The sequence below is a fragment of the Sphingosinicella sp. SM1-17 genome (assembly GCF_056821765.1).
On sequence record NZ_JBPDIO010000001.1, the window covers coordinates 2458124 to 2567035 of the forward strand.

Genomic DNA, 108912 nt, shown 5'->3' on the forward strand with positions numbered 1-108912 from the left:
AGTTACGGACGGGTGATGCTCGGCAAAGTACGCGCCGCACTCGGATGGCAGGCGCGATGACCCAGCTCTCCCGCCGCTCTGTCCACCAACTGCCGCCCCGCTTCGTCCACCGCGATGGCGACCAGCTGCCCGGCGGCCGCCCCATGAAGGAAGACGCCTACGCCCGCGACTATCGACGCCTCGACGCACTGTCGCGGCAGCGGACGCTGACCATGAGCGAGTCCCTCCGCCTCGAGGAATGCATCCGCCGTCTCGATCGACGCGCGGCATGGCGGGGCAGCTACCGTGAAAACCCAAAGCGCCAGGGCATGGCGCACAAGCAAGGAGCCTGATCATGGCGAAGAAAGCCACGCCCAACGACGGGCCGACGAACATCTCGGCGGCCAAGGACACGATCAAGGAGGTCGTGCCGCGCATCCTGAACCTCAAGAAGGAGCGCCAGGCGATCAACGACGAGATCAAGGAGCTGCGCGAGCGGGTGAACGTCGCCGGTGTGCCGAAGAAGGCGCTCGATCACGCGATCCGCATTCGCGAGATGGATCCGGAGGACCGCCAGCGCTTCGACGAGGGGTACATCATCGCACGCGAGGCGATCGGCTGCGCGGTGCAACGCTCGCTGTTCGAAATGATCGAGACGCCGGCAGGGCAGGGCGACGACGAGCAGGAGGAGCAGCCGAGCGGCAAGTCGAACGGCTCCGATGCCCTGGCCGCAGCCCGCTCGCACCTCGGCCGCGCCCCGGGCGCTCCGGATGCTCTCACGGCCTAATCGTGTACCTGGGCCTCGACATTGCCACGCGCACCGGCGCCGCCCTCTGGATTCCCGGAACGGCGGCGCCGCGTCTGCTGTCGATCCGCCTTCCCGGTGACCCGGAATGCGTGAACCGTCCCATGGAGGCACTGCGCGAGGCGCTGGCAGGCCTGCACCAGCTGGACCCCATCACGCACCTGTTCTTCGAGGCGACGATCCTGCCCGGCAGGACGACGCCGGCGACGGTGTACAAGCTGTGCGCCCTGGCCGGCATGGCGGAGTGGTTCGCGCACCGGGTGGGTGCGAAGTGCCGCCGCGTCGAGCAGCAAAGCTGGCGGAAGCGCTTCATCGGGCGCGGGACCGGCAAGGGGCACGAGCTGAAGCAACTGGCGGTCGACCAGGCCCGGCGGCTCGGCTGGAACCCGCAGGACGATCATCAGGCAGAAGCCGCGGGCGTGCTCGATTACGGGCTCGCCTGCTTCAAAGTCGACGTGCCGTGGGCGGATCAGGCGCTGTTTAAGCGGAGTATGGCGGCATGATTGAGCCGACCCGCCCACTCCTCAGATGGCACGGCGGCAAGTGGAAGCTCGCGCCTTGGATCATCGGCTACTTCCCGGCCCATCAGGTCTATGTCGAGCCATTTGGCGGCGCCGCCTCGGTGCTGCTCCGCAAGCCGCGCTCGTATGCCGAAATTTACAACGACCTGGATCATGAGGCGGTCAATCTGTTCCGGGTTCTGCGCGATCCGCACCGCGCGGCCAGACTCGTTGAGCTACTGAGGCTAACTCCGTTTTCGCGCGATGAATTCGATGGCGCGTACAGTCCGGCGCGAAGTGGCGTCGAGCGTGCCCGCCGGCTCGTCATACGCTCATTCCAGGGGTTCGGCTCGGACGGTGCTACTGGCGAGTATCGCACCGGGTTCCGGGCAAACTCGAATCGCTCTGGTACTACGCCGGCTCAGGATTGGGCCAACTATCCCGACGCGCTTGCGGCGATCGTCGAGCGCCTGCAAGGCGTCGTTGTCGAGCGCCGAGACGCCGTCACCGTGATGCGCGCTCATGATCGCGCCGAGGCACTGCACTACGTCGATCCGCCCTATCCCATGGAGGTCCGGCGGCGCGCCAACCGGCGTAAGGATGGGGGCGGCACCTATCGCCACGAGCTCACACTTGAGCAGCATGCCGAGTTGCTGGAGGCACTGGACGACCTGGCTGGAATGGTCGTTCTCAGCGGCTACGCGACCGAGCTCTACGACGAACGGCTGAAGCACTGGCTGCGAGTCGAGAAGGCGACCTATGCGGACGGTGCCGCGCCGAGGACCGAGGTCCTATGGATCAATCCTGCTGCGGCCGAGAAGCTCGGCAACGGCCCGTTGTTTGAGGCCGCGGCATGACCCGGCGCTTCGCCAACGCCGACTCCCGCCCGCGGGTTCATCTCTGGCCGCAGCAGGCCGGCTGGCGCTTCTCGATCGGTCCGAACGGGATTCAGTCCCGCTGCTTCACGAGCATCGGCTGCGCCATCGACGTTGCGCTGCGAGAGATCCCGGCTGGCCGCGGTGCTGTGATTATCATCGAACCAATCCACAATAATCCACACCGGAGCCCGCTTGATCGGACTCCGGTCGGGAAAGCATAAACTCGGCGATGGGACAGGTACTCTCTTTCCGACCCGCAGACGCCGAGCTCAACGAGGCCTGGGCAGCATATGACGCCGCGCGCCTTCGCGTTGAGGCGCTCTACCGCGACGAGGCGAGCACGTCGGATCAGCGGCGGACGGCTGTGATCGAGGCTGAGCGGCTGCATACTGCGTTCCGCCGGCTGATGAGCAGGGCTGGCGCTTGCTGATGGCCACGCTGCTCCGCCCAATGCAACGCAATCAGGATTATCCGCCCGCGCTCATCAACACCGAGGCGGAGGCAGCCTTCCTCGGCGGCTTGATGGCCCAGAACGGCCTCGTCGACCAGGCAGCCGAGCGAGTTGGCGTCGAGGATTTCTCCTGGGGCTTTCACCAGCGGCTCTATGCCGCAATCCTGTCCGAGGTCGCGGCGGGCCGGCTGGCGACGCCGCCGCTGCTGCGCAATCACTTCATCCACGACGAAGAGTTCCAGTCCGCCGGCGGCTTTGAGTATCTCGCTGGCCTCACTGGATCCGGCGCCGCGGTCATCGGCATCTGGGACTTCGCCAAGCAGATCGTCGATCTCGCCAAACGCCGGCGCCTGCTCGACGAAATGCGCGCGCTCCAGGGCAACGTCGTCACCCTCACCGACAACCCGGTCGAGCAGCTGGTCGAGAGCATTGATTCCGCGCTCGCCTCCGCTTTGTCGCGGGCGCAGACCACGCGGTCCATGACGATCGCGCAGGCCTTCGACCGGACCCTGCAGCAGATTGAGGACGAGGCCGCAGGGAAGGGGCCCCAGGGCATCCGGATCGACGGCCTTGCCGACTTCAATGAGCTGACCGGCGATCTTCGCCGCGGTGAAGTCATGATCCTCGGCGGCCGGCCGAGCATGGGGAAGACGGCTGTGGCGCTCTCCGTCACCCTCGGCGCCGCGCGTGCGGGGTTCGGAACCCTGTTCATCAGCCTTGAGATGCGGGTCGAGGAGCTGCTCGCCCGCGCCATCACGGACCTCATATTCGAGTTCGGCAATTCGCCCACGTTCGACCAGGTCCGCCGCGGCCGCTTCAGCGCGTTCGACAGGCAGCGGATCGACGCAGCGCGTGCCCAGATTGATGACTGGCCTCTCATCATCACGGATCCGCCAACCCTCGGCATTGGTCGCTTGGCCATGATGATCCGCCGATACCAGCGCCAGATGGCAGCTCGCGGGCAAACGCTCGACCTTGTTGTGATCGACTATCTCGGGCTGATCCGTGGCAACGATCGCAAGGCCAAGCGCTATGAGGAGGTCGGCGAGATCAGCCGCATCCTCAAGCAGGTGGCGAAGGAGTGCGACGTTGCCCTCGTGGTCCTCGCACAGCTGAACCGCGAGTGCGAGAAGCGCGAGGACAAGCGCCCGCAATTGGCCGACCTTCGCGATGCCGGCGACATCGAGCAGGACGCGGACGTCGTCATGTTCGTGTTCCGCGAGGAATATTACCTCGAGCGCGCCGAGCCGGACGCGGACGACAAGAAGAGGGCCCAGTGGGAGACCGCGATGGGCCTTGCTCGCGATCGGATCGAGCTCATTGCAGCCAAGGTGCGGCAGGGCAGGGTAGGCAAGAAGCTCTGCTACTTCTTTGGCGCGCACCAGGCCGTGCGCGGCTCCGGCTACATGGCGGATCTGGCGAAGAAGGATGCGTTCTTGTGAGTGAGAAAGCCGATACCTGGATGCCGCTGTACATCGGCGACTATCTCTCGGCGACGACGCGTCTGACGACGGAGCAGCACGGCGCTTACCTGCTGTTGCTGATGGACTATTGGCGCAACGGGCCGCCGCCGGCCGACGATGTCGTGCTGGCCCAGATCGCGCGGCTGAGCCTTCCCGCTTGGCGGAAGATGAAGGCTGTCATACTTGCCTATTTCAAGGTGCAGGATGGCCTACTCGTCCACAATCGAGCCGAGAAGGAGCGAAGCCGGGCGGACGAGATCACCGAGAAGCGACGCATCGCAGGCAAGGCGTCAGCCGAGGCGCGTGCTCGTCGCAAGAATGAAGGAACAGGCGAACAAAAGCAGGAGCAAAACGACAACACACGTTCAACACATGTTGCAGCAAACGGCCAACAAAACGCCAGACCTTCACAGTCACCTTCGCCTTCCTCACTTCGTTCGGAACCCCCCGACCCCCCGAACAAGCCAGCAGGCATGCCGCAGGATGTGAAGGCCGTCATGGAGGAGGGCGGATACGTGCAGCCGCCGCCGGACACCCGCCTGCTGAAGGAATGGTACGCAGCCGGCGCGACGCTCGAGCAGGACATCCTTCCTGTCATCCGGCGAGAAGCCGAGAAGCTTCGGGGCAATACCGGCAAGCCTCCACGAACGCTGAAGATTTTCGATCCGCATGTCCGCGAGAAGCTAGCCACAGACGCTGCCGAGATCGAACGGCTGAGGCGTATCGAGCGACGATACCAGGCCATGGACGAGGCTCAGGCGGGAGGGCCGCATTGATGGGCGTCCGCTACGGTCACAAACCGCCTGCGCCCTATCCGACAGCGAGGAGGGTGCGGGCGGCACTGAGGTCGCTGAACCTTCCCGACGGGACGGTGAAGCCATACCGGCCGCTGCCGCGTGACTTCGCCGAGGTCTACATCCGCATGGGCTGGGACGGGATTGAGGATCACTACGGGACGAACTGGCGAGTGATCCGTAGATGGATCGAGCTCGCCGGCGGCGATCGGCTCAGGCGGGCCAGGGCTCTGTACGTCGCAAGAACCCGTGAGGAGCGGCGAGAAGCGCGGCGCTTGTCGGCGGTTAAGGCCGCGGCGGCGAGAGGGTAGGATCGCGGCAATGTTCAAGAATGTTAAGATTGAACAGTGGCGGCAGCTTGCGGACGCGATCGGTTCATTCGCCCCGATGGCCCATGCCCTCGTAGACGCTGACCTGATAGTTAAGTTGTTCTCCCGGCAAGATGATTGCTACGTCTACGCCCTGTGCGATCCTCGCACGGATAGGGCCTTCTACATCGGGAAGGGGACAGGCGCACGCGCCCTAGCTCACCAACGGGATGAAGCTGCGGGGAAGTGCCAGAACCCCTTCAAGGCGGAAGTCTTGTCGGACCTGCGGGTTCGCGGCCTGTGGTCTACGATCTATGTCATCGCTGATGGCCTGGACGAGGCAGATGCCCTCAGATTGGAGCGGCTGCTGATCGTCCGCGCCCGCCATGCCCTCACCAACATCTCGCTCGGCGAAGTGCCGGAGATCGATCGAGTCAGGGCCGAGGCCCGAACCGGCCTTGGTCAAATCATCCCACTTTGCCAGCTGCTCCGCCAGGAGCCGGACCCATTCCGTTTGCGCGTCTGGCACGACGTCGTCAGCACGCTCAGCCGTATAGCTGTTTCAGGCTGCGCCTGATGGGCCTGACCGCCAAGCAGCGAGCGTTTGTCGCTGAATACCTCGTCGACCTCAACGCGACGAAAGCCGCGATCCGTGCTGGTTACAGCGAGCGAACGGCAGCCGAGCAGGGTGCAAGGCTCCTGAAGCACGAGGAGGTTTCTGGTGACATTGCTGCTGCCATGGAGAAGAGGTGCGAGGAGACTGGAATTGATGCATCGTGGGTGCTGAAAAAGGCCGTGGCGCTTCACCGCGCGGCAGTTGAGGCCAAGGCATTCGCGCCGGCCGCCAGAGCGCTCGAGCTGGTCGGCAAGCACATCGACGTGCAGGCGTTCAAGGAGCGGATCGAACACGGCGGCCGCGTCGAATATTCCAACCTCAGCGATGAAGAGATCGACGCTCGAATTGCGGCGCTGCTGACGCCGACGGACAAGAGCGATGGACCTCGCGACACTCGACACTAAGACCAAACTGCAACTGCTGCCATTGCTCGAGGAGAAGCAGTCTCGGCAGTTGGCGAGGCAACGCGACGCAGAGCGCCGGCGCACCGCCGAGCACCGCGAGACGATCCGCGACCGCTGCCGCACTCTCGCGGGCTTCGTACGCGAGGCCTGGCACGTTCTCGAGCCGAGTAACCCCTATGTCCACGGCTGGCATGTCGACGCGATCTGCGAGCATCTGGAGGCAATTACCCGCGGGCAGATCAACCGGCTGCTGATCAACGTCCCGCCCGGCACGATGAAGTCGCTGCTGACGGGCGTGTTCTGGCCCGCATGGGAGTGGGGGCCGTGTGGCCGGCCCGCCACCCGCATCATCGGCTCGAGCTATTCCGAGGACTATGCCAAGCGCGACAATCGGCGGATGCGCGACCTGGTCACCTCGGAATGGTACCAGGCGCTCTGGGGTGACCAGGTCCAGCTCGTGCGCGCCGGCGAGATGGCGTTCAGCAACACTGCGACGGGGTTTCGGCAGGGCATCCCGTTTTCGCGCCTCACCGGCGGCCGCAGCGATCGGGTCATCATCGACGATCCGCACAGCGTCGACGGCGCTGAGTCCGAGGCCGAGCGCAATGCGACGGTGCGGACCTTCCGGGAATCTGTTCCGACCCGCCTCAACGACCCGGCGCGGTCGGCGATCGTCGTCATCATGCAGCGGCTGCACGAGCAGGACGTGAGCGGCGTCATCCTGTCCCTTGGGCTGGGTTACGAGCACCTGATGCTTCCGATGGAGTTCGAGCCCGAGCGGCGCTGCGTGACCTCGATCGGGTTCGAGGACCCGCGCAGCTACGATGGCGAGCTCCTGTTCCCGGAGCGCTTCCCCCGGGAGGTGGTTGAGCGCGACAAGGTGCCGATGGGGAGCTACGCCGTGGCGGGACAGTTCCAGCAGCGCCCGGCGCCGCGGTCCGGCGGCATGTTCCAGCGCGGCGACTTCGAGATCGTCGATGCGCTTCCCGCCGGCACCCGTAAGGAGGTCCGCGCCTGGGACTTCGCCGCAACGGAGGTGAAGGCGGGCAAGCGGCCTGACTGGACGGTGGGCCTGAAGATGGTGCTGATTGCCGATGTCTTCTACGTCGTCGACGTCGTCCGCGGCCAGTGGAAGGCCTCGGAAGTCGAGCGCACACTGGTCAACGTCGCGAGTCAGGACGGCACCCGGGCCCGGATCCGTATCCCCGAGGATCCCGGAGCTGCTGGCAAGGCTGATGCGCAGACGAAGATCAAGCTCCTCAAGGGCTATGACGTGACTGCGGTTAAGCCGACCGGCGATAAGGCGACCAGGGCACGGCCAGCGAGTGCCCAGGCTGAGGCGGGCAATGTGAAGCTGTTGCGCGCGGAGTGGAACGAGGCGTTCCTGGATGAGGTCTGTACGTTCCCGGCCGGCACGCATGACGACCAGATCGACGCGTTCGCGGATGCGCTGAACGAGCTCGCGCTGGGCGGAGGGTATGATTACGCGTCGGCGTTGCGGCAGGGGATCTGATATTGCTCGATCCGTTACCCCTCAGTAATGACTGCTTTGGACCCAATCCGGTCGGAGTGCCAGATTTGATCACATGCCCATTGATTGTCTACGGCTTCGGCGAGCAGAAGGCCTGGGGAGATTGGGACTTTGAACAACTTCCTTCGCCCGGTGATATGATCAGCGTCCCTGACGCCCTCGCGCGAAGCCATACTCTGCGAGTTCGTTGCGTAGAGCATTTCCCCGCACGCCCCTCACGTGGCATTGATCGACCACCGAGTTCCATGATTGTCACTGATTGGGTCTCGGAGGATTAGCCACAGGCGCCTCTGACGGCGGTAAGCGCTCTCCGACCCGGCGCGTAAAGCCGCCCCATGGGCATCCTGCTGCGCGTCCACGACGGATTGATCAACGCCCTGTCCGGCATGGGCGGCAGGAACGACCAGCGCACGGGCAACCGCTATTGCTTCCGCCCCCTGAGCCACGCCGAGATCGAGATTGCGTATCGCGGCTCCGGCACAATGCGCAAGGTCGTCAACATCCCGGCCTTCGACATGGTGCGCGCCTGGCGCGACTGGCAGGCGGATAAGGACCAGATCGAGAAGCTCGAGGCCGAGGAGCGCCGGCTTGGGCTCAGGGCCAAGGTCATGGAAGCCGAGATCCTGCGTGGGCTCGGCGGCGGCGCGCTCCTCCTGATTGATGGGACCGAGCCGTCACGGCCGCTGTCGCCGACGATGCAGACGGCCTCGCTCCTCAACGTCGCCGTGCTGAGCCGCTGGCGCCTCACCGGCAAGGACTGGATCGATGACGCGAGCGATCCCGGCTACGGCACACCGGAGCGATGGGAGCTGACCACGACGCGCGGGCCCCGGCCGATCCATCCAGACCGCGTCGTGTGCTTTCGCGGCGACCCAATCCCCGACTTCACCACCTTCGCCGGCTCCTACGACGATCGGTTCTGGGGTGAATCTCGGGTGCAGCAGGTCCTCGACGCGGTCCAGGACTGTGATGCTGCGCGATCGGCCTTCGCCTCGCTCGTCCACAAGGCGCGCAACAACATCGTCGGCATGCCCGGGTTATTGCAAATGGTGGCGACGGCCGAGGGCGAGCAGCTCATCGCCAAGCGCATGGCCGCCTTCGCGATGGCTGAGAGCCTCTACAACGTCACGCTCAAGGACAACGGTGACGGCAAGGAAGAAGGCTCGGGGGAGACCATCGACCATCAGCAGGTCACCTGGAACGGCATCCCCGAGGTGATCCGCGTCTTCGCCGAGGCTGTCGCGTCCGCGGCCGATATCCCCATGACGCGGTTGTGGGGTCGCGCAGCGGAGGGAATGAACTCCAGTGGCGAGTCACAGCAGAAGGACTGGAACAAGATGGTGGAGGCGCGGCAGACGCTGATGCTGCAGCCCTGCCTTGACCAGATCGACGCCGCCCTCATCCCGTCGGCGCTGGGAAGCCGGCCGGAGGAGGTCTGGTGGCAATTTGCTCCGCTCGACACGCCAACCGAGGCCGAGGAGGCAACCCGGTTCAAGACGACGATGGAGGCGGTCGAGAAGGTCCAGAACACGGGCGCCGTCCCCGAAGTCGCGTTCTCCAAGGCGCTCCAGAACACGCTCGTTGAGGGCGGCTGGATGCCCGGGCTCGAGGGCGCGCTGGACGAGGTGCCGGAGGACGAGCGGTACGGGATCGAGGCGCCCGAGGCTGATCCGGACGCGATCGCCGCCATGGAGCGCGCCGGCACCATCACGGCGGAGCAGGCTGACGCGCTGATGCTCGATGCGGCACCGCGGTCGCTGTACGTGCGCCGCGATGTCGTCAACGTGGCCGAAATCGCGGCCTGGGCGCGCAAACAGGGCCTGCCCGAGCTGCAGGAAGGGCTGCACGTCACGATCATCTATTCGCGCCGGCCCGTGGACTGGCTCAAGGCTGGCAGCGCGTGGGGCGACGAGAACGGGCGGCTCACAATCCCGCCGGGCGGGCCTCGCGTGGTCGAGCCGCTGGGCGATCGCACCGCGGTGCTCATGTTCGCCTCGACCGAGCTGCAGTGGCGGCACAAGCGGATCATCGAGGAGGCCGGCGCCGAGCACGGCTTTGACGAGTACATTCCGCACATCAGCCTGACGGGTGAGCCCGTCGATCTAAACGGGGTCGAGCCGTACCGCGGGCGGATCGTGCTGGGGCCGGAGATTTTCGAGGAAGTGAAGCAGGGAGGTGGGCCCGAGGCCGCCGTCCCTTTCGCTGATGCCCGCCGGCGCCTCTCGAAGGCAGGTCGGCTCGGCCGCCGCAACTCCCACTTCGATCCGACCCAGCCGCGCGGGCGGGACGGGCGGTGGATCCCGACGGGGACGAGGGCCTACATCGATACGGCGGCGCGGGGCCAGACCGGCAGCAAGTCGCATCGGCTCGGACCGATTGCACCCTCAGTCCGTCAACGCCTGACCAGCCTTGGCATCGACACTCGGGGGCGGGATGTCGTGCTCGACGCCAGTCGGGTACGTCACGCGTTGCTACGGCATGGTGCGGAGCGCCGTCCGGGCCAGAGGAGCATCACGGCCAGTGATATCGCCTCCGCCGGCTTCCTGCTGAACCGAGCCCGCCAGGTCCGTGCGCTGAGGCCGAACCCCTATGGCGGGCAGCGCTTCATCGCGTCCACGCAGCATCGCGGTGACCGCATCTATGCGATCTACGAGACCGGCAAGCGCGGTGTGAAGCTCGTGACGATGTGGATCAGAGGGTGAGGTCCGCGGCGTCCAATGCCAGCGCCGAAGCGCACCCTGGACTTTACGGCCAAACCGACCGCGGCTCAGGTTCAGCATATACCCGAAACCGGGTGAATCTTCAATGACCCGCTTCGATCTCGCCGCCATGCTCCGCCGGGCCCGCAACCCGCGCCGCCGCGCGTTCGTCCTGCGCGAGATCGTCCCCACCGGCGTGATGGCGACCGACCTCTATCGTGCTGTCTATCGGCCGGTCATCGAGGCCTGGGCACGCGGCGCCGAGCGGATCATCGCCGAGTATGCGCGGACGCTGGCGCAGATGACGACGGATTCACCCGCTGACATCGAGGTCGAAATCAGCGGTATGGACACGGAGCTGCGCCGGCTCCTCCTCGAGCTGACGCCGCGGCTGCGCGACTGGATCGTGCGCGTCGAGCGTTGGCACCGCGGCAAATGGCGGGGCGCTGTGCTTTCGGCGACCGGGATCGACATCGCTACCCTGATCGGACCAAAAGACGTGCGAGAGACGCTGGCGGCTCTCATGCAGCGCAATGCCGAGCTCGTGCGCAACGTCTCGGAGCAGGCGAGGGGGCGCATTGCCGACGCGGCGTTTAGGGGCCTGTCGAACCGGACGCAGGCCCGCGAGGTGGCGAAGGAGATCCGGGAGGCCGTCGGCATGGCGCGGAGTAGGGCGCTGCGCATCGCCTCAGACCAGATGGCGAAGGCGGCGAGCGCGCTGGATGACGAGCGCCGGCGTGAGGCTGGTCTGGATGTCTGGAAGTGGCGACACTCGGGCAAGCGGCACCCAAGGGAGAGGCACCTGGCCCGGAACGGGGCGCTCTTCAGCGACAATCCTGCGCGCGTCGGGCGCGAAGTCGACGGCCAAACGGTGAGGGCGCAGCCGGATCCTGAGGACCAGCCTGGGCGGCCACCGTTCTGTGGGTGCCGGAAACAGGCCGTGTTGGTGCTGGATTAGCTCACTTGTGCTGCTGGAGTTCCGTCTCCAGCAGAAGGGACAGCACCTCTGGCTCTGGCTTTGCTCGAACCGTGTACCCATCGGCAGTGTAAGCGTAAGCTCGAACCCTCGTGAGCCTGCGGCCAAACAACGGATAATCGCGCGTGAACAAGGGGTCCTCCGCCTTGCGAGCCACACCTTCCAGAAAGTTCTGCATGAGCGCGTAGCACGAGACTTCGCTTCCCGCCTGGATCTCAAAGGGCGGCTGCGCTCCAATCCCAATGCCGCCTGTTAACTGGATCGCGGCCTTCTTTCGAAGCCACTTTGGAGCCCACCTTACCCAGCCAGTGGTCCAGCCGAGACCACGAATGTGGACGGGACGCTCGCCCAAGTTCACAACTGAGAACATCAGGACGGGAGGGTGTTCCTCACCCGCACCAAAAACGAGGCGCCTTCCAACTCTGACTTTCAGCCGTGGTCGGCGCCCATGGTACGCAATCCAAAGTGAAGCGACGACTGCCATGAATGTGGCGGCCGCGCCTGCTAGCTGTCCGATAGCCGCCCATTTAGTCCAGAAAAGCATTTCATCCATGACGAACATATCCTTCCGCGCTCGTCTGACGGCGGTAAGCGACACATCCTTTGCGCGGTACACGCCGCGGCATGCACATCCTCCTCGCCGACCGTCTCAAGCTAGGCAAGCCCCGCCGGACCAAGGAGGGCTACTACGCCGTCCGTGCCAGGGCCGCCCGAGCTGGCGTCTACGATTATCTTGGGCGTGAGATCGACCCCGAGGGGAAGCACTTCGCCGCTGACCAAGTTGTAAAGGTCTACCGACCCGAAGACGAGGTCTTCGCGAAAGACGCGGTCCACAGCTTCCTCATGAAGCCGATCACGGACGATCATCCTTCGGAGGCCGTCACCGCCGACAACTGGAAGCGCCACGCCAAGGGGGTCAATGCCGGCGCGCTTCGTGACGGCCAGTATCTCGCCTTCGACCTGGTCGTGATGGACCGCAGCGCGATCGAAGCGATCGACGCCGGTAAGCGCGAGCTCTCCAACGGCTATGCCTGCGAGCTGTCGATCGAGGACGGCATCGCGCCCGACGGGACCGCGTACCAGGCCGTCCAGCGCCAGATCCGGGGCAATCACGTCGCCTTGGTGCGCGCCGGCCGGGCGGGCTCGGAATGCCGCATTTCTGACGGCGGTAACACCCTCTTCCAGAATTGCGATGCTGTGCCCGTCATTTTGAGCGTCACCGACGCGATTGAGGAGAAGTCAGTGGCTACCATCATGCTCGACGGCCTGAAGGTCGACCTTTCCGACGCCGAAGCGGTCCAGGCCGCTTTCCGCAAGCTCGAGGACCGGGCGAAGGCGGAGAAGGATCGCGCCGATAAGGCCGAGACCGCGCTGGCCGACGCCCGCAAGGAGCATGACAAGGCCTTGGGCGCCAAGGACGCCGAAATCGAGAAGCTCAAGGAGCAGATCGTCGACGAATCGAAGATCGACGAGCTCGCCGACGCGAAAGCCGAGGTAGTCGGCAAGGCCAAAACGGTCCTGGGTGACAAGCTGCCCGATACCAAGGGCAAGACCATCTCCGAGGTGCGCCGCGCCGCTGTTGCCGCTCGCTTCGGGGATGCGGCGGTCGCCGACAAGTCCGACGATTATGTCGAGGCGCGCTTCGATGCGATGACCGCCGACGTGAAGCTGGGCGAGACGAAGCCCGAGCCGCTCCGCATTTCCATCGGCGCAAACGATGCCGCCGCCGGCCTAAGCACGGCGCGCGCCGCGTGGCTCGCCAGCAAGCAGACCGCCTACCGCGGCCAAGCCGCCTGAGGAGACCGAGACAATGGCAGTCATCCAGAGCGCGTTCCACGACGATCCGCCCCACGGCCACCCGGGCATGGAGGCCGACGGCGAGCTGTCGAACATTATCACTCGAACGCTCGAGGGGAGCTCGACCTGCGCGTTCGGCCGGCCGCTTTACCAGGGCACAGCCGATCGCGGCGCCAGCCTCACGGTCTCGGCGGACCTTCTCGGCTTCGCCGCGGCGCGCAAGGGCCTTCCGGTCCTGGCGCACCGCCCGGCGGACCATTACGCGCCCGACGACAATGTGCCGATCAAGAACCGCGGCAAGATCTGGGTGCACAGCACCACCGCTGCGACGAAGCGGCAGCCGGTCTACGTCACGGATGCCGGCGAGATCACCAACGTTGCCACCGACAACACCGAGGCTGTCGGCTGGGAATTCGACGACACCATCGCCGGCGCGGGCCTGGTCCGCATCGTGCGCCGCTAAGGGGAGCCGCAATGAGCAAGGTTCAGTTCTTCGACTCCGTCGCGGCGGCAGTCGCCCACCTCGAAGCCGAAGGCGGAGCTGCATTCGCGGACGCGATCCGCGGCGTCAACCTGGACGACGCCCAACAGACCGTCGCCTTCCTTCAGCCCCAGCTCCTGCGGGTCGAGCAGGGCGTCTACATGGTCCGTTACCCGCTGGCTGACTATGCCGAGTTCATGCCGGTCGACACGGCCGGCACGGTCTGGACCGCGGGGTCGCTCTTCTATTCAGGCGACATCGCCGGCAAGCCGGAATGGTTCGACGTGGCGGCGGACGACATGCCCTATGCCGACGCCACCCGGACCCAGTTCCTCCAGGAAAACCACGTGGCCGGCATCGGCTACAAGTGGAACCGGGGCGACCTGGAGCGAGCGCAGCAGCTCGGCGTCAACATTCTCGCCGATAAGGCGGACGCCGCGACCAAGACTGCCGAGCGGTTCATCCACCGAGTCGGCATGCTCGGCGACGGGTTGAAGTTCGCCACCGGCTTCATCAACGATCCGCTGGCGACCGCCGACACAGCGCCTGCGGCGATCACAGCTGCTTCCGATCCCGACAGCGACGTCGCGGTCGTGAACGACGCGCTCACCTCGATTGAGGTCAACACCAAGGAGACCTATCGCGCGGACACGTTGGCGATGCCGACCAGCACGTACCGGATCCTCGCGTCAAAGCGGATGACCGACACCGGCATGTCGGTCCTGGCCTATCTCCAGGCCAATTCGGTGATCGGCCAGGAGATCACGATCAAGCGGACCCGGCACCTCGAGACCGCGGGCGCCGGCGGCACGAAGCGCATGATCGCCTATGCCAACACACCGGAGGTCCACCGCTTCCACCTGCCCGGCGGCGGCCACCAGTTCTTCCCGGCTTGGCAGAAGGGCCCATTCTCGTGGGAGGTGCCCGGCATTATGTCGATCGGCGGCTACGAGAACCGGATCCCGCTCGCCAAGACCAACATGGACGGAGTCTGATCCCATGGCGACTTTCAATAACCCCACGCCCGGCGCGCGCGTGATCCGCATGAAGAGTGGGGCCTCGCACCTGCTCGCGCCCGGCGCGACGATCGACCTCGACGAGCGCGAGGTTGCACAGGCCCATCCGGAGGTGACCGTCGAAGGCGACGCGGGCGCCGAACCCGGCCCGCTCGACGGCAGCGTCGCCGACCTGGAGAAGCACCTCGAGACGATCGACGATCCGGATGAGGTACAGCGCCTCATCGACGCCGAGACCGCCGGCAAGTCCCGCAAGGGCGCGCTGGAGGTGCTCGAGGCACGCCGGGACGCGTTGCTCAGAGGCTGATCCAGACAAGCACCGCCGAGCGGGGACGGTTTGCCTTCGGGCGGGCGGCCCCTTCTTCTTGGATAAGGGACTTCGTTGAAGTATCGTTTGCGTAACCATATGGGGACGAGAATGGCGAAGGCTCCGGAAGCACAAGATGGGGTGGGCGACCAAGTCGCACTTGGAACGCAGGCTGATGATCGGGTCATCTGTGGCGTTGTAATGCCCATCTCGTCGACCGCGGGCCACGACGAGCTGCACTGGGCGGCCGTGCAGCAACTGGTACATCGCGCAATCACCTCAGCAGACATGGAGCCGAAAAATGTGTGGAGCGGAGCCGCCACCGACCGGATCACCACTCGGATACTGACGAACCTATTCGCGGCACCGATCGTGGTGTGCGACATCACTGACCTGAATGCGAACGTGATGTTGGAACTCGGCATGCGGCTTACCTCTAAGAAGCCGACGATCGTCATCGCCGAGCGTGGCAGTATCATCCCGTTCGACATCAAAGATTTCGAGGCGCTCCTCTACCCTCCGAACCTCAGCATTCTCGAGATGGAGTCTTTTCTCGATCAGTTGACTGACCAGCTCAAAGAGAAGCACACTGCGTACGTGGCCGACGAATACCGATCATTCCTTGAGGAGGTCGATGCGTTTCAAATAGTTCAGCCTACCCCGAATGAGGTAACGCCTAGCCAATTTATGCTCTCACAGCTTCAAGAGATCTCAGATCGACTAACAAGGATTGAGGCACGGTCTCGACCTACAACCCCGGTTAAGACAGGCAGTGTTATCTACTACGCGGTCGTACCGGCTCGGATGGCGCCTCGGGCAGAGGTTCAACTTCGCGAAATTTTCGGATCTGGGAACGTGGCGAGGCACGCTGTGTGGGAAGATGACATCGCGTACGCTGTTGCCCTTCCAGGACCGCTGGAGGAAACACCGCGACATGCGAGGCAGCTAGCCGAAATTGTTCACATGATTGGCGGATCTATAGGTCTTGCCCCCGACGTGGCACGCCAAACAAGCAACTGACGGCGGTAAGCGAGGTCGTGAGCGCGGCGTAGGACCGATCCCATGGCCTACGACAAGCCGACGCCCGCCGACCTGAAGCAGCGCTACTCGGCTTTCGCGGCGGTCCCAGACGCGACCATCCAATACTGGCTCACCGACGCTGAGCGCACCGTCGATACAACCTGGCTCGAGGCCGACTATGCCATCGCCATCATGGCGCTGGCGGCCCACCACATGGCCGAGCAGGGCATTGGGGCGGGGTCCGGAGGTTCGGGCGCCGCACTTCCTGCCGGCGTGACCCGGTTCCGCTCCGGGGCGATGGACGTCTCGATCAGCGACGCCGCGGCGGCCCGGGCGGCCGCCGGCGGCTATGCCTCGACCCGCTACGGCCGTGAGTTCGCCACGCTCCTCCGCCGGAGCAAGGCTGGCCCGCGCGTCGTCTCGTCGCCGCTGCCGCCGTGCTGCGGATACCCGATCTGGTGAGCATCGCAGACGCCTTCGCCGACATCGCGCTCGGGTTCTCCGCAGCGGGCCTCGGGGCCTTCCATGATGCCCTAGCGAAGTGGCCCGGCGAGGCGGTCTATGACGACGGCGGATCGATCGTCACGCCTGGCGTGCCGGTTGCGAAGTCCTGCTCCGTCCAGATTGATGTGGCTACGGAGGGGATGCGTCTGACCGAGGGCTTCGTCGACGGCGACATGCGGCTGCTGGTGCTGGCGGCGACGCTGGAGGGCGAGCTCGACACTTCCGCCATCGTCGACGTGCTGACTGGCCCATATGCCGGTACGAGCTGGATGGTGGCGAGCGTGAGCCGGGATCCGTGCGGGACGTACTGGGAAGCGCGGGGGCGGCGGGCATAGCCGCTTCCGTCCGCAGAGACCGCAAGCCTATTTTTTCCTCCGGTCGTCGGGATGTTTCCACCAAGAAGGAGGGTCGTAATCAGACGGTCTGACGATCGTTCCTACCCGGCCGGGGACGGAACTCGGAAACAATGATTCTTCGAGCTGAACCAGCTTTAGCGGCGCATGGTGCTTCGTGTAGGTCTTAATCTTCTCCGGTACGTCCCGCCCCAGCGTAGCGATGGCCACGAGCTTCTTATTCGCAAAGCGGTCCTTGAAGCGTCGTGCTGTTGCGGCTTGATCCGAGTCAGCGGTGAGTAGGAAGGCAATGTCGTAAACGTCATCCTGTGCGTCGAGAATGAGTTCTAGCGCCAGGTTAATGTCGGATTGCTTTTCCAGCCGCTTTCCGTTGGGCTCAAAGACATGGTGCCCCGCAACTATGGCGACACCCACTGCCCGAAGTGCCGAATTGTAGGTTAAGTGGTTGCTTCTGCTGTTGCCTGCCTCGTCCGGTACGGCGGTGCAGAACGCGACCTTAATGAGCTGCGCTTTGTGGGCGCGGCATAGTATCTCGCCCAGCCGCCAGAGGTTACTCCATTTCAGCCACGGCTCCCCGTGGTCCACGATGGAATGATAGAGATTGAACCCGTCCACATAGAGGGCGGCCCTCGGTGCTCCTTGCATTGTCCCCATGTATCGACTATCTGGTCCTCACGACGTTGTGTCTGTTCTCAGCGCAACAGCCCCCGTCGCCTAAGGGCGTTCGGGGGTTTTGCTTTTCTGGGCCCGTCGAGTCCAGCACTTGTGGCGCCTTCGGACGTTCAAAGCGCCTTCTTAGAAAGAGTTTGACGGCGGTAAGCCGCACAATCACCACGACCTAGACAAAGGCATGGCACGCATCATCGGCGCCAAAGCCCACTCTGCACGCCTCCGCCGCCTGGCGGGGCCGGAGATGGTCCGCCGGGTCGGTGCCGCGCTGTTCGCAGCCGGCCAGTTGATCGAGGTCGAAGCTGCTCTCTCGATCACGCGTGGCGCCGTCTCCGGCAAGGGCCACGTCCCCAGCGCCCCTGGCGAGCCGCCCAACGCGGACACCAATGTCCTCGACCGCTCGATCGAGACGAACCAGGTCGCGCCTTTGAAGGTCGAGGTGAGCGCCAACGCGCCTTACGCAGCCGCTCTCGAGTTCGGCACATCCAAGATGGCCGAACGGCCGTACATGCGCCCCGCCGTGGCAAAGAAGCGCAAAGAGGTGACCGAACTGGTCCGCCGCGCCGTCTCTTCCGTCATCAAATCGCAGACAGGAGCTTGAGCCATGCGCGTCCGGTTCAACCGCGACTATGACCATGTCGAACCCGCCAGGACCATCAGCTACCGCGAGGGTCAGGAGCTCACCGTCACCCGCGAGATCGGCCGAGCTGCCCTAACAGCAAAAGCGGCCACTGAGCTGAAAACCGAGGCAGTCAAGACAGATGGCGAATGACCTCACGCGGCCTGTCCGGCGCGCGATCCTCGCCGCGTTGAAGACCTATGCTCCCCTGACTGCAGTGGTGCCGGCGTCATCGATCCATTCGCAGAGCCCACTAGGGGCCCCGAGTTGGCCATTCGTGAAGTATGGCACTCCATCCGGCGTTCCGATCAGGGCGGCTTGTGTCGATGGGAACGAGATCACCGGCTCGCTTCACGGTTTCTCCAAAGGACGGTTCACCGGCGCCGGAGCATTGGTCGAAACCGCCGAGGATCACGCAGCCCGCATTGGAGCTCTGATTGCCTCCGCCATCGATCGCAAGGCGCTAACCCTTGATGGCGGCCAGTCGGCCCGGATCCTGTGGACCGGTTCCCAACTGCTCCAGGACGGGGACGAAGCTGGAGCTTATCATGCGGTTGTGAACTTCAGGGCCCGCGTGATCGCGTAAGAGTTCCCTGGCTGAGCATCGCCGGATTTACGGACACGGCATTTGGGCATATCTTGCGTGGCCATGAAAGCTCTTCTGCTCCTGCCGCTGCTCGGTCTCGCCGCTTGTGCCACGACATCGGCGGGCTTGGCTGACACAGAGGTCGACATGACCCTCACCAGCACCAAGCCTCCCGTCACCGTCGCCAACTGCGCCGCGGATCGCATGGCTGGCAGCGTAGACGTCCGCAGTGAGGGCGAGCGCTATTGGGTGCTGCGCAACAACGCCTACGGAGTGCCGATCACCCGGTGGGATTTCCGGCCTGACCGGCAAGGAGGCACCAGGATCGAAATGCGTAGTTCGCTCGGGATTGCCACAGGCGAAGGTGACGTCCGCAATTGTCTTTAGACGATCCCGGTCTCGCCGAGCAGGTCCTTGGCGCCGTCTTCGTGCAGATGTTGCGAAGTGGGGCCATCTCCCAGGCTGACCTTCTCGCCGCAGCAGACACGCTTAACGAGGAGGGCCGCGCCTTCCTTCAGTCGCTGATCATTGAGGCAGCTTCCCCAAACCCGTCTGAGTGGGCGGCGGAAAGAGCGCGAGCGCGATTCCAGGTGATTGAAGGCGGCGATGGATGCGCTCGCTGATCGCAGTCTCCGCAGCTTTCCTGGCATCGTGCGGATCGAGTGATGCTGAGAAGGCCGAGGAACAGTACAACATCGTCAGGGACGCCGCCGGAACGGCGGCGGAGCGATGCGAAGCGGCGCGGAAAGTTGCGGCTGCTTGGCTGCAAGAGGGGAACAGCGGCCAGTATCGGCACTGGTCGGTAACCAGAGACTTGGAATGCAATCGGGCACGGCTGGACGAGCTGAATTGACGGAAGCTCGTTTGTCCTGACGGCGGTAAGCCCGCCTCCCGACCCCGTCTATTGTCGCGTCGAACCGATCCACAGGAGCGCGCGACGATGGCTCTGCCGACCGAAATCGACTTCATGCTCGTGAAGATGGGCGATGGAGCAGATCCCGAGGTCTTCAGTCTCATCTGCGGTATCACGAACGTGAACGTGAACCGCGGCGCGAATACGACGGATCGCTTTGTTCGCGACTGCGCCAAGCCTGGCGAGGTGCCGATCCGGAAGGTCAAGGTGACCGGCAAGCAGCTCGACATCAGTGGGGACGGCCTCACCGACGTGGATAACATCGCCGAGCTCGAAGACGCGCTGGGGAAGAAGAAGAACTATCGCATCGAAGCCTATCGGGACGACGGCACCGATGCAGGTGCGCTGCTTGGGACCTTCGCGGGCGAGTTCGTGTTGACCGCAGCGAACCTGTCGGCGCCGCGGGACGGCGACTCTACCGGCGACATCGCCCTCGCGAACAATGGTGGCTGGACCTACACGGCGGCGCCGTGATCACCACTGCGCTCGAGCTCCACTTCGCGGACGGAGAGTATCTCTTTGATCTGCGTCTGCCCCAGCTGGCTGAGCTTCAGGAGAAGCGCGGACCAATCTTCGAGCTCTACGGACGCGTTCTGAAAGGGCGCTATCTCTATGAGGGAGTGCCGATTGCGGACACGATGGCGGGCGCAGCCCACGCGGAGGATCTCTTCGAGACGATCCGGCTGGGATTGATCGGCGGCGGCCGCGGCCTCGTAAGCGGCAAGGAAATCGAGGTCACCGCACTGACGGCAAAGCAACTCGTGGAACGGTACTGCCACCCGGCGCCGCTTAAGGAGAGTTGGGCCGTAGCAGCGGCGGTACTCGCAGCCCGCATCGAGGGGTACGAGCCAAAAAAAGACGAGCCGGCCCAGGAGCCGGCGGCCGATCCCGCAAAGCTCAAGCGCAAGAAATCGACTTCGAGGCGGCCATCGGCAACTGCCTTGTGATGGGGCTCGATTGGCGAGAGCAGACCTGGAGGTCGTATCAGGTCGCGCTCGCAGGATGGAATTCCGCGCACAGCGACGAGAAGGACAAGCCGGAGCCCGATTTTGACAGGCTCAAGAAGGCGATGAAGGCAAACACCGTCCACTGACGGCGGTAAGCCAGCCAAGTGGCAGCACGTAGGTTCCGAGCCATGGCTCTGGTCGCGGAACGTGTGGTAACTGAACTCGTCGCCTCGACCGAGGGACATGACGTAAAGATTCGATCTTCGGCGCGGACGGTCGAACAAGCGTCGTCACAGATCCAGCAGTCAGCCACCCGGGCCGAAGCGGCCATCCGCTCCTCCTCGACAGCGATGGTTCGGTCGTTTGACCAAGCTGGGCAACGGTCCCGGCTGCTCGGCTATCAAATTGCTGATGTTGGTGCTCAGCTCGCGGCTGGCACGAGCCCTTTCCTTGTCATCGCGCAGCAGGCGCCGCAGGTCGCCAACGCCCTCGAGGGAACGACGGGCGCCGCGGGGCGCATGGCTGCGTTCTTCTCGGGACCTTGGGGCGCAGCATTGCTTGCAGCCGGTTCGGTACTCGCCGTCGTGGCTGGGCGGGCGATGGAGACCGGTGAGTCAATCGATGACCTGACTGAGAAGTTGCGCGACAACGAGCGAAACACGCAGCAAAGCGAGCGGGCGAAGGCCGCATTCGCCAACACCCTTGAAGGCGTGACAGCCGCGCTCCGCGAGAACCGTGAAGCGCTCGATCAGCTGAATGATGCCGACAAGTCATCGGCGCGCAGGGCTCTTGAAAGCGCCATCGCAGCGCAACTGCGCCTGCGAACGATCAGGGAGACGACAGCTGCTCTTGTCGAGCAGGCGGCGGCGGAGCTGGAGCTAGCGAGGATGGTTGCCGGAGCTGGCGATGCTGCGATCGCCGGCATCCAGCAAGCGGAACAGCGCCTTGCTCAGCGCCGACAGGCCCTGGCTCAAACCGATCAGAATATTGCTGAGGCCGAGCGCCAGATCCAGGACGCGCTTTCCCGCCGAGTTGTTGAGATGGCGCAGGGCGGTGAGGAAGACCGCATAGAACGTCAATATGACCGGCTGATCGATCAGGCTCGCGAGCGTGCTATTGCCGAAGGAACCATATCCACCGAGCTCGGACGCCAGGTCCGGGAGCTAGAGCGACAGCGCGAAGCGCGCCTTCGTGAGGTACGCGAGCGTGAACGCAACAGTCGGCGCGGCACCGATGCCGATTCAGTCCGCTTTCTCTCTCCTGTCGCGGGACGACAGACCGGGACCTTCAACGAACGGCGGGGGAACCGGCGCCACGCTGGAGTCGACATCGCCGTTCCAGTCGGGACCCAGGTCCGGGCCGCGGCCCCTGGCACTGTCATCGAGGTCGGCAACTTGCCTGGGTATGGGCAGACGGTCATCATTGACCACGGCCGAGGCACGACGACCCGATACGCCCATCTGAGCCGCGCTCTCGTCAGTCGAGGCGCTCGGGTAAACGCGGGCCAAGCGATTGCTCTATCGGGCGGCGCTCGTGGTGCCCCCGGAGCTGGAAACAGTCGCGGACCTCACTTGCATTACGAGGTCCGGCGCAACGGTCGGCCGGTCAATCCGAATGGCAGCTTCCCCATCGATACTGTCGGAGCTCAGGCTGCTGCGGAACGAGCCGAGCGCGAAGCCGAGCGCTTGGCGGAGCAACGCGCCCGCAACGAGGCTGCCTTCCAGGATGAACTTCGCCAGCTCGACGAAGCGCTTCTGGCCGCGCGCCGGCAGAATGTGGAGTCGGTAGAGGCGATAGCTGAATTCGCCGCTCAGGAGATCGAGGCCCAGCGCCAGCGCCAGAATGAGTCGTATAGAGAGCTGGAGCGGCAGGGGAGACTCACGGACCTTCAGCGCCAGCAACTGGTCGCTGCCAATGATGCCGTGGCAGCCGAGCGCCAGCGAGCGGTTCAAACGCGGCTCCGCCAGCAGCTCGACGAGCAGCAGTACCGCATCGCGGTCGAGGACCTGCGTGACGCCCAGTCGATCGAGCGCGCACGGGGGCAATTCGCCAGGACAATAGCCGAGCGTCGGGAGAGCGAACTCCGGCTCCTCGACTTTGCCCATCAGGAAGAGATGCTCGCCATCGAGCGGGCTCGAACTCAGGAGGGAATCAACGCTCTTGAGCGCCAGCGCCTCGACCGCGCCGAGACCGCCGCTCGCGAGCGCTATGGGCTAGCGCGGCAAGACATCGAGCAGCGCAACATGACGCCGCTACAACAGTTCCTCGACCGCGCTCCGTCCGGCGCTGCCGAGTTGAACGAAGCATTGGAGGGGGTAGCAGCCAACGGATTATCTGCCCTCAACGATGGTCTCGCCGAGGCCATCGGCAACTTCATCAAGCTCGGCGGCACAGCCGGTCGGATCGTCTCACAGATGATCGCCGATATTGCCAGGCTGCTGATCTATCGCCACCTCACCGCGCCGCTGGCGGGCGCTCTGGGGAGCATTTTTGGGGGCGGGGGAGGGTTCAATCCCGCTGGCATTGGAGCAAAGCTGATTGGAGCCGCCGCCGGCATCCCGAAATTCAACTCGGGCGGATCGTTCCAGATCGGTGGTCGGGGCGGCATCGACCGAAACCTGCTTTCGATCAACGGTCAGCCGGTCGCGCGTGTATCCAGGGGCGAGACAGGCGTCATTCTCCCAAAGGGTAGCGGGTCCGGTCGGGCCACTCCTCCCCGACCGCACATTACCGTCATCTCCTCCCCACAGTTCGACCTTCGGGGAGTGATCACCACCCCCGCACTCATGGCAGAGATCGATCGCGTGTCGCGCGCCAATGCCGCTCAGGCCGCTGCCGCCATGGGCAAGGGCGTCCTCAAGGCCGTGCCATCTCGCCTCGCGCAGTATCAATCGGATGGCATCTGATGGGTCTATATCGGGAGGCTTATATCTTCCGGATCGCTACCGATCCGCCCACGCTCTTCTGGAGCGGGTTCGGAGACCTCCAAGTACCAGCTGACGCCGTAGTCGGGAACTCACCGGCGATCGCGCTCGGCGCCGGCGAACTTGTCAGCATTCCTGACCTCACTCAGCTCATCAACGGCATCGCTGAGCGGCTGGATTTCACGCTGTCGGGTGTGACTGAGGAGACGATCGGCTTTGCGCAGGAAGAAGCATTGGAGGTCAGCGGCGCCCGCGTCGACATTGGCCGAATGGATCTCGACGAGGCGTATCAGCAGGTCGGTCCGGTCGAGTGGGAGTGGGCGGGAGAAGCGCGAAAGCTCGGTGTGACGTCTGAGGGTACAGCAAACGGCCGTCTGCGCTCGATCACGCTTTCGGTTGCAGCCGGGGACACGAAGAGGTCGCGTGCGCTTCTCGCCTTTTTCACCGATGCCGACCAGCGTCGACGTAGTCCTGATGACGACGCTTTTATCTATGTCGGCCTCATCAACGCGGGCACGTCGAGACGGTGGGGCCCGGCAACATGATGCTCGGGGAATTCCTTAAGGCGGCGGCAGCCGACCGAAGGCCGTGGAACTGCTCAACCCTAGCAGCAGACTGGTGCATTGCGCTCGGCCATCCCGACTTCGCTGCCGAGTGGCGCAGTGTCGTGGGCGAAGCCGAATGCGAGGCGGTGCAGGCCGAATCCGGGGGGCTCATTTCACTATGGGACAGCGCACTAGGTGAGAGCCTCCCAGTGTTCGAACCGGCCTGTCCGACAGACACTCTCCACGCTTATGGGCTCGAGGCGGGCGACATAGCCGTAGTCTCGGCTGGCCAATTTGAGGCAGGTGCCATTTGGACGGGGCAGCGTTTGGCGATCAGGGCGCCGCGCGGCCTCCATTTTGTCGCTCCTGAAGCGCTGCGCATCGCCAAGGCTTGGCGGCCGTGAGCAAGACCTTAGGCTCGATCCTGCTCGTTGCCGCAGCGGTGGCTGTTAACGTCATCCCCGGAGTCGGCCAGTTCATTTCGGCCGGCTTGGCTACTGCCGGTCTAGGAAAAGCGGCTGCCCTCGCGGTAACCAGCATTATCACGACCTCGGTGACCACAGCCGGTCTTGCAGCCGCGGCGTCACTCGTTGGACTCGGCCCGGGAGGGATAAAGCCTGAGACTTCTGAAACAGCCATAAAGACCAGTCGTCCGCCCCGCGTCTCCGGCACCGGCATGTCCCGGCTGTGGGGCGCCTACATCCTATTCGAAACCGCCTCGGACGGAACTGCCGTTGACGTGTACGCGATCCACGACGGCATCATTACTGGCACTCCAACCTTCTATCTCGCTGACGAGCGCGTGACGCTCAGCGGCAACACCGTAAGCGAGGGTGCAGACGGCCGCTACCGCGATGGCGCGGTGAAGCTCTATTGGACCAATGGCACCACCCCGGGTGCCGGACTGCCCGCAGTCACATCCCTCATTCCTCAGTGGAGCGGACGTGGAGACGGGGTCGTCCTCTTGGCGCTGACAGCTGCTTCAGTGAAAATGAAGCGCTTCCAGGAGACATACCCGCAAAGCCAGGTTCCCATTCCTTCTATGGTAGCGCAGTGGGGTGTCTACCCCGATCCGGCAGCGGCCGATCCAACGAACAAAGCGAACTGGACCTGGACCGAAAACCCGGTGCGACATCTGCTCTGGTACAAGCTCGAGCATGAGGGAGTCGACTATGCGACCAAGATCGCCCCCGCGATCGATCACTGGATCGCCGCGGCTGCGGACTGCGACGCTGGTTCACCCCTGAAGGCGGGGGGCACGGAACCTCGCTATCGCAGCTGCGTCGCCTTCAAGCACACCGATCAGCACAAGGACGTGGTCGGGGCCTTCCTCGCCACGTTTGACGGTTGGGTCAGCCCGCGCGCAGACGGCGCGCTCGTCGTCTATTCCGGGCGCTTCTACCAGCCAACGGTGTCGATCGGACCGAACGAGATCGTGTCCTATTCCTGGGACGGGGTCGGCATAGACGACGACCAGGCCGTCAACGAGATCATCGTCTCCTATGTTTCGGCGGAGCATGATTACAACACGGTCGAGGGAGAGGCTTGGCGAGATGAGACCGATATTGCCCAGCGGGGACAGATCCTCTCCCAGCCGCTCGACGTGCAGGTGCCGAGCTTTCCTCAGGCGCGGCGTCTCGCCAAGCGGAAGATGGCGCGGATCATGGCGCCGGCGAGAGGGACGGTTACCACGAACGTAGCCGGGCGTGTCGTACGGGGCGAACGTTTCATCAATCTCCGGATCGAGGAGGCAGGCACCGTCTTCCACGATGGCCCGGTGGAGATCATCGCCCTCGTTCGCAACATGGCTTCGGGAGGCGTGACATTCGAATGGATCGCAGCCGATCCAAACGTCGATAACTGGAACGCGCTTACGGAGGAGGGGGAGCCGGCGGCAAAGGGGACAAGAGTCGCGCCCACTCTTCTTACTGCACCCACGATCACCGCCGCTGTCGCAATATTCGATGGCGGAACGGTTCGACTGGGGGTTACGATCGATGCCCCCGACCGCCCAGACCTGACCTGGTTCCTGCGTTGGCGGCTCGATGGGGCGGCAGTATGGGGTCCCGAGGAAACTTTCGCCGACACCATTGCAGGCACCTCCGTCACCCTTACCAGTGGTCCGGTTCCGGCTGACTCCCAAGTCGAGGTCCAAGTCGCCTATCAAGCGGGCGATGGGCGTGTATCGAATTGGTCGACCGTCGCGGAAGTTAATACTTCCACCGCAGGCGTTCCCTTCAGCTTCGACGAGGTCATGCCGGTTGGAGCCACGCTTAGCCGCTCTTCCAGCGGCCTATATGTCGATCCGTCCCGGGAGCTGCGGTCTGCGGCCAATAACATAGCGCGCTTTGACCATGATCCCGGGACCGGCGTTCTCAAGGGGCTCCTTGTGGAGCCGGCTCGAACGAACAAGAATACGAATACGAATGCCAATCCGATCAACACGACAAACGTCACATTCACCGGAACCGGGGCGACGCTTTCAATCGTCAACGACGCCGCAGCGCTGGCGGCCGCTGGACTAGATACGATCTGCAGCAATGGGAACGTCTTCAGGGCCAGCGCAGGATCTGGCACGATGGTCGTGACCATCGGCGGCGTCTCGGGCAACACCAACGTCCACACCGTGAGTGTTTACGCGCGTACTAACGACGGTGGAGGACTCAACCAGCTACGTCTCAGTAGCGGAGGCGGCTCGGTCGGCGCCTTCGCCGCCATCACGAGCTCGGGATATCAGCGCTACTATGCCAGCGGAGCGGCGCCTGATGCAAACTCAGTCCTGGCGATCCGCGTCGATGCGGGTGACACGGTTTGGTTCATCCTCAACCAGTTCGAGGAGGGGGGCACCGCGACTTCACCTATCCTGGTGGCAGGTGCCGCTGCCTCACGCGCGGCTGATTTGGTTGCCTTGGACTGGACACAACGTCGGGTGCCAGATGGGTCGATCACAGTGCGCTATGTGTTCGACGACAACTCGACACAGGACGTTCCGACCACTGTAGTTGGCGGCCTCTCCGCAATCCCGACAACCCTCAACAGACGCAATATGCGCTCGGCCCGTAAGCTCTGACGGCGGTAAGCCGGCGCGACCCAGGAGTGTACCCCCCCGGGCATGCCGGAGACGCCGACCTTTCCGACCGCAACGTTCGCGTTCGACGATCAGGAGATCGACATCGAAAGGCGCACGATCAGCGGCGGAGTTGCTCTCTCAGGAGAGGAAGATGTCATCGAGACCGATGGAGGCGGCCGCGTCTTCGCTGAATTCTCGAACGGCCCACTGCTTGATCGTGAGCACCAGCTGCTGTGGCGGGCGCTCAGCACTCGCTTTGGCTCCGGTACGGTGCCGATAATCGTTCCGTTCTGCGATAAGCTCCACCAGCCCTACGGCAGCCAGCACCTGGTGCCCCACTCCGACGACTCACCCTTCAGCGACGATGCCGAATATTCCGGCGGCGGCCCGCTCGCTAACGTTGCCGCGCCAGCACCGCTCCGGGCCACCGCGTTGGCGTTGACGATCAGTCTCCCCCAGCCCCTGCTCGGAGGTGAGTGGTTTTCCGTCAACCACCCGCTCAAGGGCTGGCGCGCCTACAATATTACGACCATCGAAACGCAGTCAGCATCCAGCGCGGTTGTCACGTTTCGCCCTCCACTGCGCCAAGCCGTGCAAGCGGGCGAGGTCGTCGACTTCGCCGATCCTCGCTGCCTGATGCGTGTGGACGGCAGGCCGGCGCGACGGCTCGAAATCGGCCGGTACGGCGAGGCGTCGATCCGATTTGTCGAAGCCCCCTGAGAGGATCACATGGGCATCATCCTAGAGAATGCAGCGTCCACTTTCCGAGACTATGTTACGAACGGCGTTCCGGCGTCCGGGGCGCACGAGCCGGTCAAGGCCGAGATACGCTCGCTTTTCGCTCTGATTGAGAAGACGATGGGCACGCTCGGCCTAGGAAGCGTCGACGTCGCTTATGCGACCAAGGCGCAGCTTGATGCCGACTTGGCCCATGCCGCGGGCTCTGTTGGCCTCGTCTATGCTGATCCCGCCGACGCAAACAACGATCTCTACGTCAAATCAGGGGCGCCGGGAGCGGGAGCATGGACGAACACGGGGGCGCTGCACAACATTATTGCCGGCCTCGCACAGCCCTACGTCGACGAGGTAGAATCCGTCGGCGAGCTGGCTCGCGCCTACACAGAGGCGCTTTCCGTGGACAAAGTTGTCCTTGGCGCAACAGCGCCCAACGATGGCGTCGGTATTCCTGGCGGCACTTATATCTTTGCGGACCAGTTCAGTGACGCAGTGAGCCTTGTCGGCCTCCGCGTCTATGGCGGACCCTCAGGGGGAACCTTGAAGGTCAAGGCGTTCGCCAGCAACGGGACTGCGACCGGAGACAGTCGATCCGTGACGGTGGCGCCGGGTCAACCGAGTTCGCTGCCATTCACCAGCCCCCTGGCAATCCCGGCCGGCGGTTACGTCGGCTTCTATACCTCAGGCAACGTCTACGCTTATACTGGGGAGGCGGGATGGGGCGCTGGAGTGTTCTTCTCGAACGGCGACGCTCCATCGTTCGACACCGGGAGCGCGCCTTTCACGGGAGTTCGACTTCAGATCGGCGTACTTGCGCAGGTGCAGATTGTCACCGCAGATGCATTCAGGAGTGTTGTGGACGGATTGGATGACGTTGAGAGCGCCACCGAGGAAACAGGGCAGGTTGAGATCGGCCGGATCGGCGACCCGGTGGCGAGTGACACGTCAATTGGCGGTGCGACCCTCATGTTTCCACAGCGGTGCCCCGCCAATGGTACGGTTCACACAATCCGGATCCGAGGAGGCAGCGCAGGCGGAACGATCGTTTTTCGCTGGCTCCGGTCGGACGGGAGCAACCCCTGGATTATCGAAGGTGGCGACACCTTCGCCCAGGTTGGGGACGATTTCAGCGTCGAGGTCGGAGCGGGCGAAGCTGTGGAGCTTGCCGACCAAACGTTCCCCGCAATCGGTGGCTGCTTTCTAGCCGCCTACATTCCAGCCGACGCGCTCGCCTACACGCAAACGACCACTGACAACCCGGGTTGGCACTATGTCGGATCCGGCAATCAGAACGGCTTCACCTATGGCGGCGGCGGGATCAGCACATCATCCCGCGTGGAGCTCCAAGTTCTTGTGAGGCACCGTGAGATCCGGCATGAATTGCTCGTCACCACCGATGCGCCGCCTTCCGACGGATTCGATAGGGTCGTACGCGAGTACCATAACGACGGGAGTGTAAGAGCCTCGATCGGATTTCAGAACACAGACGATCAGGACCCTCAGGCTGGGTTCTTTCGCGTGTATGCAGCTTCTCACGATAGCTGGTTTGACTTCACCACCTATCAGTACGGCGGGGCAATCAAGGGGCACGGGGCGCAGGGTCACATTGTCGAACTACAACTGGCCAGCGACAGTCCCGACCCGAACGCGAAGCCAGAACTCTCGGTACGTCATCGCGATGGTAACCCGGTGATGGGTGCACGCATCCAAGCTCGCAACGGTGCGGATACGGTCGGGTTCGGCCTGAATTTCTTGGACGTATCTGATCCGCACATCTGGCTTGAGGACCATGGGTCCGACACGCCCGCGGCGATCGGATACTACCACCCAAAAGCCGATGGAGCCCACGTGTTTAAAGTCGGCGGGGATGAGGTCGGCCGAATTGGTCCGGCAGGTTATCAGGGCAAGGGCCGCGCGGTGCCGCCAGAGGTCGCGGCAGATAGTTTCAGCGTTTGGCAGAAGGGGGACGGCGGCGCAGATGACGGAGACCTGATGGTCACCATCAACTCAAACGGGGTGACCAAAACCGCAAGATTGATCGACTTCTCCGAAATCTGACGGCGGTAAGGCCCTGCCTGGATGGGTTGTAGGGACAATCCTGAGTCTAGCAGGAGTCCTGCCATGTTGAGCGACCTTGCCAATGGGTGAAGCTGCTGCGGTCGCGCCCCTGATTGCCTCGGTGCTCATATCCATCCTGGGCGGAGGTCTATTGGGCGTCTGGCTCACCCATCGCCGGCTCGCTCCTAAGAGCAGCGCCGAGGCAGCGGCAATTACCGCTGCGGCGATCGACAAGGACTGGTCGAGGTTTCAGCGGGAGATCGGACGACTGGTGAAGCGGCTGGAGGAGGCCGAGGCGAAGGCCGAGAACGCCGTCAAGAGGCTCTACGAGTGCGAAGAGCGGGAGATGCGGTTGCGTGCCGAGATCGCGAGGCTCGAGGCGATCATGATCGGGCAGGGTGAGGCCAGACAGGATGCGGCCCGGATCGTCGCGGTGGAGCGGCTGGATCAGAAGGGCGGGGGAGGGGATCGAAAATGAGCCTGACCGACGACATCCGCAACATCCAAGTCCGGCTCGGAGTCCGCCCTGACGGCCTAGTCGGCGAGCGCACCGTCGGAGCGATGCGAGCGGCGCTGGACGAGCTCGAAAGGATGCGGGCGCCGGCCGCTCGGGCGAAGCCCTTCACTGGCAAGCTGACCACGCGCGTTGCGCTCGAACTGATCGAGCATGAGGCAATCGTGCAGGAGGCCTATCTCGACAGCGAGAACGTCTGGACTTGGGGCGTGGGCGTCACTGATGCCTCAACCCACCGCGTGAGCCGCTACAAGGACAATCCGCAGCCGATCCGGCGCTGCCTGGAGATTTTCGTCTGGCTGCTACAGACCCGATACATGCCGGCGGTCGAGGCAGAGTTCGCTGGTCATGACCTGACTGAGGCGCAGTTCGCTGCGGCTCTGTCGTTCCACTACAACACCGGATCGATCGCGCAGGCGCATTGGGCCGATCTTTGGAAGGCCGGCAAGGTCGACGAGGCACGTGAGGCCTTCATGAATTGGTCCAAGCCGCCCTCGATCATCGGCCGCCGAGAGAAGGAGCGAGACCTCTTCTTCGACGGCAAGTGGTCGCAGGACGGAATGGCCGTGGTCTTCCCAGTCTCAAAGCCATCCTACAGACCCAATTTCCGCGCCGGCAGGCACGTTGACATCCGCGCCGACATAGAGGCGCTGCTGGGGGCCACCGAGTGATCCCCGGCTTCTCTGAGGCATTGCGCGGCGCGAACGGTGGATTCGAGCTCAACCGCGTGGTCGGCTTTATCGGCGGCCTTGCCTACATCGTCGGCGCCCACGCCTTCATCGCCTGGAATATGGCGCGCGGCGTTGAGTTCGATCTCACCGCCTATTGCTTGTCCTTCCCGGCTGGCCTTGCGGTTGTGGCGGGCGGCACTGCAGCGGCGGTGGCGATCAAGGACCGCCACGTCGCCTCGGCAAAGGTGATCGAGGAGACGGGGTCGACGCCGAGACAGGGCGAGGCCACACCCGGGGAGGTTCGACGGTGAAGGCCCTCGGCGTCGCCATCGTCTCCGGCGTCGTCTGCTTTGCAGCGCTGACGATCTGGGCCGTGGGCTGCTTCGAGGCGCTGTGCCGACACAGGGGGATCCGGTGATGGCGGCGCTGGCGTCAGTCTTCGCCGTTCCGAAAGGCATCGGAGAATGGGGCCGCCTCGCACTGGCCGCCCTCCTCGCCGCGCTGCTGTCATTCAACCTGGGCCAGTGGGACGGCAGGCGTTCGGAGCGCGCTCGGCAGGCCGCGGCGCGGGCCGAGGCAAATGTGGAGGCGCTGAACCTCAAGGCCCGCGCTGACGCGCAAGCTGCCCGCGCTCGCGTCCAGGATCGGGAGCGCGCCGTCACGGAAGCTGGTGAACTGAAGGAGGCTGTCGATGAAGCCATGGGCCAAGGTCGCGATCCTCGGAGCGCTTATTATGAGTGCGTCCGCCTGCAGCAGTCCGCGCGAGAGGCTGGTCGTCCAGCACCCCTCTGTTGAGGACCTGACCTGTCCCGCAGAGCCGGCAGTTCCACCGGCGGGGTCCGACGCGGCGGCCTACCTAGCGTTCGATCGCGACGTGCTGCTCGCCGGACGGGGCTGCCGGGATGCGCTGGAGAGGGTCTGCCACTGGCATGTCGAGCGGGGACTGGAGCTGCCGGCCGGGGTCAGGTGCGGTCGGAACCCTAACACAGGTTAGCAGTTGTCCAGCTGTCGAAGTCCCCCTCTCAGGGCTTCTTCATCTACACGGGGCGCTCGGGGTGACTCGGGCGCCCTATTCGTTTGTGTCGCGTTTCTCGATCTGGACCAGCTCATCGAGGTAGATCGTCCCGTCACCGTCACGGCTCGCGAACCCGTCGGCAAGCGCGTCCTCGCAGGCGGCAGCATACGTCTCGCGCCATGGTCCGGAGCGGCTAGGCAGGCGGTAACGGTAGCGGGTCACTGACACCTATGGCCGCGCCAGTATCTTTCCCAGCGCAACGCATACCCACTCGCCACCATGGCGCAGCTCAGGTCGACGCCGCTTGGCGTAACGCACCAGGCGGCCGTCCTCGAGCCGACTCCGTCGCCCTCTGATCTGCATGTGAGGGCGGGTCCGCGGACTAGGACATGGCCCTCCCGGCTTCTACCCACCGGCCGGCCAACGAGGCTGACCAGATGATTGCGCGCCTGTTCGGCCGTCGCTCTGGGGCAAGGTTGGTTCGGCCTGCAGGTGCCGTCGATTTCGCGCGCCGCAATGCCGGCGAGGCGGATGCGAGGCCCTTCCTGGCACCAGAGGGGGCCGTCGCCGTCCCAGACGCGCACCGGAGTGCAGGTGAATGTCTCGCCGGCGGCGACAATCTGAAGGGCGATGAGCAGGTTCATGGCCCTGGATTATCCAGCGTCCGAAGTGCCCGCAATGGGTGGAAGGCCGAAGTCCACTTGCCCTGTCAGCTGGATCGTAGCGTCCTCGCCGCGGCGCTCGCTAGTCTCCTTACCTGTGCCCACATCGGGTGAGATAACGATTGTTCGTTGGTACCGGCGGGGAGATCGTCGCAGATTACGCCCAGAGCAGTCTTCAGTTTGCGAATAGACCGGGCCTCGATGTCATTGAGAAGCGAAAATCCGATATCGTTCTCGTCAAAGTCATGATCATCGAAGAAGAAGTGGATGACTTCATCGAATCCGACGCACCATCCTCGACGCGCCTGGGCGCTCCAAAGCTTACCAATGTCGTCGAGCGCCAGCTCATCGAGAACCGCCAGAAGGTCGTCGCGAATCCACGGATATTTCAAACCCGCCCAAGTTGCAGGAAATCTCTCCTCCATAGCCAAGGCTCTAGAGGAGCTCTCAATGGCTCGCAATGTCCGCAATGGGTGGAAAGCGGACATAGACAGGCTTGGACGTTTCCGGGTGCCCGGTGGCGGAATAATGCCGGTCACCGTGTGGCAAGCTGTCCAAGAACGGCAGCGGGTTGGCGGTAGGCCTTGAGTTCGACGAGGTTCCCACTGGGATCCGAAACCATCGCCTTCGCCTGCTCGCGCTCGGTGCCAGAATAGTCGATGCGCGGGCCTTCGACGAAGCCGGTCAGGCGCGCGACCAGCTGCTCCCAGTCCCGCCAGGTCAATGTCGCGCCGAAGTGGCGCGAACGCGGCATTGGCTGGAGCACATCTTCAGGAACGTGCTGGAGCGTAAGTTGCGCGCCAAACAAGGCGACATCGGCCCAACCTGTCTCGCGCCGTCCGACAATGCCACCGAGGGTCGAGTAGAATGCGAGAGCTTCGTCCAGGTCGTTCACCGGGAATGACAGATGAAAAATGGGCGCTGCCTCGGCTCCGGGTGTCATACGGCACCGCGCCGTTCCAAGACCGCACGAATTGCATCAACACTGTCGGTGGGCGCGATCAGAGTAACGAAGTGACACATACAGCCAGCATAGGCATTGGTCGCGAATTACCGCAATGGGTCGAAAGCGGGCATAGGGACCTAGCCCTAGTGAATCTCGTCCGCGGAGGTCGGTTTGCGGCTCAGCTCGTTGATGCGCTCGAGGATCAGCAGCCAGGTCTCTGCGCCGGCGGTGTCTCCTTGCTGGCGAAGCTCGCGCTGACGCTGCACGGCATGAGCAACCGCGCCGCTGCCCTTCTGGCGGATCAGCTCGTTGGCGCAGGCCCAGAGTTCCCACTCCGAGATCATGTGAGGACGATCACCGCAATGGCAAAGAGCAGGCAAACGACACCCATCGTCATTAGGCCCCACTCACCCACCTTGATCGGGCCGGCCTCCTCCTTCCTGGAACGTCGAAACCGCACAGCTGCTTCACCAGCGCAGCTTCAGCGTGGCGCCTGATCCAGGGACCACTGGTCCGCTCGCGTGCCGCTTCTCAAGTACCCTCAGATCTGATCTCTCTTGCTGTGTTCGCGTCATGATGGGTTGCCGTCCATTCGCCCACATGGCCGACTTCCCACGACAAACCGTGATCGACATGCGGGACAATTCCCCGCTCTCTTAACTGCCGGCAGAAGTGATAGTCTTCGCCGTACAAGAGCCCGTTCTCGACCGGAAACACGAACCACGGCTCCGGGATTTGCCGAAACACGTCTGCAGCGGTCAGGGTGAGCCCAAGGCCAAGTTGGTGGACCGACTCGACTCCCTTGTTGTCGGCTGTAGTCCATACTCGCTCGAGGCGTTCGGCGTTCAGCCTGATGGCACTCGGGTGCCACGGCGGGTTTCTACCGGCGATGTTTGCTCCAACTACCGGCAGGTTATGGCTCAAGAGCCTGTCGAGAGAGTCCGCTGGAAAAGTCTGGTCCGCATCGATCCAGAGCAGCCAGTCAGCACCGCCTTTCAAGGCACCCCGGACAAGCTCGTTCCTGGCGTGCGGCAGTACTGAGAAGCTATAAGTGAGATAGTTGATTGTGAGCCTGCGGGAGTGCCCAGTCAGCGCGACAAGCGATCGGACGTATCCCGCTTTCATGTCCCCGTAGTGGGGCGTGCAGATGGCCACCTTCACGGCAGAAACGGTGCTTCAGACGTTGCGTACATTCGGCCCTCCACCGCTATCCTGGTTCGTTAAGACACGCTCAGCAACGTGACCAATTTCCTGAGAAAGGGCGTGATCAACATGGGGCGTGAAGCCGTGCTTCTTGAGCAGCCAGCAGAAATGCCAGTCCTCACCTGTCATCGTCCCGTCGACCATGCGGATCTCGAACCAGGGATCGGGTATGGTCCGAAACACGCTCGCTCTCACCAGCACCAGGCCGAGGCCCATCTCATCGACGGCCTCGACCGACTTGTTCCCGGCTTCGGTCCAGACCGGCCAGCGCGTGCCACCACGCAGGCGCGAGGCGGTTGGATTGTGGGGCGGCATTCGAGTCGGGTAGTTGCAGCCGACGACATCAAGATCACGCGCGAGGAGCCGCTTCAGGGTGTCCGGCGGGAATGTCTGATCTGCATCGATCCAGAGGAGATACTGAGCTCCGTCCTGCAGCGCTGCCCGCACCAGCTCGTTTCGAGAGTGCGGCAGGACTGAAGTTGAGTGAGTCAGATAGTCTATGACGTGGCCGCGACTGTTGAGCAGCAGCCCGGCTAGGGAGCGAACGTAGCCCGCCTTCATGTCACCATAGTGAGGGGTGCAGATCGCCACCTTCATTGCGGGGACAGTGCTGCAGGCGTCCTACATCAGCAAGAAGGAAGTGGATTGGCCGATTCGCGCCTAGGCGCCCAAAAGCGGGTTGCGACCCGTTCCATTTGCAGGGCGCGCCGGCTTGAAAGCGACTCCACCCATGAATTCGCCGGACATGATGAAGCGACATCCGCCCGCATTGTCGCCTCGCTCGAGCGTTCGCCGCAACCGATCGAGCAAGTCGGGGCCGATGTAGCCGCCGCCGAGGAACCGAGTCACGTGAGCCTGTTCTACGCCAGAGGCGGTCGATAGATCGCCTAATGACCAGTCAAGCGCTGCTAGGGCCATTCGGCATTGGATGGGGGTCATGGCGGCGGCCGATAGCACCGCCTACGGATGGGGAACAAGGCGGGAACATGTGCAAAGCTCAGGCGGCGATCGCCCCCGGTGCCTGGGCTTGGGTAAGCCCAGGCTGGTTCGCTTCCACCAGAGCTCGAGCGACCGGCGGACAGACGCTGTTGCCGATCGCACTGATCTGCTCTGCGATCGTGAGGGGTTCGTGCACCAGCTTGCCGCGCTTGATCTTCGGCACGATCGGATCGAGCACATAGCTGTCGGGGAAACCCTGGGCCCGGGCGAGCTCCCGCGGCTTCAGCATCCGAAGGCCGATGTCGACGATGACATAGGTCACCGCGTCGATGGTCACCGTCACGACGGCGAACCGGGCCTTGGTGGTGACAGTGTCTAGCGGCCGGTCGACGGCCTGGCTCTGGGCAACCTCGTTCTCGCCATCGGTCGCATAGTATTTTACGAGGAAGGCGGCCACGCGGACGGCGCGCTCCATCATCTCCGGCGGCAGAGCACCTTCTTCAATCAGCGTGGTCTCGACGATCCGCTGGGTGCAGCCCTTGCCGACAATGGTGCTGAGTGGCCGGCGCGGCGAATGGCCGACCATCCCGGTGTTCGCTTGCTCTATGTGAGCCGCAACGACCGCGTGATGGTTGGCGCCGGCGAGGGCAGTCTTGAGCGGCTTGCCTGGATCTCCGCGCCCGCCGTTTGTGTTGCTGGTGTAGAAGCTCGAGAGGAACGCGGTGACAGCGGCCGATTTCCCACCTCCGCCAGCCGTGGTCGCTCCCAAAGGCTCCTCAACATCATTCCCGGCTGAGTTGCCGAACTGGCGATCGATGAACGCGGCTTCGGCGAGGGAAGCCGTGACAGTGGCATGCTTCGCTGCGCCGGCCATGGCCGTGTCGAGTGGCTGAAGCGGATCCTTGCCGACCCCATTCTGCGCCATCTTGTGCATATGAGCGACGGCCAAGCCGAAGCCGGAGGCCTCCGCCGCCACGGTGCCGAGCGGTTTCTGCGGATCCAGAGCTCGAGGTGCCTGACCCTCGCGCTCCCCGTTGCGGGTACGATAGAGGGTCGCACCGACTAGGCCCAAGGGCATTGCCCCCGCCGGCCGCTTCGGCTGCCCATTGGCGGTGACAGCCGGCATCTCTCTGTCCATTGGCGAGCCAACGCTGCCGCTGTGGAACTTGGTGATATGCGGCGCGAGCTGGGCGTCGACGACCGCGAATTCGCCGCCGTTGGCGGTGGTGATCGTCCGGAGCGGGTCAGCTGAGTCGTGCGATCGGCTCCAGCCCTTGCTGTGCGTCACCGGGACGATGAAGGGGCGCTGCGCATTGACGACATACCGCATGATGCCGTGCGCGATCCGTCGCAGCGTGGCGTCCTTCAGCGGCCGTTTCCGCTCGAATATCGACGGGCACTCGATCGACCAGTCGATGCATCCTGCTGCGGTCCGGTAGGGCAGGAGCTTGCCGGCGCGGACGGCAGGAGAGTCGGGCCGGCCATGAGTCGGCTTCGGCCACACGATCGGCTGCCCATCGCACCGCATGATGATGTAGAGACGTCGGCGCGAGGTGGGGGCGCCATAGTCGCAGGCCCGGAGCTGGCGCCACTGGACCTTGTAGCCGAGCGACCGGCATTTCCGGACCCAGCGTTTGAATTCCTGCCCCTTGAGCTCTTTTATGACATGGCCGTTCTCGTCGAGCGGCGCCCAATCCTCATACTCCTCGACATTCTCGAGATAGACGACGAGCGGGCGCGTCTCAGCGAGCCAGACGGGGATCTCCCAAGGAAGTGCGCGGATGTTGCGGTCCTTGACCGGCCCGCCCTTCGCCTTGCTGTGCTCTTTGCAGTCTGGGGAGAACCAGGCGCCCCAGACCGGTCGGTCCTTCGTTGCCGCCCGCGGCCAAAGAGCACGGATGTCCTGGCAATAGTGGATCGTGTTCGGGTGATTCGCCTTGTGGATCGCGATTGCGGCCGGGCTGTGATTGACTGCGATGTCGACGTCGCGGCCGATCGCCTGGGCAATGCCGGTGCTCGCTCCGCCGCCGCCGGCGAAGCCATCGATGAAGAGGCCACGGAACATCAGCGCCGCCCTCCGGCGGGCTGTACGGAATTTGTACGAGCGTTCCCCGCACGTTCCTGCAATGTGCTGCACGGAACGACGAGAATGGACCGGAGGAGGCGGGCTGCTCTCAGAGAGAGAAGTGGCGCACCCGACAGGATTCGAACCTGTGACCTCTGCCTTCGGAGGGCAGCGCTCTATCCAGCTGAGCTACGGGTGCCCGTTAGGGAAAGGGGCGCTTAGCAAAGGGGCGGCGAGGGGAGAAGCCCCTAACTTTGCTCCGGCGGTGTGTTCGGGGTGCCTGGCGTGGGGCGTTCCGGGTCGTGCTGCCGGCGCATTTGTCGGCGGATGAGGAAGAGTCTCTCTCCTTCGACAGGCTCAGGACAGGCTTCGACAGGCTCAGGACAGGCCCTTCGACGGGCTCAGGACGGGCCCTTCGACGGGCTCAGGACAGGCTCAGGACACCCTTCGACAGGCTCAGGGCGAACGGAGCGGGGTGCAATTCGACCGGGGGCGAGGCTGGGTTCCAGAACTCAACCTTTTTCAAGTCGGCTTCGAAGCTGCGCGCGCGATCCTCTTCCTTCCCGCCGGTTTCGGCTTGGCCTTTGCCGTTTTCGCCCTGGCGCGGGCGATTGCTTCCTCCTCGCTGCCCGGTGGCGGGGTCTTGGGGCGGAAGCGGCACAGGTCGGCGACGACGCAGCGCCAGCATTCGGGTTTGCGCGCCTTGCAGACATAGCGGCCGTGGAGGATCAGCCAGTGATGGGCGTGGCGGCGCCAGGGCTGCGGCGTGAGGCGATCGAGCTTCGCTTCGACCTCGTCGACGTTCTTCCCCGGAGCGAGGCCGGTGCGGTTGGACACCCGGAAGACATGGGTGTCGACGGCGAAGGTTTCGGCACCGAAGGCGCAGTTCATCACCACATTGGCGGTCTTGCGGCCGACCCCGGGAAGCTGTTCCAGGGCGTCGCGGTCGGCCGGGACCTGGCCGCCATGCCAATCGATCAGCGCCTGCGACAGCGCAATGACGTTCTTTGCCTTGGTGTTGAACAGGCCGATCGTCTTGATGTGCTGCTTGAGGCCCTCCTCGCCGAGCGCCAGCATCTGCTCCGGCGTCTGCACCTTGGCGAACAGGTCGCGGGTGGCGAGATTGACGCCCGAATCGGTCGCCTGGGCGGACAGGACGACGGCGACGAGCAGGGTGTAGTCGTTGACATAGTCGAGCTCGGTTTCCGGCTCGGGAATGCGATCGGCGAGGCGCCGGAAGAATTCGTCGATCTCCGCCTTCTTCATCGGAGCTCGTCCAGAGCGGCGCCGAGCCGGCGTAGGCCTTCCTCCAGAGTGTCGGTGGCGGCGCCGATGCCGAGACGGAAATGGTCCGGCGCCTCGAACCAGCGGCCGGGCACGATCGATGTGTCGTATCTTTCGCGAAGACGGCGGTCGAGCTCATCCACGCTGCCGCGCTTCAGCCGCGGGAAGAGGGTGATCCCGTAAGGGCGGGGAACATGGTCGATCTCCGGCCGGTCGGCGAGAAAGGCCTCGGCCAGAATGCGGTTGCGATCGAGCAAGGCGGGCGTCCCGGCCCTGATCTCGTCCAGCCGTTCGAGCGCCAGGCAGGACAGTCGCTCGTCGGCATGGGGCTGGGAGACTCCGAACAGTTCGTTCAGCCGCCACATCCGTTCGGCAAGCTCCGGTTCGGCCAGGATCCAGCCGCAGCGAAGGCCGCTGAGGCCATAGACCTTGGTCAGGCTTCCGGTGCAGACGAAGCGATCGTCGATGAGGGCGGCGGAGCGGGCGCCGGGCACGGCATCGAGGAAGATCTCGTCGACCAGGATCCGGACTCCGAAGCCGGCGATGCGGCGAAGCACCGCTTCGTCCGCCCAGGCGGCGGAGGGATTGTGGAGGTTGGTAAGGACGATCAGTCGGGTTTCGGGGGTGAGGCTTCGCTCGACCGCGTCGGGATCGAGCCGGAAGCCGTCCTCGGCCCGGCGATCGAAGCGATTCACCCGGGCGCCGCAGAAAAGGATGGTCGCCAGCAGCGGCTCGTAGGTCGGGCGTTCGACGAGCACCTCGTCGCCCGGAGCGATCAGGGCGGCGAGGGCGAGATAATTGGCCATGGAGGCGCCATTGGCCATCACCACCCGTTCGGGCGCGACTCCGGCCTTGTCGGCGATCGCCCGGCGAAGCGGCGGGTAGCGATGGTAGCTGGCGCCATCGAGCTCGAGATCCTCGATGGCGATCGGGAAGCGATCGAGCCGGAAATGCTCGACCTCGCTGGAGGCGAGGTTGAAGCGCACCGGCGCGCGCGTCTTCGCCCAGTGCATGTAGCCGGACTGAATCACCCGATCGCCGTTCATTCCGATTCCCTGCCGCGCTTGCGCAGCCAGTAGAGGCAGGCGGGGATTCCGGCTAGAAGGATCAGGAAGCCGACCGCGCTGTTCACCGGATTGGCGATGATCGTCGCCGCCACCACCAGCCAGCAGGCGGCGACGAAAAAGCCGGTGGTGAAGGGGTGGCCCGGAACGCGGAAGCCCGGGCTGTCGGCCAGGCGGCGGCGGTAGACGAACAAGGCGGCGCCGGTCAGTCCGAACCAGATGAAATCGACCGACACGACATAGCTCAAGATCTGTCCGTAGGTGCCGGACAAGGCGATCACCATCGAGGCCGCGCCCTGGAGCAGGATGGCGAAGATCGGCACATGGGTTCGCGGATGGACTCGGGCGAAGCGGCGGAAGAAGAGCCGGTCTTCGGCCATGGCGAAATAGACGCGCGGAGTCGTCAGCATCCCTTGGCTGAGGAAGCCCAAAGCGGAGATGGCGATCCCCAAGGCGATCAGAGTCGCTCCGGTTTCGCCGAGCGCGAGCCGCATCACCGAGGAAGCGGGAGTCGGCGTTCTGGCGAGCCCGGTGGGCCCAAGCGCATAGACGCAGACGAAGGCGACGGCGGCATAAAGGAGGACGACCCCGCCGACCCCGAGCAGGAGGCCGCGCGCGAGGTCGCGGCGCGGATCGCGCATCTCGCCGGCGACGAAGCCGGAGGTCTGCCAGCCGCCATAAGCGAACATCACCGGAGTCATTGCCGCGCCCAAAGCGGCGAGAAGGCCGAGCGACGGCGGCGGGGCGGAGGTCGGCGGAGCGGTATATTCGGGATGGGCGCCGGCAAAGACCAGGCCGCAAAGCACCAGCCCGGCGATGGCGCCGATCTTGAGGATCATCAGCAGGCTCTGGACATTGCTTCCGGCGCGGACCCCGAAGCAGTTGATCAGGGTGAGCAGGGCCAAGGCCGAGACGGCGATGGCGGATTCCGGAACGGCGAGCTGGGTCAGATCGGCGAAATAGCGGGCGAAGGTGACGGCGACCGCGGCCATTCCGCCCGACTGGATGACGAGCAGCAGCGACCAGCCGTAGAGAAAGGCCGGCATCGGCCCCCAGGCGTCGCGAAGATAGGCATATTGGCCGCCCACCTCGGGCCGCCGGGCGGCCAGCTCGGCATAAACGAGCGCGCCGACCATCGCGATCGCTCCGCCGACCAGCCAGGCGCCGACGATCAGCCAGGGCGTTGAAACATGCCTCGCCACTTCGGCCGGATTGACGAAGATCCCGGCGCCGACGATCCCGCCCATGACGAGCATGGTGGCATCGAACAGGCCCAGGCGCCGGACCAGTTTCGGCGCTCCCGGCGCGGGCGAGCGGCCGTCGCTCATTCCAGCCCCAGCACGTCCTTCATCGAATAGAGGCCCGGCGGCCGGTCCTTCAGCCAGAGCGCGGCGCGAACGGCACCGCGGGCGAAGATCTCCCGGCTTTCGGCGCGGTGGCCGAGCTCCAGCCGTTCGCCTTCGGCCGCGAAGACCAGCTGATGGTCGCCGGCGACCGAGCCGCCGCGAAGGGCGGCAAAGCCGATCCGGCCGGATCCGCGCGGGCCGGTAATGCCGTCACGGCCGCGATCGCTCGCCTGGGCCAGGTCGATCCCGCGCCCGTCCGCGGCCGCGGCGCCGAGCATCAAGGCGGTTCCGGACGGGGCGTCCGCCTTGTGGCGATGGTGCATTTCGACGATCTCGATGTCCCAGTCCGGCCCGAGGCGGGCCGCCGTCTCGCGCACCAGATGGGCAAGAAGGTTCACTCCGAGCGACATGTTGGCCGACTGGAGAATGGCGATCCGGTTCGAGGCCTCGGCGATCGCCGCCCGGTGCGGCTCGGCCAGGCCGGTGGTTCCGATCACGATCGGCGTTCCAGCGGCGAGGGCGGCGCCGAGATGCGCCTCGAGAGCGTCCGGGACCGAGAAATCGACGAGGACGTCGCAGTTTTGGGCCAGGGCCTCAGGGTCGTCGCCGCGGCCGGCGAGGCCGCCGATCCGGGCCTCGCTTTCCTGATCGACGATGGCGGCAATGGCCCGGCCCATCCGGCCCGACGCGCCGAGGATCCCGATCCTTGTCATCCCGTCTCCCGCTCCTTTCGCGCTACATGCGGGAGGCGGGGTGGCCGCGCAAGCGTTCGGGTTCTGGTTGGGGGCCATGGCGGCTGGGTCGGAGGTCCGAAGGAAAGGAGAGGGCTTCGACAGGCTCAGCCTGAACGGAGGGAGCTGCCGCTCGGGATGGGCTTCCAGGCTCGGCCTGAACGCGAGGGTGGGGGTGCCGTTGGGGAGCTTGCCTTCTCGGACATGATCCGTTCGGGCTGAGCTTGTCGAAGCCCTCCCTTTCCGTTCGCGCTTTCTGCTGGTTTGAGCGGGCCATGACCTGCTGGTCGCAGGGGGTTCCCCACCCGCTACGGAGCGCTGCAGACCGAAGGCAAGGGGGAGATCTCCAGCTCCTTTCGCGCTTCGTTCGAGGCGAGGCGGCGCCGTGAGTTCTCGGGTTCTGGTTGGAGGCCGTCGCGCCTGGCTCGGAGGTTCGAAGAGAAGGAGAGGGCTTCGACAGGCTCAGCCCGAACGGGAGTGGGAGGTCTCCCTTCGATGGGCTTCGACAGGCTCAGCCCGAACGAAGGGGGTCTGCCGCTCGGGATGGGCTTCCAGGCTCAGCCTAACGCAAGGGTGGGGTGCTGATGGAGAGCTTGCCGCCTCGACCTGGTCCGTTCAGGCTGAGCTTGTCGAAGCCCCTTCTTTCTATACTCTCAGTGCCCATGACCTTCTGGGCCTATATGCTGCATTGCGCGGACCGGAGCTTCTATGTCGGGCACACGGAAGGTCTCGACGAGCGGGTTGGGGCGCATCAGTCAGGGTTGATCCCCGGCTATACGGCAACGCGCCTGCCGGTGAAGCTCGTCTGGTCGCAGGAATTCTCCACCCGCTATGAAGCCTTGCAGGCCGAACGTCAGATCAAGGGCTGGAGCCGGGCGAAGAAGCTGGCGCTCATCCGAGGCGACTGGACCGCGATCAGCGCCCTGGCGCGAAACTCTGAGGAGAAGGAGAGGGCTTCGACAGGCTCGGCCCGAGCGGAGTAGGCCGAGGTGGGAAGAGAAGAAGAGGGCTTCGACAAGCTCAGCCCGAGCGGAGTAGGCCGAGGTGGGAAGAGAAGAAGCGGGCTTCGACAGGCTCAGCCCGAACGGAGGAGGAGCGCTGTTTGAGAGCTTGCCGTTTTGACCTGGGCCGTTCGGGCTGAGCTTGTCGAAGCCCTCCCTGTCCGTGTGCGGCTTTCAATAGTTTCAGCGGTCATGACGTGCTGGGTCGAGATGCTGCGTTGCGTGGATAGCAGCTCAGCGCCTGGTTCGGAGCTCCGAAGAGAAGGAAGGGGCTTCGACAAGCTCAGCCTGAACGGAGGGGGAGGACGGGCTCAGCTTGAACGCGAGTAGGTGCGCCGTTCGTGCGGACCTGAGCGGTGCGACCCTCCTTCCGCCCCTTCGGGCCGAGTTCGTCGGACGACTGATCCGGCAGGCCGGGATGGGCGAGCGGCGACCTCGCCGGCATTGGCTGGGGAACAGGCCTTGCGGCCCAGCGTTGGGGTTCCGCAACGAACAAGGAGGCTCTGTTATGGCCGAGCGTGAAAGAGAGACTATCGTCACCACCGATCGTGGCGGGGGTGGCGGAACCATCCTGGCCGTCGTCCTGCTGATCGCGCTGATCGTCGTGCTGTTCCTGCTGTTCGGCGGCAATCTGCTCGGCGGCGGCGGAACCGAGAATATCGACGCCGACATCAAGGTCGATACCCCGGCCCCCGGCGGCGGCGGCTAAAGCCGCGGGCGGGCCGCAAGGCCCGCTTGGTCGAACCCCCGCGATTTCGGCAAGGCACAGCCGGCCCGACCGGCTTTGGGCCGAACTCGCCTCAATCCCGCCGGGAGCGACCCGGAGGCGCTGAAACCCAGCGCGTCCCGAGCCGCTCCCGGTACCCCGTTCGAGCCTTTCGGCCCGGTCAGAATTCCACGGACACCCGGCCGTAGAGGAACCGACCGTTGAAGCCGAACGGCGAGAATTGGGAGTAAGGGAAGAGATAGGGCGTGGAGCCGAACGCACCCCCCGCCGGAAGCCGGCTTGGATAGACATCGAACAGGTTGTTCGCACCCACCGCCAGTTCGATCGGGCCGAACGGCCGGGCGCGAAGCTCGACGTCCGTCACCCATTTGGGCTCAAGAGTGAAGTCGGTCGCCGCGGTCGAGCCGGGGACGAGGACGCTGCCATAGCGGTTGGTCCGGATCGTCGCTCCGAAACGGCTATAGTCCCAGTCGAGCCCGAGATTGAGCTTGCTGCTCGGCTGTCCCTCCTCGATCCGGAGCGACTCGACCCGGCCGAACAGGGTCAGTCCGGGAAGCGTCGGAAGAACGGCGCGATCGGAAATCCGGGTCCGGTTCCAGTTGTAGCCGGCGGTGAGGGTGAAGCGGCCGAAGCCGGTTTCCGGGATCCGCCAGGTGCCGACCACGTCCAGCCCTTCGGTTCTGGTGTCGATGCCGTTGATGAAGAAACGTGCCGAGCTGACATTGTTGAAGCCGGCCGCCTGGAGAAGCGCCCGGACGGCGGGCCCCTGCAGGTTCTCGGTGACGACGATCCGGTCGTTGATGTCGATATTGTAATAATCGACGGTGACGTTGATCCGGCTGGTCGGCGTGAAGGTGGCGCCGATGCCGAGATTGATCGAGCGTTCCGGCTCCAGGTCGCGCGAGCCCAGGGCCCTGGCGACGGGGCTTGCGACCGGGAAGGTGCCGACCTCCAGCAGAACGCCGTTGACGTTGTTGGTCGACGTCGTGGCGTAGAATTGCTGGTGGAGCGAAGGCGCCCGGAAGCCGGTCGAGGCCGAGCCGCGAAGCGCGAACCATTCGACCGGAGCGAAGCGCGCCGCGACCTTGCCGTCGAGATTGCTCCCGAAATCGGAATAATGTTCGAACCGGCTGGCGAGCTGGACGGTCAGCTGGCGGCTGATCTCGGCATCCGCCTCGGCATAGACGGCCCAGCTGTCGCGGCGCGCATCGACCTCGTTCTCCGGCCGGAAGCCGGGGAAGACCTGGGCGCCGGCCGCGGCGCCGAACGGAGCGGCGGCGAACGGTCCGGCCGCATAGCTTTGCGGCTCGCCGGCGACGATGTCGAAATTTTCGTGCCGATATTCGGCGCCGAAGGCGAGGGAAAGGCCTTCGACCACTTCGCGCTGGATGTCGAGATTGACGACATGCTGGCCGAAGCGAAGCCCGCCTGCGTCGAATTCGGTCTGGCTCGCCGCGCCGAACGAGGTGTTGAAGCTGTTGGCGACCCCGAAATCGAAGCCGTTGTGGCCGTAGACGTGGCTGACGTCCCAGTTCCAGCCGAGATGCTCGCCGCGAACTCCGGCGGCGATCGAATAATCCTCGATCCGGCTGGTGATGAAGGGAAGGAAGCCTTCGGGGTAGAAGGGCACGAAGCTTGTCGTCGAAGCCGAGAAGTTGCGGTTCCTCGGATCCAGCGCCCGGCGGAAGAAGCCGGCGGTTTCGCCTTTGCGGTTGCTGTAGCTGCCGAAGGCGTAGAGCTCGATCCCGGAGCCGAGCTCGGTGCCGGCATTGGCGAACAGATTATAGTCGCGAGTTTCCGCATCGCCGAAGCGGTGGTTGAGCCGGTCGAAGGTGAATTCGCGCGGATCCGAAGCGCCGCCGACCGTCGGGAACTGCCGGCGCGGATCGTAGCCGGCGCGGTTGGTGGGATTGCGGTCCTTGAATTCGCCGGTGAGGTTCAGGAAGCCGGTCGGCCCGATCTGGAAGCCGTAATGGGCCGCCAGGGTCAGGGTCCCGCCATCGTCCGCCTCGCGATCGCGGCCATCGCTGGTGAGGACGAAATTGCCGTCGGAGTCGAGCCTCGGTTCGCCATTGGCGAGGCGCTCGACTCCAGTGACGGCCGAAACGCCCTCGATCGAGCTGATATAGCGGCCATAGGTGGCCTGGGCGCGGGCGCCCGGGCGGCTCCGGAGCTGGACGTTGATCACTCCGGCAATGGCGTCCGAGCCATAGTGGGAGGAAGCGCCGTCGCGGAGCACCTCGATCCGGTCGATCGCCAGCGGCGGAATGGTGTTGAGATCGACCGCGGCGGAGCCCCGGCCGACCGAGCCGTTGATGTTGAGCAGGGCGGAAGGGTGGCGGCGCTTGCCGTTGACCAGGACCAGGGTCTGGTCCGGCGAGAGGCCGCGAAGGGTGGCCGGCCGGACGGTATCTGTGCCGTCGGTAACCGACGGCTGGGGGAAGTTGAACGAAGGGACCAGCTGGTTGAGGATCCGGTTGACCTCGGTGTAGCCGGTGTCGGTGAGCGCCTGGCCGCTGATGACGTCGATCGGCACCGGGCTTTCCGCGAGCGTTCGGTCCTGGCGGCGCGTGCCGGTGACGATCAGGGTCGTCTCGGCCTCGGCGGCGATCGGCTCTTCGACCGGCTGCGGCTCGGGACCCGGGTTCTGGGCGATGGCGGGCGCCGTCGACAGGGCAAGGAGCGAGAGGGAGGCATATTTCAAGACAGCCGATTTCATCTTCTTTTCTTCCTCGACAAGAGCCGCGTGGTGGCGGCGAATTTCCGCCAGCTAGTGCGGTGTCTCGGAGGAAAAAGGGGCTGAATTGCAGGTCGAGCAAAGATGTTCGGACTGTGCTTTCTTGGCAACAAGCCTCTGTGAACAAGGGGTTTTCGAAGGAATTACCATCCGTACCCAAATCTGAGCATAGTTGTTCCAAGCTGAGCCGCGATTTCAGCAGAAAATGATCTTCCGACCTATTGCGGGCGCGGGGCGGGTATCCCGGGAGGCGTAGGCTTTTCCCGCCGTTCGCCGACTTGATCAGCTGATTCGACCGCCCTGGGCCGACAGTCTGAGTCCCCGAGCGCGCTTCAAGATGAGCTCGCGACGTCGATCGCGGCCCACGCCTCTGAGTTCGTTGGCAAGCCGGGCGGCATCGGCTTGCGGGACTCCGTCATACATTTCGACGTAGCGGAAGGCGGGTATCGTGCGGCCCAGCACATCGACGGCGCCCTCGACCGTTCGCTGCCGATGGAGGAGCACGAACGCATCCCACTCACCGCTTTCAACCTGAATGCCAACCAGGATCGCCATGGCCAGGAAGGCGCTAGCGGCACCGGGTCCGCAGATAAACCAGGCGCCGGTCGCGCTGAGATACGAAATCGGATGTCGCTCTTCGACCGCTAGCGGACACAAGCCGCGCCATCTAAGTGCAGCCCCATGACCGACCTTCGCAACATCGTCATCCTGACCGGCGCCGGGATCTCGGCCGAAAGCGGGCTTGCGACCTTTCGCGGGCCGAACGGTCTTTGGGAGGGGCACCGCGTCGAGGATGTGGCGACGCCGGAGGCCTTTGCCCGCGATCCGGTGCTGGTCCAGGCCTTCTACGACGCCCGGCGACGGCGGCTGAAGGAAGTCGAGCCCAACGGCGCGCACCACGCGCTGGCGCGGCTCGACCGGGAATGGCCGGGCGAGCTGCTGATCGTCACCCAGAATGTCGACGATTTGCACGAGCGGGCCGGTGCCAAGCGGGTGCTTCACATGCATGGCGAGCTCAAGTCCGCCTGGTGCCTCGGCTGCGACGCCCGGATGCGCTGGGAAGCGGACCTGGGCGACCACCCCGCTTGCCCCGAATGCGGCGAAGCGGGGCGGCTGAGGCCCGACATCGTCTGGTTCGGCGAAATGCCCTATGAGATGGAGCGGATCGACCGGGCGCTGACGGACGCGGACCTGTTCGTTTCGATCGGAACGTCCGGCGCCGTCTATCCGGCCGCCGGCTTCGTCCAGACCGCCCGCTATTGCGGCGCCCGGACGCTGGAGATCAACCTCGAGCCCAGCCTCGGCAGCTATCATTTCCACGAAAGCCGGACCGGAAGAGCAAGCGCGCTGGTGCCGGCTTGGGTCGAGGAGGTGCTGGCGTTGTAGCCATGACGCCGCCAACGAGCGGCGCGGCGAGCCTCATTCCACCCAGTCGAGGCCGATCTCGCGGTAGAGGCCTCGATCCTCCTCCCATTTCGGGTTCACCTTGACGTGGAGGAAGAGGTGGACCTTGCGGCCGAGAAGGGCGGCAAGCTCCTCGCGGGCGCGGCGGCCGATTTCCTTGATCCGCGTGCCGCCCTTGCCCAGCACGATCGCCTTCTGGCTGTCGCGGGCGACAAGGATCTGCTGGTGGATCGCGACCGAGCCGTCGGGCCGTTCCTCGTAGCGCTCGGTTTCGATCGCGCTTTCGTAAGGAAGCTCGGCATGGAGCTGGTGGTAGAGCTGCTCGCGGGTGATCTCGGCGGCGAGCATCCGGTCGGTCGCGTCGGAAACCTCGTCCTCCGGGAAGTGCCAGGGGCCTTCCGGAACCCGCTCGGCCAGCGCCTGCTTGAGGTCGGCAACGCCGTCACCGGTGGCGGCCGAGACCATGAAGATGCGCTCGAACGGCGCTCGCGAATCGAGCTCGGCCGCAAGCGCCAGGAGATCGCCCTTGTTGACGAGATCGACCTTGTTGAGGACCAGGATTCTGGGCTCGGAACGCTCCTTCAGCCGATCGAGCATCTCGCCGACGCCGCGGGTGATGCCCTGCTGCGAGTCGACGACGAGGGCGATCAGATCGGCATCCTGGGCGCTGCCCCAGGCGGCGGCAACCATCGCCCGGTCGAGCCGCCGCTTCGGCTGAAAGATCCCCGGAGTGTCGATCAGAAGGATCTGGGCCTCGCCATGAAGGGCGATGCCCATCAGCCGGGTTCGGGTCGTCTGCGCCTTGGGGGTGACGATCGCGACCTTCTGCCCGACGAGCGCATTCACCAGAGTGGACTTGCCGGCATTGGGGGCGCCGACCACCGCAACGAAGCCGCAACGCTGGGTCATGCGGCCTTGCCTCCGGCCTGTTCGAGCAGCGCCTGTGCCGCCGCCGTCTCGGCATCCTGCTTGGACAGGCCTTCGCCGCGGGCGCTTCCGAGGCGCGGCACCGTGACTTCGACGATGAAGGTGGGCGAATGCTGCGGCCCGGAGCGGCCGACCAGCTCGTAGGCGGGCGGCTTGTAGTCGTTGGCGGCGGCCCATTCCTGGAGCGCGGACTTGGGATGCTTGGGCGCCTTCACCTGGTCCGTCAGCCGCGGCGCCCAGAGCCGTTGAACGACCGATTCCGCCGCCTGGTAGCCGGAATCGAAGAAAATCGCCCCGATCAGCGCCTCGACCGAATCGCCGAGGACATTGTCGCTGTCGAACGCGCCGTCCTCGAGCGCCTGCTTGCCGAGGCGCATCCGCGTGGGAAGATCGATCGCCCGTCCGACGGCGGCGCAGGTCTGGCGCGAAACGAGATCGTTGAGGCGGCGCGACAGCTTGCCTTCCGGTTCCTCGGGGAAGAGCTCGAACAGCCAGGACGAGACGGCGAGGCCGAGCACCCGGTCGCCGACGAATTCGAGCCGCTCGTAATTGTTTCCGCTCTTGCTCGAATGGGTCAAGGCGAGCTCGAACAGAGCGAGGTTGCCGGGCCGGTGCCCGGTCTTTTCCTCCAGCCAGTCGGCCAGGCTTCCGGTCACCAGGTCCATCCGATCCGTTCCCATCGGGCGGCGCCGAACCAGGTCCAGGGCAGAAGCCATTGCGAGGATCCGTCGGTCGACCAGAAGGCGATCTGGGCCTTGCCGAGCAGATTCTCCACCGGAAGGAGGCCGACGCCGCCCTTGGAGACATCGAAGCGACTGTCGAGGCTGTCGTCGCGATTGTCGCCCATCACGAAGACCTGGCCTTCGGGAACGACGATCGGGGCGATGTCGTCGCCCGGACTGGCTTCGACCTGGTCGATGATCTCATAGCTCCGGCCGCCGGGGAGGGTTTCGCGGAACCGGGGGTAGGCGCAGACCGTCCCGCCTTCTTCGCCGGGCATCTCGCGAACCGCCGGGCCGAGCGCCCGGCAGGGGCTGTTCTCGCTGACCGGCATCGGAAAATCGGCGATGCGCTGGCGCGGCAGGGGGCGTCCGTTCAGGACCACATGGCCGCCCCGGACGCCGATCGTGTCGCCGGGAAGGCCGATCACCCGCTTGACGAAATCCTCGTCGCGGCCGGGGTAGCGGAAAACGACGATGTCGCCGCGTTCGGGCAGGCTGGCGAAGATCCGGCCGTCAAAGCCGGCGATTCCGAACGGGAAGGAATAACGCGAATAGCCGTAGGACCATTTGGAGACGAACAGATAGTCGCCGATCAGTAGGTTGGGCAGCATCGAACCCGAGGGGATCGAGAATGGCGCGAACAGGAAGCTTCGAAGCGCCACCGCGGCAAGAAAGAGGATCAGGAAGAAGCGCAAGGTCTCCCACCAGCTTTCCTGCTTCTTTTCCGGCGCCGACGAAGCGGGTTCGACAGCGGGCGGGGAATCCTTCTCCATCGCCGCCGCTTTCGCTTGACCCTGCCAGCCGGTCAAGCGTCAGAGCAGAAGGTGCGATTCCGAAAACGCGCCATTGGCCGATTTTCCGCGGAGCTTCAGAAACAGGCGGCGATGAAGCCGGACAGCCAGATCGGAGTCGCCTGATCCTTCCACAGCCACAGTCCGAGCGCCGCCACCGGCAGGAGTGCGAGCGGCGCAAGCCACAGCCCGATGCGGTTCCAGAGCCGGCGCAGCCTCATGCCGGCTTCAACCGGGCGACGGGCGTGTCGCGGATCGGCAGGTGGACCAAGGCGGCAAAGACGGCGAGAGCGATCGAGGCGCCCCAGGCCCAGTCGTAATTGCCGCTCCGGTCGTAGAAATAGCCGGCCGCCCAGGCGCCGAAGAAGCTGCCCACCTGATGCGAAAGAAAGACGATCCCGTAGAGCGTCGAAAGGTAGCGGACCCCGAAGATCTGGCCGACCAGGCCGCTGGTCAGAGGCACGGTTCCAAGCCAGAGGAAGCCAAGGGCGCCCGCGAAGGCCAGGGCCGAAGCGGGCGTGAGCGGCGCCAGCAGGAACAGGACGATGACGATTCCGCGCGCCGCGTAGAGGCCCGACAGGACGTAATTCTTGCGCCAGAAATCGCCGGAAAGGCCGAACAGGTAGGAACCGAAGATGTTGAACAGGCCGACCAGGGCCAGAGCGCTCGCTCCGATCCCCAGGCCGAGGCCCTTGTCGTCGAGATAAGCGGGGAAATGGGTGGCGATGAAGGCGATGTGGAAACCGCAGACGAAGAAGCCGGCGTTGAGCAGCCAGTAGCCGCGATGACGGGCGGCTTCGGCCAGCGCTTCCTTCATCGACTGGGCCGGCTCGGTCGAAGCCGCGGCCTTCGGCTTGCCGGCGACTCCGAAAGCGAGGACAGCGCAGATCGCGACGAGCCCAGCAAGCGCGATCAGAGCGAGCCGATAGCCGAGATCGGTGAGGAGCATCTGCGCGACCGGGACGACCAGGAACTGGCCGAGCGAGCCGCCGGCGGTGACGATCCCGAAGGCGAGGCCGCGACGTTCCGGCGGCACCACCCGGCCGACCGCTCCGAGGACGATGACGAAGGTCGTCGCGGCGAGCGCAACTCCGACAAGGAAGCCGAGGGTCAGGTGAAGGCCGAGCGCGCTTCCGACCCAGGCCGCGCCGGCCAGGCCGGCGACGTAGAGAAGGGTTCCGAAGAAGACGACCCGGCCGGCGCCGTGCCGGTCGCCGAGCGCTCCGATGAAGGGCTGGGCAAGGCCGAAAACGAGATTGCTGATCGCGATCGCGAGACCGAAGCTTTCGCGGCCGATCCCGAGCGACACGCTCATCTGCGGGAGGAACAGCCCGAAGGCCTGGCGAACCCCCATGGCGAGGGTGACGATGAAGGCGGCGCAGGCGATGACGATCCAGGGTCTTTTCATGAGCGCAGGGCCTCCACGCGATCGAGAAGGGAAAAGAGCGTTTCGTGATCCGGCCCGAGCGCCTGTGCGACGCGCGCCTGCGCCTCCTCCCAACACGGCTGGGCCTTGCGCATCGCCGCTCTGGCCTCGTCGGTCACGCAGACGATCCGAGCGCGCTGATCCTCGCCCGGACAGGATTTGACGAAGCCCGCCTGTTCCAGCGGCCGAAGGGTTCGGTTGAGGGTGGTCCGATCATGGCCGGTCGCGGCGGCAAGCTCGCTGAGCGTGCAGGGACCGGCGCGCTGAAGCATCCGGAGCAGCGAGAATTGGGCGACGGTGAAGCCCGAAGGCGCGAGCGCCTCGTCATAGAGCGAGGAAAGGATCCGGGCGGATCGGCGAAGCTTGGCGCAGGCGCAGGCGGTCGCGAGCATTTGCGTGTAGATACACCTATCTCGGATGACGTCAAGCTGGCAATCCCGGCGCTTCGACCTAGATAGCGCCCATCAGCAGGAGGAGAGCGCAGATGGACCAGGCCTGGAAGGCATTGGAAGAATCGGAAACCGTCCCCCTGAAGGCGCTGTTCCAGGCCGAACCCGATCGGCTGTCCCGATTGGTCGTCGAGGAATCGGGGATCCGCTTCGACTTCGCCAAGACCCATCTGAGCCGGCCGCTGCTCGACGGCTTCCTCCAACTGGCGCAGGCCGCGGACCTTGCCGGTCGTCGCGACGCGCTGTTCGCCGGGGAGACCGTCAACCCGACCGAAGGCCGAGCGGCCGAACATTGCGCCGAGCGCGGGGAGGGGGCGCCCGAAAGCGTCGCCCGCGCCCGCCAGTTCCAGGCGCGGATGCGAACCCTGGTCGATGCGATTGAGGCGGAAGCGTTCGGGCCGGTGCGCCACATCCTTCATGTCGGGATCGGCGGTTCGGCGCTTGGCCCGGACTTCGTCATCGACGCGCTGGGCCGCGGTTCCGATCGCTACGAAACGGCGATCGTTTCCAATGTCGACGGCGCCGCGCTCGAAGAAGCGATCGACCGCTTCGATCCGGCGACGACCCTGCTGGTCATCGCCTCCAAGACCTTCACCACCAGCGAAACGATGCTGAACGCCCGATCCGCGCTCGCCTGGATGCAGGGAAACGGGGTCGGCGATCCTTATGGGCGGGTCGTCGCCCTGACCGCCAGCCCCGAAAAGGCGGTCGAGTTCGGGATCGACGAAACCCGGATCCTGCCATTCTCCGAAAGCGTCGGCGGGCGCTTCTCGCTCTGGTCAGCGATCGGCTTCCCGATCGCCCTGGCGCTGGGATGGGATTCGTTCGAAAGCCTGCTCGAAGGCGCGGCGGCGATGGATCGCCACTTCCGGCTCGCTCCGCCGGAGCGCAACGCGCCCGTGCTCGCCGCCTTCGTCGACCGCTATTATGCCAATGTCCGAGGCGCAGGCAGCCGCGCCGTCTTCGCCTATGACGAAAGGCTGAGGCTGCTGCCGCCCTATCTCCAGCAGCTGGAGATGGAGTCCAACGGCAAGAGCGTCCGCCTGGACGGATCAGCGGTCGGCCGGGCCACGGCGGCGATCACCTGGGGCGGAGTCGGCACCGACGCCCAGCATGCCGTGTTCCAGCTGCTCCACCAGGGGACCCAGTTCGTTCCGGTGGAATTCGTCGCCGCCATCGAGGGCGGGGATTCCCTCGACCCCGACCATCACCGGCAGCTCCTGATCAACTGTTTCGCGCAGGGCGCGGCGCTGATGGCCGGGCGCGGCTCCGACGATCCGCACCGCCACTATCCCGGCGACCGGCCGTCGACGACGATCCTTCTCGACCGGATCGATGCGCACCGGCTCGGCGCTCTGATCGCCTTTTACGAGCATCGGGTGTTCGCCAATGCGGTGCTGCTCGGGATCAACCCGTTCGACCAGTTCGGAGTCGAGCTCGGCAAGGCGATGGCGAGGTCGATCGACCGGGAAGGCGCGCCCGATTTCGACCCGTCGACCCGCGCCCTGATCGATCGCGCCTTCGGGGAGGCAGGGGAATGAAGCTGCGGCCCTTCGCAATCTTCGCCGCCGCCCTGCTTGGCGCGTCGCCGGCCCTCGCGGAGCCGCTTGAACTGGTCAACAACCGCCTGTTCCTGAACGCCGCGGTGAATGGCCGGCCGACCACCGCTCTGCTCGATTCGGCGGCGGAAATGACGGTGCTCGACGACGATTTCGCCCGGAGCCTCGGTCTCGAACCCGCGGGATCGGCGACGGCGCGCGGCTCCGGAGCGGAGACGATGGAGGCGCGCTTTGCCGAGGATGTGGCGCTTTCCGCCGCTGGCGTGGAGCTTCGCACGAGGGTCGCCATTCTCGATCTCGGCGAAGTGTCGCAGCGGCTGATCGGTCGCCCCGTCGACATGTTGCTCGGCCGCGAGCTGTTCGACCGGGCGCGGCTCCGCCTCGATCTTTCCCGCGGGCTGATCGAAGCGGTCGATCAGGTGCCGTCGCAGGGCGTTCGACTGCCTTTGTCCAGCCACCGGGGCACGCCGGCGGTGCCGGCCGCGATCGAAGGCCAGGCGCCGGTGCAGGCGGTGTTCGACCTGGGCAATGGCAGCGAGGTGCTGGTGGGCCGCGCCTATGCCGAACGGATCGGCCTTTCCGCCCCGGACCGGATCGTCGAGCGCCGAAGCGGCGGCGGACTGGGCGGAGCGGTCGAGCGCGACATCGTCCGGCTTCGAAGCCTCGTCCTTGCCGGCCGGGAGTTCCGCGACGTTGCCGCGGCGATTGATCCCGGCGAAACGGCGTCCGACCTGAATATCGGGACGTCGATCCTTCGTCACTTCATCATCACGACCGATTTCCCCGGTGGGGCGATCTGGCTGGAGCCTGCCCAATGACCCAGACCTACGATTATGACCTGTTCGTCATCGGTGCCGGATCCGGGGGCGTTCGCGCCGCCCGGGTGTCGGCCGCACACGGCGCCCGAGTGGCGGTGGCCGAAGAATTCCGGGTCGGCGGAACCTGCGTGATCCGCGGCTGCGTGCCCAAGAAGCTGCTCGTCTACGGCGCCCATTTCGCCGAGGATCTTCAGGACGCACGCCGGTTCGGCTGGGAGGTCCCGAACGGCCGGTTCGACTGGCCGACCCTGCGCGACAACGTCCTGGCCGAGGTGGAGCGGCTGGAAGGCATCTACAACGACATTCTCGAACGGCACGAGGTTGAGGTCTTCCCCCAGAAGGCGAAGGTGACGGGCCCGAATGAAGTCACTCTTGGCGACGGCACCGTCGTCACCGCCGGGACGATCCTGGTCGCGACCGGTGCCTGGCCGCTGATTCCCGACGTCCCGGGCGCGGAACATGGAATTACCTCCAACGAGGTCTTCCACCTCGACTCGATGCCCAGCCGCGCCGTCATCGCCGGCGGCGGCTATATCGCCAACGAATTCGCCGGGATCTTCAACGAGTTCAGCTGCCACGTGACGATCGTCAATCGCGGCGACCGGATCCTTCGCCATTATGACGAGCAGATCCGCGACCGGCTGCTCACCATCTCGCTGATGAAAGGCATCGACTTCAAGTTCAACGCGCCGTTCGAGAAGATCGAGAAGCTGGACGGCGGGGCGCTCCGGATCCATGTCAAGGATCATGATCCGATCGAGGCGGACCTGCTGCTGTGGGCGGTCGGCCGCAAGCCGCGAACCGACGGTCTCGGGCTGGAGGAAGTCGGCGTGAAGCTCGGCCGCAACGGTGCCATCCTGGTCGACGAGGACAATCAGAGCTCGGTTCCGAGCATCTATGCCATCGGCGACGTGACCGATCGGGTGCAGCTCACGCCGGTCGCGATCCGCGAGGGTCAGGCCTTTGCCGACACGGTGTTCGGCGGCAAGCCGACTCGGGTGGATTATGAGAATATTCCTTCGGCCGTGTTCAGCCATCCGCCGATCGCCGGCGTCGGAATGACGGAAAGCCAGGCGCGCGACCGGGTCGGCGCCTACAAGACCTATGTCTCCGATTTCCGGCCGATGAAGAATGTGCTCGCCGGGCGCAACGAGCGCGCGCTTTACAAGATGATCGTCGAGCAGGGGACGGAGCGGGTGCTCGGCATCCACATGATCGGCCCGGACGCCCCCGAAATCCTCCAGGCGGCGGCAATCGCGGTCAAGGCGGGGCTCACCAAGGCGCAGTTCGACGAGACGATCGCGCTTCACCCCACCATGTCGGAAGAACTGGTCCTGATGCGGTAGCATCATTGTACTGGATTTCAGACAATTAGCTGAACCGATCGTTACTTCCTCCATCGACTGGCGAACAACTTGCCGATCGGCCGTAGACATTGCGGACGTTCAGGTACATGATGGACGTGAATTGCAGTGCCCGCAGATTTGCGAGGAGCCACATCATGCCGGGTTCCCTTCTTGTGATTGCGGATCGAGTTCAGCCGGGCGGCCCACTTGCCGCTGCTCGTGATGGCCAAGGCCCGGCCAGGGGGCTGCCCCTGGCTGAATGCTCCGGTTTCGAACGGCGCGACACTGATCTGCCGCTCAGGTTCCGAAGCTGAAGGTTGGAGGTGCAACCGTGCTATTGATCATTGCCATTTTCGCCATGGGTGCGATGCAGTCGACTGGCGATCCTTTCGTCGTCGAGCAGACCGCACCAGTCGAAGCCGCCCAGCAAGGCGCTGCTTCGGAAGCTCAGGGAGGTGCGGCTGCGCCGAGCGACCAGCGCCTGATCTGCCGAACGCGTCCGGTCCTTGGGTCCCGCATCGCAAGGCAGCGAACCTGCAAGACCGCCGAGGAGTGGAGGGTCTACGAGAACGATCTGGAGCAGTCGCGGCGGGACATCAACGATCGCGGTGCTCGGGGCTGTGTCGTCGGCCAATCCTGCGAGTGAGCGAAGAACCTGTTGCCGTTCGTTCTCCTGTCTCGGGACTCGGCTCCACTCATCGACGATACGTTCCTGGCCGAGGCGCCCGCGGATGCGATTTGAGGTAGGCGTAGCAATGCTGACGAACCGTCCTTGAAGGGAGATTTGCAATGATGCCCTCGCTGTTGCTGATCGCGCTGGCGCTACAGGCGAGCGCGCCTGGCGCTGGTGATACCGTCGAGACCCGAGTGTGCACCGCCGAGCCGAACTATGTGACCAAGGAAAGGCTGCCGCTGCGGGCGCGAGCCTTTCGATTGAGCGGCACGGTTGCGGCAGACAATCTCAACCCCGACAACTTCACCCCCTTCGCCTCCATTGCCCTGCTCGAGGAAGGCGAGCCCCAGGAGCTTTCAGCGGTGCTTTCGATCCAGGCCGCCACTCCGCGCCGGTTCGATTTCACTCTGCGACGATTGATCAACAACGAGCTGAGGGAGCGCAGCATCGTCGGCCGAGTGCCGAGCGGAGCACCGGTGCCGTTCGTGTTGGAAGTCACGGCTGACGGCCATGCGGAATTCCGGATGGGGCAATCCCGCACACGCGTGCCGTTGAACGACCTGCAGCCGAACGCGATCGTCTTCGGATGCTCCTCCGGCACGTTCAGATTCGACAATCTGCAAGTTTCGCGCACGTCAGGCTGACCCGACAATAAGGGTGGCGCCGCTTCGCGCTCGATGACTATCTAGCGCTCGCGTTCGGATTAAGCCGAGCGAAGGACGGGCGTGACCAACCACAGCAGCGACGTACTGATCATAGGGGCAGGCCATAACGGCCTCGTCTGCGCCTACTACCTTGCTTCGCGCGGCCTCAAGGTCAGCGTCCTCGAGGCGCGCGGGATCGTCGGCGGGGCGGCGGTCACCGAGGAATTTCACCCCGGTTTCCGCAATTCGACGGCGAGCTACACGGTCAGCCTGCTCAACCCCAAGGTGATCCGCGACATGCGGCTTCACCATCATGGGCTTCGGGTCGTGCTTCGCAAGGTCGACAATTTCCTGCCCACCGAGACTGGCGACTATCTGCTCGCCGGCCGCGGCGGCCTGACGCGCCGCGAAATCGCTCGCCACAGTCCCGCCGATGCGGAGAATTATGACGCCTATTCGGCCGCGCTCGGCTCGGTCGTTTCCCTGCTTCGCCAATGGCTGCTTCGGGCGCCGCCCAATGCGGGCGGCGGACTGGCCGACCTGCTGGCGCTGCTCAAGCTGGGCGCGGGCGCCAACCGGCTGACGCTGGAGGAGCAACGGCATCTGGTCGACTTCTTCACCAAGTCTGCGGCGGACATTCTCCAGCGCTACTTCAGCCATGAGCTGGTCCAGGCGCTGTTCGGCTTCGACAGCGTTGTCGGCCATTATGCCAGCCCGAACGCGCCGGGATCGGCCTATGTCCTGCTTCACCACGTCTTCGGCGGAGCGGCGGGGGTCGAAGGCGCCTGGGGCCACGCGATCGGCGGCATGGGCGCGATCACCCAGGCGATGGCCAAGGCCTGCCGCGAGGCCGGAGTCGAGATCCTGGTCGATTCTCCCGTCGACGAGATAATAGTGGAAAAGGGCAGGGCCGTCGGCGCCCTCGTCTCGGGTCGAGCCTATCGGAGCAAGGCCGTCGCCGCCGGAGTCAATCCGAGGCTGCTGTTCGACCGGCTGCTGCCTGGAGGCGCGGTGAGCGCCGAGATTGCGCAGCGAATGTCGCATTGGGCAAGCGAATCCGCCACCTTCCGAATGAACGTCGCGCTTTCGCAGCTGCCGCGATTCACCAGCCTTCCGGAGCCCGGCGACCATCTCACCGCCGGGATCATCATCGCGCCGTCGCTGGATTATATGGACCGCGCCTATCTGAGCGCCCGCACGCTAGGCTATTCGAGCGAGCCGATCGTCGAAATGCTGATCCCTTCCACGCTCGACGACAGTCTGGCCCCGGCGGGAGCACATGTCGCCAGCCTCTTCTGCCAGCATTTCCCCTACGACGTGCCGGGTGGCTGGGACTTTCGCCGGGACGAGGCGGCCGACTCGATCATCGCCCATGTCGATCGGCATGCGCCGGGTTTCGCGGCCTCCATCATCGGCCGTTCGGCCTTGTCGCCGCTCGACCTGGAACGGCGCTTCGGCCTCGTCGGAGGGGACATATTCCATGGCAAGATGGGGCTGGACCAGCTCTTCTCGAACCGGCCGATGCTTGGCCACGCCGATTACCGGATGCCTGTCCAGGCGCTCTATCTGTGCGGTTCCGGCGCCCATCCTGGCGGCGGCGTGACGGGCGCTCCCGGTCACAATGCCGCCCAGGCGATCCTCGCCGACCGCCGCCGGCTGAAGCTCTAGCAACGCCGGCTGATCGACCGCGCCCAGACGTCGAATTCGTTCCGCCCGAGAAACGGCTGGAACAATTCTGTGGCTCGGGGCGCTGTTCGGTCCAACAGGGACTACAGGGGTGTAGGACAATGATTCTGCGTCGCAGGTACGCGGCGCTGGCAGGTTCGTTCGTCCTGTTGACGACGACCCAGGCCGCAGCGCAACCAAGCCAGGCTTTTCTGGTCGGGCCACTCGATACTCCGTCTTCCGCCGAGCGGGCCCGGCCCAATCTCCCGGATTTCCGAACCTTCGAAGGCGACCTTCGCAACGCCGGAGAACCTCGGCAAAGCGGGCTGATCGCCGCTTACCCGGTGAACCGGAACCTCCAGATCGGCGTGGGCCGTTTCGCCATACCCGAAATCGCCCGGCCACGTTCGCACATGGAGGGTGATCGCCACCCCACGGCGGTCCGGTCCCGCGACAGGGGAATTGCGGCGATCGGGATGAGCCTGCGATTCCGCTAGGCAATGCAGGGAGACGGGGAGGCCCAGCCTCAAGCTCTAGATGATCGGGTGGCGTTCCCAGTTCGGCTTGTCGACCCGGCCATGGATCCGCCGGTAAAGCCTTTCGATCGTGCTGCTTCCCGTGCGAACGCAGAGAAAGGGAAAGATCGCATGGACGAAGCAGGCGAGGGCGCCGACCAGAAGCTGTGCGCCGACCCCTGTCGCGATGCCCATATGCTCCAGATAGGTTTCGCCGACCTCCTGCGGATGTTCGGTGAAAGGATTCGCCATATGTCGTCCTGCCTCGCTTCGAGAGGCTAATAGACCGGAACCGCCGGGGCTTCCAGTGCCGAGCGGCGGCCGCTACATGCAGCTTACGTAAACGTGAAGCTGGAGCGAGAACATGGCCGAGGCCTATATTGTCGATGCCGTCCGGACCGCCGGCGGTCGCAAGGGCGGAGCGCTCAAGGACTGGCATCCGGCGGACATGGCCGCTCAGGTCCTGAACGCGCTGGTCGACCGAACCGGAATCGACCCGGCCGCGATCGAGGATGTGATCATGGGCTGCGTCGGCCAGGTCGGCGAGCAGAGCTTCCACGTCGGACGCAATGCCGTCCTGGCTTCCAGGCTTCCGCAAAGCGTTCCAGCCGTGACGATCGACCGCCAATGCGGTTCTTCCCAGCAGTCGATCCATTTCGCTGCCCAGGCGGTAATGAGCGGAACCCAGGACGTGGTGATCGCCGCGGGCGTGGAATCGATGAGCCGGGTGCCGATGGGTTCGCCGGTGACCCTGGCGATTCAGGCCGGGCTCGGCGGTCCGTTTCCCAGGAGCATCCAGGAGCGGTTCGGAGTGGCGATGTTCAGCCAGTTCGTCGGCGCCGAGATGATCGCCGATCGATATGGCTTCGAGCGCGAGGAGCTGGACCGCTTCGCGCTCGAAAGCCATCGCAAGGCCGCGCGTGCCACCCAGGCGGGCGATTTCGATTCGGAGATCGTTCCCCTTGCCGTGGACGGAAGCGAACACCGGACCGACGAAGGAATCCGCTACGACGCCACTCTGGACGGTATCGCCTCGGTCAAGCTTCTCAAGGAAGGCGGCAAGCTCAGCGCCGCCAATGCCAGCCAGATCTGCGACGGCGCCAGCGCCGTGCTGGTCGTCAGCGAGTCGGCGCTCAAGACCCATGGCTTGGTGCCACTGGCGCGAATCCACAATCTCACCGTTACTGCGGGCGATCCGGTGATCATGCTCGAGGAGCCGATCCCGGCCACCCGGCGAGCGCTGGAGCGCGCCGGAATGACGATCGACGAGATCGATCTTTACGAGGTGAACGAGGCGTTCGCACCGGTGCCGCTCGCCTGGCTTCGCGAGATCGGCGCCGATCCCGACAAGCTCAACGTCAATGGCGGGGCCATCGCCCTCGGTCATCCGCTTGGCGCGTCGGGCGCGAAGCTTATGGCGACGCTCACTCACGCCCTCAAGCGCCGGGGCAAGCGCTGGGGCTTGCAGACGATGTGCGAAGGCGGCGGAATCGCCAACGTCACCATCGTCGAGAGCCTCGCCTGATCGGCGCTCAACGATGGGCGGCTAGCGTACGGCGCCCCAACTGAAAACGCTGCGGCCGGCCCCGAGTTCGATCTTCAGGCGGCAATCCGTTCTTCCGCAGCGGGCTCGCTACCGCCGCCGTCAATCACGGTCCAGCCGCGGCGCACCGCGGCGGCGTGCGCATCGCCTTTCGGGTCCGGGGCGGTCCAGCCGCAGCGCAGGCAATTTTCATCATTACGGACCGAGGAATGAATTCCCCACGGCCGTTCCGGAGAGCATAAGAATCGTTTCATCGAGCCACCCGCTATTCCTGCGATGCATAGATATGCATCGGCGTGCATGCATGCAAGATTAGCGGCCCAAGGGATCGAAGATCTTCGTCTGGCGGCGCTTCCGACCTAAAGGTCGATCCAGCCCGAACCGTCCGAGTAGCGGCCATGTCCGCCGCTCTTCCGGCCGAATCCCGGTCTTCCGGAGACGCTTGCGGCCGGTTCGAACTCTGGCTGCCGCGGCTGCTGGAGCGCTTCGAGCGCTTCGTCGTCCAGCGGCGTCTCGAATTCGACCCCGGCCTGTCCGCCCGAAATCCAGACGATCGTCCCGAACGCCTCGAACCGGCCGCGCTTGATGAGAACGTCGGTTGTGATCCCCGGAAGCTCGGAGCCTTCGATCCGGGCGCCGCCCGGCGACAGGTCGCGGATCCGGATGGGCCGGTCGCTGGTGATCGTGATCAGCCGTGCCGACAGAAGCATCAGCTGTCGTGGCCATTGCCGTCGGCTGTCGACGCCATTGTCAAACACCAGGCTCAGCATTCGGTGGCTTGCACTCATCGATTTCCCCGTACTTACCCCGCCGAAGCGTTTATCGCTCGTAAACCCTAAAGCGCCGTTAAACATGGCCGCCGCTGCCGATGGCGCTGCAATCCGGGCCCAGTGACAGGCGTTGCGGGTGCGGGGCCGAGACCCTAGGAACGGCCGCAAAGGGAGGAACTTTATGAAGCTCGACAGCCAAATCGCCGCGGTGGTCACCGGCGGCGCTTCCGGTCTCGGTGAAGCGACGGCGCGCGCGCTGGCGGCCCGGGGTGTGAGGGTGGCGGTGTTCGATCGCGACGCCGGCAAGGGCGAGAAAGTCGCCAGCGAGATCGGCGGAGTCTTTGCGCAGGTTGACGTCACCTCCGACGAGGCGGTCGAGGCCGGCTTCGCCCGGGCGCGCGAGGCGCACGGCCAGGAGCGGATCTGCGTCAACTGCGCCGGTGTCGCCAATGCGGTGAAGACGGTCGGTCGCGACAAGCAGACGGGCGAGATCAGGCCCTATCCGATCCATCAGTTCGAGCTGGTCATTCAGATCAATCTGATCGGCACGTTCCGCGTGCTCGCCAAGTCCGCGGCCGGAATGGCGGCGCTCGATCCGCTCGATGATGGCGAGAAAGGCGTCATCATCAACACGGCCAGCGTCGCGGCTCAGGACGGGCAGATCGGCCAGGCTGCTTATTCGGCATCGAAGGCGGGCGTGCTTGGAATGGCGCTGCCGATCGCCCGCGACCTGATGGGGGAGGGGATACGTGTGAACACGATCCTGCCGGGCGTGTTCGAAACGCCGATGGTCGCGATGATGCCGCAGAACGTCAAGGACGCGCTCGCCGCCCAAGTACCCTTCCCGAAGCGGCTGGGCCAGCCGGAGGAATATGCCCGGCTGGCGCTGTTCATGGTCGAGACTCCCTATCTCAACGGCGAACATGTGCGGCTGGACGGAGCGATCAGGATGGCGCCGCGCTGAGGCTGGCGGCGCTTCGGAAAGCCGGACGAAGGACGGTAGCGCCGGGCGGCAAGGGATCGCAGCCGAGACCCCTCATTCGCGTGTGCTCGCTTGATGGAGCGGTCGATCCGGCGACGTAGGACGGATTGGTGGGCTCGGCAGGGATCGAACCTGCATCTTCACCGTAATCTGCGGCGCGCTCTGCTTAAGCTACAAGCCCACCGCGCTCTTTAAACCTGATCGTGGCTACCGTCCTGATTTGATTTGCTGTTTCAGTCCCGAATCGAGACGGAGGTGCTAAGTCGGCGTTAACCTCCGCTTTTCACCCGCTTGCAATGCCCCCGGATGCAGGACGCGAGTTCGAACGGCGATTCCCGCCGGAGTGGCAATCATGCGTAGAACACATTTCCTCCTGGCATCGCTGCTGATGGCGATGAGCGGCCGTGCCGTCGCACAGGCGCCGGATTGGCGGGTCAGCGAGGTGAGCGGCGATGTCAGGATCACCGAGAATGGCCGCAGCCGAGCCGCCACTCGGGGCATGCTGCTCGCCCAGGGCTCAACCATTGCCGCGGCGGCGCAAAGCCGCGCCGTGATGGTGCGAGGGGAGGAATTCGTCATCCTTTCCCCCGGAAGCCGACTCCGCATTCCGGAAGCTCAGGCGTCGAGGGGTATCGTCCAGATGCTGACGGAGTGGGGCACGGCGCTGTTCAGGATTGAGCGCCGCTCGACACCGCATTTCGGCGTCCAGACCCCCTATCTCGCGGCCGTCGTGAAGGGCACGACCTTCACGGTCACGGTGACCGAGGCCGGCGCGTCGGTACAGGTCACTGAAGGGGCGGTCGAGGTTGCGACTCTCGACGGAGGCGCCGTCGAGTTGCTCCAGCCGGGCATGATTGCGGCCGTCGACGCCGGTGATCCTTATCAGCTCAATATCGAGGGAGAGGAACGCCGGTCGATCCGTTCCGAACGTGCGCCGACACCCGGCGTGATTTCGGTTTCGCTGCCCCCGAGTTCTGCCCCTGCAGCGGTGGTGGCGACGGCGCTGCGGGAGGAAAGGGTTTCGCTTGGCGAAGCCACCGGCGGCCTGCTGGAAGAGACGGTGGAACTCGCTTATGCTTTTGGCGAACTCAACGACTTCGACCCGAGCGCACTGGGAGAGCAAGAAGGATCCAATGGCCGTCTGGCCGGGGGTGATGAGGTTGAACTCGCCTTCGCCCTGGCCGGCGTCAATCCGGGAGGCCTGCGCGGGATTGATCTGGGGGAGGATGACTCACCCGGTGGTCGCGACGGCGGCGGATCAGGAGGTCGGGTTGATCCGCCTTCCGAGGAACCCAGGAGCGATCCTCCAATCAGCGGACCCCCAGCCGAGGAGCCTCCGGTTGGCGAGCCTCCGAGCGAAGAGCCTCCCGAAGAGGTGCCAGTAGTCAGCGAACCCCCGGGCGAGGAACCGCCTGCCGAGGAACCGCCCGTCGAGGAGCCCCCAGTCGAGGAGCCCCCGGCCGAGGAACCGCCGGCCGAGGAACCGCCGGCCGAGGAGCCGCCGGTGGAGGAGCCGCCGGCCGAGGAGCCTCCAGTCGAGGAGCCGTCCGTCGAGGAGCCGCCGGCCGAAGAGCCTCCAGTCGAGGAGCCGCCGGTGGAGGAGCCGCCGGCCGAGGAGCCTCCAGTCGAGGAGCCGCCGGTGGAGGAGCCAGTGGCCGAGGACCCTCCAGTCGAGGAGCCGCCGGCCGAAGAGCCTCCAGTCGAGGAGCCCCCAGTCGAGGAGCCGCCGGTGGAGGAGCCCGTGGCCGAAGAGCCGCCGCCGACGGAAGCGGATGAAGACGGCTCCGGCGGGTTGTGCCTCCTGGTTATCTGCATCGGGGGGGATGACCAAGGCGAGGACGAGGACGGAGACGGCGAAGGCGACGTTTGAGCCGTCCTTCATTCCACTTCCGGAAAGCTGCTGACACCCGGCAGCGGCGGCCCTAGTCTGCCCGTCGGAGGTGCTCTTGCCGCAACCTTTGCAGGGGATCCGGATCATCGAATTTGCGGGTCTGGCACCCGCCCCTTTTGCCGCCATGATGCTGGCAGATCACGGCGCGGAGGTGATCCGGATCGAGCGCAAGCATGGATCGGCGCCGATTTCGCCCGAAAGGGACATCCTGCGCCGCAATCGAGCCGAAATACTCCCACTCGACCTCAGAGATGAGGCCGACCTCGAGCGCGCAATCGATATCGCTCGCTCAGCCGACGGACTCATCGAGGGCTTCCGACCCGGAGTGATGGAGCGGATTGGCCTCGGGCCCGATGCGTTGCGCGATGCCAATCCCCGATTGGTCTATGGTCGGATGACCGGATGGGGCCAGAACGGGCCTCTGGCCCACGCTGCCGGCCACGACATCAACTATATCGCCCTTGCCGGAAATCTGCACGGTTATGGCCGGGCGGAGAGCAAGCCCACACCGCCGCTGAACGCCGTCGGCGACTTTGGTGGCGGCGGAATGCTCCTGGCCTTCGCCATGCTTGCCGGGATCCTGTCCGCCCGGACCACCGGCAAGGGGACGGTGATCGACTGTGCGATGACGGACGGCGCGGCCTTGCTCGGCGCACAGACCTACGCGCTGCTTGCCGCGGGGATGTGGAGGGACGAGCGCGGCCGCAACCTTCTCGACAGCGGCTCGGCCTTCTACGACAGCTACGAATGCGCCGACGGCAAATGGGTGGCGATCGGCGCGCTGGAGCCGCAATTCTTCGCGGTTCTGAAGGGAAAGCTCGGCCTCGCCTCCAGTCAGTTCGATCCGGAACTTCGCGACGAACTCACCCGGCTGTTCCTGAGCCGACCGCGGCAGCATTGGTGCGATCTGCTCGAGGGCAGCGATTCCTGCTTCGCGCCGATCCTGTCGCTCGCCGAGGCGCCGGGGCATCCGCACAATCGCGCCCGCTCCACCTTTTCCGACCGGAACGGCCATATCGAGCCGAACCCGGCCCCCCGCTTCAAGGAACTCTAGATGCTCGATCTTTCGCGCCGCTCCGTCTACTCCATGGAGCATGACCTGTTTCGAGACCAGGTGCGCCGCTTTTTCGAGCGCGAACTGATCCCTCACCTCGAGCGCTGGGAAGCACAAGGCGAAATCGATCGCGATTTCTGGCGAAGGGCAGGCGATGCGGGGCTGCTCTGTCCCAACGTTCCGGAGCGCTATGGCGGCCTCGGCCTGGACTTTGGCTACAATGCGGTGATCGCGGAAGAGCTGGGCTATGCCGGATCGAGCGCCGGCATCGGCCTGCATTCCGACATCGTTGCGCCCTATATCGTCGAATATGGCTCCGAGGCATTGAAGTCGCGGTGGCTGCCGAAGCTGATTTCGGGCGAAACGCCGACGGCCATCGCCATGACCGAACCGGGAGCCGGTTCGGACCTTCAGGGGATCAAGACGACCGCCGTCAAGGACGGCGACGATTTCGTCCTCAACGGATCCAAAACCTACATCACCAACGGCCAGCATGCGGAGCTGGTCATCGTCGTCGCGAAGACCGATCCAGGGGCGGGCGCCAGGGGAACGTCACTGATCCTCGTCGAGGCCGATCGCCCGGGGTTCGCCCGCGGGCGCAACCTCGACAAGATCGGCCTGCACGGCCAGGACACGTCCGAGCTCTTTTTCCAGGACCTTCGGGTGCCGCAGAGCAATCTGCTGGGCGCCGAGGGGATGGGATTCGCCTATCTCATGAACCAGTTGCCTCAGGAGCGGCTCGGGATTGCAATCGGTGCCCAGGCGTCGGCCCAGCGCGCCTTCGACGAAGCGGTGAAATTCACCAAGGAGCGCCAGGCGTTCGGACGCGCCGTGTTCGAGTTCCAGAACACCCGCTTCACCCTGGCCGATCTTGCCGCCAAGCTGCAGGTTGGCTGGGCCCATCTCGACTGGGCGCTGAAGCGGCACATGGAGGGGAAGCTCACGGCCGCCGAGGCAAGCGCTGCCAAGCTCTGGCATACGGAGCTTCAGTGGGAGATTTGCGACGCCGCGCTCCAGCTCCATGGCGGCGCCGGCTACATGGATGAATATCTGATCGCCCGCCTCTGGCGCGACGCCCGCGTCACCCGGATCTTCGGCGGCACCAACGAGATCATGAAGGAAGTGGTCGCGCGGGCGATCTAGTCGGACAGCGCGCGTTCGAAGGCGACGGCGGCGCCGAGCAGCCCCGGCTCCGGATAGGTAGCGAGCATCACCGGCACGCGCTGCATGCGTTCGCGATAGCGGCCCTTGGCGGTGAACCGGGCCGCGAAGATCGGCGAGCGCAGAAGATGAGCGATCCGGTTGGAGAGGCCGCCGGTAATCGCGACGGCCATCGCACCATGGGCAAGGCTGATGTCTCCCGCGGCCGCGCCGAAACAGCGCACGAGGATATCGAGGGCATGGACAGCCACGGCATCGCTGCCGTCGATCGCCGCGTTCCAGAGATCGCCGGCGCGCGCCGGATCGACCTCGGCATGGCCGCCGAGAAAGGCATAGATGTCGATCAGGCCCGGTCCGGAGACGACCCGCTCCACCGATGCTCGGCCGTAGCGGGCGGTGAGCATGTCTGCGAGTTCCTCTTCCCTCGGATCGAGCGGGGCAAAGCCGATATGAGCGGCCTCGGTCTCGATCACCAGTACTCGGCCCTTCTCCCGGACCAGCATCGACACGCCGAGCCCGGTTCCTGGCCCAAGCACGCTGATCACGCCTTCCTCCGGCCATCGGCCGGACCCGAAAATGGGCTGGAGTTCGTCGTCTTCAAGCACCGACACGGCGTGAGCGACGGCTCCGAAATCGTTGAGGAGAGTGATCCTCTCCAGGCCCAGTTCGTCGGCGATTCCGAAGCGCGGGATCCGCCAGTCATTGTTCATGAAGCGCAGCACGTCGCCTTCGATCGGAGCGGCGACGGCAATGGAGGCACGGGTCGGAAGCGGCTCCCCCAGATCGGCGGCGAACCTTCGCCAGACCTCGGCAAGCCCCGGATATTCGCGCGAGCGATAGCGCTTCATCGTCCCGAGACGCGGCCGCCCATTCGGCTGTAATTCGGCAAGGGCCAGCCGGGCATGGGTGCCGCCGATATCGGCGACGACAATCCTCATCGGCGGTTCTTCCGTCCTTCGATGAGGTCGTCGACGAGTCCGGGATCGGCGAGGGTCGAAGTGTCGCCCAGATTGGCGAAATCGTCCTCGGCGATCTTTCTCAGAATCCGCCGCATGATCTTGCCCGACCGGGTCTTGGGTAGGGCTGGGGTGAAGTGGATCAGATCTGGCGTGGCAATCGGGCTGATCTCCCGTCGGACCTGCTGCTTCAGCTCCGATTTGAGCGTGTCGCCTGGCTCTTCACCGGCGATCAGGGTGACATAAGCGTAGATTCCGGTGCCCTTGACGTCGTGCGGGTAGCCGACGACCGCGGCCTCGGCCACGAGCGGATGGGCGACGAGCGCGGATTCCACCTCGGCTGTCCCGAGCCGGTGGCCGGAAACATTGAGGACGTCGTCCACTCGCCCGGTGATCCAATAATATCCGTCCTCGTCGCGCCGGCAGCCGTCCCCGGTGAAGTAGCGAGCGCGATAGGTGCTGAAATAGGTCTGAACGAAGCGCTCATGGTCGCCATAGACGGTGCGCATCTGCCCTGGCCAGGAGCGAGCGATGCAGAGATTGCCCGATGCGGCGCCATCGAGCTCGCTGCCTTCGGCGTCGACCAGCTGCGGAACGATTCCGAAGAAGGGGCGACCGGCCGATCCCGGTTTCATCGCGTGAGCGCCGGGAAGGGTGGTGATCATGATCCCCCCGGTCTCGGTCTGCCACCAGGTGTCGACGATCGCGCAGCGTTCGTCGCCAACCGTTCGCCAGTACCACAGCCAGGCTTCGGGATTGATCGGTTCGCCGACGGTGCCGAGCAGCCGAAGCGAGGAACGGTCATGCTTCTTCACCGGCGCCTCGCCGTCGCGCATCAGTGCCCGGATCGCCGTCGGCGCCGTATAGAAGATGTCGACCCGGTGACGTTCGACCATGTCCCAGAAGCGGCTGGTGTCGGGATAGTTGGGAACGCCTTCGAACATCAACACGGTCGCACCGTTGGCGAGCGGACCGTAAACGACATAGCTGTGGCCGGTCACCCAACCGACATCGGCGGTGCACCAGAAAAGCTCGCCGGGACGGTAATCGAACACATAGTGGAAGGTGGTCGCCGTCCAAACCGCATAGCCGCCGGTCGAGTGGAGCACCCCTTTCGGCTTGCCGGTCGAGCCTGAAGTGTAGAGGATGAAGAGCGGATCCTCGGCGGCCATCGGTTCGCATGGGCAGGTGTCGGGAACGGTCTCGCCCAGAGCGTGATACCAATGGTCACGCCCGTCCTTCATCGCGATGTCGTTGCCGGTGTGGCGAACGACGATCACCGACTCCACTTCGAGGCCTTCGAGAGCGGAATCCACATTGGCTTTCAGCGGCACCAGCTTCCCGCCCCGCATTCCCCCGTCGGCGGTCACGACGAAGCGGCTGCCACAATCCTCGATCCGGCCTCGAAGCGCCTCCGGCGAGAAGCCGCCGAAGACAACGCTGTGGACGGCGCCGATCCGGGCGCAGGCGAGCATGGCTATCGCCGCTTCCGGAATCATCGGCAGGTAGAGCGTCACCCGATCGCCCTTGCCGGCGCCGAGCGCCTTCAGGCCGTTGGCCATCCGGACCACCTGGGCATGGAGTTCGCCATAGGTGAGACGCCGGACCGAACCGGGTTCGTCGCCCTCCCAGACGATCGCCAGCTCGTTCGAGCGCTCGGCGAGATGCCGGTCGACGCAATTGTGGCAGAGGTTGAGGACTCCGTCCTCGAACCACTTCACGTCGACCGGATCGAACGACCAGTTGGCGATCGTCGAGGGTGTCCGAACCCAGTCGATCCGCTTTGCCTGCTCCGCCCAGAAGCCGTCCGGATCCTCGATCGACCGCCGATAGAGCGCCTCATACTCCTCGGAAGTGCAATGGGTGCTCGCGGCAGCGGCGGCGGGGGGCGGAATGCGGTCGGGCATGCGTCCTCGCGTTGAAGCTTACATGCCCGGGCTCTTAGCGGCTCAGCCGGACCGAAGCCAGCCGCTCCCCCGCAATCAGTTGCCGAGAATGCGTTCCCGAAGCCGATCGCGAAGAGAGCGACGTCGCTGTTGCGGCCGTTCCGGTTGATCCGCCTGGCCGGCATTACCGCCCATCATCTCTTCCATGTTCATGCCGAGCATGCCCATGTGAACGGAGCGGGTCCGAAGCTTGGCGGTCCATTCGGGAGCCCAGTTGCGACCGGCATTGGCGGGCCTGGCGGGGTGGCTGAAATTGGCCTCCGGCCCGAAGGCGGTCACCATCAGTGAAGCGCCCTGTACGCTTCCGGCGACTTCGGCCGGGACGGTGCACTGAGTCGCCTGCGCGTTGAGCAGAACGCGCTGCTGGACCAGCCGGGCAATCTCCTCCTGGCTGAGATAGTCCATCATTCCCATCTGGTTGAACTGGACCTCGCTCGAGGTCCACATCACGATCGTCCCGTCCTCGCGGGCGCCGGTGGCCATCAGGAAATAGGCCCGGGCGTTCGGCACCGTCTGCCAGGCGACCGGAACGGCTCGGGCGGCATTGGGCGTGTTCGAGGTCAGGACCAGCGGCGCAAGGAAATCCTGGCCCTGAGCAAGCGCGAAACGAATTTCCGGGCTGTAATTGCCGCGAACGACATGATCGCCGACCAGCGATCCATTTACCGGCACCTGGGTGCGCGAGCGCTGGTTCGGCCATTCGCCGTAGGTCGTGCTGCTGGACGGGCTCGGCGGGTTCATCATCCGGATGTCGAGCCCGCCGAACGTCGCCTGCGCCTGACCGGCAGTGAGCCGGGCGAGATCGATTTCGAACGGCTGTCCCTGGCGGGCGCGCTCGCCGCAGCCCCAGTAGATCAGGATTTTCCCCTGGGCGCGCTGGTTGCCGTCGGTCCAATTTTCATTGCCGGTCCGGTTGTTCGTACCTTCGGGAGACACCAGCGGCAGGGAAGGGCCGACGTTGAGCCCGGCGGGCGGCAGATGCTCCGCGGCGGGAGCGCCTGACGCACGGCGCGGACTTCCGAGCTGGAGCGTGAGGTTCCTGACGAAGGCCGAGTTGCCCGAGCGGCCGGACATCAGCGCGCCGATGTTCGGCCGACCGCCCTGGCCCATTGCCCCGGCGGCGAAGCCGCTCATCGTTTCAGCAGACATCCAGTAGTTGACGGTGCCGCCGGTTCCCGCCCGCGGCTGTGCGATCGCCGCTGCGGCAAGGGCGAGCGAAGCCGCTCCGAAAAGGAGTGACGCAGATTTCATGACGAATCTTCCCCTGACAGAGCCCCCGGCGCGGGCTTCTATCCGGGTTCGAAACGATTTCAATAGAAAGGGAGATGGCGATCGCTTCCCGAAGAGGCGAAGCCATTGGAACTATTCGTTCCAAGGTGCTCGGGTTCAGCTGGGCTGCGGTTCGGCGAACGCCCTTCAGGTTGCAGAAAGCCTGTCTTACCTATATGATGCACCTCTTTCCCGGTACTTATTGGTGACTTGATGACGGCGCTTGTCCTGAAGCAGACTTTCTTGCGCGGTCCGGAAGCGGTGCGCAGGCATTGGCGTGCGTGGACGGTGGTTGCGGCGATGCTGGCCTTGTGGGTCGTTGCCGGGGTCAATCTTGCGATGAACCCTGCCCAGTTCAGTTCGATGACCTTGAATCCGGTGACCGCGCCGACGGTTGCCCGCGAGCTGCGGCAGGCGGCGGCGGCCACGGCCGCGACCCAGCTCAAGCCAATCGATCCCACCGACGCAGTAGCGTACAACGCTTCGATTCCGATCTCCGATTCGGCCAATCCCGCCGCCCGGCCGTACCAGTTCGCCTTCGCCAGCGAAGCCGACCGGCTGCGGTCGATCGACTGTCTCACCGCCGCGATCTATTATGAAGCGGCAACCGAGCCGCTCGACGGGCAGCGCGCCGTTGCCCAGGTCGTCCTCAACCGGGCCCGCCATCCGGCCTATCCTTCGACGGTGTGCGGGGTGGTGTTCGAGGGCGCTCACCGGATGACCGGCTGCCAGTTCAGCTTCACCTGCGATGGCTCGCTTCGCCGCGCTCCGATGGCCTCCTACTGGCAGCGGGCCCGGCAGGTCGCCGAGGCGGCCTTGTCCGGTTACGTCTACGCTCCGGTGGGGTGGGCGACCCATTACCACACCAACTGGGTCGTTCCCTACTGGGCTTCCAGCCTCACCAAGCTGGCCAATGTCGGCACGCACATCTTCTACCGCTGGTCCGGCGGATGGGGGCGTCCGGCAGCGTTCAGCCGGCGGCATCCGGGGGTGGAACCGGCGATCGCCTGGCGCGGCGGCTTCGGCCAGCCGACCATGGCCGAACGCAGGGCTGCGGCCGAGGGTGAAACTCGGGACGCGGCCGCGGAAGCCGCCGCGCTCGACACGGCCAAGGGGCTTCCGCTGGGGAGCGTCGACAGTTTCCAGCGCGCGGTGCTTCGCCGGTACGAGCCGCTCAGCCGGGAAACGGCCAATGAAGTGATCGCCGAGCGTGCCGGTGCCAGCCGGGTCCTGTCGCGCAGCGAGCGGTGGTCGCTGACCGGCGACCGTTCGACCGCACCGCCCCAGCGCCCGCTGGGACGCTGGGGAACGGAGCAGGAGCCGCGGCCGCAAGATTCCGCGCCGGCATCTGCGCCTGCGGCGACGAGGCCCACCGCTTCCGAGGCGGACCAGAATGCCGCGCCGGGAGGAAGCGAGTCGGCCAGCGGCTCCCGCTAGAAGATCCGCCAGCCGAGCTGAAGCCCGGCGCCGACATCGGGCGCGCCTTCCGACAGCCCGGCGGAGCCGTAAAGCCCAAGCGACAATCGTCGCGAGAGACCGAGATTCAAGCCGGTCGAGACCTGCTGTTCGTCAGGAACCAGAGGACTGAGACTCTGGGCATAACCATAAGAAACCATGCCGCGCAGGTTCGACGACAATTGGGCGGTCAGCCCTCCGCGGGCGGCGAAGCTGTTGCGCAGCTCATAGGCCTCGGGATCGCCCGGAAGGGTGTAGCTGATCGAAGCGAAGGGAGTCACCCGGCCGAAAGTCCGGGACGCTTCCGCGCCCAGGCTGAAATCGACTTCACCCGTCCCCAGTCCGCGCTGCGCCGATGCCGTCGGCAGCTTCACCTGTCCGACCAGGCTGAGATCCATGCCCCCGAAGGTCCGGATCGAATGACCGGCGCCCAGCCGGAGATCGCCGATACCCTCCCTCACGGTCCGAGTCGTCGGTTCGGTGGGATCGATGATGATCGGCAGGCCCAGGATCGAACCGCCGCCGCCGACCACGTTTCCTGGCGCTTCCAGTCGATGGTAGGGAAGACTTGCCGTGAAGAAGGTTCGCCCGCTTTCGACTCGAAGGGCGTTTCGCACGGTAAGAGTCTCTACCGGTTCGCCGGTGCCGTAGTCGCCTTCCTGATACTCGACTCCGGTGGAAAGTTCGGCGGCAGGCTCGGCTGCCACCGGGGCGGCGCAGGCGGCCACGACGGCCGCAAGGATCTTGTTACGCATTTTCGCTCCTCGGCTGATGCCGGGGAAACGGATGAAGGCGGCCGATTAATCCGCCGCTGCGGAATTCCAGCCGGAATCCCGGGCGCGCCGTTCGGCGTCGGCGGATAGCGGTTCACCGGCCATCATCTCCTGAGCCAGAGCCATGATCTGGGCGTCGGCGCTGGAAGCCTGACGATACTCGCTCACGGATCGGCTTTCGCCGCCCGTGGCAATCACGAGCTGCCAGTCGTCGGCTTCGCGACAGGCGAGTCCCGATACCGCCGCACTCTGGAACGTCCTGCAAAGACGGCCATCGCTGGCGGCGAAGGTCACTCCGATGCGCGTTTCGCCGGGCGTGGCAGAGCTGGCCAGCTGCGTATCCAGCGCCCGTTCGAGATCGCTGGCCGCGAAAAGGGCGCCTTCTTTCGCTGTCAGTGGTCCCGTTTCGGTCGGCAGCGAACGGCCGAGCACCAGTCCGATCAGGAGGGTGGCCGCGATCGCGGCGGCCTGCCCCCAGGCCCGGCTGAAACGCCGCTCGCGAGGCCGAGAAAGACGGACGACCTTGGTGTCGAGCAGCGTCCGGAAGCGCTCGGGCACCGGCTCTTCAGCGACGGGGCCGTAATGGCCGGCAAGTCGATCGCGAAGTCGACGTTGGACCTCCAGTCGCTGCTGCAAGGCGCTGTCGCCGGCAACCGCCTTTTCGACCCTATGTCGGGCAATCTCGTCCAGTTCCCCGTCGAGATAGGCCATCAGCATTTCGTCGTTCAGGCTCATCACGCCGCCTCCAACATCTGTGCAAGTGCCTGGCGTCCCCGGGTCAGGCGCGAGGTCAAGGTTCCCATCGGGATATCGAGGATGGCGGCGGCCTCCTTGTAGGCGAGCCCCTCGACAAGGACGAGTGCGATCACTTCGCGCTGTTCGGCAGGAAGTGCGTTCATGGCGCGATCGACATCGTTCATCTGGGCCTTGCGCTCGATATCGAGATGTCCCTCGTCCGAGACATTCTCTCCTGCTTCTTCGGGCACAAAGGTCTGGCCTCGGCGCGTTCGGCTGCGCACCTCGTCAATCCAGCAATTGCGCATGATCCTCATCATCCAAGCATCCAGCCTTGTCCCGGGCGCCCATTGCTCACGCGCCTTGAGCGCCCGCTCGATCGCGACCTGGGTAAGATCGTCGGCATCCGCCGAATCCCGAGCAAGGGCGCGCGCAAACCGCCGCAGCCGCGGCAGCAAGATCAGCAATTCACGCTCGAACGCCTGCAACAGACGGCCTCCAATGCCGTTCATGGAGGAAACGGTGGATCCGCAGCGTTTCATCCCCAGGCAAGCAAAAATATGCAAAGGGCCGCGGGATGCACTTGAAATCACGAAGATGGTGGCTGCCGGCGGCCCTGCTGGGCTCGATGGCAGTCGCCGGCCAGGCACAGATCCTGCCGTCGGTGCCGGTGCCGGATGTCGGCGGGGTAATCGGCGGCGTCGGCCAGACAGGTCGGGACGTGGTCGATGGCGCGTTGGGCACTGCGGCCGATCTGAGCGCAGGAGCCCGGCGCCTTGCCGGTTTGCGGCTCGACCGACTGCGCGACCTTGTCAGGCAGAATCCCGAGCAGCTCGAATGGACTCGACAGGGCCCGGCGGTGCGAAGCGAGATCATCGCGATCGATCCGGATCCGGCCACTCTTGCCCAGGCCGAGGCGGCGGGATTCGTCCGGCTTGGAGAGGAAGTCACGGAAGGACTCGACATCCGGATCGTGACGCTCGCGGTCCCGAACCGCTGGTCGGTCGATCGCGGCCTGCAGCGGCTTCGTCGGATCGCGCCGAATGGCGCGTTCGCCGCCAATCATCTTCATCTTCAGAGCGGCGCTTCGGCCTCTGCCGCGGCCGCCGGCGGTGCCGTGCTGGCCCAGGGAAATGGCGGCGGTGCAGCGGCCATCGGGATCATCGATGGCGGCGTGGCGGCTCATCCAAGCCTCGATGGACCGGTGCAGCAGCGCGGCTTTGTTCGCGGTGCGCCACGGCCGAGCGCCCATGGAACGGCCGTAGCCTCGCTGATTGCCGGGCGCGAGCAGGTGCGCGGGGCTGCTCCGGGACAGCCGCTTCTGGTTGCCGACGTTTTCGGTTCCGATCCGGCAGGGGGCAATTCGGCCGCTCTGGTACGGGCGCTTGGCTGGATGGCGCAGCAGCGGGTGCCGGTGGTCGCGATCAGCCTTGTCGGGCCACCCAATCCGCTCGTTGCGCGCGCGGTCGCCCAGGCCCAAGCGCGGGGCATGCATATCGTCGCCGCGGTCGGCAATGACGGGCGCGCTGCGCCTCCGGCCTATCCGGCATCTTACCGGGGAGTGATTGCGGTCACCGGGGTCGACCGGCGCAAACGGGTCCTGATCGAGGCGGGGCGCGCTCTTCATCTCGATTATGCGGCGCCTGGGGCGGACATGGCCGCCGCTGCGATGAACGGTCGGCTGGTCGCGGTGCGCGGTACGTCCTACGCCGTTCCGCTCGTTGCCGGCCGGCTGGCACGTCATGCCCGAACAGCGCGTCCGTTGTCCGCTCTCGACCGGGAAGCCGGTCCGCCGCGCGGCGGAGCTTATGGACGCGGGATCGTTTGCGGCGACTGTCGGACGCCCATTCGGTCGCGATGATTTTCCGGGATTAAATCCGTTCCGCCACCCGTTTGCCCTGTTGAGGAATGCAGAAATCCTCGCAGAGCAAGGGAGATTTGGAATGAAATTCGCACTCCAACTGATGGCGGGATGCGCCATGATGGTCGCGGTGCCGGCATCGGCCCAGCTGCTCGGCGGCGGCCTCGGTGGCCAACTTGGCGGTGGTCTCGGTGGCCAGGCTGGCGGCGGCCTCGGTGGCCAGCTGGGCGGAACGCTCGGCGGCGTCACCAAGACCGTCAATGGCGGGCTGAACGGTTCGGGCGCGACCCGGATCGAACGCAACGTGGATCGACGCTCCGGCCGAGTGGATGCTCGCGCTTCCGGCAATGCAAGCGGAAGCGGTGCCCTCGACGGCGCCACGGATTCGGCGCTCGGTTCCGCCGGACTTTCCGGCCGGGCAAACGGAACGGCTTCAGGTGAAGCCGGAGCGAGCGCTCAGGCCATCGGAACCGACGCCATTGGCAGCACCGTCGGAAACGTCGCCGGTACCGTCGGCGGTGCGGTCGGTGGAGTCGTCGGAACCGGCACTGGAGCCGCCGGCGCCCTCCAGGGATCGGCATCGGGCGCTGGCAGTGCCGGCCTCGGCTTCGGCTCAGCGTCGCTCGCGGCAGCGGGCTCGGCTCTGGCCAGCACCGCCGGAGCCGTTTCCGTCTCGCCCGGAATGGTCGTCAGGGATACGGCCGGCCGGACCATCGGCGAGGTTCAGTCGCTGAGGACAACGGCCAATGGCCTCGTCGACACCGTCATCGTCGAGGTGGGCAATCGCCTGGCCGCCCTTCCGGCGGACAATTTCGCGGTTTCCGGTGAAGCCCTGATTTCGGCGATGGGCCGCGGCGAGGTTCGCCGTCAGGCGCGTGAGCAGGAACCGGCCCAGCAATAACGGACGAGGCAGGTTCGGCCGCCGCGCCGTTCAAGCCGGAAGGCCCGGAGCGATGCTCCGGGCCTTTTCCTTTGCAAGACTTCGTGGCCGCCGCATAGTGGCCGACGATGAACCCGCTTTTCGCCGACCAGCCGATTTCGATCTTCGAACATATGTCCGGACTTGCGCGCGAGTTCGGCGCGGTGAACCTCGGCCAGGGCTTTCCCGATTTCGGTTGGCCCGAAGATGTCGTCGGCCGGGCTGCGCAAGAGCTGACGACAAGGTCCAACCAATATCCGCCGATGCGCGGACTACCGGAACTTCGTGAAGCGGTGGCCGCCCATTATCGGCGCCACCAGGCCATTGATGTGGTCGCCGATCAGGTAACAATCACCTCCGGAGCGACCGAAGCGCTCGCCTCGAGCCTGATGGCCCTGATCGAGCCGGGCGACGAGGTCGTCCTGTTCCAGCCGCTTTACGACGCCTATCTGCCGCTCGTGCGCCGCGCCGGCGGAGTTCCGAGGCTGGTACGACTTTCGCCGCCCGACTGGCGGATCCGCGAAGGGGCGCTCGCCGAGGCCTTCACCAAGCGGACCCGCCTCGTCCTGTTCAACAATCCGCACAATCCGACATCGCGAGTCTTCAGCGAGGACGAGCTTCGACTGCTGGCCCGCCACTGCGTTCGCAATGACGTGATCGTCGTCAGCGACGAAGTCTGGGAGCATCTCGTTTTCGACGGGCGCCGTCATGTTCCGCTGGCGGCAATGCCAGGAATGGCGGAACGGACGGTGAAGGTGGGTTCGGCCGGCAAGATCTTCTCGCTGACCGGATGGAAAGTCGGCTGGATCGTTGCTCCGCTTCGTCTCGCCAGCGCCGTCTCCAAGGCCCACCAGTTCGTCACCTTCTCGACAGCCCCGAACCTTCAGGCCGCCATCGCCTACGGCCTTGCCAAGGACGACGCTTATTATGCCGGCATGTTGGCGGCTTTCGCCGAGTCACGTGACCGGCTCGTCCGAGACCTGCACAGGGAAGGCTTTGCCGTTCTAGCCGCCGAGGGAACCTATTTCCTCTCCGTCGACCTCGCCGCTTCCGGGATCGCCATCGACGATCTGACTTTCTGCGAGCATGCCGTTCGGCAGGCCGGAGTGGCGGCGATTCCGGTGTCGGCTTTCTATGCTCAGGATCCGGCGTCCAACGTCGTCCGGCTGTGCTTCGCCAAACGGGACGATACGCTCGCTGCAGCTGTCAGCCGGCTGGCCGAGGCGCGCCGGGCGCTCGCCTGAGGCGACGGGGCGGCGCTCCAGTCGCGGACGATAGGCTCGCAACAGGATCGCCTCCCCTGGGACGAACGTCGTCGCCGGGCTTGCACCAGCGGTCTGGGGAGAAAGCGGATGGGTGGAAGGGCAAAATTCTACCCGGACGTTATTGACCGGGAATATATCCGGGTATAATTTGGGCAAAGGAAGCCCGATGAGCAAGCAAGTCACCGCCTTTTTCGAAGATCGGATCATCGCCCGCGGATCCGTGGAGTCGGTCACTCGCGAGGTCGAGCGGGGATGGCCCGACGATCAGGGCGCCGTTCAGGCCTTCGACGATTCCACCGGACGCGTCGTCGACCTCGACCTGTGGGACGCGACCCCCGCGCCTCCGCGGGCGCGCGGCCGCCCGAAGCTTGGCGTGAAGGCGCGAGAAATAACCCTCCTGCCGTCGCAATGGGATTGGCTGGCGCAGCAGCCCGGCGGCGCATCGGCGACTCTCCGGCGGCTGGTGGATTCGGCCCGCAAGGCACCGAGGGATGCCGAGGCGGCGCGAGAGGCCGTCTACCGCTTCATCACCGCCATGGCCGGCGACCGTCCGGGCTATGAGGAAGCCCTGCGCGCTTTGTATCGCGGCGAGCTCGACCGATTTCGTGAACGGATCGCCCGTTGGCCGAAGGATATCGTCGGCTATGCGGAGGAATTACTGGCCGGCTGAGGCGCCTTACGGGCGCTTCAGTCGCTCGTCTTCCTTGTAGCGGGTCTCGATGAACCGGTTCTGGGTTTCGAAGCTGAGCTGCTTGTCGCGGCAGCATCGTTCGAGCAGATGATCGAGTTCGTCGGCGACGATATCGAGGCTTTCGGTCAGCCGACGGCTGCTCTCCGATCCGGGGACACGGGCACTGGGCGGCAGATCGAGATAGGTGTCGATCAGCTTCGGAAGATGCTGGCAGATCAGCCGGCGTGCCTCCCCGGCTTCCATCGAATGGGGATCCAGCGCCGCGAGATGGGGCTGGAGTTCGTTGAGCCTGGCGATGATCGAATCGGCTGCGGGAAGCGCCTTGCCCGGCAACTCGCTTCGCCGGTCGATCAGCCCGTCCTCGACCCTGACCGCCATCTGGTCGAGAGGGATCGTCGCGGGAGACTGGACGGCGGCAGGAGTCGCCCGGCGGGTTGGCCAGAGAAGCGAAACGGCGGCGACCAGAAAGGCTGTCGGGATCGCGACGATCCAGGTGAGGAAGCCGATCGGATCCACGAAGACGCTATAGGCCACCAAAGCCGCGAGCAGGCCGACCAGCAGGAAGGCGGACCGACGAAGCCGACGGCCGAATTCCTGCATCTTGCGTTGCCAGCGGCGCTTGCGCGCCTGCTGGGCCGAAGCGGAGCTGACGTGCCGGCGCAGAAAGTCTTCGGTCTCGTAGAGGATGCGTTCGAGCTCGAATCCCATCACTCGCCCCGAATGGCCTCGCCCTGATCCTTGTACCGGCTCTCGATGAAGCGGCCCTGGGTCTCGAAAGCCGTGAGATCCTCGTGAGCCAGCTTCCGGCCGAGCTCGTCAAGTGCAGACCTGGCGGCGTCGAGACCAGCGATCAGTCGCTGGTCGACGGTCAGCCCTTCGCCGTCCCGCTCGGCCCGATAGGCGGGCGGTACCCGCTCGTAGCGCTCGATCAGTTCGGGAAGGTGCTTGCCCATGAGACGCCGGGCATCCTGTGCCAGCGGATCGAGGATGTCCGCCTGTGAAAGCCGCGACTCGAGCAGCGGAAGCTGGGCGCTGATCGCATCGATCCGGGTGGCCGCCGGAGCTGGCAAAGCAGGGCGCTTCCTGACCAGCAGGGTCTCGAGCCGCTGCACGACCGCCTGGTTGGGCATATCCTCCTTATATTCCACGATCGGCCTGTCCGTCGGCCAAAGCGAGAAGAGCAGGACCGCGAGGAACATCAGGGAGGCCACGACGAAGAGACCGCCGAGCCCGATCGGCCCGACGACGAGTGCGAAGGCGATCGTCGCCGCGATCAGCAGGCCAAGCGCCATGCCGACATTGGCCATTCTTCGTCCGACGGAGGCGAGGCCCCGTGCCTTGACCCGAAGCTGGGCCTGGCGCGCCTCCGGCCTGCGATCGATCCGACCCATCACCTCGTCGAAACGGGCGATGGCCTGGTCGACGCTGCGCGGGTGGTTGGACATGTTCAGCCTTCGAGCGCCGCCAGCGGCGAGGGTTCGGCGGAAAGGCGGTTCTGTTCGACGCCTTCCGCTCGAGCGATATAGCCGCGGCTCTTCTCGACCTCGCGGCCGAGCGTTTCGACAGTCTGCTTCATGTTGCCGAGCGCCTCCACCTTGAAGCGGTCGATCGTGTCCATCGTGTCGTAGATGTTCTGGAAGGCGCGCTGAAGCGTTTCGAGCGGGATGGTCGACGAAGCGGCCTGCTTGTGGATCTCGCCCGACTGGTTCTTGAGCAGCGTTCCGGTGCTCTCGATCATGTTCGCCGTCGTCGTGTTGAGGGCGCTGATCTGCTCCAGGACCAGCTTCTGGTTGGTGAGCGCCTGGGCGACGGTAACCGCGGTCCGCAAGGCGGAAACGGTCGTGGTCGATGCCCGGTCGACGCCCTTCACGAGCTCGATATTGTTCTTCTTGACGAGATCGAGAGCGAGATAGCCCTGAACCGTCACCGCCATCTGGGTCAGCAGATCGGTCGTGCGCTGGCGGGTATAGAAGAGCGCCGTTTCCCGGATCGCCTTGGCCTTGGCCGGATCGGTGGAGTCGAGTTCGTTGGCCTTCTCCTCGAGCTTGGCGTCGAGCGCCTTCGAAATGTGGATCATCTGCTCCAGCTTGCCCATCGTCTTCCACATCTGGGCACGCTCGGTGTCGATCGCGGCATTGTCCTGAAGCAGCTCGTCCTTGCCGGAGGCCAGCGCGGCGAGAATCTTGGCGATGTGAGTCTGCGCCGACTGATATTTCATGAAATAGCCGCGGAGCGAGTTGCCGAACGGGATCAAGCCGAACAGGCGGCGCGGCCGGTTGAGATTGCCGCGAGCCGGATCGAGCGCTTCGACCGTCTTGCGAAGCTCGGTCAAATCCGCACCGATTCCGGTGTCGGAATCGATCGCCTTCACCGGCCGGTCGAGGAAGCGGTTGGAATGGCCGGCCGCCTCGGCGATTTCCCGACGGCCCATCGAGGTCAGCTGATCGACCTTCTTGCCGAATTCCGGCGAATTGGCGTCCAGCGCAATGAGTTCGCTGACGAACGTGTCGACCCGCTCCTCAAGCTGACTCTTCTGCTCCTCCTTGAGCGGCACCAGTCCGGCCGCCTGCTCCGGCTGAACGGTCTGAAGCGGCTGGGGCGGCTCGAGCGTCAGCGTCGAGGCAGTCTGGGTCTGCGTCTGGGTAGCCATCCTTGTCGTCCCCACAACATGAGCGTTTCAGCGGAGATTGGGGCTTGGCGGCGGTCAGTGCAAGAGAGAAAGCGTATTATTTTAGTAAGTCACCTTCGCGTCGGGCCAAGTGCAAAGAGATCGTTGACCCTCCTTAACGATGCCTGTCGCGGCGATTCAGGAGGCACTCAGCCGAATCGGCCTAGACCCTGTTTCAGACACGGGCGTCTTTCCCGTGCTTCGGGTTTCAAAGGAGCAGATCATGCGCAAAGTGATTCTTGGTATGGCCGCCGTGACGATGACGGTTCCCGCCATTCCGGCCACCGCCGCAGCCTACGACCGCTACGACGGCAGCCGCTACAGCCGCTATTATGACCGGGACGGCAGCTATGCCGGGCCGACGTGGCGCGGACGCGACGGCCGGCTCTATTGCCGCCGTTCGAACGGCACGACCGGCCTGATCGTCGGCGGTGCCGCCGGCGCGCTGGCGGGTCGAGCGATCGATACCCGCGGCGAACGAACCACTGGCACCATCCTGGGTGCCGTTGCCGGCGCCCTGATCGGCCGCGAGATCCAGCGCAGCCGGAGCCGCTGCCGCTAAACCTTTCGATCCGGCATTCCCCCGTGCCCGACCGATGACGAGGCGCCCCGGTCCCATGGACCGGGGCGCTTTCCTTTGGGCGATTGAATCGGCGCAGCCATGCGGGCATTGCGGATCCGAAAGGAGATGCCGATGAGATCGCTGCTCGTCGCGGCCTGCACTGCCGCCCTTGTCACCGTCGCCGCCTGCAACCAGGCGCCCGAAAGCGCCGCGCCCGAAATCCGGGAGGAGGCCCATAATGTCGCCAATGGCAGCGCCCAGACCTCCGACATCGCCGCAGTGATGCGGGCCCGCCACGAACATTATGAGGAGATGGGCAAGGCGATGAAGGGAATAGGGGACCAGCTCAAGGCCGGCTCTCCGTCGATCGAAACGATCCAGCGCCACGCCGCGGTGATTGCCGGCTATGGGCCGCAGCTACTCAGCTGGTTTCCGGAAGGCAGCGGTCCGGAAGCCGGCCGGACCCGCGCAAAGGCGGAGATCTGGACTGACGCCGAGACTTTTCGGCAGCGTGCTCAAGCTTTTCAAGCCGAAGCCGCGGAGTTTCAGCAGGCGGCGCAAAGCGGCGATATCGAGGCGATTCGGGCCGCGCAGGCAGAGCTCGGCAGGAGCTGCAAGGATTGCCATGACCGATTCCGCGGGCCGGAGCTGGACTGATCGTGCGGGCCGCGGTGTGGGACCTGCCGACTCGGCTGTTCCACTGGTCGGTGGTGCTGCTGATACCCTTCATGTGGTGGACGGCTGAGAATGAGCGGCTGGATCTTCACATAAGCGGCGGAACGATCCTGCTCGGTCTGCTGATCTTTCGGCTGGCCTGGGGGTTCGTCGGAGGATCAACCGCCCGGTTCGCCAACTTCGTCAAAGGCCCGCGCCACGTGCTCGAATATGTCCGCGGACGAACGAGCCACGGGAGCGGGCACAACCCGCTCGGCGCCCTCAGCGTCCTTGCCATGCTGGGTCTGCTTTGCCTGCAGGTAGGCCTCGGATTGCTGGCCAGTGACGATGACGGGCTCGAAAACGGGCATCTGGCTCACCTGATCAGCGGCGAGCTGTCCGAACGGCTGACCGACCTGCACGAAAGCGTCTTCAACCTGCTGCTGGTCATGATCGGCGTCCACATTGCCGCGATCCTCTTTTATTGGATCTTCAGACGCCGGAATCTGACGGCGGCGATGATCCTCGGCTCCGCAAGAACCGGCGCCAGCGCTGAGCCGCTCCAGCCCGCGCCGTCATGGCGGTTCTGGGCCGTTGCCGCGCTTGCCACGTTCATCGCTGCCTGGACCGCTGGACTGGTCTGAAGGCACTTGACCTGAATTGCGATTCTTCGGGCTCCGTATGCTACATTTGTAGCCGCTAATCCGGCGTTCAGCTTCGGTCGGGCTAAACCTCCTGCGCCAAAGGGGAATCGCGCCGGATGACCACGGCCTTCACAGTCATGGAGGAGCATCTCGATGCTCCACGGGAGCCCGCCGCCGACGGCAGGCTCGTCCTGTCAAGGCTCAAGCCCGGAAGCTCGATGATCGGTGCGGCCGCCCCGTCGCTCAAGCTCGTGCTCGATGGCGAGGAAGTCTACGAGGTGAACAGTCGAAGCATTCGAGTCCGTCCCGGTCAGTTTCTCTATCTTGATGGAGGGTCGAACTGCGTCGGCATCAATCGCACCGAAACCACGGGTCTGTGCCTGATGCTGCCGCCGGTGCGATGGCCGCCGGCGGCTCCCCGACCGGAAGGCCACGATCCGATTTTCGGACGAGCTCTGGTGCTCTCGACCCGAACCAGCGCGATGGGCCGGTCGCTGGAAGAATTTGGACTCAAGATCGCCCGCGACCCGAATGTTGGTCATCTCGTTGCCGGGAACCTGCTGCGCAGGGTCGAACAGGCGCTTTCCGAGCCGCTAAGCGAGAGCCGGGCCGCTATGGAGAGGTTGAAGGTCGCAAAATTGTCGACTCGTCGATCGCTGTTCGAGCGGCTTGAGCGCGCTCGGGCATTCCTCCACCACAATCTCGACCGGAACGTCACTCTGGCCGAACTGGCACCGGTGGCCGGTCTGTCGCAATTCCACCTCGCCCGCTACTTCAAGCGGGCCTTCGGCCAGGCCCCGATCGCCTATCATCGGGCACTCCGGCTCGCTCGCGCGGCCGAGCTCATCAAGAGCGGCGGAGTTTCGCTCGGCGAGGCGGCCGAGATGGCCGGCTATTCGGACCAGGTCGCGCTGAGCCATGCCTTTCGCCGTCAGTACGGAGCGTCGCCGCTTCAGTGGGCCATGGAGCGCCGAGCCTCCTGACCGGATGCGGTTTGGTCCAGATGGCGGGCTAAAGATCCGGGAGGACCTGGTCGGCCTGACCCCAACCCTGGAGCGCTCGGCTCGAGGCGCGCTGGAGAAGAAGTTCGGAGTCGCGAACGGTGAAGCGGGCACCGCTTTCCATCCTGTCCAGCTCGTCCCAGTTGATCGGGGCCGCCACCGGCGCGCCTTCTCGGGCACGGGCCGAGTAGGGCAGGATGGCGGTGGAGCCGCGCTGGTTGCGCAGATAGTCGAGGAACATCCGTCCCTTTCGGCTCGCCTTGGAAAGGTTGGCGGTGAAGCGGTCCGGCTCGGCCTGGGCGAGAGCGATCGAGAAGCGCATCGCGAAATCCTTGACCTGGGGCCATTCCGCCCCCGGCTTCAAAGGCACGATGACATGGACGCCCTTGCCCCCGGTCAGCATCGGAAAGGTGGCGAGGCCAAGATCGGCCAGGTGCCGCCGCAAGTCCTGAGCGGCCTTCCTGACCTCGACGAAGTCGAGACCGACGTCGGGGTCGATGTCGAAGACGAGTCGGTCCGGTTTCTCGACATCCTCGATGCGCGAACCCCAGCCATGGATTTCGATCGTTCCCATCTGGATCAAGGTGAGCAGACCATCCTGATCGTCGATCCACAGATAGTCTTCGATCTGTCCCTTTTTCTCCTCGATCGGGATGCGATGGACCCGATCGCCAAATGTCCCCGCGTCATGCTTCTGGAAGAAGCATTTCCTGGCGCGGCCCTGCGGACAACGAACGAGGGTCAGCGGCCGGTGCCCAGCCCAGGGCAGCATGAGCGGGGCCACTGCCCGGCAATAGTCGGCAAGTTCCCCCTTGCTGATGCCGGCTTCAGGAAAGATCAGCCTTTCGGGATTGCTGATCTTGACGCTGTCGCTTTCCGGCGGAGTCGTCGGCGCTGGTTTCTCCTCCGCGACGTCCTCGGCGGGCTTGTCGCTCCGCAAGCCCAGGAAGCTGGCATGGCGAACCACCCCGTCGGAGGTGAACTCGGCGAATGCGATTTCGGCGACGAGCTGGGGTTTCACCCAATTGGCGCCTCGGGCGTCGGCGCGCGGGACGTCGGCGGGCGGCTTGGCCACGGCCAGCTCTTCGAGCCTGGCTCGAAGCTCGTGCTGCAGTGAGAGCGAGAAACCGGTTCCGACCTTGCCGGCGTAGCGCAGCCTGCCGTCTTCGTAGAGGCCCAGAAGGAGCGCCCTGAAACCTCGCCCCTTCTTGTCGCTTTCCGTCCAGCCGATGATCACGAATTCCTGCCGAAGGGTGCACTTCACCTTGAGCCAGGATCGGGTCCGGCCACTCCGATAAGGCGAATCGGCCCGCTTGGAGATGATCCCTTCCTGACCGGCTTCACACATCGCCTTGAGCAGCTTCTCGCCCTGGCCGGCAATGTGATCGGCATAAAGGATGAAGGGCTGAAGCGACGGGCCGACGAGCGATGCCAGCCTTGCCTTTCGTTCCACGGTCGAAAGCGAAGTCAGGTCCTCGCCATCGATTTCGAGCGCATCGAACAGGAAGAGCGTGAGGCCCCGACCGCCCTCGCTGATCGCCTGCTGAAGGGCGGAGAAGCTGGTGCCGCCCTGTTCGTCGGCCTTGACGATTTCCCCGTCGAGCAGCGCGGATCCCGCGTCGATCCCCAGGGCCGCCTTGGCGATCTCCGGAAACTTGTCCGACCAGTCCAGCCCGGAGCGGGTGTAGAGCCTGACCGATCCGCCGCCCAGCGCGAGAAGGCAGCGATAGCCGTCGAACTTCATTTCGTGGATCCAGCCGGAGCCGGCGGGAACGCTGTCGACCAGAGTGGCCTTCTGCGGTTCGCGAAAATCCGGGACGCGGCTCGTCGAGCCGCGCCTGCCGCGACCGCTCAAGGAAGATTTCCCAGAGGCTTTCGGTCGTGGCCTTCGCTCCGACCGGTTCGGGTCCGGAGGGGATTTCCAGTCCGCCAGCTCCTTCGCCTTCTTGCCTGAGGCAATCTCCTGCATTGTGCGGCCGGTCTTGATGCTGGTCAGATATTTGTCGGTAAGACCGGTGGAACTGCCGGAATGTTCGTCGTCGACCTTTCGGAGGATCCAGTTCTCGGTCCGCTCCCGGTCCCGGGGCTTGAGCCTGAACATCACCCATTCGCCCTTCATCCGCTCTCCATCGAGAGTGAAATGGAGATGGCCCTGTTCGATCGTCTTGCGGGGATCCTTGCGCGGATCGGGCGTCCAGGTGCCCCGATCCCAGAGCATGACCGTGCCGCCGCCATATTCTCCCTTCGGGATGGTGCCTTCGAAGGTGGCATAGCTCAGCGGGTGGTCCTCGGTTCGGACCGCCAGCCTCTTGTCGTTGGGATCGAGGCTTGGGCCATTCGGGACGGCCCAGCTTTTGAGAGTTCCGTCGAGCTCGAGTCGGAAATCATAGTGAAGGCGCGTGGCGTCATGCTTCTGGACCATGAAGCCGTTGCCATTGCCCCAGGGAAGCTTGTCGGGGGTGCCGGGCGGCTCCGCCGTCTTCGTGAAGTCCCGCTTCTCGTTGTAGCTGGCGAGCGGGTCTGCGCGCCGAGCCATCTGCTAGGCCCGCTTGCGGGCGGGCGCGGCCTTGGCCGGCGTCTTCTTCGCCGGCGCCTTCTTGGCCGGGCCCTTCTTCGCGGTGGACGCCCGAGCGCCGCCGGAACGCGAGCCCGCGCGCTTGGCGGTGCCTGCGGGACCGTCGATGGAGCGTTTGAGAGCCGCCATCAGGTCGACGACGTTCATGCCCTTCGCCGGACCGGCTTCTTCTTCCTCGGTGTGGAGCGTCTTCCCCTTGCGCTTGCGCTCGATCAGGTCCTGAAGCGCTTCGACATAGCGGTCGTGGAACTTGTCGGGGTCGAACTCGGCGGTCTTGCGCTCGATCAGCGCCTCGGCAAGTTCGAGAAGCTCTTCGTCCGGCTTGGCCTCGCTGATGTCGCGAAAGTAGTTCTGGGCCTTCTGCACCTCGTTTGCATAACGCAGGGTTTCGAGCACGATCCCGCGCCCGCAGGGCTTCAGGCTCACCACATATTCCCGGCCGCGCATCGCGAGCTGACCGAGCGCCACCTTCTTGGTTCGTCGGAGCGCTTCCCGGAGGACGATGAAAGCCTCTTCGGCAAGGTCGTCGGCAGGCACGACATAATAAGGCTTCTCGAAATACAGGACGTCGATCTCGTCATGATCGACGAACTGGGTGAGCTCGAGCGTCTTCTTGCTCTCCAGCTTCACGGCTTCGAGTTCCTCGTCGTTTATGAGGACGTAGGAACCTTTCTCATACTGATAGCCCTTGACGATATCGTCGGGATCGACCGGACCAACACCGGGCACCACCTTCTCATATTTGATCCTCTTGCCGGTCGGCTCGTGGATCTGGTTGAAGGCGATCGTCGCACCGCTCTTGGTCGCCGAAAAGATTTCAACGGGAATGGAAACCAGGGCGAGCCTGATCTGTCCCCTCCAATAGGCGCGTGCGGCCATCTGAAATGCTCCGAGTCGATTCGCTCCCGACTCAATCCGCGGACAGGGGAGGGGTTCCGTCCGGTTCGCAGCCGAAGCGCGAACGAAGCACTTCCCGGACGATCCCGGCGACACCGCCGTCCGGCACCTCGTCGGCCGCGACGATCGCCTGCACGATCGGCTCGGTTATGTCGGCGTCAGTCGTGCCCGCCGGAAGACAGCGGCGGCCGGCCTTGCCCTCCTCGCCAAGAAGCGCATCGACCATTCCGAGCAAGTACATCCTGCACCGCGACCGATAGCTCTCGGACAGCAGCAGGTTGGCGGCACGGGTGCGAAACTGCGGCGAGTTCCGAGTTTCGCCGCGGCACATGTCCCGCAGCTCGTCGAGGGTGAAGGACTGAGCGCGTGCCGAAGCGTTCGGCCAAGCCGAGAATGTCACCGCCAGTGCCAGGGTTGCCGAGCGGAGGAAGCGATTCACTTCCGCCACTCGTTGGCCGGGTCGCTCGTCACGACTTACCGCGCGGCGCCCAGAAAGACCGCGGAATCGACATGGACCTGTGCACCCGGCCCGAGCGGCAGGTCGAGAGCGACCCAGCCAATGACCATTGCCACTCCGGTCGCGAGCAGCGCCATCGAATAAGGCAGCATCACCGCGGCGAGGCTGCCGATGCCGAAATCCTTCTGCCAGCGCTGGCAGAAGATAAGGATCAGCGGGAAATAGAACATCAAGGGCGTGATGATGTTGGTGGCGCTGTCGCCGACGCGATAGGCGGCCGTGGTCATCTCCGGACTGATCCCGAGCAGGATCAGCATCGGGACCAGAACCGGCGCCAGCAGCGCCCATTTGGCGCTGGCCGATCCGACGAACAGGTTGAGGAGGGCGGTGAACAGGACGATCATCGCCAGCAGGAGCGGGGCCGGAAGGGCCATGCCCCGCAGCATGTCGGCGCCGTGGACGGCGAGGATCAATCCGAGATTGGACCAGCCGAACATCGCCACGAAATGCGCGGCAGCGAAGGCGAGGACGAGATAGTAAGCGAGGTCGCCCATCGCCCCGGCCATCATCTGAACCAGTTCGCGATGGTTCCTGATGGTCTCAGTCGCCTGGCCGTAGGCCCAGCCGGACAGCAGGAAGAGGAGGAAGAAGCCGGCAACGAGGGACCGGTAGAAGGGGCTGAGCTGAGCCTCAGGAGAAGCCGTCTCGTCGATCAGCGGAGTGCCCGGGCCGACGGTGAAGAGCACCCAGAGCGCGACCACGAACAAGGCGGCAAGTCCGGCGCGGCGAAGCCCCTTGCGTTCCTGATCCGTCAGCGGCTTGTCTTCGGCTTCGCCGTCACCGTTGCGGCCGGCCGCTGCGCGCTCGGCTTCGGTCGTCGGGACATATCGGCCGAGCCGCGGTTCGATCACCCGATCGGTGACGTACCAGATGACGGGCAGGAACAGGATCGCCATGGCCGCGATGAAGTACCAGTTGCCGGCAATGTTCGCCTGCCAGTCGCCGAACACGGTTTCGATCGACGCTTCGGTGATTCCGAACAGCAGAGCGTCGAGCTGGCCCGGAAGAAGGTTTGCGGAGAACCCCCCCGAGACCCCGGCAAAGGCGGCGGCGATTCCGGCGATCGGGTGACGTCCGGCAGCCGCGAACACGACCCCGGCAAGCGGGATCAGGACGACATAAGCGGCATCGGCGGCAAGATTTCCCATCATCGCGACAAGCGCGACCAAGGGCGTGAGAAGCGCCTTGGGCGAATTGCGGACTCCGGCCCGCATTGCGGTTCCGAACAGGCCCGCGCGCTCGGCGACGCCGGCGCCAAGCATCACGACGAGAACATAGCCGAGCGGGTGGAAATGGGTGAAGGTCGCCGGCATGTCGACCCACAGCCGGGAGATATTCTCGGCAGACAGCAGGCTGGTGGCGGTGATAATCCGGCGAGCGCCGGTTGCCTCGTCCACTTCCGAGGGGTGAAGGGCGGACCAGCCAAGCACCGAGGCGAGGATCGAAATGAGGATCAGGGCACCGATCAGCCAGAAGAACAGGAAGACCGGATCCGGGAGCTTGTTTCCGGTCCGCTCGATCCAGCCGAGAATCCCCTTCTGATTTCCTGCCGCCGTTGCCACGTCCGAACCTCTCCTGCCTGCCTGTCACTGTGTAGCGAGTGCCCCGGAATGTCCACTTTTCGCCGGCGAAGCCGCCGGCGGCGGCGCTAGACCGGGATTTCCGTCGTGTATTTCACCTGCCGAAGAGCGAAGTTGCTGGCCGCATTGGCGACGCTCGGATGGGCGAGAACGCCGCGCCGGATGAAGCGGTCGTAATCCGCCACGTCTTCGACGGCGATGCGCAACAGATAGTCCCACTCGCCCGACATGGCATAGCATTCGACGATCTCGGGACTGGACTGGATGAACTGCTCGAACTCGGCGCGCGCTTCCATCGACTGGCGAGTCATGCGGACCTGGCAAAGAACGTTCACGCTTCGCCCGAGAAGCTCGGGATTGGCGAGCCGGACGGCAGGTCCAAGCACGCCCTCCTTTTCCAGGTTCCGAACCCTCCGCCACGCCGAAGCGGCCGAAGCGCCGACGCGTTCGGCCAGAGCCGCGTGACTGAGCGTGGCGTCACGCTGGAGCTCACGGACGATCCGCCGATCAATCTCGTCCATCTGAAACATGGCGGCCGCATATCTCCGGTTTCGTGAAGTACATGTTTCAATATTCCTGTTCCGGCTGTCAACTTTGACAGAATTTTCCGAACAATCCGTGCTACGGCTGATGGCGAAAGGAGACTCGCATGATTGACGCGCCGCTCGAGGAACGACCGCTGCTGCTGGACCGGCTGGAGGAACAGCCTGCGGATTCCCTGCTGGCGCTGATCAGCTTGTGCGAGGCGGATCCTCGCCCCGACAAGATCGACGTCGGAGTCGGCGTTTATCGGGATTCTGCCGGGGACACGCCGATCCTTCGAGCGGTCAAGGCGGCCGAACGCATCCTCCTCGAGAGCCAGGAAACCAAATCCTATCTCGGCTCGCAGGGAGATTCCCGATTCACCGAACTGATCAAGCCGATCGTCTTCGGTGAGAGCGGCGCAGCCGACGACCGGATCGTCGGCGTCCAGACGCCCGGCGGATGCGGCGCCCTTCGCCTGGGCGCCGAGCTGATCGCCAAGGCGGACCCGAAGGCTCGGATCTTCGTCGGCCAGCCGACCTGGCCCAATCACGGGCCGCTGATCGGTTGTGCGGGTGTCGAGATGGTCGATTATCCCTACTATGCCAAGAACAGCCGAACCGTCTGTTTCGATGCGATGATGGAAGCGCTTCGCCAGGCGAAAGCGGGCGATCTCATCCTCCTGCATGGCTGCTGTCACAATCCGACGGGTGCCGACCTGGAGATGGATCAGTGGCGCGAGATCGCCGATCTCGTCTCGGAACGCGGCATTGTTCCCTATGTGGATCTCGCCTATCAGGGCCTGGGCCATGGTCTGGAGGAGGATGCGGCCGGCACCCGGCTGGTCGTCGAGGCGGCCGAACAGGCGCTGATCGCGCAGAGCTGTGACAAGAATTTCGGACTTTATCGGGAACGGACCGGCAATCTCTACGTGAAGGGCCGCACTGCCGAGAGTGCGAAGGTCATCCTCGGCAACCTCATCCAGCTTGCCCGCACGATGTGGTCGATGCCGCCCGACCATGGCGCTGCCGCTGCCCGGATCGTCCTGGAAACGCCGGAGCTTCGAGCCGACTGGCACGCTCAGCTGGACGAAATGTGCGCCCGGATCCGTTCGCTTCGAACCCGACTCGCCGCCTTCGATCCGCGGCTCGAATATATTGGCGGACAGAACGGCATGTTCTCGATGCTGCCGCTGACGTCCGAGGCCGTGCTGGAGCTTCGGCACGAACATGGAATCTACATGGCTTCCAGTGGCCGATTCAACGTCGTCGGCCTTTCCGACGGCAATGTCGAACGATTCGCCGCGGCGGTCGTGGAGAAGATCGATGGCTGAGCTGCGCCTGCAAGAGCGCAAGGCGCGCGCCAACGCTCCCGACCCGGCCTTCGACTGGCGCACGATCGCCTATCTCGTCCATGTCAGCCGGGCGATGGACCGGCTGGAGGAGGAGAAGCTGGTACCGGAACGCAAGGTTCTCTACCAGTTCAGCGCCCGCGGCCACGACATGGCCCAGGTCATGCTTGGAAGCCGTCTTACGCATGCGCATGACGGCGTTTGCGGCTATTACCGGTCGCGCCCGATGCTGCTCGCTTTAGGCGTGCCACTGACCGACGCGCTAGGATCCGGGATGGGACGGGCCGGGGGCTATTCGGACGGCCGCGACATTGGCGTCGTCTTCAACTATCCCAATCCGAACGGTTGTCCGGCCTTTCCGATGAGCGGCGGGGTCGGCGCGCAATATACGCCCACCGCCGGCTGGGCGCAGGCGATCGAATATTATCGCAAGGTGCTCGGCGACCGATCCTATGATGGCGCAATGGCGGTGGTGCTGGGCGGCGATGCCTCCTGTGCGACCAACGGCTTCTGGTCGGCACTGACGATCGCGACGACCCAGAAGCTGCCGATGCTCTTCTGCATCGAGGACAATCAGTACGGAATTTCCGTACCTTCCACGTTCCAGACGCCGGGCGGAGACATTGCCCGAAACCTCGCCAGTTTCGCCAATCTTCATGTCCTGTCCGGCGACGGCACCGAGCCGGCGGAAGCGGCGCGGCTGCTCGGCGAGGCGATGGCCCATGTCCGCAGCGGGGGCGGCCCGGCGCTGCTTCGACTGACGGTCCCGAGGCTTCAGGGGCACAGCTTTCAGGACACCCAGACTTACAAGAGCGACGATTTCGTCAGGTCCGAATGGGCCCGCGATCCGCTGCCCAAGCTCAAATCCTATCTGGTCGGCTCACTGCTTGACGAAGCCGAATGGGACCGGCTCGCCCGGGAGGCGGACGCGGCCGTCGAAGCGGCCCGCGAGGAAGCGGAAGCGCGCGGGATCGCCGATCCGGAAACGGTCACCCGCCACGTCTTCTTCGAAGGCGAGATGCAGCAGCTCGGTGGGCAGTGGACTCATGGCTATCGAGCCCCGGAGTCGAGCGAGACTCCGAGACCCGAGGGGCAGCGGATCAACATGGTGACGGCGATCCGCCGAACGCTCGATCACGAGCTGGCGATCAACCCCCGAGTGCTTCTGTTCGGCGAGGATATCGGGCCGAAGGGCGGGGTCCATGCGGTGACCCTGGGACTCCAGGAGAAGCATGGGTTCGACCGGGTATTCGACACCAGCCTTTCGGAGGAAGGCATTGTCGGCCGCGCGGTGGGACTGGCGCTCGCCGGGCTGATGCCCGTGCCGGAGATACAGTTCCGGAAATATGCGGAACCCGCGCTCGAGCAGATCAACGATTGCGGCACGATGCGCTGGCGAACCAACAACCGTTTTGCCGCACCCATGGTTCTTCGGATTCCGGTCGGCTACTTCAAGTGCGGCGACCCCTGGCACAGCCAGACGAACGAAGTTCAGTTCGTCCACAATCCGGGCTGGCTGGTGGCGGCGCCGTCCAATGCCGAGGATGCGGTGGGGCTTCTTCGGACGGCCTTGCGCGGCAACGATCCCACCGTCTTCTTCGAGCATCGCGCGATGCTTGACGATGTCTGGGCGCGGCGTCCCTATCCCGGCGACGATTATGTCCTCCCGTTCGGGCGAGCCCGCAAGACCCGCGAAGGCGACCAGATCAGCATCATCACCTGGGGGGCGATGGTTCCGCGTTGCGAGGAAGCGGCGAAAGGCTTTTCGGCGGATGTGATCGACCTTCGAACGCTGATGCCGTGGGACAGGGAAATGGTTCTGGAATCGGTCCGCCGCACCCGCCGCTGCCTGATCGTTCACGAGGATCTCAAGACCGGTGGCTTCGGCGCCGAGATCGCCGCCGTCGTCGCCGACGAGGCCTTTCTCGACCTCGACGCGCCGGTGTCGCGACTGACCATGCCCGACATACCCAGCCCGCATAATCCGGTCCTGCTCGACTGGGCGGTCCCGTCGGTCGAGAAGATCCGCGCCAGGATCGAAGATCTTGTAGGATTCTGACGATGATCGATGTGGTCGTGCCTGAGGAGCAGGAAGGCACCAAGGCGGTCGTTCGCGCCTGGCTCAAGAAGGTCGGCGATCGGGTGGAGGAGAATGATCCGCTCGTCGAGCTGGAAACCGACAAGGTGGCGATGGAAGTGCCGTCGCCCGCATCCGGAGTGCTCCGGGAAATCCTCCTTCACAGCGACAGCGACGCGGTTCCCGGTGCGATTCTGGGGCGGATCGCGCCGGTCGCGGAGGTGGAACCCGGCGCGCTCGCCGCAAAGGATGAGGAGGGGAGCGCATCGGCGGGCGGATCGGAGGCCGCAGCGGCGCCGGAGGAATCCAGTCGATCGAACGGAAGCTCGCAAGAGAGCTCCGCTCCGCTTCGGGAGACTCGCCTGTCGCCTTCGGTGAAGCGAGCAATCCTTCAGCACGACCTCGACCCTGCACGGATCCGGGGAACGGGAAGAGGCGGGCGCATCACCCGTGCCGACGTCGACCGGGCCGTCGAAGAAGCCACGCGCGTTCAACGTTCGGCCGAGGGCGTGTTGCCGGCGGCGCCCACGGCCCCGTCCGGGGCCGCCGCTCAGATCGCCTCGCATTTCGTTCCGCACGACCGGATGCGGCTCGCCATCGCCGAGAACATGCTGAATTCGGTGACGACGGCACCGCATGTGACGGCGGTGTTCGAGGCCGATTTCAGCGCGATCAAGGCGCATCGCGACAAGCACAAGGCGAGCTGGGCCAGAGAAGGCGTGAAGCTGACCTACACCGCCTATCTGGTCGCCGCGGCCGCCGAGGCGATGAAGGTGGCACCCGCAATCAACAGCCGCTGGCATGCCGACAAGCTGGAGATTTACGACGACATCAATGTCGGCGTCGGTACCGCTCTCGGAACCAAGGGGCTGATCGTGCCCGTGCTTCGCCAGGTCCAGAAGCTGTCGCTGAAGGGCATTGCTTCCGGGCTCGATGAACTGGTCGAGAAGGCGAGGGCCGAGAAGCTCACCGGCGGCGACATCAGGGGCGGGACCTTCACCATCTCCAATCATGGCGTTTCCGGATCGCTCTTCGCCTCGCCGATCATCATCAACCAGCCGCAATCGGCCATCCTCGGCGTCGGCAAGCTGGAAAAGCGGGTGGTGGTGCGCGAAGTCGGCGGAGTCGATACGATCCAGATCAGGCCGATGGCCTATGTTTCGCTGACCATCGACCATCGAGTCGTGGATGGGCATCAGACCAATGCCTGGCTGACGCGCTTCGTCGAGATACTGGAAAGCTGGCCGCTGGATTAGGACGATGCCGAGAAGTCAAAGGAAGTCTATGCCTCGCGGCACGCTTTACCTGATGTGCAACAGCTTTTTTCCGCGGATTAGAGACGCGTTGCCCTGAGCGTCACATGCAACAGAGCTTCCTGGAAATGATCCCCATCCGTCCGCATCGTTCCAACGAGATCGCCCGGCTGTTCGAGATCTGGCGCTCGGCCGTGGAGGCAACCCATGCTTTCCTGTCGCCCGGCGACAAAGAGCGGATCGCCGCAATGGTTCGCGATCACTATCTGCCGAACGCCCAATTCTGGGTGGCGACCGACGAAGCGGATCGTCCGATTGGGTTCATGGGCCTGACCGGCGCCTGCGTCGATTCGCTGTTCGTCGATCCGGAACATCACGGTCGAGGCATAGGACGAGCTTTGATCGGCCATGCGCAACGACTGGCGGGACAATTGAGCGTCGACGTGAACGAGCAGAATGAGGGCGCCTTCGCCTTCTATCGCCGCCAGGGCTTTGCCGTGGTCGGTCGATCGGACCGGGATTCGGAAGGTCTCCCCTATCCGCTGCTGCACCTGCAGCAGCGCGCCGAACCCGATCAGGCCGCCTCGGCCGCGCTCTTGAAGCCGGCGAGCAGCTGACCCCAGCCGGCGTCCATTCCGCTTTGATCATCGCCACGGACCTGGTCGGCGCGTTCGCCGAACCTTTCCAGATCGCGATGCTCGAACTCGACCAAAGTTTCATCACCGTCGGCGATGAAGCGCACTTCGACCGTCGTTTCGAGTTCAGGATCGTAGGTCCAGTCGGCGCCGATCTGCCAGGCCAGCAAGATCCGCTCCGGCGCCTCCCATTCCAGAACCCGACCCCACTCCATCTCGGTGCCGTCTTCGCCGATGTCGTACCAGCGGCCACCGGGGCGCGGTTCGAGCACCACTTCACGCTGTCCGCTCGGCTGCAGGCTGTGCGACTTCAGCCACCAGCCGCTCATCGCGACGAAGGTTTCGAAGGCACGGCCCTGGCTGGTCCGAACGCGCAACGACCGGCGAATGGGTGCTGGGGCGATGCGCTGGCTTTCGACGTTCATTTCCTCTCCTCCCTCTCGGCAACTTCCACGTAAGCGGCCAATGCGCGATCCCAGAAACGGTCGAGCCATTGGCGAATCTGGCCCAGGCCTGCGGGATCGATGCTGTAGATTCGCCGAGTGCCGGCGGCGCGGTCGCGCACCAGTGCTGCGTCCTTGAGGACTTTCAGATGCTGGGAGACGGCGGAGCGGGTGACCGGAAGGCGATCGGCAAGTTCGCCGACCGACATCGGCCGGTCGGCGAGCTGCTCAACGATCGCCGTCCGCATCGGGTCGGCAAGCGCTGCAAGCGAGGACACTGCGTTAGTCATGGCTAACGGTTAGCCTAGATTAACGAAGGTGTCAAGCGAGCGGGTGGTTCAGTCGTCCTGGGACTGGTTGTGCTGTCCGCCCGGATCGCTGACGCCTTCCAGCGCCACCTGGGCCGCCTGGCTCTGATCGCTGTGGCTGAGATCGCCGAGCGAGACGATCCCGACCAGCTTGTTGTCGCTTCGGCTGAGGACGGGGAAGCGCCGCACCTGGGTGTCGCTCATCCGGATAGCGATTTCCTCGATGTCGTCATCCTCGAAGCAATAGTCGATATGGTCGGTCATCGCCTCGCGGACCGGCGTTTCGGGGCCGCGCCCTTCCGCAACCGCCCGAACCGCGATGTCGCGGTCGGTCAGCATCCCGACCAGCCGGTCGCCGTCGCATACCGGCATTGCACCGGCGTCGGACTTGAGCATGAACTGGGCCGCTTCCTGGATGGGCTGGTCCGGCTTCACGATCTGAACGTCGCGGGTCATGCATTCCGATATCTTCATGGTGGCTCTCCTTCGGCTTTCGGGGGATCGGAACTGGAAACGAGCGGGCAGAGAGACCCGTTCCTTTCCGCGCCCGTTCGCCGTCCGTGTCAGGGAACCGCTCATCGCGCGGCCATTTTGCCAAGTGGGGAGCACAGGATTAGGATTGGCGTCATGAACGCTTCCGTTCTAGCGCTCCGGCCGCTCCTTGCAGGAGGCGAAGCTGCGCCATGGTTCAAGGCACCGGCCTTGAACGGCAATCCCAACTACGTGTTCGATACGTTGGCCGGCCGGCTGGTGCTCATGCTCTTCTTCGGTAGCGCCTCGCGGCCGCCCTGTGCCGCCGCGCTCGACATCGTGCTCGAGAATCGCAATCTCTTCGACGATCGGACGGCCTGCTTCGTCGGGATAACCATCGATCCCTCCGATGCACAGCAGGATCGGATCCGGCCCGAGCTTCCCGGCATCCGCTTCTTTCTCGATTATGACAAAGAGATCAGCCGTCGCTTCGGCGCTGCCGCCACCGACGGCAGCGGGCGCTATCGGCCACTGGCTGCTGCTCGACCGGACGCTCCGCGTCGTCCGTAGCTTCGCCCTCGAACAAGGCGCCGACGCGCTGGCCGAGCTCCGCGCCATGGCAGGCGCGAGTGACCCGGATTGGGCGCCGGTGCTGGAGGTGGAGCGGGTGCTCGAGCCCGAATTCTGTGAGCATCTGATGGAACGCTTCGAACAACAGGGCGGGCAGGAGTCCGGATTCATGCGGGAGGTGGACGGCAGGACCAAGCTGGTCGTCGATCCGCGGCACAAACGGCGCCGCGACCTGCTCATCGACGATCGGAAGCTCAAGGAGCAGCTTCAGCTGCGACTTGCACGCAGGCTGCTGCCGATGGTGCAGCGCGCCTTCCAGTTCGAGGCCACCCGAATGGAACGCTATCTCGTCGGTTGCTACGATGCCGATGAGGGCGGCTTTTTCAATCCACATCGCGACAACACGACCAAGGGGACGGCTCACCGGCGCTTCGCCGTCACCATCAACCTCAACGCCGAGCAATATGAAGGCGGCGACTTGAGGTTCCCGGAATTCGGTCCGAGAACTTATCGCGCGCCGACGGGCGGAGCGATCGTCTTCTCCTGCTCCCTCCTTCACCAGGCGCTGCCCGTAACTTCGGGGCGGCGCTACGCCTTCCTGCCCTTCCTCTACGACGAGGCCGCAGCGAAGCTGCGCGAGGAGAACAATGCGTTTCTCGGCGAGGAGGTCGCCCCCTACCGCGCCGGGGAAATCAAGGCTGGTTCATCGTGAGCAGATCGTAGGAGGCGACCACTTCGTCCTTCTGATTGAAGACGTAGACCGCCCATCGCACCTCGCCCATTTCCTCGTTGCGAACGCTCTTCGACTTGACGGTGAGCTCCACCCGCATCGAATCGCCGGGATAGAGCGGCGTCTGAAAGCGCAGATTTTCCAGACCGTAATTGGCAAGCACCGGCCCCGGCGCCGGATCGACGAACAGGCCGGCGGCGAAGCTCAGGATCAGGTAGCCATGGGCGACGCGGCCGTCGAAGATCGGGTTCGCCTTGGCGGCTTCCTCGTCCATATGGGCGTAGAAGGTGTCGCCGGTGAAATGCGCGAAATGCTCGATGTCCTCCAAAGTCACCGTTCGGCTGGCGGTTTTCAGAGTATAGCCGATTTCGAGCTGCGAGATCCTTTGGCGGAACGGGTGGACTTCGCCGGTCGGTTTCTCCGCTCCGGGAAGCCATTGCTTGACCACTGCGGACAGCATTTCCGGTGAGCCCTGAAGGGCAGTGCGCTGCATATAATGGGTGACTCCGCGGATCCCGCCCATCTCCTCGCCGCCCCCGGCTCGCCCCGGGCCGCCATGAACCAGCACGGGCAGGGGCGAGCCGTGGCCGGTGGACTCCTTCGCGCTGGTTCGGTCGAGGATCATCATCCGTCCATGATAGGCCCCTGAGCCGAGCACGAATTCCTCGGCGACCCGCTTGTCGAAGGTGAAGAGCGACAGCGCGAGCGAACCCATGCCGCGATTCGCGAGAGCGATCGCGTCGTCGAGGTCGCGATAGGGCATGATCGTCGAAACGGGGCCGAACGGTTCGACATCGTGAATTGCCGGCGAACCCCAGGGATCGTCGGCCCGGAGCAGGATGGGCTCGATGAACGCGCCGCCACCTTCGAGGGGCGATCGCTCCGGATCGCCGGCCACGATCCGAGCCGAACGGCTCAGCTCGGCCACGGCTTCGCGCACGGAGCGCAGCTGGTCGCGGCTGGCGAGCGCACCCATGGTGACCCCTTCCTCGCGCGGATTGCCGACCCTGACTTTCGCGAGCCGTGCCGCCAGCGCTTCCTGGACCGCGTCGATATGCTCCGCGGGTGCCATGGCGCGGCGGATGGCGGTGCACTTCTGACCCGCTTTGACCGTCATCTCACGAACCACTTCCTTGACGAACAGGTCGAACTCGGGCGTGCCCGGACCGGCATCGGGACCGAGGATCGAGGCATTGAGGCTGTCGCGTTCGGCGATGAAGCGGACGCTTTCCCGGGCGATGACCGGGTGCGACTGAAGCTTCATCGCGGTCGCTGCCGAACCGGTGAAGCTCACCACGTCCTGGAGCGTCAGATGATCGAGCAGGTCGCCGGTCGATCCGGCAATGAACTGGAGCGCGCCGGGCGGGAGCACGTTCGCTTCGATCATGACCCTGAAAGCCGCTTCCGCCAGATAGGCGGTGGCGGAGGCCGGCTTCACGATTGCGGGAACGCCGGCGAGCAGGGTCGGGCCGAGCTTTTCGAGCATCCCCCAGACCGGGAAGTTGAACGCATTGATGTGGACGGCGACGCCCTGGAGCGGAGTGAAGACATGCTGGCCGACGAAGGTTCCACCCCGGGAAAGTCCTTCCATCTGACCGTCGACGAGAACGCGCTGGTTGGGCAATTCGCGCCGGCCCTTGGAGGAGAAGGAAAAAAGGGTTCCGGCGCCGCCCTCGATGTCGATCCAGCCGTCGGTCCGGGTTGCTCCGGTTTCGTAGCTGAGTTCGTACAATCCCTCCTTGTGCGCCATGATGGCGTTGGCGAGGTCCTTGAGCATCCACGCCCGCTCGTGAAAGGTCATGCGCCTCAGCGCGGGGCCGCCGACCCTGCGGGCATGATCGAGCATCGCCTGAAAATCGATCCCGCGGCTTCCGGTCTCGGCGATGACATCGCCGCTGACCGCGCTCCGGACTTCCGCAAGCCCGCCGTCGCCCGCGACCCACTGGTCGGCAACATAGTTGAGCAACTTCATCGTTTTCATGTCGTCAGTTCCCGGTGAAATTGGGTTTGCGCTTCTCCATGAAGGCGGCGACGCCCTCGCGATAATCTTCGCTGAAGCCGAGCTCGCGCATCGCATCCCGCTGGCGGTCGAGCTCGGAGTCGAGCGTCTGCGACCAGCTTTCGCGGATCATCCGCTTGATCGCCGCCAGCCCGCGGGTCGGCCCGGTGGCAAAGCGGGCGGCGAGGGAGTCCACCTCCTCGTCCAGCCGCTCGTCGTCCACGGCCTTCCAGATCAATCCCCATCGCTCGGCCTCTTCGGCGGGCAGCGGCTCGCCGGTCAGAGCCAGCCCGAGTGCGCGCGCCTGCCCGACGAGTCGGGGAAGAACCCAGGTCCCGCCGCTATCGGGGATCAGCCCGATGGCGGCGAAGGACTGGATGAACTTGGCCGATCGGGCGGCGATGACGATGTCGCAGGCGAGGGCGATGTTCGCTCCCGCTCCGGCCGCCACGCCGTTGACCCGGGCGATCACCGGCAGGGGCAGGCTGGTCAGCTTCCGGATCAGCGGATTGTATCTCTTCTCGACAGATTCGCCGAGATCGACGGCTTGTCCGGGAGCCACCGCCCGATCGGCGAGGTCCTGCCCGGCGCAGAAGCCGCGGCCGGCGCCGGTGATCACCAAGCAGCGGGCATCGCCGAGGCTGGACAGCGCTTGCGCGACCTCCTCGTGCATCCTGACGGTGAAGCTGTTCAGCCGATCGGGACGATTGAGGGTTAGCCGAGCGACTCCGGCCTCAACCTTGAACTCGATGGTTTCGTAGGTCATGGCCGCACCTCATGAACGCAGATGAGACGGCGGACAAGGTCGCGCGCGCGATGCTCGCCGCCGAAGGAACCGGCCCGGCATGGGGCATTGAAATCGAGGAAGCGCGCGAAGGCTATGCCCGAATCCGGATGCGTCTTCGCCCCGACATGCTGAACGGCCACGGCATCGCGCATGGCGGAATGCTGTTCGCGCTTGCCGACACCGCTTTCGCTTATGCCTGCAACAGCCGCAATCTTCGGACTGTCGCCGCCCAGGCGTCCATCGTCTTCCTCGACTCGGCACGCGAAGGGGAAGTGCTGGTCGCGGAAGCGCGGGAGGCAGCGCTTGTCGGCCGCTCCGGGGTTTGCAATGTCAGCGTCCGCGCCGCAGACGGGCGTCCAATCGCCGAATTTGCCGGCTTTTCGCGCAGCCTTGGCGGCGCCGTGATCGGAGAAAAGGAATGATGACCGAAGCTTTCATCTGCGATGCCGTGCGAACGCCGATCGGCCGCTATGGCGGGAGCCTGGCCCATGTCCGAGCCGACGATCTTGCCGCCATTCCGATCAAGGCGCTGATCGATCGCAATCCCGGCGTCGACTGGGACCAGCTCGACGACGTCATCTATGGCTGCGCCAACCAGGCCGGCGAGGATAATCGCAACCTCGCCCGGATGGCAGGGCTTCTCGCGGGCCTCCCCGACCGATCGGGCGGAGTGACGCTCAATCGCCTTTGCGGGTCCGGAATGGACGCGGTGGCGATGGCGGCCCGGGTGATCCGGGGATCGGAAGCCGACATGGTGATCGCGGGCGGATCGGAGAGCATGAGCCGGGCGCCGTTCGTCATGGCGAAGGCAACGAGCGCCTTTGACCGCAATGCCGAGATTTGTGACACGACGATCGGCTGGCGTTTCGTCAATCCGAAGATGAAGTCCGCTTATGGCGACGACACGATGCCGAGCACGGCCGAGAATGTCGCTGAGGAGTTCCAGGTAAGTCGCGAGGATCAGGATGCCTTCGCGGTGAGGAGCCAGGCCAAGGCGGCGGCCGCCCAGGCGAACGGCCGCCTCGACGCGGAGATCGTTCCTGTTGCCATTCCTCAGCGCAAGGGCGAACCGGTCGTCGTGAACCGGGACGAGCACCCCCGCGAGACCAGCATCGAGGCGCTGGCGAAGCTGAAGCCGATCGTTCGCTCCGACGGCACCGTCACCGCCGGCAATGCGAGCGGAGTCAATGACGGCGCCGCCGCGATGATCGTCGCCACGGAGGAAGCGGCGCGGCGCAACGGCCTGACGCCGCGGGCGCGGGTCGTCGGCGCCGCGGTTGCGGGCGTGCCGCCGCGGATCATGGGCATCGGCCCAGCGCCGGCCAGCGAAAAGCTGCTCAATCGTCTCGGCCTCAGGGTCGCCGACATGGATGTGATCGAGCTCAACGAAGCCTTCGCCGCGCAAGCGCTTCCGGTGCTTCGCCAGCTCGGCCTTCCCGACCATGCCGAGCACGTCAACCCGAACGGCGGCGCCATCGCACTCGGACATCCGCTCGGAATGTCGGGCGCAAGGCTGGTTCTCACGGCGGCCGAGGAGCTTCACCGGCGGGGCGGGCGCTATGCCTTGTGCACCATGTGCATCGGGGTGGGCCAAGGAATCGCCATGGTGATCGAGCGGGTCTGAGCGGATCCTTCCGTGGCGAGGCTCGACGAAGCGGATCTTCGGGAGCTCGATCCTATCCGAGGGGTCGCACCCGTCGAAGCCGTCGTGCGTTTAACCAGACGGAAAAGCGGCCGTTAATTCGTTGACCGATCGGTCGGCGAATGGTAGGAACAAGGGGCCGCAGGAGCCTGAAATGTATACGACGGAATTCCAGAAATCGAAGGCGGTCCAGAACCTCGAGGATCCCGAAAAGCTGGCTGCGTTCGAGGCCAGGGTCGCGGCCGACGAGTTCATCGAGCCGAAGGACTGGATGCCCGAGGCCTATCGCCGGACTCTGACCCGGCAGATATCGCAGCATGCCCATTCCGAGATTGTCGGCATGCTTCCGGAAGGAAACTGGATCACCCGAGCCCCTTCCTTGAGGCGCAAGGCAATCCTGCTCGCCAAGGTGCAGGACGAGGCCGGACATGGCCTCTATCTTTATTCCGCCGCGGAGACGCTCGGCACCAGCCGCGAGGAGATGATCGAGGCGCTCCATTCGGGCAGGGCCAAGTACAGCACCATCTTCAACTATCCGACCCTGACCTGGGCGGATATCGGCGCGATCGGCTGGCTGGTGGACGGGGCGGCGATCATGAACCAGGTTCCGCTCCAGCGAACCTCCTACGGCCCCTATGCGCGCGCCATGGTCCGGGTCTGCAAGGAGGAGAGCTTCCATCAACGGCAGGGCTACGAGATCATGATGGTCCTGGCCGGCGGCACTCCGGAGCAGAAGCGGATGGCCCAGGATGCCCTCAACCGCTGGTGGTGGCCGTCGTTGATGATGTTCGGCCCTCCGGACGAGGACAGTCCCAACACTGCCCAGTCGATGCGCTGGCGGATCAAGCGCGAAACCAATGACGAACTCAGGCAGAAGTTCGTCGACATCACCGTCCCTCAGGCCGACGCGCTCGGTCTCGCTGTTCCCGATCCGGCGCTGAGGTGGAACGAGGAGCGCGGCCATTATGATTTCGGCGAGGTCGACTGGGAGGAATTCTACGCGGTGGTGCGTGGGGAAGGGCCGGTCGCCAAGGAGCGGATCACCGCCCGGCGCGAGGCCTGGGAGCAGAATGGCTGGGTCCGCGAAGCCGCCGCCGCTTATGCCGAGAAGCGCGCCCGCAAGAGACAGGCGGCATGAGCAAGGATTGGCCGCTCTGGGAAGTGTTCGTCCGGTCCAGGGGCGGAATGTCGCATCGCCATGTCGGCAGCGTCCACGCGCCGGATTCCGAGATCGCGCTCAGGCACGCGCGCGACACCTATACGCGGCGGATGGAGGGGGTCAGCCTGTGGGTCGTGCCCTCCGCCCAGATCGTGGCTTCCGATCCTGGCGAGGATTCGGCGATGTTCGATCCCGCCGAGGACAAGATCTACCGGCACCCGACCTTCTATTCGATTCCGGACGACGTGAAGCATATCTGAAGCGGGGAGGGCGGAGTGAACGGCGAATGGCATCTGGCGCAGATCAACGTGGGAAGGCTGGTCGCGCCTCAGGGCGACCCGCGGGTCCAGCCCTTCTTCGACGCTCTGGACCAGATCAATGCGCTTGCCGATGCCAGCCCCGGCTTCATCTGGCGGCTTAAGGATGAGAGCGGCAATGCCGCCTCGATCGAAGTTTCGCCCGATCCGCTTTTCATCGTCAACATGTCGGTCTGGACGGATGCGGACGCGCTGTTCGCCTTCGTCTACCGAAGCGCCCATACGCCGGTAATGGCGCGGCGACGCGAATATTTCGACCGCTTCGAAGGCGCTTACCAGGCGCTCTGGTGGATTCCGGCGGGATCGACTCCGACGGTCAATGACGGCCTTTCCCGGCTCTGGCATCTCGACCGGTTCGGGCCCAGCTCGCATGCCTTCACCTTCAAGAGCCGTTTTGTTGCTCCAGGACTCGGCGAGCCTCCGGTCGACATGCAGCCGGACCCCTGGTGCGTGGGGCGCGCTTGATGGCTTCGCTGCCGCCCATCGACCTGCCGAGCGGCGCGACCGGGGAAGGGGCGTTCGATGCACCGACCCCGGATTCGGACCGGGACATCCTGTTCGACTATCTGCTCCGGCTCGGCGACGATGCTCTGATCCTGGGTCAGCGCCTTTCCGAATGGTGCGGCCATGCGCCCTCGGTCGAAGTCGATCTCAGTCTCGCCAATATGGGACTCGACCTGATCGGCCAGGCCACGCACTTCCTCAACCGGGCCGGCGAAGTGGAGGGCCGGGGCCGCGACGGCGACTCGCTGGCCTTCCGGCGGGACGTGCTCGATTTCCGCAATTGCTGGCTGGTCGAGCAGCCCAATGGCGACTTCGCTCAGACGATGGCTCGACAATTCCTCTTTTCGACCTGGCAGAAGAGGCTGTTCGATCATCTGACGGCGTCCAGCGACAGCTTCATTGCCGCCGTAGCCGCCAAGGCCGTGAAGGAGGTTGGCTATCATGAGGAACTGGCCGCCGAGTGGGTGATACGGCTCGGCGACGGCACCGAAGAAAGCCGCCGAAGGATGGAGAAGGGCCTCGACTGGATGTGGCGCTTCATTCCCGAACTGTTCGAAATGGACGCGCTCGCCAAACAGGCCGTCGACTTCGGATTCGCCGTCGACGTGACCCTGTTCAGGAGCGACTATGACTCCCGAGTCCGGGCCGTGCTTGCCGAAGCGGGGCTGGAGCCGCCCAAGGACCAGCGTCCGATCCTCGGCGGCCGGAGAGGCCATCATGGCGAACATCTCGGTCATCTGCTGGCGGTGATGCAGTTCCTCCCCCGCACCTATCCGGACTCGACATGGTAGCGGCAGCGGCGATGAAGGACGTGAGCGACCGGATCTGGTCCGTGCTCGAAGGCGTCGCCGACCCGGAAATCCCGGTCGTCTCGATCGTCGATCTCGGGATCGTTCGGGCCGTTCATCCGGATCGGGTCCTGATCACGCCGACCTATACCGGATGCCCGGCGACCCAGGTCATCGAGCGCGACGTCCGCTCGGCGCTCGATGAAGCAGGCTATAGCCAAGTCGCGCTCGAAACCTGCCTCTCGCCTCCCTGGACGACCGACTGGATCACGCAGGAGGGGCGCCGAAAGCTCGAGGCCTATGGAATCGCTCCACCGGCCAGGGGAGCCGTGAACTGCCCGCAATGCGGATCGCAGGAAGTTGAAGAGATCAGCCGGTTCGGCTCCACGCCGTGCAAGGCGCTCTGGCGCTGCCGTTCCTGCGCCGAGCCCTTCGATCTTTTCAAATGTCATTGAGCGGCGAATGAGCGTCGGATTCCACAATCTCACCATCGCCGAAGTCATTGCGGAAACCGCCGAGGCCAAGTCGTTCCGCTTCGACGTTCCCGAAGCGCTTCGCGAGACGTTCGGATTCCGGCCGGGCCAGCATCTGACCCTCAGAGCCGAGATTGGCGGCGAGGAGGTTCGTCGCAACTATTCGCTGTGCGTTGCGCCCCAGGACGGCGAATTGAAGGTGACGGTGAAGCGGATCGCCGGCGGTCTCTTCTCGAACTGGGCCAACGATGTCCTGAAGCCGGGCGACCGGATCGACGTCATGCCGCCGCACGGTTCCTTCACCTGGAACTTCGATCCTCTGGCGGAGCGGCATTATGCCGGATTTGCGGGAGGATCGGGCATCACTCCGGTGATGTCGCTGCTCAGGACGGCGCTGCTGACGGAGCCGGGAAGCCGCTTCACCTTGTTCTACGGCAATCGCGACAGCCAGTCGGTCATCTTCCTGGAAGAGCTGGCCCGGCTCAAGAACCGTTACATGAACCGGCTGCAAGTGCATCATTTCCTTGCCGAAGAAGCCGAGGATATCGAGCTGTTCAATGGCATTCTCGATCGCGGAAAGTGCAACGAGATCCTTGAGCATCTCGTCGATCCGGCGGACGTTGCCGCCTTCTTCATCTGTGGCCCCGGACCGATGATGGACGCGGCGGAAGAAACGCTGTCGGCGCGAGGCGTTTCCCGCGACCGCATCCATGTGGAGCGCTTCACCGCCGATCGACCGCCCGAGGCGCTGCAGGCGCAGCTCGAAGCCTTGTCTCGAAACGCCGAGGGGCTGACGATGACGGTCACCCTCGATGGCCGGAAGCGACGGGTCGCCTTCGATGCCGCAGCCGGCAACATTCTCGATTCCGCCCGGGCGGCCGGACTGCCGGCGCCGTTCGCGTGCAAGGCCGGCGTTTGCGCGACCTGCCGCGCCCGGGTCGTCTCCGGAAGCGTCGAAATGGCGGCACGTTACGGGCTGACCGACGACGAGGTGGCAGCGGGCTATGTCCTCACCTGCCAATCGGTTCCGAAAGGCGACGGAGTCGAGCTCGACTACGACGCGTGAAGGCGTTCGAGGCCACTCAGCATCAGGTCGACGGCGAGATCCGCCAGGCGTTCCGCCGGAATCGGCCCCTCGGCCCTGAACCAGGTGTGCGTCCAGTTGATCATTCCAAAGAACAGCATGGTCACGGCGAGACCGGCTCCACCGACATCGGGCCGGATGTCGCGCACCAGATTCTCGACCGCGGCAATGATCCGCCTCTGCTTGGCAACGACCTCCGCCCGCCGTTCGGAAGGGAGATTGTCGAGCTCGTTGAGAAGCACTTTGTGGCTGTCCTGGGCATCGACATAAAGCCGCATGAAGGCGAGCGTCAGCGCCCGGAGCTGCTTTTCGGCCCCACCGCGCCGAGTGGTTTCGGCAGCGGCTTCGACCAGGGCATCGAGATGCGCCGTCATGACCGCGTAGAGGATGTCGTCCTTCGAAGGAAAATAGTGGTAGATCAGTGACTTGGACGTGTTGCAGGCCTTGGCGAGATCGGCCACGGAGGCGCCCTGAAAGCCTTGGCGGGCATAAAGGTGCGCCGCGGTTCGAAGGATGGCATCGCGTCGTTTGTCGTAGTCGGGTGACTGGGGCCTGGCCATCGCTCCCCCTTATGGCAGGCTGAGGGTTTCAGCCAGCTTTCGGCTCACGCCGCAACCGAGCTCCGGTCCGATCGGCCTGGCTAACGCGCTACCGACCGGCTCCCGCCGCCGCCACTCGAATCATGGTAGGAGATCACCGCCCGAGTGACGTTCTGCATCAGTTCCATCCGACGGGGAACCGGGGCGCTGGTACGCCCGATCAGGACGGCCACGGCGTAGGTCCGTCCATCGGGCGCCGTCAGGATGCCGATGTCGTTATATCCCGCCTGCGTGGACCCCAGAACCTGACCGGTGCCGGTCTTGTGGGCTATACGCCAGCCTGGTGCCAGTCCACCGGTGAGCCTTTGTCGTCCGGTTCGGGTCTGGGACATGATCGATAGAAGGCGGGCGGTCGAACGTTCGGACAGGAGCTCGCCCTGCTGCAAGCGCGCCATAGCCTCCACGATCGCCTCGGGAGTGGCTCCGTCGATGGGGTCGGCGACGTAGCGCTGGAAGGCTTCGCGCCGCCGCTGCAGCGGCACGTTCTCGCGAGCCTGGAAGAAGGCCCGGCCGACGGAATAGCTCGGCCGCCACTGAAGTCCGGCAATCTGACTCTGCATCAGCCTTTCGCCAGGCCCGAAACGGACTCCTTCGATGCGGCTCCGGGCAAGCATGGCACGAACCGCCTCGGGTCCGCCGGCGCGGCGAAGAACGACGTCGTTGGCAGTATTGTCGCTCTGGGTGATTGCCCGGAACAGGAGGTTCTCCAGGGTTGTCGTATAGCCGTCCGGACCGATTCGAGAGGCAATGGGCTGGTGGAAAAGGGTCAGGTCCTCGCGGCGAACCGTGACCTGCTGCGACAGGTCGAGGCGACCGGCGTCGATCGCCTGAAAGGCGGTAAGCGCCACCCAGAACTTGCTGACGCTTTGCTGCGGAAACAGTCGTTGCCCGTTCCAGCTGGTCGTCCAGCCGGTATCGATCTCGCGAACCGCGATACCGACGTCGCCATCGAATTCGCGGGCAAGTTCCTGGATCCTCGCTTCAAGCAGTCTCTGGGCAAGGGTTGGGGCGGGCCGGACAGGACGTTCGGCGCGCGCGG

The 108912-nt window shown here is 64.9% G+C and carries 120 protein-coding genes, 2 tRNA genes and 2 pseudogenes (2 of these 124 only partly in view); 77 read left to right on the forward strand and 47 right to left on the reverse strand.

Going from position 1 to position 108912, the window contains the following annotated elements:
• The 13 genes from ACRYLT_RS12270 to ACRYLT_RS12330 all read left to right on the forward strand — a co-directional run.
• On the forward strand, positions 1 to 60 hold the final stretch of the coding sequence (locus ACRYLT_RS12270) for a hypothetical protein (RefSeq protein WP_482664378.1). The gene continues 162 nt to the left of window position 1, outside the view; the window shows 60 of its 222 coding nt (coding positions 163-222); its start codon lies beyond the left edge, outside the window; the stop codon is at positions 58 to 60.
• Entirely contained in the window at positions 57 to 332 is a 276-nt protein-coding gene (locus ACRYLT_RS12275) for a hypothetical protein (protein ID WP_482664379.1), read from the forward strand. The genes ACRYLT_RS12270 and ACRYLT_RS12275 overlap by 4 nt, the downstream gene beginning before the upstream one ends.
• A 2-nt stretch (positions 333 to 334) precedes the next feature.
• A complete protein-coding gene (locus tag ACRYLT_RS12280; protein WP_482664380.1) occupies positions 335 to 766 on the forward strand; it encodes a GapR family DNA-binding domain-containing protein in 432 nt (143 codons plus the stop codon).
• Between the two features lie 2 nt (positions 767 to 768).
• On the forward strand, positions 769 to 1287 hold the full coding sequence (locus ACRYLT_RS12285; RefSeq protein WP_482664381.1) for a hypothetical protein: 519 nt from the start codon (positions 769 to 771) through the stop codon (positions 1285 to 1287).
• Positions 1284 to 2141, forward strand: a complete 858-nt coding sequence (locus ACRYLT_RS12290) for a DNA adenine methylase (protein WP_482664382.1) — start codon at positions 1284 to 1286, stop codon at positions 2139 to 2141. The genes ACRYLT_RS12285 and ACRYLT_RS12290 overlap by 4 nt, the downstream gene beginning before the upstream one ends.
• A 450-nt stretch (positions 2142 to 2591) precedes the next feature.
• A complete protein-coding gene (locus ACRYLT_RS12295) occupies positions 2592 to 4055 on the forward strand; it encodes a replicative DNA helicase (RefSeq protein ID WP_482664383.1) in 1464 nt (487 codons plus the stop codon).
• Positions 4052 to 4852 carry a YdaU family protein gene (locus ACRYLT_RS12300; RefSeq protein ID WP_482664384.1) on the forward strand — a complete coding sequence of 267 codons (801 nt, stop codon included), beginning with the start codon at positions 4052 to 4054 and terminating at the stop codon, positions 4850 to 4852. Before ACRYLT_RS12295 ends, ACRYLT_RS12300 begins: the two co-directional genes overlap by 4 nt.
• On the forward strand, positions 4852 to 5181 hold the full coding sequence (locus tag ACRYLT_RS12305) for a hypothetical protein (protein ID WP_482664385.1): 330 nt from the start codon (positions 4852 to 4854) through the stop codon (positions 5179 to 5181). The genes ACRYLT_RS12300 and ACRYLT_RS12305 overlap by 1 nt, the downstream gene beginning before the upstream one ends.
• A 271-nt stretch (positions 5182 to 5452) precedes the next feature.
• Positions 5453 to 5755, forward strand: a complete 303-nt coding sequence (locus tag ACRYLT_RS12310) for a hypothetical protein (protein WP_482664386.1) — start codon at positions 5453 to 5455, stop codon at positions 5753 to 5755.
• Positions 5755 to 6198 (forward strand): terminase small subunit, encoded by a 444-nt coding sequence (locus tag ACRYLT_RS12315; protein WP_482664387.1) that lies wholly within the window; start codon positions 5755 to 5757, stop codon positions 6196 to 6198. The genes ACRYLT_RS12310 and ACRYLT_RS12315 overlap by 1 nt, the downstream gene beginning before the upstream one ends.
• Positions 6173 to 7711, forward strand: coding sequence for a phage terminase large subunit (gene terL / locus ACRYLT_RS12320; protein WP_482664388.1), 1539 nt, complete (start codon positions 6173 to 6175; stop codon positions 7709 to 7711). The genes ACRYLT_RS12315 and terL overlap by 26 nt, the downstream gene beginning before the upstream one ends.
• A gap of 353 nt (positions 7712 to 8064) precedes the next feature.
• On the forward strand, positions 8065 to 10431 hold the full coding sequence (locus ACRYLT_RS12325; RefSeq protein ID WP_482664389.1) for a phage portal protein: 2367 nt from the start codon (positions 8065 to 8067) through the stop codon (positions 10429 to 10431).
• A gap of 103 nt (positions 10432 to 10534) precedes the next feature.
• Positions 10535 to 11386, forward strand: coding sequence for a phage minor head protein (locus ACRYLT_RS12330; protein WP_482664390.1), 852 nt, complete (start codon positions 10535 to 10537; stop codon positions 11384 to 11386).
• Between the two features lies 1 nt (position 11387).
• On the opposite strand, the gene ACRYLT_RS12335 is transcribed toward ACRYLT_RS12330, so the two are convergent.
• A complete protein-coding gene (locus ACRYLT_RS12335) occupies positions 11388 to 11957 on the reverse strand; it encodes a hypothetical protein (RefSeq protein ID WP_482664391.1) in 570 nt (189 codons plus the stop codon).
• Positions 11958 to 12028: 71 nt separating this feature from the next.
• On the opposite strand from ACRYLT_RS12335, the gene ACRYLT_RS12340 reads away from it, so the two are divergent.
• The 7 genes from ACRYLT_RS12340 (at position 12029) to ACRYLT_RS12370 (ending at position 16864) form a co-directional block, all read left to right on the forward strand.
• Positions 12029 to 13201: a DUF2213 domain-containing protein gene (locus ACRYLT_RS12340; protein ID WP_482664392.1), complete on the forward strand. Its 1173-nt coding sequence runs from the start codon at positions 12029 to 12031 to the stop codon at positions 13199 to 13201.
• 13 nt (positions 13202 to 13214) lie between these two features.
• Positions 13215 to 13664, forward strand: a complete 450-nt coding sequence (locus tag ACRYLT_RS12345; protein WP_482664393.1) for a structural cement protein Gp24 — start codon at positions 13215 to 13217, stop codon at positions 13662 to 13664.
• Between the two features lie 11 nt (positions 13665 to 13675).
• The gene (locus tag ACRYLT_RS12350; protein WP_482664394.1) at positions 13676 to 14677 is read left to right on the forward strand and encodes a major capsid family protein; all 1002 of its coding nucleotides are present in this window, start codon (positions 13676 to 13678) and stop codon (positions 14675 to 14677) included.
• A 4-nt stretch (positions 14678 to 14681) separates the two neighbouring features.
• Positions 14682 to 15005 (forward strand): hypothetical protein, encoded by a 324-nt coding sequence (locus ACRYLT_RS12355; RefSeq protein WP_482664395.1) that lies wholly within the window; start codon positions 14682 to 14684, stop codon positions 15003 to 15005.
• Positions 15006 to 15116: 111 nt separating this feature from the next.
• Positions 15117 to 16025, forward strand: a complete 909-nt coding sequence (locus tag ACRYLT_RS12360) for a hypothetical protein (protein WP_482664396.1) — start codon at positions 15117 to 15119, stop codon at positions 16023 to 16025.
• Between the two features lie 42 nt (positions 16026 to 16067).
• Positions 16068 to 16487, forward strand: a complete 420-nt coding sequence (locus ACRYLT_RS12365; protein WP_482664397.1) for a DUF4054 domain-containing protein — start codon at positions 16068 to 16070, stop codon at positions 16485 to 16487.
• The gene (locus ACRYLT_RS12370) at positions 16484 to 16864 is read left to right on the forward strand and encodes a hypothetical protein (RefSeq protein WP_482664398.1); all 381 of its coding nucleotides are present in this window, start codon (positions 16484 to 16486) and stop codon (positions 16862 to 16864) included. Before ACRYLT_RS12365 ends, ACRYLT_RS12370 begins: the two co-directional genes overlap by 4 nt.
• Positions 16865 to 16891: 27 nt before the next feature.
• On the opposite strand, the gene ACRYLT_RS12375 is transcribed toward ACRYLT_RS12370, so the two are convergent.
• Positions 16892 to 17497 carry an NYN domain-containing protein gene (locus ACRYLT_RS12375; RefSeq protein ID WP_482664399.1) on the reverse strand — a complete coding sequence of 202 codons (606 nt, stop codon included), beginning with the start codon at positions 17495 to 17497 and terminating at the stop codon, positions 16892 to 16894.
• 235 nt (positions 17498 to 17732) lie between these two features.
• Here ACRYLT_RS12375 and ACRYLT_RS12380 point away from each other — a divergent pair, with 235 nt between their 5' ends.
• The 8 genes and pseudogenes from ACRYLT_RS12380 to ACRYLT_RS12415 all read left to right on the forward strand — a co-directional run.
• A complete protein-coding gene (locus ACRYLT_RS12380) occupies positions 17733 to 18152 on the forward strand; it encodes an HK97-gp10 family putative phage morphogenesis protein (RefSeq protein WP_482664400.1) in 420 nt (139 codons plus the stop codon).
• A 3-nt stretch (positions 18153 to 18155) separates the two neighbouring features.
• Positions 18156 to 18323 (forward strand): hypothetical protein, encoded by a 168-nt coding sequence (locus ACRYLT_RS12385; RefSeq protein ID WP_482664401.1) that lies wholly within the window; start codon positions 18156 to 18158, stop codon positions 18321 to 18323.
• Positions 18313 to 18756, forward strand: a complete 444-nt coding sequence (locus ACRYLT_RS12390; protein ID WP_482664402.1) for a DUF3168 domain-containing protein — start codon at positions 18313 to 18315, stop codon at positions 18754 to 18756. Before ACRYLT_RS12385 ends, ACRYLT_RS12390 begins: the two co-directional genes overlap by 11 nt.
• A 63-nt stretch (positions 18757 to 18819) precedes the next feature.
• The gene (locus ACRYLT_RS12395; protein ID WP_482664403.1) at positions 18820 to 19143 is read left to right on the forward strand and encodes a hypothetical protein; all 324 of its coding nucleotides are present in this window, start codon (positions 18820 to 18822) and stop codon (positions 19141 to 19143) included.
• A 223-nt stretch (positions 19144 to 19366) separates the two neighbouring features.
• Positions 19367 to 19609: a hypothetical protein gene (locus ACRYLT_RS12400; RefSeq protein ID WP_482664404.1), complete on the forward strand. Its 243-nt coding sequence runs from the start codon at positions 19367 to 19369 to the stop codon at positions 19607 to 19609.
• Positions 19610 to 19723: 114 nt separating this feature from the next.
• Positions 19724 to 20143: a phage tail tube protein gene (locus tag ACRYLT_RS12405; RefSeq protein ID WP_482664405.1), complete on the forward strand. Its 420-nt coding sequence runs from the start codon at positions 19724 to 19726 to the stop codon at positions 20141 to 20143.
• Positions 20140 to 20616: a hypothetical protein gene (locus ACRYLT_RS12410; RefSeq protein WP_482664406.1), complete on the forward strand. Its 477-nt coding sequence runs from the start codon at positions 20140 to 20142 to the stop codon at positions 20614 to 20616. Before ACRYLT_RS12405 ends, ACRYLT_RS12410 begins: the two co-directional genes overlap by 4 nt.
• A gap of 350 nt (positions 20617 to 20966) precedes the next feature.
• Positions 20967 to 21482 (forward strand): annotated as a pseudogene (locus tag ACRYLT_RS12415) (phage tail length tape measure family protein); the annotation flags it as partial.
• A 12-nt stretch (positions 21483 to 21494) separates the two neighbouring features.
• Here the strand turns inward: ACRYLT_RS12415 and ACRYLT_RS12420 are convergent.
• Entirely contained in the window at positions 21495 to 21695 is a 201-nt protein-coding gene (locus tag ACRYLT_RS12420; protein WP_482665474.1) for a hypothetical protein, read from the reverse strand.
• Between ACRYLT_RS12420 and ACRYLT_RS12425 the strand changes: the two are divergent.
• Positions 21657 to 22169: pseudogene (locus ACRYLT_RS12425) on the forward strand (M23 family metallopeptidase); the annotation flags it as partial. The gene ACRYLT_RS12420 and the pseudogene ACRYLT_RS12425 sit on opposite strands and share 39 nt — an antisense overlap.
• Here the strand turns inward: ACRYLT_RS12425 and ACRYLT_RS12430 are convergent.
• Entirely contained in the window at positions 22134 to 22721 is a 588-nt protein-coding gene (locus ACRYLT_RS12430) for a hypothetical protein (RefSeq protein WP_482665475.1), read from the reverse strand. The pseudogene ACRYLT_RS12425 and the gene ACRYLT_RS12430 overlap by 36 nt on opposite strands.
• Before the next feature lie 9 nt (positions 22722 to 22730).
• Here ACRYLT_RS12430 and ACRYLT_RS12435 point away from each other — a divergent pair, with 9 nt between their 5' ends.
• The 10 genes from ACRYLT_RS12435 to ACRYLT_RS12480 all read left to right on the forward strand — a co-directional run bounded on the left by ACRYLT_RS12435 (position 22731) and on the right by ACRYLT_RS12480 (position 31928).
• Entirely contained in the window at positions 22731 to 23522 is a 792-nt protein-coding gene (locus tag ACRYLT_RS12435) for a hypothetical protein (RefSeq protein WP_482665476.1), read from the forward strand.
• Positions 23522 to 24085 (forward strand): hypothetical protein, encoded by a 564-nt coding sequence (locus ACRYLT_RS12440; protein WP_482664407.1) that lies wholly within the window; start codon positions 23522 to 23524, stop codon positions 24083 to 24085. The genes ACRYLT_RS12435 and ACRYLT_RS12440 overlap by 1 nt, the downstream gene beginning before the upstream one ends.
• Entirely contained in the window at positions 24085 to 24489 is a 405-nt protein-coding gene (locus ACRYLT_RS12445) for a DUF6950 family protein (RefSeq protein ID WP_482665442.1), read from the forward strand. Before ACRYLT_RS12440 ends, ACRYLT_RS12445 begins: the two co-directional genes overlap by 1 nt.
• A complete protein-coding gene (locus ACRYLT_RS12450) occupies positions 24486 to 27155 on the forward strand; it encodes a phage head spike fiber domain-containing protein (RefSeq protein ID WP_482664408.1) in 2670 nt (889 codons plus the stop codon). The genes ACRYLT_RS12445 and ACRYLT_RS12450 overlap by 4 nt, the downstream gene beginning before the upstream one ends.
• 42 nt (positions 27156 to 27197) lie before the next feature.
• Entirely contained in the window at positions 27198 to 27875 is a 678-nt protein-coding gene (locus ACRYLT_RS12455) for a hypothetical protein (protein WP_482664409.1), read from the forward strand.
• Positions 27876 to 27884: 9 nt separating this feature from the next.
• Positions 27885 to 29948 (forward strand): hypothetical protein, encoded by a 2064-nt coding sequence (locus ACRYLT_RS12460; protein ID WP_482664410.1) that lies wholly within the window; start codon positions 27885 to 27887, stop codon positions 29946 to 29948.
• A gap of 82 nt (positions 29949 to 30030) precedes the next feature.
• Positions 30031 to 30426 (forward strand): hypothetical protein, encoded by a 396-nt coding sequence (locus tag ACRYLT_RS12465; RefSeq protein ID WP_482664411.1) that lies wholly within the window; start codon positions 30031 to 30033, stop codon positions 30424 to 30426.
• Complete coding sequence (locus tag ACRYLT_RS12470; protein WP_482664412.1) at positions 30423 to 31133, forward strand: lysozyme; 711 nt, start codon at positions 30423 to 30425, stop codon at positions 31131 to 31133. The genes ACRYLT_RS12465 and ACRYLT_RS12470 overlap by 4 nt, the downstream gene beginning before the upstream one ends.
• The gene (locus tag ACRYLT_RS12475) at positions 31130 to 31444 is read left to right on the forward strand and encodes a hypothetical protein (RefSeq protein ID WP_482664413.1); all 315 of its coding nucleotides are present in this window, start codon (positions 31130 to 31132) and stop codon (positions 31442 to 31444) included. The genes ACRYLT_RS12470 and ACRYLT_RS12475 overlap by 4 nt, the downstream gene beginning before the upstream one ends.
• A gap of 106 nt (positions 31445 to 31550) precedes the next feature.
• On the forward strand, positions 31551 to 31928 hold the full coding sequence (locus tag ACRYLT_RS12480) for a hypothetical protein (protein WP_482664414.1): 378 nt from the start codon (positions 31551 to 31553) through the stop codon (positions 31926 to 31928).
• Positions 31929 to 32857: 929 nt separating this feature from the next.
• On the opposite strand, the gene ACRYLT_RS12485 is transcribed toward ACRYLT_RS12480, so the two are convergent.
• The 11 genes from ACRYLT_RS12485 to dapB form a co-directional block, all read right to left on the reverse strand.
• Positions 32858 to 33235, reverse strand: a complete 378-nt coding sequence (locus ACRYLT_RS12485) for an SCO4402 family protein (RefSeq protein WP_482664415.1) — start codon at positions 33233 to 33235, stop codon at positions 32858 to 32860.
• 110 nt (positions 33236 to 33345) lie between these two features.
• Positions 33346 to 33753: a VOC family protein gene (locus ACRYLT_RS12490; RefSeq protein ID WP_482664416.1), complete on the reverse strand. Its 408-nt coding sequence runs from the start codon at positions 33751 to 33753 to the stop codon at positions 33346 to 33348.
• 146 nt (positions 33754 to 33899) lie between these two features.
• Entirely contained in the window at positions 33900 to 34100 is a 201-nt protein-coding gene (locus ACRYLT_RS12495; protein WP_482664417.1) for a DUF6961 family protein, read from the reverse strand.
• A gap of 832 nt (positions 34101 to 34932) precedes the next feature.
• Complete coding sequence (locus tag ACRYLT_RS12500) at positions 34933 to 35556, reverse strand: hypothetical protein (RefSeq protein WP_482664418.1); 624 nt, start codon at positions 35554 to 35556, stop codon at positions 34933 to 34935.
• A 63-nt stretch (positions 35557 to 35619) separates the two neighbouring features.
• Positions 35620 to 35808 carry a hypothetical protein gene (locus tag ACRYLT_RS12505; RefSeq protein ID WP_482664419.1) on the reverse strand — a complete coding sequence of 63 codons (189 nt, stop codon included), beginning with the start codon at positions 35806 to 35808 and terminating at the stop codon, positions 35620 to 35622.
• A gap of 148 nt (positions 35809 to 35956) precedes the next feature.
• On the reverse strand, positions 35957 to 37963 hold the full coding sequence (locus ACRYLT_RS12510) for a DNA cytosine methyltransferase (protein ID WP_482664420.1): 2007 nt from the start codon (positions 37961 to 37963) through the stop codon (positions 35957 to 35959).
• 122 nt (positions 37964 to 38085) lie between these two features.
• Positions 38086 to 38162: transfer RNA gene (locus ACRYLT_RS12515), tRNA-Arg, on the reverse strand.
• Between the two features lie 323 nt (positions 38163 to 38485).
• Complete coding sequence (nth, locus tag ACRYLT_RS12520; RefSeq protein WP_482664421.1) at positions 38486 to 39229, reverse strand: endonuclease III; 744 nt, start codon at positions 39227 to 39229, stop codon at positions 38486 to 38488.
• Positions 39226 to 40293 carry a pyridoxal phosphate-dependent aminotransferase gene (locus ACRYLT_RS12525; protein WP_482664422.1) on the reverse strand — a complete coding sequence of 356 codons (1068 nt, stop codon included), beginning with the start codon at positions 40291 to 40293 and terminating at the stop codon, positions 39226 to 39228. The genes nth and ACRYLT_RS12525 overlap by 4 nt, the downstream gene beginning before the upstream one ends.
• A complete protein-coding gene (locus tag ACRYLT_RS12530; RefSeq protein WP_482664423.1) occupies positions 40290 to 41639 on the reverse strand; it encodes an APC family permease in 1350 nt (449 codons plus the stop codon). The genes ACRYLT_RS12525 and ACRYLT_RS12530 overlap by 4 nt, the downstream gene beginning before the upstream one ends.
• Entirely contained in the window at positions 41636 to 42370 is a 735-nt protein-coding gene (dapB, locus tag ACRYLT_RS12535) for a 4-hydroxy-tetrahydrodipicolinate reductase (RefSeq protein ID WP_482664424.1), read from the reverse strand. The genes ACRYLT_RS12530 and dapB overlap by 4 nt, the downstream gene beginning before the upstream one ends.
• Before the next feature lie 680 nt (positions 42371 to 43050).
• On the opposite strand from dapB, the gene ACRYLT_RS12540 reads away from it, so the two are divergent.
• On the forward strand, positions 43051 to 43371 hold the full coding sequence (locus tag ACRYLT_RS12540) for a GIY-YIG nuclease family protein (protein WP_482664425.1): 321 nt from the start codon (positions 43051 to 43053) through the stop codon (positions 43369 to 43371).
• 526 nt (positions 43372 to 43897) lie between these two features.
• Positions 43898 to 44098, forward strand: coding sequence for a hypothetical protein (locus ACRYLT_RS12545; RefSeq protein ID WP_482664426.1), 201 nt, complete (start codon positions 43898 to 43900; stop codon positions 44096 to 44098).
• A 178-nt stretch (positions 44099 to 44276) separates the two neighbouring features.
• On the opposite strand, the gene ACRYLT_RS12550 is transcribed toward ACRYLT_RS12545, so the two are convergent.
• Together ACRYLT_RS12550 and ACRYLT_RS12555 are read right to left on the reverse strand one after the other, a co-directional pair.
• A complete protein-coding gene (locus tag ACRYLT_RS12550) occupies positions 44277 to 46835 on the reverse strand; it encodes a TonB-dependent receptor plug domain-containing protein (RefSeq protein ID WP_482664427.1) in 2559 nt (852 codons plus the stop codon).
• A 300-nt stretch (positions 46836 to 47135) separates the two neighbouring features.
• A complete protein-coding gene (locus ACRYLT_RS12555) occupies positions 47136 to 47408 on the reverse strand; it encodes a hypothetical protein (RefSeq protein WP_482664428.1) in 273 nt (90 codons plus the stop codon).
• A 126-nt stretch (positions 47409 to 47534) separates the two neighbouring features.
• On the opposite strand from ACRYLT_RS12555, the gene ACRYLT_RS12560 reads away from it, so the two are divergent.
• Entirely contained in the window at positions 47535 to 48239 is a 705-nt protein-coding gene (locus ACRYLT_RS12560; RefSeq protein WP_482664429.1) for an NAD-dependent deacylase, read from the forward strand.
• A 33-nt stretch (positions 48240 to 48272) separates the two neighbouring features.
• Here the strand turns inward: ACRYLT_RS12560 and era are convergent, their stop codons facing one another.
• The 6 genes from era to ACRYLT_RS12590 form a co-directional block, all read right to left on the reverse strand.
• Positions 48273 to 49166, reverse strand: coding sequence for a GTPase Era (era, locus tag ACRYLT_RS12565; RefSeq protein WP_482664430.1), 894 nt, complete (start codon positions 49164 to 49166; stop codon positions 48273 to 48275).
• On the reverse strand, positions 49163 to 49849 hold the full coding sequence (gene rnc / locus ACRYLT_RS12570) for a ribonuclease III (protein ID WP_482664431.1): 687 nt from the start codon (positions 49847 to 49849) through the stop codon (positions 49163 to 49165). The genes era and rnc overlap by 4 nt, the downstream gene beginning before the upstream one ends.
• Positions 49837 to 50679 carry a signal peptidase I gene (gene lepB, locus ACRYLT_RS12575; RefSeq protein ID WP_482664432.1) on the reverse strand — a complete coding sequence of 281 codons (843 nt, stop codon included), beginning with the start codon at positions 50677 to 50679 and terminating at the stop codon, positions 49837 to 49839. Before lepB ends, rnc begins: the two co-directional genes overlap by 13 nt.
• Positions 50680 to 50774: 95 nt before the next feature.
• Positions 50775 to 50918 carry a hypothetical protein gene (locus ACRYLT_RS12580; protein WP_482664433.1) on the reverse strand — a complete coding sequence of 48 codons (144 nt, stop codon included), beginning with the start codon at positions 50916 to 50918 and terminating at the stop codon, positions 50775 to 50777.
• Positions 50915 to 52105, reverse strand: coding sequence for an MFS transporter (locus tag ACRYLT_RS12585; protein WP_482664434.1), 1191 nt, complete (start codon positions 52103 to 52105; stop codon positions 50915 to 50917). The genes ACRYLT_RS12580 and ACRYLT_RS12585 overlap by 4 nt, the downstream gene beginning before the upstream one ends.
• Positions 52102 to 52515, reverse strand: coding sequence for a MarR family winged helix-turn-helix transcriptional regulator (locus tag ACRYLT_RS12590; RefSeq protein ID WP_482664435.1), 414 nt, complete (start codon positions 52513 to 52515; stop codon positions 52102 to 52104). The genes ACRYLT_RS12585 and ACRYLT_RS12590 overlap by 4 nt, the downstream gene beginning before the upstream one ends.
• Positions 52516 to 52607: 92 nt before the next feature.
• On the opposite strand from ACRYLT_RS12590, the gene pgi reads away from it, so the two are divergent.
• From pgi to ACRYLT_RS12625, 7 genes are all read left to right on the forward strand, one after another.
• Positions 52608 to 54113 carry a glucose-6-phosphate isomerase gene (gene pgi / locus ACRYLT_RS12595; RefSeq protein WP_482664436.1) on the forward strand — a complete coding sequence of 502 codons (1506 nt, stop codon included), beginning with the start codon at positions 52608 to 52610 and terminating at the stop codon, positions 54111 to 54113.
• A complete protein-coding gene (locus ACRYLT_RS12600) occupies positions 54110 to 54949 on the forward strand; it encodes an aspartyl protease family protein (RefSeq protein ID WP_482664437.1) in 840 nt (279 codons plus the stop codon). Before pgi ends, ACRYLT_RS12600 begins: the two co-directional genes overlap by 4 nt.
• Positions 54946 to 56295 (forward strand): glutathione-disulfide reductase, encoded by a 1350-nt coding sequence (gene gorA / locus ACRYLT_RS12605; RefSeq protein WP_482664438.1) that lies wholly within the window; start codon positions 54946 to 54948, stop codon positions 56293 to 56295. Before ACRYLT_RS12600 ends, gorA begins: the two co-directional genes overlap by 4 nt.
• A 331-nt stretch (positions 56296 to 56626) precedes the next feature.
• On the forward strand, positions 56627 to 56941 hold the full coding sequence (locus ACRYLT_RS12610; protein WP_482664439.1) for a hypothetical protein: 315 nt from the start codon (positions 56627 to 56629) through the stop codon (positions 56939 to 56941).
• A gap of 143 nt (positions 56942 to 57084) precedes the next feature.
• Positions 57085 to 57612 (forward strand): hypothetical protein, encoded by a 528-nt coding sequence (locus ACRYLT_RS12615; RefSeq protein WP_482664440.1) that lies wholly within the window; start codon positions 57085 to 57087, stop codon positions 57610 to 57612.
• Between the two features lie 81 nt (positions 57613 to 57693).
• Positions 57694 to 59280, forward strand: coding sequence for a phytoene desaturase family protein (locus ACRYLT_RS12620; RefSeq protein ID WP_482664441.1), 1587 nt, complete (start codon positions 57694 to 57696; stop codon positions 59278 to 59280).
• 119 nt (positions 59281 to 59399) lie between these two features.
• Positions 59400 to 59774, forward strand: a complete 375-nt coding sequence (locus ACRYLT_RS12625; protein WP_482664442.1) for a hypothetical protein — start codon at positions 59400 to 59402, stop codon at positions 59772 to 59774.
• Positions 59775 to 59810: 36 nt separating this feature from the next.
• Here ACRYLT_RS12625 and ACRYLT_RS12630 read toward each other — a convergent pair whose 3' ends face one another.
• Positions 59811 to 60044 carry a DUF6356 family protein gene (locus tag ACRYLT_RS12630; RefSeq protein WP_482664443.1) on the reverse strand — a complete coding sequence of 78 codons (234 nt, stop codon included), beginning with the start codon at positions 60042 to 60044 and terminating at the stop codon, positions 59811 to 59813.
• A gap of 112 nt (positions 60045 to 60156) precedes the next feature.
• On the opposite strand from ACRYLT_RS12630, the gene ACRYLT_RS12635 reads away from it, so the two are divergent.
• Entirely contained in the window at positions 60157 to 61317 is a 1161-nt protein-coding gene (locus ACRYLT_RS12635; protein ID WP_482664444.1) for an acetyl-CoA C-acetyltransferase, read from the forward strand.
• 377 nt (positions 61318 to 61694) lie between these two features.
• Here the strand turns inward: ACRYLT_RS12635 and ACRYLT_RS12640 are convergent, their stop codons facing one another.
• Positions 61695 to 62123 (reverse strand): PilZ domain-containing protein, encoded by a 429-nt coding sequence (locus ACRYLT_RS12640; RefSeq protein ID WP_482664445.1) that lies wholly within the window; start codon positions 62121 to 62123, stop codon positions 61695 to 61697.
• Positions 62124 to 62286: 163 nt separating this feature from the next.
• Here ACRYLT_RS12640 and ACRYLT_RS12645 point away from each other — a divergent pair, with 163 nt between their 5' ends.
• Positions 62287 to 63069, forward strand: coding sequence for an SDR family NAD(P)-dependent oxidoreductase (locus ACRYLT_RS12645; RefSeq protein ID WP_482664446.1), 783 nt, complete (start codon positions 62287 to 62289; stop codon positions 63067 to 63069).
• A 126-nt stretch (positions 63070 to 63195) separates the two neighbouring features.
• Here ACRYLT_RS12645 and ACRYLT_RS12650 read toward each other — a convergent pair.
• Positions 63196 to 63268: transfer RNA gene (locus ACRYLT_RS12650), tRNA-Ile, on the reverse strand.
• Positions 63269 to 63439: 171 nt separating this feature from the next.
• Here ACRYLT_RS12650 and ACRYLT_RS12655 point away from each other — a divergent pair.
• From ACRYLT_RS12655 to ACRYLT_RS12665, 3 genes are all read left to right on the forward strand, one after another.
• Positions 63440 to 64957, forward strand: a complete 1518-nt coding sequence (locus ACRYLT_RS12655; protein WP_482664447.1) for a FecR family protein — start codon at positions 63440 to 63442, stop codon at positions 64955 to 64957.
• A 76-nt stretch (positions 64958 to 65033) separates the two neighbouring features.
• Positions 65034 to 66032: a CaiB/BaiF CoA transferase family protein gene (locus ACRYLT_RS12660; RefSeq protein WP_482664448.1), complete on the forward strand. Its 999-nt coding sequence runs from the start codon at positions 65034 to 65036 to the stop codon at positions 66030 to 66032.
• Entirely contained in the window at positions 66033 to 67175 is a 1143-nt protein-coding gene (locus ACRYLT_RS12665; RefSeq protein WP_482664449.1) for an acyl-CoA dehydrogenase family protein, read from the forward strand. It begins immediately after the preceding gene.
• Here ACRYLT_RS12665 and ACRYLT_RS12670 read toward each other — a convergent pair.
• From ACRYLT_RS12670 to ACRYLT_RS12680, 3 genes are all read right to left on the reverse strand, one after another.
• A complete protein-coding gene (locus tag ACRYLT_RS12670; protein ID WP_482664450.1) occupies positions 67172 to 68131 on the reverse strand; it encodes a glucokinase in 960 nt (319 codons plus the stop codon). The genes ACRYLT_RS12665 and ACRYLT_RS12670 overlap by 4 nt on opposite strands.
• Positions 68128 to 70056: an acetate--CoA ligase gene (acs, locus tag ACRYLT_RS12675; RefSeq protein ID WP_482664451.1), complete on the reverse strand. Its 1929-nt coding sequence runs from the start codon at positions 70054 to 70056 to the stop codon at positions 68128 to 68130. Before acs ends, ACRYLT_RS12670 begins: the two co-directional genes overlap by 4 nt.
• A gap of 75 nt (positions 70057 to 70131) precedes the next feature.
• A complete protein-coding gene (locus ACRYLT_RS12680) occupies positions 70132 to 71346 on the reverse strand; it encodes a hypothetical protein (RefSeq protein WP_482664452.1) in 1215 nt (404 codons plus the stop codon).
• Positions 71347 to 71577: 231 nt separating this feature from the next.
• Here ACRYLT_RS12680 and ACRYLT_RS12685 point away from each other — a divergent pair, with 231 nt between their 5' ends.
• Entirely contained in the window at positions 71578 to 72801 is a 1224-nt protein-coding gene (locus ACRYLT_RS12685; protein WP_482664453.1) for a cell wall hydrolase, read from the forward strand.
• Here the strand turns inward: ACRYLT_RS12685 and ACRYLT_RS12690 are convergent.
• The 3 genes from ACRYLT_RS12690 to ACRYLT_RS12700 are packed head-to-tail and all read right to left on the reverse strand — an operon-like array spanning position 72798 to position 74839.
• Positions 72798 to 73574: a transporter gene (locus ACRYLT_RS12690; protein ID WP_482664454.1), complete on the reverse strand. Its 777-nt coding sequence runs from the start codon at positions 73572 to 73574 to the stop codon at positions 72798 to 72800. The two genes, ACRYLT_RS12685 and ACRYLT_RS12690, sit on opposite strands and share 4 nt — an antisense overlap.
• Before the next feature lie 45 nt (positions 73575 to 73619).
• Positions 73620 to 74327, reverse strand: a complete 708-nt coding sequence (locus tag ACRYLT_RS12695) for an anti-sigma factor family protein (protein ID WP_482664455.1) — start codon at positions 74325 to 74327, stop codon at positions 73620 to 73622.
• Positions 74327 to 74839 carry an RNA polymerase sigma factor gene (locus ACRYLT_RS12700; protein WP_482664456.1) on the reverse strand — a complete coding sequence of 171 codons (513 nt, stop codon included), beginning with the start codon at positions 74837 to 74839 and terminating at the stop codon, positions 74327 to 74329. The genes ACRYLT_RS12695 and ACRYLT_RS12700 overlap by 1 nt, the downstream gene beginning before the upstream one ends.
• 65 nt (positions 74840 to 74904) lie before the next feature.
• Here ACRYLT_RS12700 and ACRYLT_RS12705 point away from each other — a divergent pair, with 65 nt between their 5' ends.
• The 4 genes from ACRYLT_RS12705 (at position 74905) to ACRYLT_RS12720 (ending at position 79042) form a co-directional block, all read left to right on the forward strand.
• Positions 74905 to 76188 carry a S8 family serine peptidase gene (locus tag ACRYLT_RS12705; RefSeq protein ID WP_482664457.1) on the forward strand — a complete coding sequence of 428 codons (1284 nt, stop codon included), beginning with the start codon at positions 74905 to 74907 and terminating at the stop codon, positions 76186 to 76188.
• A gap of 82 nt (positions 76189 to 76270) precedes the next feature.
• Positions 76271 to 77089 (forward strand): hypothetical protein, encoded by an 819-nt coding sequence (locus ACRYLT_RS12710; protein ID WP_482664458.1) that lies wholly within the window; start codon positions 76271 to 76273, stop codon positions 77087 to 77089.
• Positions 77090 to 77196: 107 nt separating this feature from the next.
• Positions 77197 to 78351: an aminotransferase gene (locus ACRYLT_RS12715; RefSeq protein WP_482664459.1), complete on the forward strand. Its 1155-nt coding sequence runs from the start codon at positions 77197 to 77199 to the stop codon at positions 78349 to 78351.
• Positions 78352 to 78538: 187 nt separating this feature from the next.
• Positions 78539 to 79042, forward strand: coding sequence for a DUF2239 family protein (locus ACRYLT_RS12720; RefSeq protein WP_482664460.1), 504 nt, complete (start codon positions 78539 to 78541; stop codon positions 79040 to 79042).
• Positions 79043 to 79048: 6 nt separating this feature from the next.
• Here ACRYLT_RS12720 and ACRYLT_RS12725 read toward each other — a convergent pair whose 3' ends face one another.
• From ACRYLT_RS12725 to ACRYLT_RS12735, 3 genes are read right to left on the reverse strand one after another with little or no spacing between them, the layout of a single operon-like run.
• The gene (locus ACRYLT_RS12725; protein ID WP_482664461.1) at positions 79049 to 79771 is read right to left on the reverse strand and encodes a hypothetical protein; all 723 of its coding nucleotides are present in this window, start codon (positions 79769 to 79771) and stop codon (positions 79049 to 79051) included.
• Complete coding sequence (locus ACRYLT_RS12730; protein ID WP_482664462.1) at positions 79771 to 80508, reverse strand: hypothetical protein; 738 nt, start codon at positions 80506 to 80508, stop codon at positions 79771 to 79773. The genes ACRYLT_RS12725 and ACRYLT_RS12730 overlap by 1 nt, the downstream gene beginning before the upstream one ends.
• Positions 80509 to 80510: 2 nt before the next feature.
• Positions 80511 to 81713 (reverse strand): toxic anion resistance protein, encoded by a 1203-nt coding sequence (locus ACRYLT_RS12735; protein ID WP_482664463.1) that lies wholly within the window; start codon positions 81711 to 81713, stop codon positions 80511 to 80513.
• A 241-nt stretch (positions 81714 to 81954) separates the two neighbouring features.
• On the opposite strand from ACRYLT_RS12735, the gene ACRYLT_RS12740 reads away from it, so the two are divergent.
• The 4 genes from ACRYLT_RS12740 to ACRYLT_RS12755 all read left to right on the forward strand — a co-directional run bounded on the left by ACRYLT_RS12740 (position 81955) and on the right by ACRYLT_RS12755 (position 84574).
• Entirely contained in the window at positions 81955 to 82293 is a 339-nt protein-coding gene (locus ACRYLT_RS12740; RefSeq protein WP_482664464.1) for a glycine zipper 2TM domain-containing protein, read from the forward strand.
• 132 nt (positions 82294 to 82425) lie between these two features.
• Positions 82426 to 82950 carry a c-type cytochrome gene (locus ACRYLT_RS12745; RefSeq protein WP_482664465.1) on the forward strand — a complete coding sequence of 175 codons (525 nt, stop codon included), beginning with the start codon at positions 82426 to 82428 and terminating at the stop codon, positions 82948 to 82950.
• 2 nt (positions 82951 to 82952) lie between these two features.
• Positions 82953 to 83591 carry a cytochrome b/b6 domain-containing protein gene (locus tag ACRYLT_RS12750; protein WP_482664466.1) on the forward strand — a complete coding sequence of 213 codons (639 nt, stop codon included), beginning with the start codon at positions 82953 to 82955 and terminating at the stop codon, positions 83589 to 83591.
• A 116-nt stretch (positions 83592 to 83707) separates the two neighbouring features.
• Positions 83708 to 84574: a helix-turn-helix domain-containing protein gene (locus ACRYLT_RS12755; protein WP_482664467.1), complete on the forward strand. Its 867-nt coding sequence runs from the start codon at positions 83708 to 83710 to the stop codon at positions 84572 to 84574.
• A gap of 28 nt (positions 84575 to 84602) precedes the next feature.
• Here the strand turns inward: ACRYLT_RS12755 and ligD are convergent, their stop codons facing one another.
• The 5 genes from ligD to ACRYLT_RS12780 all read right to left on the reverse strand — a co-directional run bounded on the left by ligD (position 84603) and on the right by ACRYLT_RS12780 (position 90682).
• Positions 84603 to 87128, reverse strand: coding sequence for a DNA ligase D (gene ligD, locus ACRYLT_RS12760; RefSeq protein WP_482664468.1), 2526 nt, complete (start codon positions 87126 to 87128; stop codon positions 84603 to 84605).
• A gap of 3 nt (positions 87129 to 87131) precedes the next feature.
• Entirely contained in the window at positions 87132 to 88046 is a 915-nt protein-coding gene (gene ku, locus ACRYLT_RS12765) for a non-homologous end joining protein Ku (RefSeq protein WP_482664469.1), read from the reverse strand.
• Positions 88047 to 88077: 31 nt separating this feature from the next.
• Positions 88078 to 88503: a Rap1a/Tai family immunity protein gene (locus tag ACRYLT_RS12770; RefSeq protein ID WP_482664470.1), complete on the reverse strand. Its 426-nt coding sequence runs from the start codon at positions 88501 to 88503 to the stop codon at positions 88078 to 88080.
• 35 nt (positions 88504 to 88538) lie between these two features.
• Complete coding sequence (locus tag ACRYLT_RS12775; RefSeq protein WP_482664471.1) at positions 88539 to 90143, reverse strand: AbgT family transporter; 1605 nt, start codon at positions 90141 to 90143, stop codon at positions 88539 to 88541.
• An 86-nt stretch (positions 90144 to 90229) separates the two neighbouring features.
• On the reverse strand, positions 90230 to 90682 hold the full coding sequence (locus tag ACRYLT_RS12780; protein ID WP_482665443.1) for an Lrp/AsnC family transcriptional regulator: 453 nt from the start codon (positions 90680 to 90682) through the stop codon (positions 90230 to 90232).
• 128 nt (positions 90683 to 90810) lie between these two features.
• Here ACRYLT_RS12780 and ACRYLT_RS12785 point away from each other — a divergent pair, with 128 nt between their 5' ends.
• The 4 genes from ACRYLT_RS12785 to ACRYLT_RS12800 all read left to right on the forward strand — a co-directional run bounded on the left by ACRYLT_RS12785 (position 90811) and on the right by ACRYLT_RS12800 (position 95981).
• A complete protein-coding gene (locus tag ACRYLT_RS12785; RefSeq protein ID WP_482664472.1) occupies positions 90811 to 92016 on the forward strand; it encodes an amino acid aminotransferase in 1206 nt (401 codons plus the stop codon).
• Complete coding sequence (locus tag ACRYLT_RS12790) at positions 92009 to 94093, forward strand: alpha-ketoacid dehydrogenase subunit alpha/beta (protein ID WP_482664473.1); 2085 nt, start codon at positions 92009 to 92011, stop codon at positions 94091 to 94093. Before ACRYLT_RS12785 ends, ACRYLT_RS12790 begins: the two co-directional genes overlap by 8 nt.
• 2 nt (positions 94094 to 94095) lie before the next feature.
• Entirely contained in the window at positions 94096 to 95367 is a 1272-nt protein-coding gene (locus ACRYLT_RS12795; RefSeq protein WP_482664474.1) for a dihydrolipoamide acetyltransferase family protein, read from the forward strand.
• 104 nt (positions 95368 to 95471) lie between these two features.
• Positions 95472 to 95981 (forward strand): acetyltransferase, encoded by a 510-nt coding sequence (locus tag ACRYLT_RS12800; RefSeq protein ID WP_482664475.1) that lies wholly within the window; start codon positions 95472 to 95474, stop codon positions 95979 to 95981.
• Here ACRYLT_RS12800 and ACRYLT_RS12805 read toward each other — a convergent pair.
• Genes ACRYLT_RS12805 through ACRYLT_RS12815 form a run of 3 tightly spaced genes read right to left on the reverse strand, consistent with a single transcriptional unit; the run spans position 95939 to position 97224 of the window.
• A complete protein-coding gene (locus ACRYLT_RS12805; protein ID WP_482664476.1) occupies positions 95939 to 96424 on the reverse strand; it encodes an SRPBCC family protein in 486 nt (161 codons plus the stop codon). The two genes, ACRYLT_RS12800 and ACRYLT_RS12805, sit on opposite strands and share 43 nt — an antisense overlap.
• The gene (locus tag ACRYLT_RS12810; RefSeq protein ID WP_482664477.1) at positions 96421 to 96732 is read right to left on the reverse strand and encodes an ArsR/SmtB family transcription factor; all 312 of its coding nucleotides are present in this window, start codon (positions 96730 to 96732) and stop codon (positions 96421 to 96423) included. Before ACRYLT_RS12810 ends, ACRYLT_RS12805 begins: the two co-directional genes overlap by 4 nt.
• Positions 96733 to 96780: 48 nt before the next feature.
• The gene (locus ACRYLT_RS12815) at positions 96781 to 97224 is read right to left on the reverse strand and encodes a CBS domain-containing protein (protein ID WP_482664478.1); all 444 of its coding nucleotides are present in this window, start codon (positions 97222 to 97224) and stop codon (positions 96781 to 96783) included.
• A gap of 153 nt (positions 97225 to 97377) precedes the next feature.
• Between ACRYLT_RS12815 and ACRYLT_RS12820 the strand changes: the two genes are divergently transcribed.
• Both ACRYLT_RS12820 and ACRYLT_RS12825 read left to right on the forward strand, forming a co-directional pair.
• Positions 97378 to 97791 carry a redoxin domain-containing protein gene (locus ACRYLT_RS12820; protein WP_482664479.1) on the forward strand — a complete coding sequence of 138 codons (414 nt, stop codon included), beginning with the start codon at positions 97378 to 97380 and terminating at the stop codon, positions 97789 to 97791.
• Positions 97688 to 98503 (forward strand): 2OG-Fe(II) oxygenase family protein, encoded by an 816-nt coding sequence (locus tag ACRYLT_RS12825; RefSeq protein ID WP_482664480.1) that lies wholly within the window; start codon positions 97688 to 97690, stop codon positions 98501 to 98503. Before ACRYLT_RS12820 ends, ACRYLT_RS12825 begins: the two co-directional genes overlap by 104 nt.
• Here the strand turns inward: ACRYLT_RS12825 and paaZ are convergent.
• The gene (gene paaZ, locus ACRYLT_RS12830; RefSeq protein ID WP_482664481.1) at positions 98484 to 100502 is read right to left on the reverse strand and encodes a phenylacetic acid degradation bifunctional protein PaaZ; all 2019 of its coding nucleotides are present in this window, start codon (positions 100500 to 100502) and stop codon (positions 98484 to 98486) included. The genes ACRYLT_RS12825 and paaZ overlap by 20 nt on opposite strands.
• 4 nt (positions 100503 to 100506) lie before the next feature.
• A complete protein-coding gene (gene paaG, locus ACRYLT_RS12835; RefSeq protein ID WP_482664482.1) occupies positions 100507 to 101286 on the reverse strand; it encodes a 2-(1,2-epoxy-1,2-dihydrophenyl)acetyl-CoA isomerase PaaG in 780 nt (259 codons plus the stop codon).
• Between the two features lie 11 nt (positions 101287 to 101297).
• Between paaG and paaI the strand changes: the two genes are divergently transcribed.
• The 8 genes from paaI to ACRYLT_RS12875 all read left to right on the forward strand — a co-directional run bounded on the left by paaI (position 101298) and on the right by ACRYLT_RS12875 (position 107256).
• Positions 101298 to 101729 carry a hydroxyphenylacetyl-CoA thioesterase PaaI gene (gene paaI / locus ACRYLT_RS12840; protein ID WP_482664483.1) on the forward strand — a complete coding sequence of 144 codons (432 nt, stop codon included), beginning with the start codon at positions 101298 to 101300 and terminating at the stop codon, positions 101727 to 101729.
• On the forward strand, positions 101729 to 102931 hold the full coding sequence (pcaF, locus tag ACRYLT_RS12845) for a 3-oxoadipyl-CoA thiolase (protein WP_482665444.1): 1203 nt from the start codon (positions 101729 to 101731) through the stop codon (positions 102929 to 102931). The genes paaI and pcaF overlap by 1 nt, the downstream gene beginning before the upstream one ends.
• A 172-nt stretch (positions 102932 to 103103) precedes the next feature.
• The gene (gene paaA, locus ACRYLT_RS12850; protein WP_482664484.1) at positions 103104 to 104087 is read left to right on the forward strand and encodes a 1,2-phenylacetyl-CoA epoxidase subunit PaaA; all 984 of its coding nucleotides are present in this window, start codon (positions 103104 to 103106) and stop codon (positions 104085 to 104087) included.
• Positions 104084 to 104368 (forward strand): 1,2-phenylacetyl-CoA epoxidase subunit PaaB, encoded by a 285-nt coding sequence (gene paaB / locus ACRYLT_RS12855; protein ID WP_482664485.1) that lies wholly within the window; start codon positions 104084 to 104086, stop codon positions 104366 to 104368. Before paaA ends, paaB begins: the two co-directional genes overlap by 4 nt.
• Before the next feature lie 15 nt (positions 104369 to 104383).
• Entirely contained in the window at positions 104384 to 104890 is a 507-nt protein-coding gene (locus ACRYLT_RS12860; protein ID WP_482664486.1) for a DUF3291 domain-containing protein, read from the forward strand.
• Positions 104890 to 105720 carry a 1,2-phenylacetyl-CoA epoxidase subunit PaaC gene (gene paaC / locus ACRYLT_RS12865; protein WP_482664487.1) on the forward strand — a complete coding sequence of 277 codons (831 nt, stop codon included), beginning with the start codon at positions 104890 to 104892 and terminating at the stop codon, positions 105718 to 105720. The genes ACRYLT_RS12860 and paaC overlap by 1 nt, the downstream gene beginning before the upstream one ends.
• A gap of 11 nt (positions 105721 to 105731) precedes the next feature.
• Complete coding sequence (paaD, locus tag ACRYLT_RS12870) at positions 105732 to 106172, forward strand: 1,2-phenylacetyl-CoA epoxidase subunit PaaD (protein WP_482664488.1); 441 nt, start codon at positions 105732 to 105734, stop codon at positions 106170 to 106172.
• A 7-nt stretch (positions 106173 to 106179) separates the two neighbouring features.
• Entirely contained in the window at positions 106180 to 107256 is a 1077-nt protein-coding gene (locus ACRYLT_RS12875) for a 2Fe-2S iron-sulfur cluster-binding protein (RefSeq protein ID WP_482664489.1), read from the forward strand.
• Here the strand turns inward: ACRYLT_RS12875 and ACRYLT_RS12880 are convergent.
• Positions 107244 to 107834, reverse strand: a complete 591-nt coding sequence (locus ACRYLT_RS12880) for a TetR/AcrR family transcriptional regulator (protein WP_482664490.1) — start codon at positions 107832 to 107834, stop codon at positions 107244 to 107246. The genes ACRYLT_RS12875 and ACRYLT_RS12880 overlap by 13 nt on opposite strands.
• A gap of 80 nt (positions 107835 to 107914) precedes the next feature.
• Positions 107915 to 108912: the 3' portion of a class A beta-lactamase gene (bla, locus tag ACRYLT_RS12885; protein WP_482664491.1), read on the reverse strand. The gene runs 130 nt beyond the window's last position; 998 of the gene's 1128 nt are visible here — the last part of the coding sequence; the start codon falls outside the window, past its right edge — the gene reads right to left on this strand; its stop codon occupies positions 107915 to 107917.

Coding starts and splice junctions, on each gene's coding strand:
- ACRYLT_RS12275 (WP_482664379.1), top strand. CDS start 57: ATGACCCAGCTCTCCCGCCGCTCTGTCCACCAACTGCCGCCCCGCTTC.
- ACRYLT_RS12280 (WP_482664380.1), top strand. CDS start 335: ATGGCGAAGAAAGCCACGCCCAACGACGGGCCGACGAACATCTCGGCG.
- ACRYLT_RS12290 (WP_482664382.1), top strand. CDS start 1,284: ATGATTGAGCCGACCCGCCCACTCCTCAGATGGCACGGCGGCAAGTGG.
- ACRYLT_RS12295 (WP_482664383.1), top strand. CDS start 2,592: ATGGCCACGCTGCTCCGCCCAATGCAACGCAATCAGGATTATCCGCCC.
- ACRYLT_RS12305 (WP_482664385.1), top strand. CDS start 4,852: ATGGGCGTCCGCTACGGTCACAAACCGCCTGCGCCCTATCCGACAGCG.
- ACRYLT_RS12315 (WP_482664387.1), top strand. CDS start 5,755: ATGGGCCTGACCGCCAAGCAGCGAGCGTTTGTCGCTGAATACCTCGTC.
- terL (WP_482664388.1), top strand. CDS start 6,173: ATGGACCTCGCGACACTCGACACTAAGACCAAACTGCAACTGCTGCCA.
- ACRYLT_RS12325 (WP_482664389.1), top strand. CDS start 8,065: ATGGGCATCCTGCTGCGCGTCCACGACGGATTGATCAACGCCCTGTCC.
- ACRYLT_RS12330 (WP_482664390.1), top strand. CDS start 10,535: ATGACCCGCTTCGATCTCGCCGCCATGCTCCGCCGGGCCCGCAACCCG.
- ACRYLT_RS12335 (WP_482664391.1), bottom strand. CDS start 11,957: ATGGATGAAATGCTTTTCTGGACTAAATGGGCGGCTATCGGACAGCTA.
- ACRYLT_RS12340 (WP_482664392.1), top strand. CDS start 12,029: ATGCACATCCTCCTCGCCGACCGTCTCAAGCTAGGCAAGCCCCGCCGG.
- ACRYLT_RS12345 (WP_482664393.1), top strand. CDS start 13,215: ATGGCAGTCATCCAGAGCGCGTTCCACGACGATCCGCCCCACGGCCAC.
- ACRYLT_RS12350 (WP_482664394.1), top strand. CDS start 13,676: ATGAGCAAGGTTCAGTTCTTCGACTCCGTCGCGGCGGCAGTCGCCCAC.
- ACRYLT_RS12355 (WP_482664395.1), top strand. CDS start 14,682: ATGGCGACTTTCAATAACCCCACGCCCGGCGCGCGCGTGATCCGCATG.
- ACRYLT_RS12360 (WP_482664396.1), top strand. CDS start 15,117: ATGGCGAAGGCTCCGGAAGCACAAGATGGGGTGGGCGACCAAGTCGCA.
- ACRYLT_RS12365 (WP_482664397.1), top strand. CDS start 16,068: ATGGCCTACGACAAGCCGACGCCCGCCGACCTGAAGCAGCGCTACTCG.
- ACRYLT_RS12380 (WP_482664400.1), top strand. CDS start 17,733: ATGGCACGCATCATCGGCGCCAAAGCCCACTCTGCACGCCTCCGCCGC.
- ACRYLT_RS12385 (WP_482664401.1), top strand. CDS start 18,156: ATGCGCGTCCGGTTCAACCGCGACTATGACCATGTCGAACCCGCCAGG.
- ACRYLT_RS12390 (WP_482664402.1), top strand. CDS start 18,313: ATGGCGAATGACCTCACGCGGCCTGTCCGGCGCGCGATCCTCGCCGCG.
- ACRYLT_RS12395 (WP_482664403.1), top strand. CDS start 18,820: ATGAAAGCTCTTCTGCTCCTGCCGCTGCTCGGTCTCGCCGCTTGTGCC.
- ACRYLT_RS12400 (WP_482664404.1), top strand. CDS start 19,367: ATGCGCTCGCTGATCGCAGTCTCCGCAGCTTTCCTGGCATCGTGCGGA.
- ACRYLT_RS12405 (WP_482664405.1), top strand. CDS start 19,724: ATGCTCGTGAAGATGGGCGATGGAGCAGATCCCGAGGTCTTCAGTCTC.
- ACRYLT_RS12430 (WP_482665475.1), bottom strand. CDS start 22,721: ATGGGCAAAGTCGAGGAGCCGGAGTTCGCTCTCCCGACGCTCGGCTAT.
- ACRYLT_RS12435 (WP_482665476.1), top strand. CDS start 22,731: ATGCTCGCCATCGAGCGGGCTCGAACTCAGGAGGGAATCAACGCTCTT.
- ACRYLT_RS12440 (WP_482664407.1), top strand. CDS start 23,522: ATGGGTCTATATCGGGAGGCTTATATCTTCCGGATCGCTACCGATCCG.
- ACRYLT_RS12445 (WP_482665442.1), top strand. CDS start 24,085: ATGCTCGGGGAATTCCTTAAGGCGGCGGCAGCCGACCGAAGGCCGTGG.
- ACRYLT_RS12455 (WP_482664409.1), top strand. CDS start 27,198: ATGCCGGAGACGCCGACCTTTCCGACCGCAACGTTCGCGTTCGACGAT.
- ACRYLT_RS12460 (WP_482664410.1), top strand. CDS start 27,885: ATGGGCATCATCCTAGAGAATGCAGCGTCCACTTTCCGAGACTATGTT.
- ACRYLT_RS12465 (WP_482664411.1), top strand. CDS start 30,031: ATGGGTGAAGCTGCTGCGGTCGCGCCCCTGATTGCCTCGGTGCTCATA.
- ACRYLT_RS12470 (WP_482664412.1), top strand. CDS start 30,423: ATGAGCCTGACCGACGACATCCGCAACATCCAAGTCCGGCTCGGAGTC.
- ACRYLT_RS12480 (WP_482664414.1), top strand. CDS start 31,551: ATGGCGGCGCTGGCGTCAGTCTTCGCCGTTCCGAAAGGCATCGGAGAA.
- ACRYLT_RS12485 (WP_482664415.1), bottom strand. CDS start 33,235: ATGGAGGAGAGATTTCCTGCAACTTGGGCGGGTTTGAAATATCCGTGG.
- ACRYLT_RS12490 (WP_482664416.1), bottom strand. CDS start 33,753: ATGACACCCGGAGCCGAGGCAGCGCCCATTTTTCATCTGTCATTCCCG.
- ACRYLT_RS12495 (WP_482664417.1), bottom strand. CDS start 34,100: ATGATCTCGGAGTGGGAACTCTGGGCCTGCGCCAACGAGCTGATCCGC.
- ACRYLT_RS12500 (WP_482664418.1), bottom strand. CDS start 35,556: ATGAAGGTGGCGATCTGCACCCCTCACTATGGTGACATGAAGGCGGGC.
- ACRYLT_RS12510 (WP_482664420.1), bottom strand. CDS start 37,963: ATGTTCCGTGGCCTCTTCATCGATGGCTTCGCCGGCGGCGGCGGAGCG.
- nth (WP_482664421.1), bottom strand. CDS start 39,229: ATGAAGAAGGCGGAGATCGACGAATTCTTCCGGCGCCTCGCCGATCGC.
- ACRYLT_RS12525 (WP_482664422.1), bottom strand. CDS start 40,293: ATGAACGGCGATCGGGTGATTCAGTCCGGCTACATGCACTGGGCGAAG.
- ACRYLT_RS12530 (WP_482664423.1), bottom strand. CDS start 41,639: ATGAGCGACGGCCGCTCGCCCGCGCCGGGAGCGCCGAAACTGGTCCGG.
- dapB (WP_482664424.1), bottom strand. CDS start 42,370: ATGACAAGGATCGGGATCCTCGGCGCGTCGGGCCGGATGGGCCGGGCC.
- ACRYLT_RS12540 (WP_482664425.1), top strand. CDS start 43,051: ATGACCTTCTGGGCCTATATGCTGCATTGCGCGGACCGGAGCTTCTAT.
- ACRYLT_RS12545 (WP_482664426.1), top strand. CDS start 43,898: ATGGCCGAGCGTGAAAGAGAGACTATCGTCACCACCGATCGTGGCGGG.
- ACRYLT_RS12550 (WP_482664427.1), bottom strand. CDS start 46,835: ATGAAATCGGCTGTCTTGAAATATGCCTCCCTCTCGCTCCTTGCCCTG.
- ACRYLT_RS12555 (WP_482664428.1), bottom strand. CDS start 47,408: ATGGCGATCCTGGTTGGCATTCAGGTTGAAAGCGGTGAGTGGGATGCG.
- ACRYLT_RS12560 (WP_482664429.1), top strand. CDS start 47,535: ATGACCGACCTTCGCAACATCGTCATCCTGACCGGCGCCGGGATCTCG.
- era (WP_482664430.1), bottom strand. CDS start 49,166: ATGACCCAGCGTTGCGGCTTCGTTGCGGTGGTCGGCGCCCCCAATGCC.
- rnc (WP_482664431.1), bottom strand. CDS start 49,849: ATGGACCTGGTGACCGGAAGCCTGGCCGACTGGCTGGAGGAAAAGACC.
- lepB (WP_482664432.1), bottom strand. CDS start 50,679: ATGGAGAAGGATTCCCCGCCCGCTGTCGAACCCGCTTCGTCGGCGCCG.
- ACRYLT_RS12580 (WP_482664433.1), bottom strand. CDS start 50,918: ATGAGGCTGCGCCGGCTCTGGAACCGCATCGGGCTGTGGCTTGCGCCG.
- ACRYLT_RS12585 (WP_482664434.1), bottom strand. CDS start 52,105: ATGAAAAGACCCTGGATCGTCATCGCCTGCGCCGCCTTCATCGTCACC.
- ACRYLT_RS12590 (WP_482664435.1), bottom strand. CDS start 52,515: ATGCTCGCGACCGCCTGCGCCTGCGCCAAGCTTCGCCGATCCGCCCGG.
- pgi (WP_482664436.1), top strand. CDS start 52,608: ATGGACCAGGCCTGGAAGGCATTGGAAGAATCGGAAACCGTCCCCCTG.
- ACRYLT_RS12600 (WP_482664437.1), top strand. CDS start 54,110: ATGAAGCTGCGGCCCTTCGCAATCTTCGCCGCCGCCCTGCTTGGCGCG.
- gorA (WP_482664438.1), top strand. CDS start 54,946: ATGACCCAGACCTACGATTATGACCTGTTCGTCATCGGTGCCGGATCC.
- ACRYLT_RS12615 (WP_482664440.1), top strand. CDS start 57,085: ATGATGCCCTCGCTGTTGCTGATCGCGCTGGCGCTACAGGCGAGCGCG.
- ACRYLT_RS12625 (WP_482664442.1), top strand. CDS start 59,400: ATGATTCTGCGTCGCAGGTACGCGGCGCTGGCAGGTTCGTTCGTCCTG.
- ACRYLT_RS12630 (WP_482664443.1), bottom strand. CDS start 60,044: ATGGCGAATCCTTTCACCGAACATCCGCAGGAGGTCGGCGAAACCTAT.
- ACRYLT_RS12635 (WP_482664444.1), top strand. CDS start 60,157: ATGGCCGAGGCCTATATTGTCGATGCCGTCCGGACCGCCGGCGGTCGC.
- ACRYLT_RS12640 (WP_482664445.1), bottom strand. CDS start 62,123: ATGAGTGCAAGCCACCGAATGCTGAGCCTGGTGTTTGACAATGGCGTC.
- ACRYLT_RS12645 (WP_482664446.1), top strand. CDS start 62,287: ATGAAGCTCGACAGCCAAATCGCCGCGGTGGTCACCGGCGGCGCTTCC.
- ACRYLT_RS12655 (WP_482664447.1), top strand. CDS start 63,440: ATGCGTAGAACACATTTCCTCCTGGCATCGCTGCTGATGGCGATGAGC.
- ACRYLT_RS12665 (WP_482664449.1), top strand. CDS start 66,033: ATGCTCGATCTTTCGCGCCGCTCCGTCTACTCCATGGAGCATGACCTG.
- ACRYLT_RS12670 (WP_482664450.1), bottom strand. CDS start 68,131: ATGAGGATTGTCGTCGCCGATATCGGCGGCACCCATGCCCGGCTGGCC.
- acs (WP_482664451.1), bottom strand. CDS start 70,056: ATGCCCGACCGCATTCCGCCCCCCGCCGCCGCTGCCGCGAGCACCCAT.
- ACRYLT_RS12680 (WP_482664452.1), bottom strand. CDS start 71,346: ATGAAATCTGCGTCACTCCTTTTCGGAGCGGCTTCGCTCGCCCTTGCC.
- ACRYLT_RS12685 (WP_482664453.1), top strand. CDS start 71,578: ATGACGGCGCTTGTCCTGAAGCAGACTTTCTTGCGCGGTCCGGAAGCG.
- ACRYLT_RS12690 (WP_482664454.1), bottom strand. CDS start 73,574: ATGCGTAACAAGATCCTTGCGGCCGTCGTGGCCGCCTGCGCCGCCCCG.
- ACRYLT_RS12695 (WP_482664455.1), bottom strand. CDS start 74,327: ATGAGCCTGAACGACGAAATGCTGATGGCCTATCTCGACGGGGAACTG.
- ACRYLT_RS12700 (WP_482664456.1), bottom strand. CDS start 74,839: ATGAACGGCATTGGAGGCCGTCTGTTGCAGGCGTTCGAGCGTGAATTG.
- ACRYLT_RS12705 (WP_482664457.1), top strand. CDS start 74,905: ATGCACTTGAAATCACGAAGATGGTGGCTGCCGGCGGCCCTGCTGGGC.
- ACRYLT_RS12710 (WP_482664458.1), top strand. CDS start 76,271: ATGAAATTCGCACTCCAACTGATGGCGGGATGCGCCATGATGGTCGCG.
- ACRYLT_RS12715 (WP_482664459.1), top strand. CDS start 77,197: ATGAACCCGCTTTTCGCCGACCAGCCGATTTCGATCTTCGAACATATG.
- ACRYLT_RS12720 (WP_482664460.1), top strand. CDS start 78,539: ATGAGCAAGCAAGTCACCGCCTTTTTCGAAGATCGGATCATCGCCCGC.
- ACRYLT_RS12725 (WP_482664461.1), bottom strand. CDS start 79,771: ATGGGATTCGAGCTCGAACGCATCCTCTACGAGACCGAAGACTTTCTG.
- ACRYLT_RS12730 (WP_482664462.1), bottom strand. CDS start 80,508: ATGTCCAACCACCCGCGCAGCGTCGACCAGGCCATCGCCCGTTTCGAC.
- ACRYLT_RS12735 (WP_482664463.1), bottom strand. CDS start 81,713: ATGGCTACCCAGACGCAGACCCAGACTGCCTCGACGCTGACGCTCGAG.
- ACRYLT_RS12740 (WP_482664464.1), top strand. CDS start 81,955: ATGCGCAAAGTGATTCTTGGTATGGCCGCCGTGACGATGACGGTTCCC.
- ACRYLT_RS12745 (WP_482664465.1), top strand. CDS start 82,426: ATGAGATCGCTGCTCGTCGCGGCCTGCACTGCCGCCCTTGTCACCGTC.
- ACRYLT_RS12755 (WP_482664467.1), top strand. CDS start 83,708: ATGACCACGGCCTTCACAGTCATGGAGGAGCATCTCGATGCTCCACGG.
- ligD (WP_482664468.1), bottom strand. CDS start 87,128: ATGGCTCGGCGCGCAGACCCGCTCGCCAGCTACAACGAGAAGCGGGAC.
- ku (WP_482664469.1), bottom strand. CDS start 88,046: ATGGCCGCACGCGCCTATTGGAGGGGACAGATCAGGCTCGCCCTGGTT.
- ACRYLT_RS12780 (WP_482665443.1), bottom strand. CDS start 90,682: ATGGACGAGATTGATCGGCGGATCGTCCGTGAGCTCCAGCGTGACGCC.
- ACRYLT_RS12785 (WP_482664472.1), top strand. CDS start 90,811: ATGATTGACGCGCCGCTCGAGGAACGACCGCTGCTGCTGGACCGGCTG.
- ACRYLT_RS12790 (WP_482664473.1), top strand. CDS start 92,009: ATGGCTGAGCTGCGCCTGCAAGAGCGCAAGGCGCGCGCCAACGCTCCC.
- ACRYLT_RS12795 (WP_482664474.1), top strand. CDS start 94,096: ATGATCGATGTGGTCGTGCCTGAGGAGCAGGAAGGCACCAAGGCGGTC.
- ACRYLT_RS12800 (WP_482664475.1), top strand. CDS start 95,472: ATGCAACAGAGCTTCCTGGAAATGATCCCCATCCGTCCGCATCGTTCC.
- ACRYLT_RS12805 (WP_482664476.1), bottom strand. CDS start 96,424: ATGAACGTCGAAAGCCAGCGCATCGCCCCAGCACCCATTCGCCGGTCG.
- ACRYLT_RS12810 (WP_482664477.1), bottom strand. CDS start 96,732: ATGACTAACGCAGTGTCCTCGCTTGCAGCGCTTGCCGACCCGATGCGG.
- ACRYLT_RS12815 (WP_482664478.1), bottom strand. CDS start 97,224: ATGAAGATATCGGAATGCATGACCCGCGACGTTCAGATCGTGAAGCCG.
- ACRYLT_RS12820 (WP_482664479.1), top strand. CDS start 97,378: ATGAACGCTTCCGTTCTAGCGCTCCGGCCGCTCCTTGCAGGAGGCGAA.
- ACRYLT_RS12825 (WP_482664480.1), top strand. CDS start 97,688: ATGACAAAGAGATCAGCCGTCGCTTCGGCGCTGCCGCCACCGACGGCA.
- paaZ (WP_482664481.1), bottom strand. CDS start 100,502: ATGAAAACGATGAAGTTGCTCAACTATGTTGCCGACCAGTGGGTCGCG.
- paaG (WP_482664482.1), bottom strand. CDS start 101,286: ATGACCTACGAAACCATCGAGTTCAAGGTTGAGGCCGGAGTCGCTCGG.
- paaI (WP_482664483.1), top strand. CDS start 101,298: ATGAACGCAGATGAGACGGCGGACAAGGTCGCGCGCGCGATGCTCGCC.
- pcaF (WP_482665444.1), top strand. CDS start 101,729: ATGACCGAAGCTTTCATCTGCGATGCCGTGCGAACGCCGATCGGCCGC.
- paaA (WP_482664484.1), top strand. CDS start 103,104: ATGTATACGACGGAATTCCAGAAATCGAAGGCGGTCCAGAACCTCGAG.
- paaB (WP_482664485.1), top strand. CDS start 104,084: ATGAGCAAGGATTGGCCGCTCTGGGAAGTGTTCGTCCGGTCCAGGGGC.
- paaC (WP_482664487.1), top strand. CDS start 104,890: ATGGCTTCGCTGCCGCCCATCGACCTGCCGAGCGGCGCGACCGGGGAA.
- paaD (WP_482664488.1), top strand. CDS start 105,732: ATGAAGGACGTGAGCGACCGGATCTGGTCCGTGCTCGAAGGCGTCGCC.
- ACRYLT_RS12875 (WP_482664489.1), top strand. CDS start 106,180: ATGAGCGTCGGATTCCACAATCTCACCATCGCCGAAGTCATTGCGGAA.
- ACRYLT_RS12880 (WP_482664490.1), bottom strand. CDS start 107,834: ATGGCCAGGCCCCAGTCACCCGACTACGACAAACGACGCGATGCCATC.